The following is a 114,520-nucleotide window of genomic DNA, read 5'->3' as shown; positions in this document are numbered from 1 at the left end:
GTTGCGGCCGATCCCACCCGTACCGCACCTGTTGACCTCACGCGCACGGCCGATGCGACCACCGAGCCGACCCGCACGGCTGCGGCCGTCCTTCCTGGCGAGGCGACGACCGAGCCCTTCCCGGTCCGCGTCCCCGCCGGCATCGACGACGTCGAGGCCGGGAACCGGATCGACGACTTCGACCTGCTCACCAACCTCGGCCGCGGCGCCTTCGGCCGCGTGTTCCTCGCCCGGCAGCACTCGATGCAGCGGCTCGTCGCGGTGAAGATCTCCCCCGACCGCGGCACCGAGGCGCAGACCCTCGCCCAGCTCGACCACGACTACATCGTCCGCGTCTTCGACCAGCGGATCCTGCCGGAACACGGCCTGCGGCTGCTGTACATGCAGTATCTGCCGGGCGGGACGCTGCTGCGGGTGCTGCACCGGGTGCGCACCACCCCGCCGGAGCAGCGCAGCGGCCGGCTCCTGCTCGACGTCGTCGACGAGACCCTCGCCGAGAAGGGTGAGATCCGGCCCGCCGAGTCGACCGTGCGCAGCCGGCTCGAGAGCCTGACCTGGCCCGAGACCGTCGCGTGGCTCGGCCGCCGGCTCGCCTCCGCGCTGGACTACGCCGACCGGCGCGGCGTGCTCCACCGCGACGTCAAGCCGGCCAACGTCCTGCTCACCGCGGAGGGCGTGCCCAAGCTCGCCGACTTCAACATCAGCTTCGCCGAGTCCGTCGGCGGCACGTCCGCCGTGGCGTACCTCGGCGGGTCCCTGGCCTACATGTCGCCCGAACAACTCGAGGCGTGCCATCCCGGGCTGCCCGGCACCGCCGCGGACATGGACACCCGCAGCGACATCTACGCGCTCGGGGTGATGCTGTGGGAACTGCTCACCGGCGGCCGGCCCAACAGCGAGGACGATCTGGGCGCCGAGACCCTGCCCGCGCTCGAGACCATGCTCGCGCGGCGCCGCACGGGACTGACCGCGGCTGCACGCGAGCGGGTCCCGGCCGACTGCCCCCAGACCCTGCTCCGGGTGCTCGCGAAGTGCCTCGAGCCGGATCCGGCGGACCGGTGGGCGTCGGGCGCGGAGCTGGCCCAGCAGTTCGACCTATGCCTCGATCCGCGGGCCCGGGACCTCGTCGACCCGCCGCCGCACAGCTGGCGGGCCCGGCTGCGCCGCCCCGTGGTGCCGATCCTCACGGCCGCGATCGCGATCCCGAACGTGCTGGCCGCCCTGTACAACTACCAGCACAATGCGAACCTGATCGTCGACCGGCTCCCACCGGACACCCAGCGCGAGTTCGAACAGCTCGCGCTGATCATCAACGGGATCACCTTCCCCCTCGGCACGGTGATCATCGTGTACCTGTGCCGACGGCTGATCACCGTGCCGCGCGGCCTCCACCGCGGCCGCAGCTACAACGCGGTGGAACTCGCCCGGGCCCGGCACGACGCGCTGCTGATCAGCGACCGCGTCGCCGCGGTGGTGATGACCCTGTGGACGGTCGCGGGCATCGCGTTCCCCGTCGCGCTGCACTTCGTCGGCGGCAACATCGACGGCCCCTCGGCCGCGCACTTCCTCACGTCGATCCTGGTGTGCGGCGCGATCGCCGTCGCCTACCCGTTCTTCCTGGTCGCCTTCTACATGGTGCGATCGTTGTATCCGGCGTTCCTGCCGCACGGGGCGACCGACGCCACGGACGCCCGCGAACTCGAGGGGCTGCACCGGCGCAGTGTGCGTTACCTGGCGCTCGCGGCGGCCGTGCCGCTCGTCGGGGTCGCCGGCGTGACGTATCTCTCGCCCGAGGAGATCCAGCAGGTTCTCGTCGCGGTCCGGGTGCTGGCGGTGGGCAGCATCGCCGCGTTCGTGCTCGTGTACTGGTTGTTCCGCATCATGGAGGACGACCTGCGGGCACTGCAGCGCGGCATGGCCCCGACGCGGTCGACGCGCGATCCGGTGGGGCCGACCTCGGATCAGCCGGTGTAGACCTTCGGGTCGAGGGTGCCGATGTACGGCAGATCGCGGTAGCGCTCGTCGTAGTCGAGGCCGTAGCCGACGACGAACTCGTCCGGAATGTCGAATCCCACGTCGGCGACGTGGACGTCGACCTTCACGGCCTCCGGCTTGCGCAGCAACGTCACCACCTCGAGGGACGCCGGGTTGCGCGAGGAGAGGTTGCGCATGAGCCAGGACAGCGTCAGGCCGGAGTCGATGATGTCCTCGACGATCAGCACGTTCCGGCCGGCGATGTCCTTGTCGAGGTCCTTGAGGATGCGCACCACACCGGACGAGGACGTGGACGACCCGTACGAGCTGACCGCCATGAACTCCATCTGGGTGGGGATCGGCAGTGCCCGCGCGAAGTCGGTCATGAAGAAGATCGCGCCCTTGAGCACGCCGATGAGCAGCAGGTCACCCTCGGGTGCGCCCACCGGGTAGCGAGTGGCGATGGTCTCGGCCAGCTCCTTCGTGCGCTGCTTGATCTGGTCCTCGGAGATCAGTACCGACGCGATGTCGTTCTCGTACACCGGGTTCTTCCTGCCTTCCCTCAGTCGTCCGCGCCCTGTCGCCGGCCGACGAACTCGACGATCAGCCTGCCACGCCGACGCGTGACCACCAACCTGACGCCGGGCTCCGGTCCGCCGCCCACGGCCACCGCGCCCTGCCCGCGCCACCGGCCGATCAGCTCGTCGGCGGCCCGCAGGGTGCGGTCCGTCGGCGCCGACGCCCCCGAGTCGAGCAGCCATCGCCGCAGGACCCGCCGTCGCACCGCCACGGGAGTGCCGGCGAGGGCGTCCACGGCCAGGCCGGTCCCGGCCCGGGCCTCCGCGAGCAGTTGCAGGGCCAGCTCCTCCAATGCGTCCTCGTCCTCGCGCAACTGCCGGGCCGTGCGCGCCAGGGCCGACGCGACCCCACCCCCGAGCACCTCCTCGAGCAGCGGCAGCACCTCCTCACGCAGCCGCACCCGGGTGAAGCGCCGGTCGCTGTTGTGCGCGTCCTCGTAGGGCGCGTACCCCAGTTCCGCGCATGCCCGGCGGGTGACCTCGCGGCGCACCCCGAGCAGGGGACGGCCCCACGGATCGTCGAACTCGCACATGCCGCGGAGGGACCGGGCACCGGAACCGCGGCCCAGCCCGAGCAGCACCGTCTCGGCCTGATCGTCGAGCGTGTGCCCGAGCAGCACGGGCAACCCCGCCCGGGCCTCGCCGAGCGCCCGGTAGCGGGCCGCGCGCGCTGCCGCCTCGAGTCCGCCGGGGCCGGTCACCGCGACGCGGACGACCTGCACCGATCCGCACCCGGCGGATCGCGCGAACTCCGCGGCCAGGGCGGCCACGTCGCCGGAGCCGGCTTGCAGGCCGTGGTCGACGACGACGGCCCGCACCGAATCCGCCTCGGCGACGGCGGCGGCGGTCAGGGCCGACGAGTCGGCGCCGCCGGACAGGCCGACCGCGACGGACCGGCCGTGGGCCGCGACCCACCGCCGCACGGCCAGGCGCACCTCGTGGAGGGCAGGGGTCTCGGGCAGGAGCGGCCGCTCGGACGACACCGTCAGCCCAGCACCCGCGCGATCCACGCGTGGGGGTCGTCGATCTCGGCGAGGGTCGGCATCGCGTCCGGACCGCTCCAGACGACGTTGAACCGGGCCATGCCCGCCCGCTCGACGACGGTGTCGACGAACTTCTTGCCCTGCACGTACTGGGCCATCTTGGCGTCCATCCCGAGCAGTGCGCGGATGATGCGGTGGACGGGATTCACGGCCCGGCGCCGGCGGTTGTCGAACGCCCGGCGGATCTGCGCGACGGCGGGCACCACGGTGGGCCCGACCGCGTCCATCACGTGGTCGGCGTGGCCTTCGAGCACGGTGCCGAGGGCCAGCATGCGGTCGAGTGCGGCGCGCTGGGGTTCGGACTGCACCGCTCGGACGAGACCGAGCACGCCGCGCTCGGCCATGGGTTTCTCCTCGCCCGGCCGGCGATCGCGCAGGACCCCGGTGATCCGGCCGGCCAGGTCGGTGAACGACTCTTCCGCGGTCCGGCCCAGCTCCGCCGCGGCCTCGCGCATCAGATCCGCCATCCACGGCGCCTCGGCGAACTGCACGCGGTGGGTGACCTCGTGCAGGCACACCCACAGCCGGAAGTCGGCGGTGGGCACCCGCAGCGCCCGCTCGACCGCGACGACGTTCGGCGCGACGAGCAGCAGAGACCGTGAGAACGGGTCGTACTGACCGAGCACGGCGGAGGAAAGGTACGCGAGCATCGCACCGGCCTGCACGCCGGCGGGCTTGCCGACCCAGCGGCCGTCGGCGGGCCCGGAACCGGTGAGGTCTGCCATCGACCTGGCGGCGGCGTGCACCCAGCCGGACCGGTCGACGACCGCGGCGGGCGGCACGTCCCGCCCGTCACCGAGTCCGGTCAGCTCCCGCACCGGCGGCTCGGCGCGGTCGGCGGCCGACGCCAGCTCGGCGGAGACGGTCTCGGCGGTGTAGCGCGACATCGCCGGGCCCGGTCGGGTCAGGCGCGCCCCGATCCCGGCAGCGAGCTTCCAGTCGATCGCGTCACCCAGCGTCCGGTCCTGGTCGGTCATCGGCATCCGCATCCTCGGAGGGTCGCCGCCACCGCGTCGAGGGCCGGCCGGCTCTCGCCCGGCGGACGGTCGTTGGACAACAGGGCGAACGTCAGCACCCGTCCGTCGGTGTCGACGACGAATCCGGTCAGGCCGCTCGCCTGTGACAGAGTGCCCGTCTTCGCGCGGACCCAACCCGCCCCGTCGCGATTGGTCGAGGCGTAGCGCTCGGAGAGGGTGCCGGTGGCGCCGGCGACGGGCAGGTAGTCCAGCATCGGGCGCAGCGACGCCTGTTCGGTTCCGGCGGCGGCGGCCATCACCCCGTCGAGCAGTTGCGCGGGAATCCGGTTGTCGACGGACAGCCCGCTCACGTCGTGGAGGGTGAGCCCGGTCAGGTCGAATCCGGCCTCGCGCAGGACCGCGGAGACGCTGTCGACCGCGCCGCGGAACGACGGCTCGGCGCCCTCGGCCGCGGCGATCTCGCGGCCGACGGCCTCGGCGAGGACATTGTCGGAGTAGCCCATCATCTGCCCGAGCCGGTCGCGCAGCGGCGCCGACTGGACCGCGGCCAGCGGGGCTGCTCCGGGCCGGGCGGTGCCGGCGGCGACCCGGGCGGGGTCGGCACCGAGTGCTGCGGCGAGGGCCCGACCGGCGTCGAGGGCGGGGGTGGGCGTGCGCGGCGACTCGTCCTCGAGCGGGTTCAGGCGGCCGCCGTCGAGCATCACCGGTTCGATCGGGGCCACGGAACCGCCGGCGATGTCGGCCGGGAACCAGCCGGGGGCCAGAGGGTCGCCGGCGTAGGCACCGGCGTCGACGAGCACCGTGTCGACGACGGTGCCGCTCCGCTGAATCTGCTGCACCAGGTCGGCGATGCGCGGGGCGCCGGCGTAGAAGCCGGATTCGCCGACGGGCCGGGCGGTGAGGGTGGGATCGCCGCCGGCGACGAGCACGATCTCCCCCGGCCGGCCACCCTCGACGACCTTGGTGGTGACGCGGTGTTCGGCGGGCAGGGCGAGCAGCGCCGCGGCGGCGGTGAGGACCTTCGTCGTCGACGCCGGGATCATCGGCCGGGCGGGATCCTTCGACCACAGCACGGTGCCCGTGGCGGCGTCGGTGATCGAGCCGGTGAAGTTGCCGAGTCCCGCGTTCCCCAGCGCCGGTGCGAGCGTGGCCGCCAGCGCGGGAGCGGTGGGGGCGAGCGCGTCGGCGGGTACCGGCGCCACCTGCGGGGTTGCGGTGACGGGCGCCGGCGCGGGCGCTATCGCGGCGGCGGCCTCCCCGCTGCGGACGTCGGAGAGCGCGAAGGCTCCCCCCACGAGCAGCGCGACGGTTCCCGCTCCCCAGATGGTGAACAGGATCCGGAGGTTCCGGCGGCGCCGTCCCGCCAGTGTGCCCAGCTTCTTCTTGCCCTGCCCCGCCAACACGCCTCCGCTGTGTCGAATCCCGCGGCGTCCGCTCCGGCGAAACCCGCGCCCTGGTGGCCGCCCCGCTGGTCCGGCACCTGCGCCACCAGCCTAGCGCCGACCCGTTATCCTCTGTGCGGACCATCACCGCAGATACGGCAGTCGTATCGACTTACAAGTGAGGACACGGCGTGGAGTTCGAGGTCACCATCGAGATCCCCAAGGGACAGCGCAACAAGTACGAGGTCGATCACGAAACCGGCCGTGTGAAGCTGGACCGCTACCTCTACACCTCGTTCGGCTACCCCGCCGACTACGGCTACATCGAGAACACCCTCGGCGAGGACGGCGACCCGCTGGACTGTATGGTGCTGCTGCCCGAGTCGGTGTTCCCCGGCGTCATCGTCGAGGCCCGCCCGGTGGGCATGTTCAAGATGGTCGACGAGGCCGGGGGCGACGACAAGGTCCTCGCCGTGCCCGCGGGCGATCCGCGCTGGGACCACGTCAAGGACATCAGCGACGTCTCGCAGTTCGAACTGGACGCCATCAAGCACTTCTTCGTGCACTACAAGGACCTCGAGCCGGGCAAGCACGTCGAGGCCGCGGACTGGGTCGGCCGCGCCGAGGCCGAGGCCGAGGTCTCCGCGTCGATCGAGCGCCTGAAGGCCGACGGCGGGCACTGACACCACGCATCGTTCGGGCTCCGCGGCCGCCCGGCTGCGGAGCCCGAACGCGTTCTCACACGCCCTGCTCGATCGCGTCCCGGACCTCGGCGAGCCGATCGAGCAGGCGCGGGCGGAGCCGGGCGTCCACCCGCGCCGACCACGACTGCAGCGGGCGCGGCAACCGCATGACGAAGTGCTGCCGCAGGAGACATCCCCCCGGGGTGGACTCGATCCGGTAGTCGAGGTGACCGGTGAACCAGGCGCTCCGGAAGTCCATCCCGAGCAGCTCCGGCTCCTCGATCGCGGTCACGACGCTGTCGACGGATATCCACCAGCCCGGCGCGAGCCGCACCCGCTCGTGCCACCGGGTGCCCTCGGCGGTCGGACCGAGTGGAGATTTGCTCATCCGGACGCCCGTGCGCGCCGGTGCACCCACGTGTTCCTGAACGTCGGCGAGCAGCGCGAACGCCGCACCGGGCGGTCGGCGCACCGGGATCATGAGCCGGAAATCCATTGTGGCCCCCTGACTTTCGTCGACAGGCGGCGGCCCGCCCCGGCGCCGTCGGGCATGCCGCTCGGCCCGGTCCCGGATGCCGAGCAGCATCCGCCGGGACATCACGAAGTCCCCCGCGTCCATGAGGGCGGCCCAGCCGACAGCGAACGGCGACGGAGGGATGCGGAATCGCACGCGATGCACCAGCCGGCTACGGCCGGGACCGTCCGGGCGCAGCACCAGCACGGCGGTGACCGTGCCACCGTCGTGCGAGTGGGCATACACGAGCGAACGTCCGGGGTCGATCGACTCCACCCGGAAGGCGGCCGGAGAACCCGCGACGAGCCGGACGGGGTCGCCGACCTCGAGCCGCTGCAGTTCGGGCCGGATCTCGCCGGCGCTCGGCTTCCCGCCGTTGTCGACGAGGTCGTAGCTGTACCAGCCGGCACGGTCCCCCGCCCCCATCTGGACCAGCCAGGGCCACACGTCCTCGGGGTCGGCCGCGATCGACACCGCACGGGTCGCCGACCAGTGCGGACCGGGCACGATCTCATCACCCGGAACCCGCTGAGCCACTTCGGTCCTGGTCGCACCCCAGCGCAGCTGCCACGGCCGATAGACCGCCAGATACAACAGTGGGACGACCGGCACCAGCCGGCCGCCCCACGTCAGGGCCGGATGCCGTCGCACCCGTCCATCCTCTACCGCCCCCGGAACTCCGGGGGCCGCTTCTCGAAGACTGCCGTGATGGCCTCGGTCAGGTCCTCCGACGGCAGGAACGCCGCGTTCCAGGCCGCCACGTAGCGCAGGCTGTCGTCGACGCGCGCCGAGCGGCTGTGGTCGAGGACGTCCTTGATGCCGTGCACGACCAGCGGCGGGTTCGCCGCGATCTCGGCGGCGGTGGCCTGCGCGGCCGCCAGAACGGCGTCGGCGTCGGCGAAGACGTCGTTGACCAGACCGATCTTCTCCGCACGTGCCGCGTCGATGTCCTTGCCGGTGAGGGCGAGTTCGCGCAGGTGCCCGTCGCCGATGATCAGCGGCAGGCGGGCGAGGCTGCCCACGTCGGCGACCATCCCGACCTTGACCTCGCGGACGCTGAACTTCGCGTCGGCACTGGCGTAGCGGATGTCGGCCGCCGAGATCAGGTCCACGCCGCCGCCGATGCACCAGCCCTGCACGGCCGCGACGACCGGCTTGCGGCAGTCCGCGACCGCGGTGATCGCCGCCTGCATCCGCTTGACCATCTCGTGGAACTCGGTGCGCGGGGCGGCCAGCGCCTTGTCGGCGAGGACCTTGCCCAGGTCGCCGCTCATGGCGGGCAGGTCGAGGCCGAAGGAGAAGTGCTTGCCGGCGCCGGCGAGCACGACGGCGCGCACGTCCGGATCGGCGTCGAGCTCGCCGAACAGCACGGGCAGCTCGGTCCAGAAGTCGGGACCCATCGCGTTGCCCTTACCGGGCCCGACCAGCGTGACGCGGGCGACGTGGTCGGCGACGTCGACGGTGAACGCTTTCCAGCGGGAATCTGCAGTCATTACTCAACAGTAATGTCTGCGCTTCGGACGGCCGACGACGGCCGCTCGTTACAGCCTCGAAAATTCCCTGCTACCCCACTGGTGACCGCCGCGAACCGGACGGATCCTGAGGACACGAACGGTCCGACTCGCAAAGGAGCGACTGCCATGTTGATGCATCAGGGCATCGGTCTGGGCGCCTTCAATGCCCTGTCCCGGCGGGGCGCCACCCACGCGCTGTACGAGTGTTGCGCGTCGCTGACCTGGGCCCAGTCGGTGGCGGCCGGGCGGCCCTACGCGAGCTACTCGGAACTGTTCGCCCGAGCCGACGCCGCCCTGTTCTCGCTGGGCGACGCGGAGATCGCGGAGGCCCTCGACTGCCACCCGGTGGTGGGACGCCGGCGCGGCAGCACCGCCTCGCGGCTCGAGCAGTGCTCGCTGTGGGACGAGGACGAGGCGTTGATGACCGCGATCACAGCCGCGGCGGCCGCCTACGAGGAGCGCTTCGGCTACCGCTACCTGTGGTGCCCCCAGGGACGCGGGCCGGGGGAACTGCTGACGGATCTTCACCACCGCCTCGCGCACGAACCCGAGGCGGAGCGCAAAGCGTGCACGGAGGAACTGGCCAAGATCACCCGTACCCGGCTCGAGCGCATGCTCGGACCGGAGGACGGCTTTCCCCTGTATTGACCGCCGACTGCGGGCAGCCCTGTCGATCGGGGCCACGGACGGCGGTGGGCTCCTAGGCTGGAACCATGTCCGGGACACTGCATCCGAATGCCGCTCGGGTGGCCGACACGCTCATCGCGCGCGGTCATCACGGGCTGATCACAACCCAGCCGGAGTCGGTGCATACCGCGGAGCAGGCGGCGGCCGCACTCGGGGTCGACGTGGGTGCGATCGTCAAGTCGCTGGTGTTCCTGCTCGACGACGAACCGGTGCTGCTGCTGGTCTCGGGTGCGCATCGGGTGAACCCGGAACGGACGGGCAAACGCCTCGGTGGTGCGCTCGTTGCGGCGCCCCCGGACGTGGTCACCGAGGTCACCGGGCAGCCCGTCGGCGGGGTGGCACCGCTCGGGCATCCGACGAACCTGACCACGTACGTCGACACCGCCCTGGCCGCTTTCCCCGAGCTGTGGGCCTCCGGCGGGCATCCGCGCACGCTGTTCCGCACGACGTTCCGCGAGCTGATGCGCATCACGGCGGCCGTCGACGTCGACGTCGACTAGACCTGCCGGCTCGACCGGCGGGCAGTGCCTGTCCGGCGGTCCGCCCGGGAATCGGTCAGCTGCACTGCGCGGCGCCGGCGGTGGACTCCACCAGACCCGGACGGGTCTCGGGCGACGGTCCCCACAGGCCGTCGGTCTTGGCGTAGGTCCAGCCGGCACCGGCGTCGACGAGCCCGCGCAGCGCGTCGAGCAGGCGGTCCACGTCGGCGGACGAGCTGCCGAGCCCCAGGGAGGCGCGCACCGCACCGCCGGGCAGGCCGACCCGCGCGAGCAGCGGGTGTGCGCAGAACCGGCCGTCGCGCACACCGATTCCGTGCTCGGCGGACAGGTACGACGCCACCTCGCCGGGTTCGAATCCGGAGACCGTGAAGGTGACGATGCCGACCGAGTCCGGCGAGTCGCTCCACAGCCGCAGGATCTCCACGCCGTCGAGGTCGCGCAGCCCGCCGAGGAGGCGCCGGCACAGCGCCTCCTCGTGCTCGGCGACGGCGTCGGCGTCGAAACCGGCGAGCGCGTCGCACGCCGCGGCGAGGGCCGCGACGCCGAGCACGTTCGGCGTGCCGGCCTCGTGCCGCGCCGGGGCGCACGCCCATTCGGTGTGACCGAGACGCACTTCGCGGACCGCACCGCCCCCTGCGAGATACGGTTCCGCGACGTCGAGCCAGTCCCGGCGTCCGACCAGAGCGCCGGCACCGAACGGGGCGTAGAGCTTGTGACCCGAGAACGCGAGGTAGTCGACGCCGAGAGCGGTGAGGTCGATCCGCCGGTGCGGCACCAATTGCGCTCCGTCGACGAGGATCCGGGCGCCGCAGGCGTGCGCCACGTCGGCGAGTTCGGCGATCGGGAGGACCTCGCCGGTCACGTTGGAGGCGCCGGTGACGGCGAGCAGCGCGGCGGGCTTGCTGCACAGCTCGGCGACGAGCCGGCGGACCGTCTCGGCGACGGTGTCCGCGGCCTCGACGACGCGGGCGTTCTTCCAGGGCAACAGGTTTGCGTGGTGCTCGACGTCGAGCACCACGACGTCGCCGGGTACGGCTCCGGCCAGGAGGTTGAGGGAGTCGGTGGTGTTGCGGGTGAACACCACCACCTGATCGTCTGCGGCGCACACGAATCGGGCCACCGACTCACGAGCCTGCTCGTAGCTCGAGGTGGAGATCCGGGAGGCGTAACCGGCACCGCGGTGCACACTGGCGTAGTACGGCAGGAGCTCGGCGATCCGCTCGGTGACCGCTTCGAGGGCGGGCGCGCTCGCCGCGTAGTCGAAGTTGGCGTAGGTGCAGGTACCACCCTGGACCAGGGGTACCTGCAGATCACATCCGGTGACCCGGGCGAACGGGGCGATGCAGGTGTCGGCGGTCAGTACGGCAGCAGTCATGACGTTCCCTCGTCGTTCAGGGATTCGCCGGTGGTCGCCTCGTCGCCCGAGTGCGATCACGGTCCGAATCCGCGCTTGCCGTGTCCGGTGTGGAAACACGGCCTGGTCGTCACCCGGAGCACCCCACCGCGGAGGAGGGTTGCCGACCAGCTAGCCGGGGCTTGTCGCTGGTTCTCGTGACCTGCCGAAGAGGATTGCAGGAGCGCGCACGGATGTCAAACCGGAATCGCGGAGGCCGTCGTCCCGCAAACGGAAGTTTAAGGGAGATAAGGTTTTTCGAGCAGAGTCGGACGCCGCGCCGCGGAGCGCGACGTCGGGTCGAGCGGGAGATTCCACCGCCGGAGTGGGCACCGACACACCCGATGTTCACCCTCCGTCCATCTGACCGTGAGATAACCGGACGAACGCACCACCAGGCCGAGAGAAGGACATGCGATTGCCTGCCCAGCCCACGACGGATCCGGATCGGTCGTATCGCATCCCCGAGGAGTTCCTTCGCTCCTCCCACGCCCCGGCCCGCCGCACCCTCGTCGACATCCTGCGGGCCACCGCCGACACCCACCCGGACGCCCCGGCCGTCGACGACGGCACCGTCACTCTCAGCTACACCGAACTCGTCGAGGAGGTCATCGCCTGCTCGTACCGGCTCGCCGACGCGGGAGTCGGCGCCGGTGACCGCGTCGGCGTGCGCATGCCGTCCGGCTCCAAGGACCTGTACGTGACGATCCTGGGCATCCTCGCGGCCGGCGCGGCCTACGTGCCGGTGGACGCGGACGACCCCGACGAACGCGCCGAACTCGTGTTCGGGGAGGCGATGGTCACCGCCGTCGTCACCGCCGACGGCATCGGCCCGGGCACGGCGCCGCCGTCGCCCGCGCCACAGCTGCGCGGCCCGCGCCTCGACGACGCCGCCTGGATCATCTTCACCTCCGGCTCCACCGGCACCCCCAAGGGCGTCGCCGTCAGCCATCGCAGCGCCGCCGCCTTCGTCGACGCCGAGGCCCGGCTGTTCCTGCGCGAGAACCCGATCGGGCCCGGCGACCGCGTACTGGCCGGACTGTCGGTCGCCTTCGACGCCTCCTGCGAGGAGATGTGGCTGGCGTGGCGGCACGGCGCGTGCCTCGTGCCGGCGCCCCGCTCGCTCGTGCGGTCCGGGATGGACCTCGGGCCGTGGCTGGTCTCCCGCGACATCAGCGTCGTCTCCACCGTCCCCACCCTCGCGGCGATGTGGCCCGCCGAGGCGCTCGAGGCGGTGCGGCTGTTGATCTTCGGTGGCGAGGCCTGCCCGCCGGACCTCGCCGAGCGACTGGCCGTGCCCGGTCGCGAGGTGTGGAACACCTACGGGCCGACCGAGGCCACCGTCGTCGCATGCGCGGCAACCATGGACGGCAAGGGCCCGATCCGCATCGGCCTGCCGCTCGACGGCTGGGACCTCGCCGTGGTGGACGCCGACGGCCGGCCCGTGCCCGAGGGCGGTACCGGCGAACTCGTCATCGGCGGCGTCGGACTGGCTCGCTACCTCGACCCGGCCAAGGACGCCGAGAAATACGCCCCCATGCCCACCCTCGGCTGGGACCGCGCGTACCGCAGCGGCGACCTGGTCACCCTCGACCGCAAGGGCCTGCTGTTCCAGGGACGCGCCGACGATCAGGTCAAGATCGGCGGTCGGCGCATCGAGCTCGGCGAGGTCGACAACGCTCTGCAGAACCTGCCCGGCGTCGCCGGCGGCGCGGCCGCCGTGCGCAAGACCACGGCCGGGCACTCGATCCTCGTCGGGTACATCGCCAGCACCGACCCGGAGTTCGACCTCGCCTCCGCGCGCGACCTGCTCGGCGAGCAGTTGCCCGCGGCCCTGGTGCCGCGGCTGGCGCTGGTGGACGAGCTGCCCACCCGCACCTCCGGCAAGGTGGACCGCAACGCGCTGCCGTGGCCGCTGCCCGGCGCCGAGGCCGACTCCGCCGAGGCCCTGGGTCTCGACCCGACCGCCGAGTGGGTCGCCGGACTGTGGGTGTCGATCCTCGGCACCCCGATCGAGAGCATCGACGACGACTTCTTCGAACTCGGCGGCGGCTCCCTCTCCGCGGCCCAGCTGGTGACCGCCCTGCGCGAGCGCTACCCCGCGATGACCGTCGCCGAACTGTACGACCATCCGCGGCTCGGCTCGCTGGCCGGGTACCTCGACGACCTCGCGCCGTCCGCGGTGGTCGCGCCGCGGCAGGTGACCCCCGTCCCACGCCGGACGCAGCTGCTGCAGCTGGCCATCACGGTGCCGCTCACCACCCTGACCGGACTGCAATGGGTGACATGGCTGGCGACGGCGAACAACGTCTTCGCGCTGTTCGTCGACCTGCCGTGGCTCGCGCCGGTGTCGTGGTGGTGGGTGGCGCTCGGCATCCTGCTGTTCCTGACCCCGCTCGGCCGGATGTCCGTCGCCGTCGCCGGGACGCGGCTGCTGCTGCGCAACCTGGAACCCGGCACCTATCCGAGGGGCGGCAGCGAACACCTGCGGCTGTGGACGGCGCTGCGGCTGTCGGAGGCCAGCGGCGCGGTGAACCTGTCCGGGGCGCCGTGGATGCTGTACTACGCCCGCGCCCTCGGCGCGAAGGTCGGTGAGGGTGTCGACCTGCACAGCCTGCCGCCGGTGACCGGCATGCTCGAACTCGGCGACGGCTGTTCCGTCGAACCCGAGGTCGACCTGTCCGGCCACTGGGTCGACGGCGACGAGGTCCACATCGGCACCATCCGGATCGGCGCCGGCGCCACCGTCGGTGCCCGCTCGACGCTCGCCCCAGGCGCCAAGATCGGCAAGAACGCCGAGGTCGAGGCCGGCTCCGCCGTCTTCGGCCGCGTCAAGGCCGGCCAGCACTGGGCCGGCTCCCCTGCGCGGAAGGTCGGCAAGGCCGTACATCCGTGGCCCGACGAGCCGCCGCGCCGCGCCGCGTGGTGGGTGCCGGTCTTCGGCCTCACGTCGGTGGCGCTGGCCTCGCTGCCGATCGTCTCGATCGCCGCCGGCCTCACGCTGGTCGGATGGTGGATCCGCGACACCGCCGACCTGACCGACGCGTTGCTCCGCAGCGCAGCGATCCTGCCGGTGGCCGCACTGTTGACCCTGTTCGTGTTCGCCGCGCTCACGGTGCTGTCGGTGCGCGCCCTGTCCCTCGGCATGATCGAGGGCCACCACCCCGTCCGCAGCCGCGTCGGCTGGCAGGTGTGGGCGACCGAGCGCCTGATGGACAGCTCGCGCACGTTCCTGTTCCCGCTCTACGCCTCGATGCTCACCCCCGGCTGGCTGCGGCTGCTCGGCGCCGACATCGGCAAGGACGTCGAAGCCTCCACCGTGCTGATGGTGCCCAAGTTCACCCGCGTCGCCGACGGCGCCTTCCTCGCCGACGACACCATGGTCGCCAGCTACGAACTCGGTGGCGGCTGGCTGTACATCTCCCGGGCCAAGGTCGGCAAGCGCGCGTTCCTCGGCAACTCGGGCATGGCCGCCCCCGGGCGCCGGGTGCCCAAGTACGGGCTCGTCGCCGTGCTCTCCGCTGCCCCGTCGAAGGCCAAGTCGGGTTCCTCGTGGCTGGGCAGCCCACCGGTGCGGCTGCGCCGCGCCGCGAACGACGGCGACTCGAGCCGCACGTTCGCGCCCCCGCTGCGGCTCCGGGTGGCACGCGGCTTCGTCGAGACCTTCCGCCTGCTCCCCATGATCGTCACGTTCGGCATCGGCCTCGGCGTCCTGTTCGCCCTGCAGGCGCTGGCCGCCGCGGCGGGATACGGCCCGGCCGCGGCGCTGAGCGGCCTCGTACTCATCCTTGCCGGCGCCGTGGCCGGCATCGTGTCCGTGACCGCCAAGTGGGTGGCCGTCGGGCGCATCGGCCGCGAGGAGCACCCGCTGTGGAGCTGGTTCGTGTGGCGCAACGAGGTGGCCGACACGTTCGTCGAAACCGTCGCGGCGCCGTGGTTCGCCCGGCCCGCCACCGGAACGGCCGTGATGAACCTGTGGCTGCGGGGCCTGGGCGCGAAGATCGGCCGCGGGGTGTGGTGCGAGAGCTACTGGCTGCCCGAGGCCGACCTGGTGACCCTCGGCGACGGCGCGACGGTGGAACGCGGATGTGTTGTGCAAACGCACCTGTTCCATGATCGGATCATGTCCATGGACACCGTCACGCTCGGCGCCGGCGCCACCCTCGGCCCCCAGTGCGTCGCACTGCCCGCGGCCGGAATCGGAGCCGGCGCCACCGTCGGTCCCGCCTCGCTGGTGATGCGCGGCGACGTCGTTCCGGTTTCGAGCAGATGGCAAGGCAATCCGATCGCACCGTGGTCACACCCGAGCGATTGGTCCCCGCAGTGAAGCCGGGGAACGACCCGAAGAAGTTGCGCGACAACGGCAGGACCGCGAAGCCGGACGCCCCGCTCGATCCGTACCTGCCGAGGAGCGGCAACCGCGGGTACCGCGTGTCGCGGTACGAACTCGACCTGACCTACCGGGTGGTGGCCAACCGGCTCACCGGCACGGCCACTGTCATCGCCACCACCACCGACGCACGCGGCAAGTTCGCGCTCGACCTCGCGCCGACGATGCGGGTGACGAAACTGTCGGTCAACGGATCCCGGCCCGCCAAGTACGCCCAGCGCGACGGCAAGCTCGTCGTCACTCCGGCCCGGAAGATTCCCGTGGGCGGGGTGCTGACGATCGTCGTTCACTATCACGGAACGCCGAAACCGATCCGCAGCCCCTGGGGCGAGGTCGGCTGGGAGGAACTCGAGGAGGGGTCGCTCGTCGCGAGTCAGCCCAACGGCGCCGCATCGTGGTTCCCCTGCGACGATCATCCCGGCGCCAAGGCCAGCTACCGGATCACGGTCACCGCCGACTCGCCCTTCCAGGTGATCGCGAACGGCACGCTGGTGCACAGGACGACGAGGGCCAGCCAGACCACCTGGGAGTACGAACAGCCGGAACCGATGGCGACCTACCTGGCCACCGTGCAGATCGGAAACTACGAGACCCGCAGGGTGTCCGACGGGCCGGTGCCCCTCTACGCGGTGCATCCCCCGCGCCTGAAGGCGAACTTCGACCGGGACTTCGGCCGGCAACCACAGATGATGGACGTCTTCTCCCGGCTCTTCGGGCCCTACCCGTTCACGCACTACAGCGTCGTCGTCACCGCGGACGAGCTCGAGATCCCGATCGAGGCGCAGACCCTGTCGATCTTCGGCGCGAACCACTGCGACGGCAGCCGCAGCGAGGAGCGGCTCGTCGCGCACGAGCTCGCCCACCAGTGGTTCGGCAACAGCCTCACCCTGTCGCGGTGGCGCGACATCTGGCTGAACGAGGGCTTCGCCTGCTACGCGGAGTGGCTGTGGTCGGAGAACTCCGACGGCCCGTCGGCGCACACGATCGCCGCCGACGCGCACCGGGGGCTCGGCCGCAAACCCCAGGACCTCCTCCTCGGCGACCCGGGCCCGGAGCTGATGTTCGACGACCGCGTCTACAAGCGCGGCGCCCTGACCCTGCACGCGCTGCGCCTGCGCCTCGGCGACGAGAAGTTCTTCGCGTTGCTGCGGCAGTGGACCGCCGAGCACCGGCACGGGACCGTCACCACCGAGCAGTTCACCGATCTGGCGGCGCGGTTCGCGGATGCACCGCTGCGTCCGCTGTGGGACGCGTGGCTCGCCGAGAAGGCACTGCCGCCGATGCCCGAGCCGTGAGGCGTCAGGCCTGTGCTCGCTCCGGCAGGTGCGCCCGCCACTTGACCAGGACGAGCACCAGGCACGCCGCCGCCGCGACGGCGCCCACGACGAACATCGCCGGGTAGGTCAGGACCGGGTACGTCTGCGACAGGTACACCATGGCGGCGGGCACCGCGAAACCGAGATAGCTCAGCGAATAGAACACCGCGGTGAGCCCGGCGAGGTCGTCGGGGCCGGCGATGCGCTGCACCTCCTGCAGACCCGACACCAGCGCCATGCCGTAGCCGCACCCCAGGACGACCGCGGCCAGCAGCGCCAGCGGCACGGTCAGTGCCGCGGCCGCGACCGCCGCCGTGACCATCCCCACCACGAGCAGCGTCAGCGCCACCACCACGGCCCGGGCGTTGCGCGGGGTGTCGATCCGGCGGCCCAGCGACTGGATCGCGAAACCGGCACCGAGGGCCACGACGCACAGCAGTGCCGAGAACGCGACCGGCGCGTCGCCGCTGTGCCCGGTCATCAGCGCCGGAATGATCGCGTAGGCCGAACTCGCGGCACCGAACACCCAGGGAGCGACGGGGGCGATCACGAACAGGAAGCGGGCGTGCCCGGCCGCCGGGATCTTCAGATCCTCCCGCAGCGGAGTCCGTTCCACCTCCGGCTGCGCCGGCCGCGTCTCCGGCGTCCGGAGCAGCGCCGCACCGGCGCCGACGCTCAGCCCGATGTGCACGAGGTAGGTCAGGGCGCTCGGCATCGGCGCCCACTGCGCGAGGGCCCCCGCGACCCCGGCCCCGACCCCGAAGCCGGCGGTCAGGCTCATCGCGGCCCGTCGCGCACCGGCACCGGGAGTCGCGCGCGGATCCCAGCGCGGATCGGACAGTTCCTTCAGCCAGCTGCCGCCGACGGCCATGCCGAGACCGAGGGCGATCCCGCAGAGGATGCGACCGAGGATGAGCAGCGGCGCGGAGTCCGCCCCGAGGGCGAGCACCGCGGAACCGGCCAGGCCGACGAACGGCGCGGGCACCATGACCGGTCGCCGCCCGAGCCGGTCGGAGAGCGGGCCGCCGACGAGCAGGGCCGGCACGATGCCCAGGACGTACGCGAAGAGGAACAGGTCGACGACGACCGGCGCGAAACCGTGTTCGAGCCGGTACATCACGAGCAGCGGCGTGAACTCGTTGCCGCCCCAGGCGACGGTGAACATCGCGGCGGCCACGAGCAGCCACGTCCCGCGCGGGACCGTTTCCGTAAGCGCCGGCAGCCGACCGGGATCGGTGGTAGTAGCGGTCACGGTCGTCCCCCTCCGAGTCCGTGCACCTCACGCATGTGCACCTGAAGCGCCTCGTCGAACGCGTCGGCATCCCCGGCGGCGACGAGATCCGCCAGGTGCGTGTGGTCGGCGATGATCTTCTGCAGCTGCGCCGGATCACGAGCGACCGAACGCGCCGTCATCCGACGCTGGCGTTCACGCAGGCTTGCGTAGAAGTTGTCGAGGAGCGGATTGCCGCCCGCCGCGACGATGCTGCGGTGAAAGTCCGCGTCGGCACCGCTGAAGGCGCCGACGTCCCCGCGCTCGGCCAGCTCCCGCTGGGTGTCCAGGCATTCGCGCAACGTGCGCTCGAGCCGTTCCCGCGCCTGCGGAGCCGACGCGACGGCGCGCACGGCGTGCGTTTCCAGCAGCCGTCGCGCATCGACGACGTGCTCGGCCTCCCCGTCCGCCACCGGGACGACGAGCGCGCCCCGCTTGGGGTACAGGCGCATCCAGCCCTCCGCCTCGAGCCGGAGGAAGGCCTCGCGCACCGGGGTGCGGCTGCACGACATCCGTGCGGCGATCTCCCCTTCGCTGATCAGATCCCCGCCGGGCAGCTCACCCGAGAGGATCAGCTCCTTGACCTCGCGGTAGGCCGCCTCGGCGGCTGAATACGACATAGACACAAGATGTATTTATACCGTAGGCCGACGGTGGGGCACCACGCGGCCCTGCCGGCTTGCCCAGGAGGGCAAGGTGGAAGGGAGCCATGACCGCGACCGCCTCGGGGAGCTCTTCGCGGCGGCGGCCTCGAATCCGGTGAACCCGTCCATCGCAACAGGCGAAAGCGGTCGTGGGGAGAGCGTCGAGGAGGTTCTGCGGGTCCGTCGCGACGCCCTACCTCGAGCACATGTCGGGCGCCGGAGCCACAATCGGGCTGGGCATTCGCGCGGTGCCGTAGAGAAGAGCCGGCGGATGACGCGGCAGGAGCAGAGGAGTCCTCGAATGGCGAAGTACCTGATCTCGTTCCCTGGCGAGGCCATGGCGTTCCCCGAGGAGGACTTCGAGGCGGTGGTCGAAGCCTCCCATGCCGTCATCGACGAGGCCAAGGCGGCGGGCGTGTACGTCTTCGCCGGAGGGATCGATGAGGACGTAGACCCGGTGCTCGTGGCCGGTGACGGCACCGTCACCGAGGGCACGTACCCCGGCCACAAGGTGCCCAACGGCGGTTACACCGTTCTCGAGCTGCCCTCGCGGGAGGCGGCACTCGAGTGGGCCGCGAAGATCGCCGTCGCCTGCCGCTGCTCGCAAGAGGTCCGGCAGTTCCAGGACGACCCGGCCCGCTGACGAGGGCAACCCCAGCCGGAGCCGGTCGTGCGTCGCGCGCCCATAATGAAAGGCGTGCAGCAGCGCACAGGGCGGGTGACCCCGACCGGCGGCACCTCGCCGGCCGACCCGGCCACCGACGCGCCGACCAGCCCTACACCCTCAACTGCGAAGAGCCGCCGCCATACTCGGATGCACTGAAGGGAGCGTGATGAGACCACCGCCGACGTGGGGCGATCGGCTGCACGCGGTTGCGATGGGCGGCGTCGCGGGCGGCGTCGCGGTGTACTGGCTCGACTACTTCACTGCCGGACATGTCAGGTCGTCCGACGATGCCGCCTATATCGCGTTCGAGAACGCCTTTCCGGCCGCCGACGGACTGATGGCCGCGAGCTTCGCAACGAGTGCCTGGCACCTGACAAGGGGACGAGCGGTCGCCATCCCGCTTGGGATCGCGGCCGGCGGCGCGATGACATTCCTCGGGGCCATGGACACGCTGTGGAACCTCGAGCACGGCAGCTACCGGCACATGACTGCGGACATGGCGGTCGAGACCGGGATCAACATCATCTCGCTCGTGTTCGGGCCATGGACGGTTGCCCGGCTGTGGCGGCGGCGCGAGGCACTGGCAGGCTGATCGGACTGGAGAAGGTCGTCGACACGCTGCACCCGGGCAGGTAGCCGCCGGCGGTCTACGCGCCAACCCGCACCTCTCCCTGATCGACGCTCACCGACTGCGGCACCTATCGCCTGTGCTTCAGTAGGACTTGCGCCGCCACGGCTCGACGGTGAGGTGTCCTGCAACGATGACCATGGGTGCGCTCCACTCCTGTCGCCTTCGCCTCCAGCCCGCCGGGCTGTTCCGCTGAGATAGATCTCCAGGGCAGGAGAAATTCGTCCCGAGTTGCACCAAATTAGTGTGCCAACTTTGACCCGGGATTCGGGATGCCGAGGGAGTCGAGGATGTGCACGGCGTCGTCGGTGAGTGGATCGAAGGCTGTGTGTTCGTGCCCGGCGATGGTGACGGTGATTTCCTGCAGCGGCCGCAGGGTCCGCACGATCTTCCGGATCGACATCCCGGTCGCATCCTGCAGGTAGCGCGAGATCGCCAGCGCGGTGAACACGATGGTCAGGTGCGCCTCGATCGAATCGCGGGTGTGGCTGAAGATCGGGCGGGCCCGCAGGTCGGTCTTCGACATCCGAAACGACTGCTCGACGTGCCACAGATCGTGATACTTCGTCATCACTTCCTGCGGATTCATCAGCGAGACAGGAAGGTTGGTCACGTAGCCCTTCAGGCCGATCAGGGAACGCGCCCGGGCCAGAGCGTCGGTATCGAGGGTTTTGCCCTTGGTGGTGCTCTTGACGAACCGGGGTGTTCGGGCAGCGCGGGTGCCGTCGATGACTTCCCGGGCGCGGGCTTCCTGCGCGTTCAGTGTCTGGTTGTCCCGCACGGCGCGTTTGGTCGAGTACGCCCAGATCGCCCGCCACGCCGAGGTGTCGGCCGGCTCCCACACCGGTTCGCTGCGGCGACTGATGTCGTTGACGGTGCTCTTGGCGTGCCGTGGGGTGACGGTGTCGATGACCTGCCCGTCGGTGAACACGTCACCGTTCCAGTGAAAATGGCTGGCCAGATCCGCTGGTGCTTTCGTCACCCTCGAGCCGACGATGAACTTCAGACCGGCAGCATCGAGATCCTTCAGGTTCGTCGCCGACAGCATCCCGGCGTCGGCGGCGATGACCATCTCCACACCCTCGAGGTTGTGGCGGTCCTGGAACTGCCGCACGATGGGCACGATCGTTCGGGTCTCGGCCTGGTTTCCTTCGAAACACCCTATTTCCAAAGGGAATCCGGTGCGATCGACGAGCAGGCCGACGACGATCTGCGGGTCCACTCGACGTTCCTTGGAGTATCCGACCTTGCGGAGCTCGTCTTCCTTGTCTGCTTCGAAATACAACGTAGTCACGTCGTAGAGCAGCAGGTTCAGATCCCCCGCGGTAGCAGCGTGCTCGAAACACCGCTGCGCGATGTCGTCGCGGTAACCATGGGCGGTGCATCGCTGCAGGGTTCGCACGAAGGTGTTGCGGTGGGCGGGTGCGATCCCGATCTCGCGCAGCACTCTGCCCGCGTCCGCAACCGATGTCGGTTCGACGAGGCGGGCCGTCACGAGCTGGAAGAACGCCTCGTTGTCGACCGCGTCGAAGCCGAGACGTCGCCAGGTGGTGTCGATGACCTCGATCAGCCACCGCGACCGCTTCCCGGTGATCGTCGGCGGTCCGCTGCTGGTGGTGCCCAGGTCGAGGTCGAGTTCCTGCTGGCCGGCGAGCAGCTTCTCCCGAGCGGTCTCGAGCAGGGCAGCGAGTTCGCTGTCGGTATGAGCCGATCCGAGGTGCTCGAGCACCTTGTCCCGGCGGTCGTGCTTGGCCGCGATCTGCACCGCGGTCGCTCCCGAGGCGGTGCGGACTTTGCGGATGTAGGCGGCCACGGACCGAAAGTCTACCGAGCCGTTAGTGTGCCACTTTCCGAACACGCACCGCTGCTACCTGCACCGATGACGCGATCATCCCGAAAATCGGCTCACCTGGTGCAACTCGGGCGCTCCACTCCTGTCGCCTTCGCCTCCAGCCCGCCGGGCTGTTCCGCTGAGATAGACCTCCAGGGCAGGAGAAATTCGTCGTTCAGCATCTCGAACCAGCCGGCGAACACCGACACACCGCGCACAGCGGCCCGTCCCCTCATCGAGTGGAACTCGAGGAGGCAATGCCCGTGGGCTACCAGCGGTACAACCTGGTGCCTGCACCGCAATGACCGACTCTCACACGAAACGGAGCAGTTCACGGGGCCCGGTCACGGCCGTGAACGCAGGTTTCCGGAAGGGAATGGCGACGCCCCGGAAAAGACACGAAAAATGCCGGAAGCCCCCCAACGAGGTTGGGGGGCTTCCGGTAACGGGTGTTCGGCGGTGTCCTACTCTCCCACACCCTGTCGGGTGCAGTACCATCGGCGCTGGAGGGCTTAGCTTCCGGGTTCGGAATGGGACCGGGCGTTTCCCCTCCGCTATGGCCGCCGTAACTCTGTGAAACGACCCACGCACGCTGTTCGCGGGGGTCGGGGCCGCAGGCCCACCCATTTCTTGGGGGGCAGCGTTTACTCCGACTCCTCGCGCAGCGAGTGTGAGTGTGTTGTTTCAGATACCGCACAGTGGACGCGTAGCTTCTTTGTGGTAAGTCCTCGGCCTATTAGTACCGGTCACCTGCATGCGTTACCGCACTTCCAGTTCCGGCCTATCAACCCGGTGGTCTGCCGGGGCCTTACCCCCTCGAGGGGGTGAGAAACCTCATCTTGGAACAGGCTTCCCGCTTAGATGCTTTCAGCGGTTATCCCTTCCGAACGTAGCCAACCAGCCGTGCCCCTGGCGGGACAACTGGCACACCAGAGGTTCGTCCGTCCCGGTCCTCTCGTACTAGGGACAGCCTTCCTCAAGTTTCTAACGCGCGCGGCGGATAGAGACCGAACTGTCTCACGACGTTCTAAACCCAGCTCGCGTGCCGCTTTAATGGGCGAACAGCCCAACCCTTGGGACCTACTCCAGCCCCAGGATGCGACGAGCCGACATCGAGGTGCCAAACCATCCCGTCGATATGGACTCTTGGGGAAGATCAGCCTGTTATCCCCGGGGTACCTTTTATCCGTTGAGCGACACCGCTTCCACATGCCGGTGCCGGATCACTAGTCCCGACTTTCGTCCCTGCTCGACCTGTCGGTCTCACAGTCAAGCTCCCTTGTGCACTTGCACTCGACACCTGATTGCCAACCAGGCTGAGGGAACCTTTGGGCGCCTCCGTTACATTTTGGGAGGCAACCGCCCCAGTTAAACTACCCACCAGGCACTGTCCCTGAACCCGATCAGGGTCCGAGGTTAGAGGTCCAATACGATCAGAGTGGTATTTCAACAACGACTCCACCCACACTGGCGTGCGGGCTTCCCAGTCTCCCACCTATCCTACACAAACCGAACCGAACACCAATACCAAGCTGTAGTGAAGGTCCCGGGGTCTTTTCGTCCTGCCGCGCGTAACGAGCATCTTTACTCGTAGTGCAATTTCGCCGAGTCTGTGGTTGAGACAGCAGAGAAGTCGTTACGCCATTCGTGCAGGTCGGAACTTACCCGACAAGGAATTTCGCTACCTTAGGATGGTTATAGTTACCACCGCCGTTTACTGGGGCTTAAATTCTCAGCTTCGCGGAGTGAACTCCGCTGACCGGTCCTCTTAACCTTCCAGCACCGGGCAGGCGTCAGTCCGTATACCTCGTCTTACGACTTCGCACGGACCTGTGTTTTTAGTAAACAGTCGCTTCTCTCTGGTCTCTGCGACCACCCCCGGCTCACGGAGCAAGTCCGGTCACCGGGACTGGTCCCCCTTCTCCCGAAGTTACGGGGGCATTTTGCCGAGTTCCTTAACCACAGTTCTCTCGATCGCCTCGGTATTCTCTACCTGACCACCTGTGTCGGTTTGGGGTACGGGCCGTGTGAAAGCTCGCTAGAGGCTTTTCTCGGCAGCATAGGATCATGGAATTCGCCTCATTCGGCTACGCATCACCTCTCAGGCTGTGTGCGACACGGATTTGCCTGTGTCACGCCCTACGGGCTTACACCGGTACAACCACTGACCGGCCCCACTACCTTCCTGCGTCACCCCATCGCTTGGCTACTACCACCGAAGGTCCCGTGCAGCAGGCTCTCGGCTCCCGAAGGAACTCGATCACCCTTTGGACGGTTAGTACCGATGATTCACCAGGGGCGCGTTCACACGGGTACGGGAATATCAACCCGTTGTCCATCGACTACGCCTGTCGGCCTCGCCTTAGGTCCCGACTCACCCTGGGCGGATTAACCTGGCCCAGGAACCCTTGGTCATTCGGCGGACGAGTTTCTCACTCGTCTTTCGCTACTCATGCCTGCATTCTCACTCGCGCAGCCTCCACACCTGGATCACTCCGGCGCTTCCCCGGCTGCACGACGCTCCCCTACCCACCCACACCACTGCCGGACGATCCGTGGACCCTCCGGGGTGTTGTGCGAGTGCCGCGGCTTCGGCGGTGTACTTGAGCCCCGCTACATTGTCGGCGCAGAACCACTTGACCAGTGAGCTATTACGCACTCTTTCAAGGGTGGCTGCTTCTAAGCCAACCTCCTGGTTGTCTCAGCGATCCCACATCCTTTTCCACTTAGTACACGCTTAGGGGCCTTAGCCGGCGATCTGGGCTGTTTCCCTCTCGACTACGAAGCTTATCCCCCGCAGTCTCACTGCCGCGCTCTCACTCACCGGCATTCGGAGTTTGGCTGATTTCGGTAAGCTTGTGGGCCCCCTAGACCATCCAGTAGCTCTACCTCCGGTGAGAAACACGCGACGCTGCACCTAAATGCATTTCGGGGAGAACCAGCTATCACGGAGTTTGATTGGCCTTTCACCCCTACCCACAGCTCATCCCCTCAGTTTTCAACCTAAGTGGGTTCGGGCCTCCACGACGTCTTACCGTCGCTTCACCCTGGCCATGGGTAGATCACTCCGCTTCGGGTCTAGAACATGCCACTGATGCGCCCTGTTCGGACTCGCTTTCGCTACGACTACCCCACACGGGTTAACCTCGCGACATGCCACTAACTCGCAGGCTCATTCTTCAAAGGCACGCCGTCACCCCCAGCAGACCAAACTGCTCGAAGGCTCCGACGGATTGTAAGCGCACGGTTTCAGGTACTATTTCACTCCCCTCCCGGGGTACTTTTCACCTTTCCCTCACGGTACTAGTCCGCTATCGGTCACCAGGGAGTATTCAGGCTTATCGGGTGGTCCCGACGGATTCACAGCAGATTTCACGGGCCCGCTGCTACTCGGGTATTCGAATCGACAGTCACCGCGTTTTCGTCTACGGGATTCTCACCCTCTACGACAGGCCGTTCCAGACCATTTCGACTAACACAGGCGATTTCTCACTGTCGGCCGGCGCGGCAGCACCGACACATCGAACCCCACAACCCCGAACACACAACCCCTGCCGGGTATCACATGTATCCGGTTTAGCCTCTTCCGTTTTCGCTCGCCACTACTCACGGAATCACATGTTGTTTTCTCTTCCTGTGGGTACTGAGATGTTTCACTTCCCCACGTTCCCTCCACACGCCCTATATATTCAGGCGCGGGTAACACGACATCACTCGTGCTGGGTTTCCCCATTCGGAAATCCTCGGATCACAGCTCGGTTGACAGCTCCCCGAGGCATATCGCAGCCTCCCACGTCCTTCATCGGCTCCTGGTGCCAAGGCATCCACCGTACGCTCATAAACACTTACAACAAAGATGCTCGCGTCCACTGTGCAGTTCTCAAACAACACACAACAACCGGTACCGGAAGAAGAAACAACCCCTTCGTTCCCGATCATCGTCGCTGACAAAACACTCGCGTGTTCTCTCAGGACCCAACAGTGCACCGATATAACTCCTCGGATCCCGCACAGAAACGGGACCCGGACGAGAAGTAGCTGTCAGCGTTCCACCCATGAGCACCACCGGATTACGTGTGAATCCGAAATGGCTCTGCCCGTGGCGGAGTCACCTGTGTGACCCACCGACGGGAGTTGCTCCTTAGAAAGGAGGTGATCCAGCCGCACCTTCCGGTACGGCTACCTTGTTACGACTTCGTCCCAATCGCCGATCCCACCTTCGACGGCTCCCTCCCACGAGGGGTTAGGCCACCGGCTTCGGGTGTTACCGACTTTCATGACGTGACGGGCGGTGTGTACAAGGCCCGGGAACGTATTCACCGCAGCGTTGCTGATCTGCGATTACTAGCGACTCCGACTTCACGGGGTCGAGTTGCAGACCCCGATCCGAACTGAGACCGGCTTTAAGGGATTCGCTCCACCTCGCGGTATCGCAGCCCTCTGTACCGGCCATTGTAGCATGTGTGAAGCCCTGGACATAAGGGGCATGATGACTTGACGTCGTCCCCACCTTCCTCCGAGTTGACCCCGGCAGTCTCCTGCGAGTCCCCAACCGAATTGCTGGCAACACAGGACAAGGGTTGCGCTCGTTGCGGGACTTAACCCAACATCTCACGACACGAGCTGACGACAGCCATGCACCACCTGTACACCGACCACAAGGGAAACCCCATCTCTGGGGCGGTCCGGTGTATGTCAAACCCAGGTAAGGTTCTTCGCGTTGCATCGAATTAATCCACATGCTCCGCCGCTTGTGCGGGCCCCCGTCAATTCCTTTGAGTTTTAGCCTTGCGGCCGTACTCCCCAGGCGGGGCGCTTAATGCGTTAGCTACGGCACGGATCCCGTGGAAGGAAACCCACACCTAGCGCCCACCGTTTACGGCGTGGACTACCAGGGTATCTAATCCTGTTCGCTACCCACGCTTTCGCTCCTCAGCGTCAGTTACTGCCCAGAGACCCGCCTTCGCCACCGGTGTTCCTCCTGATATCTGCGCATTTCACCGCTACACCAGGAATTCCAGTCTCCCCTGCAGTACTCAAGTCTGCCCGTATCGCCTGCAAGCCCGCAGTTGAGCTGCGGGTTTTCACAGACGACGCGACAAACCGCCTACGAGCTCTTTACGCCCAGTAATTCCGGACAACGCTCGCACCCTACGTATTACCGCGGCTGCTGGCACGTAGTTGGCCGGTGCTTCTTCTGTACCTACCGTCACTCGCGCTTCGTCGGTACTGAAAGAGGTTTACAACCCGAAGGCCGTCATCCCTCACGCGGCGTCGCTGCATCAGGCTTGCGCCCATTGTGCAATATTCCCCACTGCTGCCTCCCGTAGGAGTCTGGGCCGTGTCTCAGTCCCAGTGTGGCCGGTCGCCCTCTCAGGCCGGCTACCCGTCGTCGCCTTGGTGGGCCGTTACCCCACCAACAAGCTGATAGGCCGCGGGCCCATCCTGCACCGGAAAACCTTTCCACCGACAGCCATGCGGCCGCCGGTCCTATCCGGTATTAGACCCAGTTTCCCAGGCTTATCCCGAAGTGCAGGGCAGATCACCCACGTGTTACTCACCCGTTCGCCACTAATCCACCCAGCAAGCTGGGCTTCATCGTTCGACTTGCATGTGTTAAGCACGCCGCCAGCGTTCGTCCTGAGCCAGGATCAAACTCTCCGTTGAAGACTCACAATCAAACCCCGAAGGGCCGATCAGTCATAGACATCGAGCCAAATCACCAGCAAAAAACTCAAACCAGCAAAAAACACTGACCACCACAGACGGAAGAATGCGGCAGCCAGCAACAACCACCCCCGGAAAAGAGAGGCGGTCGCACCAAAAATATTTTGGCACTGACATTCATCGGCACACTGTTGAGTTCTCAAAGAACACGCACACACCATCACCCCACGAACCGAGGTCCGCGGCGTTCCGGGGCAACCGTTCCAGCCTACCCACACCACCCGGCGAAAACAAACCCGACGCGCTCGGTGGGATCGGCAACGGCCCAGAACCCTACCAGAAGATTCCGAACCGAACAATCAGGCGCCTGCGTCCAACCTCGTTGTCCCGGGCCCCTGCGGGCCGGGTCGGTGTCCGTGTCGCTCTGACCTGGAATAAGTTACGTGAACATTGCGCTCTCACCAAATCGCCTGGTCAGACCGCTTTTCTGCACCGAGTCAGGGCACCCAGTACTTCACGGCCAGCTCCTCCACGACGGCATCGCCCTCGGCGGCCTGCTCCAGCAGCGCCAGGTCGAGGTCGATGTCGATGAGCCGGGGGTTGTCCCCTTCGGCGTCACCGAGAGGGCGCCCGCCGTCTTCGCCGCGCTGGCGCAGAATCTTCGCTCGCACCCGCTCTTTCAACGACTCACTCATAAGTCGAGTGTACTGAGGGGGCGCCGCCCGAGCGGGGTGCCGAGCGGCGAAGACCGACCTAGTGGTCGTCGTCGCGCCGGCGGAACACGCGCATCGCGGTGGGGATGAGAACGACCAGGGCGCCGACGATCAGAACGATCGAGAAAATTTCCAGAAGCACACGTGCCATCATCCGGCACGGAGGGCGCCGGCGGGCGACTTCGTCGTGGGCGAGCGGACCGGAAGGGTCCCCCGGTCGACGAAGGCCCTCCACCCGTCTTCCGGGTGAAGGGCCTTCGTCGCTCCGAGCTGCCTGCGAGAATCGAACTCGCGACCTTTTCATTACGAGTGAAATGCTCTACCGACTGAGCTAAGGCAGCGTGCCTGACGGCGCGCACGAGTTTAGCGCCTACCCCCCTGTCCAATGCAAACCACCCCTCGCCGCCTACCGGAATGCCGAGCTCAGCCGGGCCGCCATGGCGGCCACCGCGAAGCGCGGTTTGACGTTCTGTGCGAGAACCTCACGGCATTCGAGGATCGCCTCGATGCAGGTCAGCAACGCCTCCGGCCGGGCCCGCGAAGCCAGGTCGGAGGCACGCTCGGCCATGTCGGGATGGTTGGCGGTGCCGGAAGCGCCCAGGGAACGTGCCAGCGCATCCCGGTAGAGACCGGCCAGATCGATGAGGGCGCGGTCCATGATGTCGCGCTCGGTCCGCGTGCGCCTGGACTTCTGGGTGCGTTCGAGGTCCTTGAGGACGCCGGCCGCACCGCGGAGCGCCCCGGCGGCGCCCTTACCGGTGCCACCGGCGCCGAGAGCCGTCCGGAGTTCCTCGGTCTCGCGCTCGTCGCGCGCGACGCTGATCTCCTTCGCCTCGGCCTCGGCACGCTGGACCAGCTCGTCCGCGGCGGTGTACGTGGTCGCGGGGCGGAGCACGGCTTCGGCCAGATCCAGCGCACGCCGCCGGCTGGCGCGGGCGGACTCGTCGGTGGCCAGACGCCGGGCACGGCCGACGTGGCCGCCGCTGATCGACGCCGCCCAGCTCGCGGTCTCGGCGTCGAGCCCGTCGCGTTCGCGCAGGACCCGGGCGATCGCGTCCGGGCTGGGCGTGACGAGTGCGACGTGCCGGCATCGCGAGCGCAGGGTCACGGAGATGTCCTGCGGATCGATCGACGGCGCGCACAGCAGGAACACCGTGCGTTCGGGCGGTTCCTCGACGACCTTGAGCAGCGCGTTCGCGGCGCCCTCGGTGAGCCGGTCCGCGTCCTCGATCACCACGACCTGCCACTGCCCGGTACTCGGGCGACGCGAGGCGGTCCGGACGATGTCGCGCATCGCCTTGACGCTGATCGTGAGCCCCTCGGGGATCACCCGACGGACGTCGCCGTGGGTGCCGGCCATGGTGGTGCTGCACGCGTGGCAGTGACCGCAGCCCGGTGCCGCGGGGTCGGTGCACTGCAGGGCGGCGGCGAAGCAGAGGGCGGCGATCGACCGCCCGGAGCCGGGGGGCCCGGTGAACAGCCACGAGTGCGTCATCCGAGAACCGGCTCCGCCCCCGCGGGCGGCGGTGGCCGCGGCGGTCAGTTCGGTCTCCACGTCGCGCTGGCCGACGAGACGTTCGAAGACACCGGGCATGGCCTCAGCGTAGCGACCGGCTCCGACGCGGCCGGTGCGTCGGCCGTCCGAAACCTTCAAGACGGCGACGTCGCGGCGGCCTAGCGTCACCCTCATGACTGCACAACTCGCGCTGGTCGGGCTCGTCGTCGCCGACATGACCCGTTCCTTCGACTGCTATCGCCGCCTCGGGCTGGACCTGCCCGCCGGCTCCGACGAACCGCACTACGAGACGACGCTGCCGGGCGGGCTCCGCCTGGCGTGGGACACCCTCGGGTCGGTCCGGACCTTCCATCCGGGCTTCCGGCCGGGCACCGGTGGTCCTGCACTCGCGTTCGACTGTGGTTCACCAGCGGATGTGGACGCGACGTACCGCGACCTGCTGGAGGCGGGATGCACGAGCGTGCTCGAACCGTGGGACGCGTTCTGGAAGCAGCGGTATGCGAGCGTGCACGATCCCGACGGGCACAGCATCGAACTGTTCGCGGCCTTGCCCGCGTGACCGCTCAGCGAACGAGCGCGCCGAGCGTAACGCCGGAGAGGGCGCGTACCTCCCGTGCGAGGTGGGCCTGGTCGCTGAAACCGCACTCGGCCGCGACGTCGGAGAACGACCGGCCGGCGCGCGCGAGACCGACCGCGCGACGGAATCGCAGCACGCGCGCCAGCGTCTTCGGACCGTAGCCGTAGACCCGCAGCGCGTGCCGGTGCAACCGCCGCGCACTCCAACCCATCGACGTCGCCACCTCGGCGACGGACGCTCCGGCGCCGAGCTGCGACGCGATGCCCGTCTCGACGCTGCGGTCGACGCCGTCCAGGCGGCGCCGCGTCTCGTGCAGGAGCGCACCGAGCGGGTCGGACTCCGCGGCCGACACCAGGCGACGCACGTACGCCTCGGGCCGGATGCGGTCCAGCGGTACGCGCGCGTCGCGCAGCTCGGCCGCGTCCACCCCGAGCACCGCCGGCCCCACCCCGGGACCGAACCGCACCGCAGTCAGGTCCCGGCGGGTGCCCAGGTCGGAGAACTGGGCGCGGGTATCCGGTCCGGCAACGAGGAAGCCGTCCTCGTGCCAGATCAGGTCCGTGCAGCCGTCGGGCAGCACGGACGTTCCGGCCGTACCCGCGGTCCTCGTCGCCGTCCACACGAGCACGCCGGGTATGCCGGACGCCGCCTCGCGGTACACACGGCGAGGATAGGCCGCCGCACCTGGGAGGGTCACTCCTTCTTCGCGGCGGCCTTCTTCGCGGTCGTCTTCTTTGCCGCGGTCTTCTTGGCCGCCGTCTTCTTGGCCGGAGCCTTCTTGGCCGCGGTCTTCTTCGCGGTCTTCTTAGCCGGGCCCCGGGCGCGACGATCCGCGAGCAGCTCGGAGGCGCGTTCGTCGGTGATGGTGTCGACCTCGTCGCCCTTGCGGAGGCTGGCGTTGGTCTCGCCGTCCGTGACGTACGGGCCGAAGCGACCGTCCTTGATCACCATCGGGCTGCCACTGACCGGGTCGGTGCCCAGCTCCCGCAGCGGCGGCGTGGCGGCGGCCTGCCGACCGCGGCGCTTGGGCTCGGAGTAGATCTTCAGCGCCTCCTCGAGGGTGACGGTGAACATCTGCTCCTCGTCGGCCAGCGACCGCGAGTCGGTGCCCTTCTTCAGGTACGGCCCGTAGCGGCCGTTCTGGGCGGTGATCTCCTCGCCCGTCGCGGGGTCGACCCCGACCACCCGCGGCAGCGACAGCAGCCGCAGGGCGTCCTCGAGCGTCACCGTCGACAGTTCCATCGACTTGAGCAGCGAGGCCGTGCGCGGCATGGGGCCGGCCGCCTTCTTGGCGGCCTTCTTCGCCGGCGCCTTCTTCGCGGCCTTCTTCGCGGCCGTCTTCGTCACGGTGGCCGTGCCACCACCAGTCGCGGTGCCGCCCGCCGAGGGTGCCTCCTCGACCGGGATGGGCGTGATGTCCGGTTCCGGCTCCGGCTCCGGTTCGCGCAGCAGCTCGGTCACGTACGGACCGAAGCGGCCCTCCCGCGCGACGATCTCGTTGCCGCTGGCCGGGTCGACGCCGAGGACCCGGCCCTCCTGCGGGGTCGAGAACAGCTTCTCCGCGTACTCGAGCGTCAGCTCGTCCGGCGGCAGGTCGTCTGGCAGGTTCGCCCGCTGGGAGACCGGTTCCCCGTCGGGGGAGTCGGGATTGGGGACCATCCGCTCGAGATAGGGGCCGAACCGGCCGACGCGCACGTGGATCTCCCGGCCCTCGGCGTCGTCGAACAGCCGGATCGAGTTGATCTCGCGGGCGTCGATGTCCTCGAGGTTCTCTCCGACCATCTTCTTCAGGCCGCCCTCGCGCGCCACCGAGTTCTCGGCGCCGTGGGCACCACCGAAGTAGAAGCTCGTCAGCCAGTCGGTGCGCTGCTCGTGGCCGCCCGCGATCTCGTCGAGGTCGTCCTCCATGGCGGCGGTGAAGCCGTAGTCGACGAGGCGTCCGAAGTGCGCCTCGAGCAGCCCGATGACCGCGAACGCCACCCACGACGGGACCAGGGCGCTGCCACGCTTGTAGACGTAGCCGCGGTCGAGGATGGTCTTGATGATCGACGCGTACGTCGACGGCCGGCCGATGCCGAGATCTTCGAGCGCCTTGATCAGGCTGGCCTCGGTGTAGCGGGCCGGCGGGTTGGTCGAGTGGCCGTCCGGATCGAGCTCGGTCGCGGTGACGCGCTGTCCCTCGGACAGGTTGGGCAGCCGGGACTCGGCGTCGTCGGACTGGCCGCCGGCCTCCTCGTCGACGCTCTCGACGTACGCCTTGAGGAAGCCCGGGAAGGTGATGGTGCGGCCCGACGAGGAGAACGTGCACTCCTCGCCGCTCGCGGCGGTGCCGGTGATGCGCAGCGTCAGGGTGGTGCCCCGCGCGTCGGCCATCTGGGAGGCGACGGTGCGCTGCCAGATGAGCTCGTAGAGCCGGTACTCGTCGGTGTCGAGGCGCGAGTGCAGCTCGCCGGGCGTGGCGAACACGTCGCCGGCCGGACGGATCGCCTCGTGTGCCTCCTGCGCGTTCTTCACCTTGCGGGTGAACTGCCGCGGGGTGGCGTGCACGTACTGCGCGCCGTACAACTCGGTGGCCTGCGCCCGGGCGGCGGAGATCGCGCTCTCGGACAGGGTCGTCGAGTCGGTACGCATGTACGTGATGTAGCCGTTCTCGTACAGGCGCTGCGCGATGCGCATCGTGCGCTCTGACGAGAACCGCAGCTTGCGGCCCGCCTCCTGCTGCAGGGTCGACGTCATGAACGGCGCGTACGGCTTGCGGGTGTACGGCTTGCTCTCGACCGACGTCACCGTCAGGTCGACACCGTGCAGGGCCTCGGCGAGCCGTCGCGCATACGCCTCGTCGAGCACGACGACGCCGGTGGACTTGAGCTGCCCGTCGGGTCCGAAGTCGCGGCCGGCCGCGACGCGGGCGCCGTCGACACCGACGAGCCGGGCCCCGAACGAGCGGGGGCTCGCGTCGGCGCCGGCGTCGAGCGTGGCGGCGATGTCCCAGTACGTCGCGGACCGGAAGGCCATGCGCTCGCGTTCGCGCTGCACGATGACCCGAGTGGCGACGGACTGCACGCGGCCCGCCGACAACCGCGGCATGACCTTCTTCCACAGCACCGGGCTGACCTCGTAGCCGTAGAGGCGGTCGAGGATGCGGCGGGTCTCCTGGGCGTCGACGAGGTTGTTGTCGAGGTCGCGGGTGTGTTCCGCGGCGGCCCGGATGGCCGGCTCGGTGATCTCGTGGAACACCATCCGGCGGACCGGGACCTTCGGCTTGAGGGTCTCGAGCAGGTGCCAGGCGATGGCCTCGCCCTCACGGTCGGGGTCGGTCGCGAGGTACAGCTCGTCCGCGTCCTTCAGCAGCCCCTTCAGTTCGGTGACCTTGGACTTCTTCTCGGGACTGACGACGTACAGCGGCTCGAAGCCGTGGTCGACGTTCACGCCGAGCCGGGCCCACGACTCGCCCTTGTACTTGGCCGGCACGTCGGCGGCACCGCGCGGCAGGTCACGGATGTGCCCGACGGAGGCCTCGACGACGTAGTCCCGGCCCAGGTAGGGCGCGATCTTCTTCGCCTTGGTCGGGGACTCGACGATCACGAGCCGACGCGTGCCCGACGAGCCGTTCGACGTGCTGTTGTCCCGTGCTGCCACAGCGCTGCCCGCACCTTCCCTGTTCGCTGACATGTCGTGCTTCTCCCCGACATGTATACCGACCCGTTCCCCGGACGCGGCCATACACAGGGTCGCACACCTGCGACGGAAGGCCTGTCACCTGTGATGCGGCGCCTACCGCACGCGCGGCCAGATCTGCCGCGCGCGGGGGTCGTCCGGCGGCGCCCCGATGTTCTCGACGAGACGCATCAACCTGCGTCGCCCGGACACCCGCAGGCCCGGTGCGGCGCCGCGCGTGCCGATCAGCGTCGGCGCGATCCCGGCGCGCATCAGCGACTGGGCCAGCACCGGGTGGGTGTCCGGGGCATGCGGATCCAGCCCCAGCACGTAGCGCTCGCCCTCGGCCTCGGCGCGGCCGGCCGCGAGCACCCACGCCCGCAGGGCTCGCGAGCCCGGCACCCATCCCGCCGGCACCGCCTTCACCGCACCCCGTGTCCATGCGGCCGCCACCGGGACGAGTTCCGGTAGGGCGGCGGTGCGCACCAGGGGGTGTCCCTCGTCCGTCCGGGTGACCTCCGGGGACAGCGCGGCCTGCGCCATCAGCTCCGCGATCGCCTCCGCCCGCCACGGCTCGTCCACGACCACGGAGATCCGTGCGCCGTCACCGGAGACCACCGCGTGGCCGTGCGCGGCCAGCAGGCCGCCGAGGTCGGTCGGGTCCGGGGGCATCTCCTCGGCCCCGAAGAACGACAGTTGGCTCACTCACCCGCCCTTCCTCCGCTACCTGCCGCAGAAACAGATCGTCCCCCCTCACCGATGGTGACGGGGGACGATCGAGGATTCGGTCCCTGCGGACCGAGTCACGTCAGGCTCCGGCAGGAGCGTCGACGATCAGAGCGCGCGAACGCCGGTGGCCTGCGGGCCCTTGGTGCCCTGGCCGACCTCGAACTCCACGCGCTGGTTCTCCTCCAGGGTGCGGAAGCCGCTGCCCTGGATCTCCGAGTAGTGGACGAAAACATCGGCGGAGCCGTCCTCGGGAGCGATGAAGCCGAAGCCCTTCTCCGCGTTGAACCACTTCACAGTGCCCTGTGCCATGCTTTTCCTTCTCTTTCTAACACCGGATGCGGCGGTTCGCGGGCGAGCGAGCCGCCGGGCCGGTTCCGACCGCTGTACTTCTTGATCCCCCCACAGGAAGAGCAAAGCACCGCGCTCGCAACCATCGATCCTGCGAGCCGTGCACTTTCTCAAGTCACCGAACACAGAAGCTGCGACCGATGTCAGTGAACCACGTTCCGGGCGCAGACAACAGTAGGCGGGCGCACAATTCGCCCGAAAATTTGATCTTGTATATGCCGGCGGTAGGATTACTCGCCGGTACGGTTACGTCGATGTTACCCCGCGCGCGACCGGACACCGACCGAACGCCGGGAGCGATGGCCTACTACGCTGGTTACCCATCCCGACCGCATCCTCCGGAGTACCCAGTGTGACCAGCTCGCCGCACCGCCGTCCCGTCGGCGACGGGCCGTCGAGCTTCGGCCACGAACTGCTCGAACGGGTGCTTGCCGGCACGCCGGCCTCGGAACATCCCCTCACCCACAGCGCGGACCTGCCCGCCCGCGACGTTCGCCACACCGACTGGCCGGACTGGGCGTCCGACGCCGTCGTCCGGGCTCTGCGCGCCACCGGCGTGCCCCGGCCGTGGAGCCACCAGACAGAGGCCGCCGACCTCGCCGCCGGCGGGGAGCACGTCGTCGTCTCCACCGGCACCGCCTCGGGCAAGTCCCTCGCCTACCAGCTGCCCGTGCTCACCGCCCTCGCCGAGGACCCGCACGCCACCGCGCTGTACCTCTCCCCCACGAAGGCGCTCTGCGCGGACCAGTTGCGCGCCGTCACCGAGGTGACCGCCGCCGAGCCCGAACTCGGTCACGTGCACGCGTGCGCCTACGACGGCGACACCTCCACCGAACTGCGGCAGTGGGCGCGCAGCCACTCACGGTGGATCTTCACCAACCCCGACATGCTGCACATGTCGATGCTGCCCGGGCACGCCCGCTGGTCCCGGTTCTTCCGCCGGCTGCGCTACGTGGTGGTCGACGAGTGTCACTCCTATCGCGGCGTCTTCGGCTCCAACGTGGCCCTGGTGCTGCGCCGGCTGCGGCGGATCGCCGCGCGCTACGGCGCCCGGCCGGTCTTCGTCCTCGCCTCCGCCACGACCGCCGACCCCGGCGCCGCGGCGTCCCGGCTCGTCGGCGCGCCCTGCCGGGAGGTGACCGAGGACGGCTCCCCGCACGGACCTCGCACCGTCGCGTTGTGGGAGCCGCCGCTGCTCGAGCAGGTGACCGGCGAGAACGGTGCCCCCGTGCGCCGCGCCGCCGGAACCGAGGCCGCCCGCATCCTCGCCGACCTCGTCGTCGAGGGTGCCCGCACCCTCGCCTTCGTGCGGTCCCGGCGCGGTGCCGAACTCACCGCTCTCGGTGCGCAGCGGCTGCTCGCCGAGGCCGCCCCCGAGCTCGTCGATCGGGTCGCCGCCTACCGCGCCGGCTACCTCGCCGAGGAGCGCCGCGAGCTCGAGGCGGCCCTGGCGGACGGCCGGCTGCTCGGTGCCGCCAGCACCAACGCCCTGGAACTCGGCATGGACATCGCCGGCCTGGACGCCGTCGTCGTCGCCGGATTCCCGGGCACCGTCGCGTCGTTCTGGCAGCAGGCCGGCCGAGCCGGGCGCCGCGGTGCGGGATCGCTGGTCGTGCTCGTCGCCCGCGACGATCCGCTCGACACCTACCTCGTGCACCATCCGGCGGCGCTGCTCGACAAGCCCGTCGAGGCGACGGTCACCGATCCCACCAATCCGTACGTGCTCGGCCCGCAACTGCTGTGCGCCGCGCTCGAGCTGCCGCTCACCGACGCCGAGGTCGAGGAGTTCGGTGCGGCCGACGTGCTCGCCGCCCTGGCCGCGCAGGGAGCGATCCGGCGGCGCCCGCACGGCTGGTTCGTCACCCCGGACACCCGTCCCCACTCCGACATCGACATCCGCGGCGGCATCGGCACCCAGATCGCCATCGTCGAGTCGGACACCGGACGGATGCTCGGCACCGTCGACGGCGGTCGTGCACCGGCGACCGTGCATCCGGGAGCGGTGTACCTGCACCGCGGCGAGTCGTTCGTCGTCGACGAGTTGCACCTCGACGACGGGATCGCGCTCGTGCACGCCGAGGACCCCGAATGGTCCACCTCCGCGCGGGAGATCACCGACATCGTCGTGACCGCCGTGGCGGAGGAACGCTCGCTCGGGCCGGTGACCGTAGGCCTCGTCGAGGTCGAGGTGACCCACCAGGTGGTCTCGTACCTGCGACGGCTGCCGTCCGGTGAGGTGCTCGACAGCACCGACCTCGACATGCCGTCCCAGTGCCTGCCGACGCGCGCGGTGATGTACACCGTCACCCCCGAACTGCTCGACCGGTGCGGGATCGGACCGGAACGGGTACCCGGCGCGCTGCACGCCGCCGAGCACGCCGCCATCGGCCTGCTGCCGCTCGTGGCGACGTGCGACCGCTGGGACATCGGCGGCGTGTCCACCGCGGTGCACCCGGACACCGGGCTGCCCACCGTCTTCGTCTACGACGGGCATCCCGGGGGCGCCGGTTTCGCCGACCGCGGGTACGCGCGCATCGCCGAGTGGCTCGGTGCAACCCGCGCGGCCGTGACGGCCTGCGAATGCGCCGCCGGTTGCCCGTCGTGCGTGTACTCCCCCAAGTGCGGCAACGGCAACGACCCGCTCGACAAGGCCGGCGCGGTCGCGTTGCTGGGCGCGGTGCTCGACACCCTCGCCTGACCTCGCGCCTCACCCGGCCGGCCCCGCCCGCGCGATCGCCCGGGCCTGCCGCCCAGCCGGCAGCGACACCTCGGCCCCGACCTCGACGACGGCGTCCCAGCCGTCGACGGTGCACGAGCGCACCTGCACCCGCATCCGCGCCGCGATCCGGTCCGCCTCCGAGCATGCGGTGTCCGATCCGCGATCGAGCGCCCCGGCCACCGCCAGGGCCGCCAGGTCGGCCGCCGCCTGCGCCCGGTGCCGCGTCGCGACCCCCGCACCCGTCTGCACGAGCAGCCCGGTGACCACGATCAGCGCGACCGCGACGAAACACCCCAGCACGCTCGCACTACCCCGGTCGTCCCCGAATATCACTGCGCCACTTCCGGTTCGATCACGGATACCGCCTCCGCCGTGAGCGTCACCATCGGCAGCAGCGGACCGTCCGCCGTCACCGTCGCCACGACGAGGTCACCGTCGGGGCGCACGGAGATCCGTGCGCCCTCCGGAGCGACCCGCGCCGCCACCTCCACCGCTCGCACCCCGTCGCCGCGAGCCGCGAGCCGGGCGGCCTCCCGCGCCGCGTCCTGACACCGGAGCTGATTCGAAACACACAGCACCGCACCGAGACACAGCACGAGAACACTCACCAGCGTGGTGAGGGCGATCGCCGCCTCGACGGTCACCCCGCCGTCGTCCCCGCTCACACCGCCGTGTTCAGCGCGCGCTCGACGATGCCGGTGAGCGCGGTGACGATGTTGTCGCCGGTGACCACCGTGTACAGCACGGCACCGAACGCCGCCGCGGCGATCGTGCCGATCGCGTACTCCGCGGTGGACATGCCGTCCTCCGCCGCGACGGCACCGCTCAGCCGCTGCGCCGCCACCCGAATCACGTTGCCTACCATGGTTCCTCCCCTCCTTCGGCGCGGACCGTCCGCGCCGACGTCTCACAACAGCCCGTCGCCGAGCACGCGTCCCGCGAGCCCGATCACGACGGGCACGATGCCCAGGCATACGAACGCCGGCAGGAAACACAGCCCGAGCGGGCCGCTGACCAGGACCCCGGCACGCTCGACGGCCGCAGCCGCCCGGTCCTCCGCCTGTTCGCGCTGTCGCTCCGCCACCTCGGCGACGATGCCCGACAGCGGGGCACCGGACCGCGCCGATCGCCGCGCCGCGCGGGCGAAGGCCTCCAGCGCCTCCGTCTCGGCGCCGGAGCCGTCCGAGGTCGCGTCCCCGAGACCGCTCCACGCGTCCGTCGGGGCGGCCCCGAGCTCGAGCCGGTCCGCGCCCCGACGCAGGGCCCGTGCGAGGGCCGGCGGCGCCGAGTCGGCGACCGTCCGGGCCGCCGTCGCCGTCGGCAGGCCGGCACGCAGGCAGGCGGCCATCAGGTCGAACGCGGCGGGCACGGCATGGGGGTCGTCCGGCGCACCGCCGGAGTCGGCCGCTCCGCCGGACGTCGCGGCCCCGGCGGCGAGGGCCTGCAACCGTCGCGCCTGCAGGTCCGGCAGGATCACGAGCGCCACGGCAAGGCACACCAGCGACGCCGTCACGATGCCACCCGCGTCGCGATCCGATCGGTCCACAGCAGTCCGGCGCACGCCAGCACGGTGCCCACCACCAGCAACACACCACCGAGACCGTCGCCGAGCAGCACCGTCACCGGCGCGGCCCCCATCATCTGCCCCAGCGCCACACCGAGCGCCGGAAGGGCCGCGAGCACCGTCGCCGTCGCGCGGGCCCCCGCCAGTCCCGCCTCGGTGCGCGAGCGCAGCCGCATGCGGCCGGACAGATCCGAGCGCGCGGCCGTGAGGAGTTGCGCCAGCGCCAGCCCGTGCCGGTCCGACACCTCCCAGGCCGCGGCGAGCCGCTCGAGCGACGCGGCGAGCCCCGGCTGTCCCGGCGCGCGGGCCGCGGCACGCAGGCCGTCGGCCGCGCTGCCGCCGAGCCGGACCCGCGCCGCCGCGACGCGGAAGGCGTCGGCAGTCGGCCCGGTCGTCTCCCGCGCCGCCGTCGCGCACGCCTCGGCCGGATGGGTGCCCACCTCGAGCTCGGCGACAACGGTTTCGAGCCCGGCGAGCAGGGTCCGCTGCTCGGCGTCGAGTGCGCGGTCCCGGCGCCGTCGCCGCAGCCGTCGCACGGCGGTGCCGGCGACGACCGCCGCCGCGACGGCGGGCGCGACGCCGAGCAGCAGCGCCGGGAGGACGCACAGCCCGACCGTCACCTCCTGCGGCGGCCGCCACGACCGTCCGGCGGCGACCGTCGTGCGCAGTGCCCGCAGCCGCGGCGTGGCGACCGCACCCGGCGCCACCAGCACGGCCGCGGCCAGGCACAGGGCCGCCGCGGTCACCGCGGTTCCCGTCGGCGGAAGAGCTCTTCGAGTCGGTCCATGCCGGCCTCCGTGCCGCGCTCGTGGGTCCACGCGGGCGCGACGACGACACCCGACACGGTGTCCCGCTGCACGACACCGATCTCCGTCAGCCGGCGGGTCCCGTCGGGGGTGCGGTGCACGTGCAGAACCACCTGCACCGCCGCGACGAGCTGGCTGTGCAGGGCGGCCCGGTCCAGGCCGCCGAGTGCGGCGAGCGCTTCGAGCCGCGCCGGCACCTCGTCCGGCGAGTTGGCATGCACCGTGCCCGCGCCGCCGTCGTGACCGGTGTTCAGTGCCGTCAGAAGATCGACGACCTCGGCGCCGCGCACCTCGCCGACGACGATGCGGTCGGGCCGCATCCGCAGCGCCTGCCGCACGAGGTCGCGCACCGCGACCTCACCGACGCCTTCGACGTTGGCGGCCCGGGCGACGAGCCGCACGACGTGGGGATGGGCGGGAGCGAGCTCGGCGGCGTCCTCGACGCACACGATCCGCTCGCCCGGGTCCACCGTGCCGAGCAGTGCCGCGAGCAGGGTGGTCTTGCCTGCCCCGGTGCCCCCGACGACGAGGAAGGCGAGCCGGGCGGCGACGATCCGTCGCAGCAGCCGATAGGCGTGCGGATCGACGGCGCCGCGATCACGCAGCGCGTCGAGCCCCTGGGTGGCGGGCCGCAGCACGCGCAGCGACAGGCAGGTGCCGCCCTGCGCGACGGGTGCGAGGACGGCGTGCAGGCGCACCCCGAAATCGCCGTGCCCGGGCAGCCGGCCGTCGACCCACGGCTGCGCGTCGTCGAGTCGCCGTCCGGCGAACAGCGCGAGGCGCTGGGCGAGTCGCCGCACCGACGCCTCGTCGGGGAAGGCGACGGGAGCGAGCCGCAGCCCGGCGCCGCGGTCGACCCAGACCCGGTCCGGGGCGGTGACGAGGACGTCGGTGACGCCGGGCTCGGCGAGCAGCGCTTCGAGCGGGCCGGCGCCGGAGAGCTCGGTCTGCAGGTGCCGCAGGGCCGTGAGTAGGTCGAAGTCGCCGAGAACCCCGCCGGACTCCGCACGCAGCGCGGCGGCGACGCGGTCCGGCGTGGGTTCGCCGGCCTCGGTCGCGAGCCGTTCGCGGACCCGGTCGAGCAGCTCGGCGGTGAGGACGGCGCTCATGCCGCCCACCGCGAGCCCGGTTCGGGTCCGGTCAGCACGTCGAGGACGGACTCGGCGGCGTGGACGAGTGGAGAGCGCCGTCCGAGCCGCAGTCCGCCGCGTTCGAGCGCCGCGGCGAGCCCGGGCTGCGCGCGCATCGTGGTGATCAGCGGCAGCCCCACCACGTCGGCAACGTCCCGGCCGCGCAACCCGCCGGGGGCCGGGCCGCGCACGACGATGCCCTGATTGGTGTTCTGTTCGGCGACCCAGCCGGCGACCCGCCCCGCGGCGAGGGCGGCGCGGACGCGGGCGGGCACCACCAGCACGGTCAGGTCGGCGGCGGCCACCATCGCCTCGGCGGCGGGCCCGCGGCTGCGGGGCACGTCGCACACCACCAGGTCGCCGGAGCGGCGGACGGTGTCGAGCACGGCGGTGACCGCGGCGGGCGCCGGCTCTGCGGCGGACTCGCGATCTGCGGACAGCACGCCGAGTCCCGGCAGCCATTCGGGCACCGCATCGCGCAGGGTCCGGGCGGAGAGCCGGCCACGATCGACGGTGAGACCGGGCCAGCGGACACCCGGCCGGTCCTCGATTCCGGTGAGGACGTCCAGTCCCCCGCCCAGGGGGTCGCCGTCGACGAGGAGGGCTCCCGCACTGCGCCGGAAGGCGGCGACCGTCCATGCCAGGGCGGCTGCGAACGTGGACGCGCCGGCGCCGCCGCAGCCGCCGAGGACAGCGACGACGTGGCCGCCGCCCGCGTCGGGTTCGGCGGCCGTGCCGAGCACGGTGAGCAGTTCGACCTCGTCGTCGGGCAGCCCCACCACGTGTTCGGCGCCGACCGCGGTGGCCGCCTGCCAATCGGGGAGGTCGGCGCCGCCGGCGGTGACCAGGACGATTCCGCCCCGCCGGGGGAGCTGCTGCGCGCATGCCAGGGCCGCGGTGCGGTCGATCACGACGAGTCCGGCGTCGAGCCAGGTTCTGCGCGACGGTGTCGTCACCGACTCACCGACGGTGCGGTCGGAGGCGGCCGCCACGCGACGCAGGCTCGCCATCAGCGCGGGATCGTCGACGAGGGCCAGGACATCGGTCATGGCGCCCAGCTTGCGCGGTGGCCGGTTCCCCCGGAAGTAGCTGCCGGGGGAAACGGCGAATCTGTGGATGAACGCGCTGCCTGTGGATGAACGCGCCGGGCTCCGAAAGGTCCCGGAACAGAGGACGACCCTCGCCAGGGGGGGAGGAGGCGAGGGTCGTCATGTTCAGCCCCGGGGGGTCGGGCTGAACACCCCCTGGACTATGTCCAGGTGTCGTCGATACTACGCCCCGACCCGATATTTGCAAGTTCAACCGTCGCGCATTTCACGCAGTGTGCAGGTTCGACCGTCGCGCGTTTTGCGCAGGTGGAGGGGCCGGACGACCGGCCGGAGCGTAGGGCGTACCGGGAAGGAGCAGTCACACCTATTGTGGTGCCGTGACCGACGCGACCGTGGCCCCGACCCAGTCCGGCCGAATCGCCGCCTTCTTCGACCTCGACAAGACCGTCATCGCGAAGTCCAGCGCACTCGCCTTCAGCAAGCCGTTCTTCGCCCAGGGACTCCTCAACCGGCGGGCGGTGCTGAAGAGCAGCTATGCCCAGTTCCTGTTCATGCTGTCCGGGGCCGACCACGATCAGGTGGAGCGCATGCGGGCCCACATCGCGGCGATGTGCACGGGCTGGGATGTCGAGCAGATCAAGTCGATCGTCGCCGAGACGCTGCACGATATCGTGGATCCTCTGGTCTTCGCCGAGGCCGCCGATCTCATCGCGGACCACAAGCTCCGCGGGCACGACGTGATCATCGTGTCCGCGTCCGGGGAGGAGGTGGTCACTCCCATCGCGGCGGCACTGGGGGCGACGCACAGCACCGCCAGCCGGATGCGGATCGAGGAGGGCCGCTACGCCGGAGAGCTGGAATTCTACTGCTACGGCGAGGCCAAGGCGGAGGCGATACAGGCACTGGCGCTGCAGTACGGTTACGATCTCGCACGTTGCTACGCGTACTCCGACTCGTCGACGGACATTCCGATGCTGCGGGCCGTGGGCCATCCGCGCGCGGTGAACCCGGATCGGGTACTGCGTCGAGAATCCCTCGAAAAGGGTTGGCCGATACTTACTTTCACGCGTCCTGTGCCGCTCCTGCATCGTCTCACCGCGACGCCGCCGGCCGCCGTCGCCGCGACGGCCGCGATCACGGCGGGCGCGGTGGCGGCGGGCGCGGCGACGTACCTCGCGCTGCGCCGGCGGCACCGGCCAGGGTTCGCGGCGCGCGGGTGACGGTCCCGAAAATGGGTCTTGCCCCCCTCGGAGACCGGGAGTAGAAAGGAGTTACGGAAGGACGGAAGGCCAAGAGCGAATCGGAAGAGAAGGTTCGATCTCCCGACCGGAATTCCCAGCACGGACACCGAGCACCCACGCGGAGCCGATGCCACTATAAGGGCAAAAGTGTTGTGGGCTTGCGAGATTCGGGTCTTCGAAGGCGAACACCCCGCACCCGTTGCGAGGACGAACCAGCGATATCCGAACCCTCGCCGAGGCCAGTGACACACAACCCATGCAGCACGCTTGGTAACTCGGCAGTCCGTGCCGGCGGGCGACGCCACCGAAGTCATTCGGCGACGTCGCCCGCTTACATGTGGTCACCTGCATGAAAATCGGTGACACGCTTGACGATTCGCGCTCCGGATCATCCTCCGGCGAAGGCGTCCGCGATCGATGTCGCCTCACGCGCGCCCGCTTCCAGCCCGCCGCAGCAGAAGACGATCCAACCCCCGACGCCCTCCGCGGTGCCCGACTCGAAGCCCGCGAGCCCGTCGCGGTAGGCCTGGGCGCGACGCATCCAGCTCACCTCGGGAACACCGAGATTGTGCACGTCCAGCCCGCTCGCGACCGACACGAGGCGGGACGCCGCCCGGGCGATCACGCCGTCGGCGACACCGAACGGGCGCAGCACCGCCAGCTCGCCGTGCACCACCGCGGCCAGCACCGGCGCCGGCGCCCGGGTGCCTCCGGTCACCAACTGGGCGAGCGCGTCGAGGCGCTCCCCCACGCCCGGTTCCGTGCGAGGCCGGCCCAGCGCCTCCGACTCGTCGACGAGGTCGGCCGCCGCGAGCAGGTGCAGGCGCGCAAGGGCCTGCAGGGGCGCGCGCTGCCAGGTGGACACCATGACGGCCAGGCCGTCGCCGTCGAGCGCCTGCGCCACCCGCAGCGCACCGGCCAGGATCGGATCACCCGCCTCCCCCGGCGGCGGCAGCTCCATCGATCCGCCGTCGAGCGCGGCGGAGGCCCGGGCCGCCCGAACCGACGCCTCGGCGGCGGTGTTCGGCCAGCCGCGCCGGTTGGTCCTGTGCCGGTGCACCTCGGCGAGAGCATCGCGCGCCCGGTCCGCGGCATCGCGCACTCCGGGCAGGTCGAGCAGGGGCTGCAAGGGGTCGGTCACGGCATCCGACGGTACCGGCTGTTGCCGACCACCCGCGCCCGCGGTTCCACTGGCCGCGGAGGCCGACCGCCCGTCGCGCGGGACCGACCGATCGTCGAAAGTGACCAGGTTGCAGCCGGATGCAACGGTGCGATGTCGGTCACAGGTGACTACCCTCACAGGTGCCCGAACTGTTTGGACCGACCGGAAAGAGGCCCCGCAACCATGACGAGCGCAGCGCAGGACCACGAACAGCAGGTGTACCCACCGAGCCCCGAGTTCGTCGCCACCGCCAACGCAGGTCCCGAGTTGCAGGCCGCCGCAGACGCCGACCGGCTCGGATTCTGGGCGACGCAGGCCCGCCGGCTGGACTGGGCCACCGAGTGGTCCGAGGTGCTGGACTGGTCCGACGCGCCGGTGGCGAAGTGGTTCGTCGGCGGGCAGCTCAACGTCGCCTACAACTGCGTCGACCGGCATGTCCTCGCCGGCAACGGCGACCGCGTCGCCATCCACTTCGAGGGCGAGCCCGGCGATTCGCGCGCGCTGACCTACAACGATCTGCTCGCCGAGGTGTGCAAGGCGGCGAACACCTTCACCAACCTGGGCCTGGTCGCCGGCGACCGGGTCGCGATCTACATGCCGATGATCCCCGAGGCGATCGTGGCGATGCTGGCTTGCGCCCGCCTCGGCCTGACCCACTCGGTGGTCTTCGCCGGGTTCTCCTCGCACGCGCTGCGCTCGCGCATCGACGACGCGCAGGCCAAACTCGTCGTCACCGTCGACGGGCAGTGGCGCCGCGGTCAGGCCGCCCCGCTCAAGCCGGCCGCCGACGAAGCTGTCGCCGATGCGGCGTCGGTGCAGCACGTGCTGGTGGTCAAGCGCACCGGCATCGACGTCGACTGGACCGACGGACGCGACCTGTGGTGGCACGAGACGGTGGACAAGGCCTCCGCCGAGCACGAGGCCCAGCCGTTCGACGCCGAACATCCCCTGTTCATCCTCTACACCTCGGGCACCACCGGTAAGCCCAAGGGCATCATCCACACCTCCGGGGGCTACCTGACGCAGGCCTCCTACACCCACCACTACGTGTTCGACCACAAGCCCGGCCGCGACGTGTACTGGTGCACCGCCGACATCGGCTGGGTCACCGGGCACAGCTACATCGTGTACGGGCCGCTGAGCAACGGCGCGACCCAGGTCGTCTACGAGGGCACCCCGAACTCGCCGAACGAGCACCGGCACTTCGAGATCATCGCCAAGTACGGGGTGAGCATCTACTACACCGCCCCGACCCTGATCCGCACCTTCATGAAGTGGGGCCGGGACATCCCCGACGCGCACGACCTGTCCTCGATCCGGCTGCTGGGCTCGGTCGGCGAGCCGATCAACCCCGAGGCGTGGCGCTGGTTCCGGGAGGTGATCGGCGCCGGCCAGGCCCCGATCGTCGACACCTGGTGGCAGACCGAGACCGGGGCGATCATGATCTCTCCGCTGCCGGGGATCACCGCCACCAAGCCGGGCTCGGCGATGGCGCCGCTGCCCGGCATCTCCGCCAAGATCGTCGACGACAACGCCGTGCCGCTGGGGGCCGGCGGCAACGGCTACCTGGTGCTCGATCAGCCGTGGCCGTCGATGCTGCGCGGCATCTGGGGCGACATGGACCGGTACAAGGACACCTACTGGTCCCGGTACGCCGAGGAGGGCTGGTACTTCGCCGGTGACGGCGCCCGCTACGACGAGGACGGCGCCCTGTGGGTCCTCGGCCGCGTCGACGACGTCATGAACGTCTCCGGGCACCGCATCTCGACCTCGGAGGTCGAGTCCGCGCTCGTCGGGCACCCGGCCGTCGCCGAGGCCGCCGTCGTCGGTGCCGCCGACGAGACCACCGGCCAGGGCATCGTCGCGTTCGTCATCCTGCGCGAGGGCGTGGAGAACACCGGCGATGCGCTGATCGCGGAACTGCGCAACCAGGTCTCGACCGAGATCTCCCCGATCGCCAAGCCCCGGCAGATCTCCGTCGTGCCGGAGCTGCCCAAGACCCGCTCCGGCAAGATCATGCGCCGCCTGCTGCGCGACGTCGCCGAGGGTCGCGAGCTCGGCGACACCTCCACCCTGGTCGACCCGAAGGTCTTCGAGGCGATCCGCGCCCAGGGCAAGTAGGCAGCGGAGCTGCCGGTGCGTCCTTCGGGATGTCGTAGCCGCCCGAAGGACGCACCGGCCGCGAAGCGGCCCTACACCTCCTCGAGGTGGCGGTCCTTGGTCTCGTGCATCACGAGCAGCGCGACGAAGGTCAGCGCGGCGGCCACCAGCAGGTACACACCCACCCAGCCGACGCCGTAGGTGGTGGCGAGCCACGTCGCGATGAACGGGGCGACGGCCGCGCCGAGGATGCTCGAGACGTTGTAGGCGATGCCCGAACCGGTGTAGCGCACGTTGGTCGGGAACAGTTCGGGCAGCACCGCGCTCATGGGGCCGAAGGTGAAGCCCATGAGGATCATGCCGATGATCAGGAACAGGAGCATGCGCGGTTCGCTCATGCCCTCCGGGGCGAGCAGGATCCCGAAGGTCAGGCCGAACACCATGATGGTTCCGGTGATGACCAGCAGCGTGATGCGGCGGCCGTGGCGATCGGCGAGACGACCGGACACCGGGATCGCGGCCGCGAAGAACAGCACGGCGACGAGTTGGAGCACCAGGAAGTCCGAGTACTGGAAGCCGGCGCCGGTGCCGCCCTGGGCGGGGGTCTTGCCGGTGCCGTGGCTGAGCACCCAGGTCGTCATGATGTAGAAGAGGGTGTACGTCGCGAGCATCACGAACGTGCCGATGATCAACTGACGCCAGCTCGTCCTGAACACCTCGGCCAGTGGCGTCTTGACCTTCTTGCCCTCGGCGACGGCCTGGGCGAACACCGGGGTCTCCTCCAGCTTGAGCCGCACGTAGAGGCCGATGATCACCATCACGGCGCTGAGCAGGAACGGGATCCGCCAGCCCCACGTCAGGAACGCGCTGCCCAGGTCGGGGTCGGCGTTGTCGTGGTTCAGGAACAGCGTGATGATCAGGAACAGGCCGTTGGCCAGGAAGAATCCGATCGGCGCGCCCAACTGGGGCCACATGGCGGCCCAGGCCCGCTTGCCCTTCTCGGCGGTCTCGGTGGCCAGCAGCGCCGCGCCGCTCCATTCGCCGCCGAGGCCGAGGCCCTGGCAGAAGCGCATCAGTGCGAGCAGTGCGGGGGCCAGCAGTCCCACCTGGTGGTACGTGGGCAGGATTCCGATGAGGAACGTCGCGATGCCCATCGTCAGCAGCGAGCCGACGAGGGTGGCCTTGCGGCCGATGCGGTCCCCGAAGTGGCCGAACAGGATCGAGCCGACCGGCCGGGCGACGAACGCGAGGCCGAACGTCGCGAGCGAGGCGAGCAGGGCGGTGGTGCCGTTGCCCTTCGGGAAGAACAGGTGCGGGAACACCGACACGGCGGCGGTCGCATAGATGTAGAAGTCGTAGAACTCGATCGAGGTGCCGACGGTGCTCGCGACGATGATGCGGCTGCGCGGTACTCCCGCGACCAGCGATCCGTCCCGGCCGGCGGTGTTGTCGAGGGAAGTGCTCACGAAACCAGCTCCAGAGAATCACATGATGGGAATCGATCCCAGTTGCTAGGAAAGTGAACACTTCCTTTCCCGAGCGAATCAAATCGGACATCGGTCGTCCGGGTCGGCGACGGCTACGATTCGTGCCGGGATACGCCGGGACGCCCGTTCGGCGGCGCTCCCCGCGTACCCCGAATTCGCGAATCGAAAGGCCTTCGTGAACCAGCCACTGCGCTCGGAACTCACCCGGTACCTGCGTACCGAGACCGTCGGTGGCGCGATCCTCCTGGTCGCCGCCGCCGTGGCCGTGCTGTGGGTCAATTCCCCGCTCGGACCCGCCTACGAGGCGCTGCGCGACTTCCCCCTCGGGCCGGAATCACTGCACCTGAACCTCACCGTCGGCACCTGGGCGCAGGACGGCCTGCTCGCCGTGTTCTTCTTCGTCGCCGGACTCGAGCTCAAACGCGAGCTGGTCGTCGGTGAACTGGCGGACCGTAAGAGAGCCCTGCTGCCGGTCATCGCCGCGTGCGGCGGCGTGCTGCTCCCGGCGCTCATCGCCGCCGCGGTCGGGTGGGGCAGCCCGGGCATGGACCGCGGCTGGGCGATTCCCGTCGCCACCGACATCGCTTTCGCACTCGGAGTCCTCGCCCTCACCGGTTCCCGCATCCCCACCGGCGCGCGCGTATTCCTGCTCAGCCTCGCCGTCGTCGACGACCTCATCGGCATCGCATTGATCGCCGTCCTGTTCACCACGTCCATCGCGGCACTGTGGCTGCTCGGGACCGTCGCGTGCGCCGCCGCCTACTGGTACGCCCAGCACAAGCGGATCACGACCTCGTGGCTGTATGTCCCACTGGCGCTGCTCACCTGGTACGGCATGCACGGGGCCGGCATCCACGCCACCATCGCGGGCGTCGTGCTGGGCCTGCTCACCCGCGTCCGCACCGACCCGGGCGAGCGGCAGGCACCGGCCGAACGGCTCGCCCACGACATCCAGCCCTGGTCCGCCGGCCTGTGTGTGCCCCTGTTCGCGCTGTTCGCCTCCGGCGTCCCCATCAACGGTGAGGTCCTCGGTGACGTGTTCACCAGTCCGGTGGGCCTGTCCGTCCTGCTGGGCCTGCTGATCGGCAAGACCGTCGGCATCTTCGGCGCGTCCTGGCTCGCGATCCGCGTGGGCGTGGCCACCAGGCCGACCGGGCTGGCGTGGCAGGACCTGCTGGCGCTCGCCGTGCTCGGCGGCATCGGATTCACCGTGAGCCTGCTCATCGCCGACCTCTCGCTCGCCGGTATCGACGGCGGGGCGCCCGCGGAGATCGCGAAGGCGTCCGTCCTCGTCACGTCACTGATCGCCTCGGTGCTGGGATCGACGCTACTGTTACGGCGTGGGCGAGCCCACCGTAGTCAATACGAACCAACTGGAGGGGTCGACAAGTGAGCGTGACGAACGGGAACCGGAAGCAGGGTGACGGGGTACCGACGAGCATCTCGTCCATTCCGCTGACCGAGGTGCGCGCCCGCACTCCTCAGGAAGCGAGCATCGGAGACCTGGTCCGCGATGCCACGGCACAGGTCTCGACGCTGTTCCGCGCCGAGGTCGAACTCGCCAAGGCCGAGGTCACCGGGGAGGTGAAGAAGGGCCTGCAGGGCAGCCTGTTCTTCATCCTGGCCTTCGCGGTCCTGGTGTTCAGCTCGTTCTTCTTCTTCTTCTTCCTCGCCGAACTGATCGACATCTGGACGCCCCGCTGGCTGGCGTTCCTGATCGTCTTCCTCATCATGGTCGTGGTCACGGCGATCTTCGCCCTGATCGGCTACCTGCGGGTGCGCAAGCTGCGCGCCCCGGAGAAGACCATCGACTCGCTCAGGCAGGCCCGTACCGTCCTGCCGCAGCAGCACGACGCGGAGCCGGCACCGGGCCCCCGGCACGCGCGCTGACCCTCCACATGCAGGGCACCGTGTCCCTCCCCGATCCGTCCACGGTCCGGTACCCCGGGCCGTGGACGCACCGCGACATCCACGCCAACGGCATCCGCCTGCACGCCGTCGAGGCCGGCCCGTCCGGCCCCGACGCGCCGCTGGCGCTGTTCCTGCACGGGTTCGCCGACCTGTGGTGGTCGTGGCGCCACCAGCTCACCGCCTTCGCGGACGCCGGATACCGCGCCGTCGCCGTGGACCTGCGCGGCTACGGTGACTCCGACAAGCCGCCGCGCGGCTACGACGGCTGGACCCTGTCGGGCGACGTCGCCGGCCTCATCCGCGCCCTCGGCTGCTCCGAGGCGACGCTGATCGGACACGCCGACGGAGGCCTGGTGTGCTGGGCGACGGCCGTGCTGCACCCGCGGCTCGTCCGGGCGATCGCCCTCGTGGACTCGCCGCACCCGATCTCGCTGCGGGACGCGGCGCTGCACGACCGCGCGCAGCGGTCGGCGCTGCTGCCCACGTTCCTCGCCTACCAGGTGCCGTGGCGGCCCGAACGCAAGCTCGTGCGCGACGACGGGTGGGAGATCGAACGACTGCTGCAGGCCCGTTCCGGCGCGCGGTGGCAGCAGTCGGACGAATTCCGGGAGGTCGCGGAGCGGATGCGGTCGGCCATCCGGATTCCCGGCACCGCGCACTGCACGCTCGAGTACCAGCGCTGGGCGTTCCGCAGCCAATGGCGGCCGGACGGACGCCGGTTCATGGCCGCAATGGACAAGACGCTGACCCTGCCGGTCCTGCAACTGCACGGCACGCTGGACCCGTACGTGCTGCCTGCGACCGTGCGCCGGTGCGTCCGCCACGCTCCGGGCCGGAAACTGCTCATGATCGACGACGCCGGGCACTACGCCCACCAGGAATGCGCCGACGACGTGACCGCCGCGCTGCTCGACTTCGCCGCCGGACTGTAGGGACGCCCCGGCTCAGGCGATGCACGTACCCGTCGCCACCGCCGCGAAGGAATCGTCGGCCAGCTCCAGCTGACTGCTCACCTCCGCCGCGGTCAGCACGAACCCGGTATCGCTGTTGTCCACGGCCGCGCCGAACACGACGCCGAGCACCCGGCCCTGATCGTCGACGAGCGGCCCGCCGGAGTTGCCCTGACGAATCGAACCGCGGACGGTGTACACCTCCCGTTCGACGGTGCCGGAGCGGTAGATGTCCGGCCCCTGCAGGTCGAGTGTCTCCCGGATCCGTGCGGCGCTCGCCGTGTACGGGCCCCCGCCGGGATATCCGAGGACGAGGGCGTCCTGACCCGAATCGGCGGGCGCGGGCGCGAACGCGAGCGGCGCCACGTCGAGTCCCGGCACCGAGAGGATCGCGACGTCGACGGCGGGATCGAAGAGCACGACCTCGGCGTCGAGCGCCCCACCGAGCGTCTCCACCGACACCGCCGACGTGCCGGCGACGACGTGCGCGTTGGTCATGACGCGTTCGGGCGCGACGACGAACCCGGATCCCTCGAGCGCACGCTGGCAGCTCGGCGCGACGCCGTTGATGCGCAGCACACTCGGGTGCAGGTCGAGCGCGACGGGACTGGCGAGCACGCTCGGGTCCGGCGGCTCCACCTCGGTGATGGGCGTGCGGCCGAACGGCCCGATCACCTCCGGCAGGCCCGAGGTGTCGAGCAGCGCCGAGAACTCCTTGGGGACGCCGCGCAGCCAGTCCGGGGCCAGCACGTCGACCGTGGCCAGCACCCGGGAGCCGCGTACGGCGGCCGAGATCTCCGGTTGCGACGACGCGGTGAGCGGAATCGCGAGCAGCCACGCCGCGACCAGCACCGCCACGGCCTGCAGACCGGCCCCGACCACGCTGTCGACGCCCCGCGCGACGGGGCTGTGCATGTTGCTCCGTGCCGCCCGGCCGAGCACCATGCCCGCGACCTCGCCGATGATGACGAGCACGACGATGAGCGCAATCCCGGCGAGGATCCGCATCCGTCCCTCCTCGACGTGCACGAGCACGTGCGGGGCGATGAGGATGCCGGCGACCGCGCCGAGCACCACGCCGAGGAACGCCAGCGCAGACGCCACCGCGCCCTGCCGCAGGCCCGACGACGCGGCCACGAGCACGACCAGCAGGATGAGCACGTCGATCCATCCGGACGGTGTCACGGTTCGACCACCCCTGTCTCGAGCTCGGCGAGCGTGACCTCGAAGTCACGGATGTCGGTGTGGTCCCACTCGATCTCCCAGCCCGACACCGCGAACAGGCCCGCCAGGATCCCCGCCGTGAACCCCCACACGAGCATGTCGTCCACGAGGAAAGCCGGTCCCTGGTAGCCGCGCTCGTGCCGGATCTGGAAGCGGTTGTCCGGATCGAGCAGGTCGTGCAGAGAGACCCGCACCACCCGGACGGCCTCGCGGGGATCGACCACCCCGATGGGGGTGGGCTTCTCCCAGAAGGCGACCACCGGGGTGACGTCGAACCCCGACGGTGGGATGAAGATCTCGGGCAGCACCGTCAGCGGACGGACGCCGGCCGGGTCGAGGCCCGTCTCCTCCTGCGCCTCGCGCAGCGCGGTCGCGATCGGGCCGTCGTCCTCCGGGTCGGCGGCGCCACCCGGGAAGGCCACCTGCCCGCTGTGCTGACGCATCGTCGGCGCCCGCTGGGTGAGCAGGACATCCGCGTCGGCGGGCAGACCGCCCCGCGCGAGGGGATCGGGTTCGGACGAGCCACCGAACAGCACGAGCACGGCCGCCGGACGGACGGTGAACCCGTTCGGTGCGCGGCGGTCGAGCACCGGGTTGACCTGGTGCGGATCGCTCGGCGCCACGGTGGACACGCGGCGCAGCCAGTACGGCGTCATACCTTCACCCCCAGGTGGTTCTCCACGGCTGCGGCGACGTCGTCGGCGCTGCGGAACGGCTGAGGCAGCACCTTCGCGACGGAACCGTCGGGCCGGATCAGCACCGTCACCGGCAGCACGGGTGGCGACTGCACCGCTGCCTGCACGCGCGCGGACCCGTCCTGCACCCCCGGCAGCCGTACGGCGTACTCGGCGAGCCGGGACAGGGCGTTGGCCGCGTTGGGGTCGGTGTGGACGGTGACGACCGCAACCGCGTCACCGGCACGCTGCGCGTACTCCTGCAGGTAGGGCAGTTCCTCGGCGCACGGCCCGCACCACCAGGCCCACAGGTTCACCAGCGCGGGCCGGCCCGCGAGCGCGGCGGCCAGATCGACGCTGCTGCCGTCGCCGAGGCACTCGAACCGCAACCCCGCGAGGGGCCCGGCCCCGTTCCCGGCCGGGGCCGGGCAGGGCTCGAGCGCCGCCGCGGCACGCAGCGGCGCGAGGGATTCGGGGGTGTCCTGGGCGCGGCGGTCCACCGGCGCCGCGGTCGGGCGACCACCGTCGGCGGCCGGCGCCGGGTCGTCGGCGTCGCGGGGCCAGATCGCGACGATCAGGGCCACCACGACGACGAGGGCCACCAGGCTCCAGCGGCCTGCGCGGGTCAGTTGCACCGGGTCACCGTCCGGCCAGTTCGAGCAGGTGCTCGGTCTCCGGTCCCTTCACCAGCGCGGCGGCGGTCACGGGGTCGGTGGGTCCGATGCCGTAGGACGGGCAGTCCTTGGCCAGCACGCAGATGCCGCAGGCGGGTTTGCGGGCGTGGCAGACGCGCCGGCCGTGGAAGATCACCCGGTGCGAGAGCAGGGTCCATTCCTTGCGGTCGACGAGCGCGCCGACGGCGTGTTCGATCTTGACGGGGTCGGTTTCCTCGGTCCACTTCCAGCGGTGCACGAGACGCTGGAAGTGGGTGTCGACGGTGATGCCGGGGATGTCGAACGCGTTGCCGAGGACCACGTTGGCGGTCTTGCGGCCGAATCCGGGAAGTGTGACGAGATCCTCGAGGCGGCGCGGTACCTCGCCGTCGAACCGCTCGAGCAGGGCCTGTCCGAGGCCGATCAGGGAGTTGGCCTTGTTGCGGTAGAAACCGGTGGGCCGGATGTACTCCTCGAGCTCGGCCCGGTCGGCCTCCGCGTAGGCGCGGGCGTCCGGGTAGCGGGCGAACAGGGCCGGGGTGACCTGGTTGACCCGCACGTCGGTGCACTGCGCGGACAGGATCGTGGCGACCGCCAGCTCGAGCGGCGTGGTGAAGTCGAGTTCGCAGTACACGTGGGGGAACGCCTCGGCGAGCCGCCGGTTCATGCGGCGGGCCCGCCGCACCAGGGCGAGCCTGCTCTCGGGTTTCCGCTCGCCTCCGGACACGCGTCGTCGGCGCACGTCGGGACTCTCGGACGGGGTCGCATGCACCTGCTCCACTGTACGTACCCGGCCGGTCGCGGATTCGGCGCTGTGTCGCTTCTGAGACCTTTCTTGTGTTTACTTCCCGGTATGCAAGCTCTTGCTGTCGTACTCTTCCCCGTGCTGCTCATGCTGTTCGCATTGGCGATGGAGCGGGTCGAGTCCCGGCTGAGCCGTCTGTCCGTTCGCCAGCAGGAGGTCGAGGAGTTCCTCGACAAGGCGAGCCACGACGACGTCGCCACCCTGGCCAGGGAGGGATTCCCCCACGCTCTCGCCCGGTTCCACCGCCGTCGGCGGCGGGTCCTCGTCATGGAGCTCGACGATGCGGAGTCCGACATGGGAGCGCGCCGCGCGAGCTGATTTCGGGACGCATCGGTAGGATGCGTGGGCGTTGCTGCAGGAACGGCACGGCAGCTGTCGTGGTGTCAATCACTCATGCCGAGTGCGCGCACAGTAGACTTCGTTTCCGTACGCGTTGCAGGTGGCCTGTCCGGGCGCCCGTGGACGTCGTGCAGACCCGGCAGCATGACGACGAGAATTTTCCCCAAAGGAGCGCACGTGGACGACGTCCTGGCCAGAGCAGGCATCTTCCAAGGAGTCGAACCCTCGGCGGTTGCGGCGCTGGTCAAAGAGCTTCAGCCGGTCGATTTCCCCCGCGGACATGTCATCTTCAACGAGGGTGAGCCGGGCGACCGCCTGTACATCATCGTCTCCGGCAAGGTGAAGCTCGGCCGCCGCTCGCCGGACGGCCGCGAGAACCTGCTGACCATCATGGGCCCGTCCGACATGTTCGGTGAGCTGTCGATCTTCGACCCGGGCCCGCGTACCTCCACCGCCACGACCGTGACCGAGGTCCGCGCCGTGAGCATGGACCGCGACGCCCTCAAGGCCTGGATCGACCAGCGCCCGGAGATCGCGGAGCAGCTGTTGCGCGTGCTCGCGCGCCGTCTGCGCCGCACCAACAACAACCTGGCCGACCTGATCTTCACCGACGTGCCCGGTCGCGTCGCGAAGGCTCTGCTGCAGCTCGCGCAGCGGTTCGGCACCCAGGAGGCGGGCGCGCTGCGCGTCACGCACGACCTGACCCAGGAGGAGATCGCACAGCTCGTCGGCGCCTCCCGCGAAACCGTGAACAAGGCGCTCGCCGACTTCGCCCACCGCGGCTGGCTGCGGCTCGAGGGCAAGAGCGTGCTCATCTCCGACTCGGAGCGCCTCGCCCGCCGCGCGCGGTAACACCCGTTCCACGAATCGAGGCCGGTGCATCGTCGATGCACCGGCCTCGATCGTTCGGGAGGTCAGGCGAAGCTGCGCAGGTACTCGAGCTGGACGTTGACCGACTTCTCCGCGACCGGCCATAGCGACGGGTCCACGTCGGCATACACGTGCTCGACGACGGACCGCGGCGTGGCGTCGTCCCCCAGCACCCGCAGCGCGGCCCGCACCTGGTCGAGCCGCTCCTCCCGATGGTCGAGGTAGCCGCGGGCGATGGTCTCCAGATCGGGCAGGTCCGGTCCGTGCCCGGGCAGAACGGTGTAGCCGGCGCCGAGGTCGATCAGCCGGCGCAGCGACCCGAGGTAGTCCCCGAGGTCGCCGTCGGAGTCGTCGAGGACGGTGGTGCCCCGACCGAGGATGGTGTCGGCGGTGAGCACGCTGCGGTCGTCCTCGACGACGAAGGACAGCGAGTCCGCCGTGTGACCCGGCGTGGCGAGTACCCGGATACGCAGTCCGGCCGCCTCGATCACCTCGCCGTCGGCCAGGCCCGCTCCCCCGCCGTGCCGGTGCCGGGCGTCCACGGCCCGCACCGCGCTGCCGGTGAGTTCGGCGAACCGTCCGGCGCCGTCGGTGTGGTCGCCGTGCCGGTGGCTGACCAGGGTCAGCGCCACGGGCACCCGGGCGACGCGCGCGAGGTGCGCCTCGTCGAGCGGGCCCGGATCGACCACGACGCACTCGTCGCTGCCGGGCGCCCGCAGGATCCAGGTGTTGGTGCCGTCGAGCGTCATCATCGACGGGTTCTCCGCCAGCACCACCGCGGCATTGGCGGTGACCTGTCGCAACTGCGCGTACGCGGGGTGAACCAGCGTCATGATCCGGCCTCCTCCGTCGGAAGGTGTGGGGTGCGTCCCACTCTAGATCCGGCTCACCCCGCGCCCGTCAGCGCACCTCGGCGATGATCTCGACCTCGACGGGAGCGCCGAGCGGCAGTTCGGCCACGCCGACGGCGGAGCGGGCGTGCACGCCCGCCTCCCCGAACACCTCACCGAGGAGCTCGGACGCGCCGTTGATCACACCCGGCTGGCCGGTGAAGCCCTCCGCCGAGGCGACGAAGCCCACGACCTTCACGATGCGGACGAGGTTGTCGATGCCGACGAGGCCGTCCAGCGCGGCCAGCGCGTTGAGCGCGGCGATGCGCGCCGCGGACTTGGCGTCCTCGGCCGAGACGTCGGCGCCCACCTTGCCGACGAGACCGAGCGTGCCGTCGACGAACGGCAGCTGCCCCGAGGTGTAGGCGTGGTCACCGGTGCGGACGGCGGGAACGTAGGCGGCGACGGGTGCCGCCACCGGCGGCAGGCTCAGACCCAGTTCGGCGAGCCGCGCCGTCCAGGTCCGCCCCGCGGAATCCTCTGCTGCCACGCGGCTCAGCCCTTCGGGCGCTTGAGGTAGGCGACGTGCTGCTCGCCGGTGGGTCCCGGGAGCACCGACACGAGTTCCCAGCCGTCGGCTCCCCATGTGTCCAGGATCTGCTTCGTGGCATGGGTCAGCAGGGGCACCGTCGCGTACTCCCACGTTGTCAATTCGCTCATGTCTCGACCCTATATGCGCACCGGACTTATAGGCTCGACGTCGTGGCATCAACGACTGCTGAACACGACGTCTGGCCGGCGACGGCCGCGCAGGCGCGGCTGCACTTCGTCTCGGGCAAGGGCGGTACCGGTAAGTCGACCGTCGCGGGGGCGCTGGCCCTGGCCCTGGCGGCGGGCGGCCGCAAGGTGCTGCTCGTAGAGGTCGAGGGACGGCAGGGCATCGCGCAGCTGTTCGACGTGCCGCCGCTTCCGCCGGTCGAGACCAAGATCGCCACGACGGACAGCGGCGGCGCCGTGTATGCCCTCGCCATCGACATCGAGACGGCCTTCCTCGAGTACCTGGACATGTTCTACAACCTCGGGTTCGCGGGACGGGCGATGCGCCGGATCGGTGCGATCGAGTTCGCGACCACGCTGGCGCCGGGCCTGCGGGACGTGATCCTCACCGGCAAGATCAAGGAGACCGTGGTGCGTACCGACCGCACCGGCGAACCCGTGTACGACGTGGTCGTGGTGGACTCCCCGCCGACGGGACGCATCGGCAGCTTCCTCGACGTGACCAAGGCGATGGCCGACCTTGCCAAGTCGGGTCCGATCCGGTCGCAGAGCGAGGGTGTGGTGCGGCTGCTGCACTCCGACGAGACGATGGTCCACCTGGTCACGCTGCTCGAGGCGCTGCCGGTCCAGGAGACCGCCGACGCGGTGGCCGAGCTGCTCGCGGCGGACCTGCGGCTGGGCACGGTGATCGTCAACCGCACCGCCCCCGACTTCCTGCCCGAGGAGATGGTCGACGAGGCCGCCGCCGGCCGGATCGACGCGGAGGCGGTACGCGAGGGGCTCGACCGAGCCGGGGTCGCCCTCGGCGACGAGGACTTCGCGGGTCTGCTGACCGAGACGATCGAGTACGCATCCACCCTGCAGGCGCAGCAGGTCAGCGCCGCCCAACTCGACGAGGTGAACGTGGCACGAATGCATCTGCCCGCGCTGGCGGACGGCGTGGATCTCGGCGGGCTGTACGAACTCGCCGAGCAGCTCGGCGAACAGGGCGTGCGGTGACCGCGCCGCGGGCGCACCACGCGCCCCCGCTCGACGTCCGATCCATCCTCGCCGACCCCTCGTCGCGCATCATCGTGTGCACCGGCGCGGGCGGGGTCGGCAAGACGACGACCGCGGCGGCGCTGGCCCTGCGTGCGGCCGAGCAGGGCCGCAACGTCGTGGTGCTGACGATCGATCCGGCTCGGCGGCTGGCACAGGCGCTGGGCGTGCAGGCCCTCGACAACAGCCCGCAACTCGTGCAGCTGGGGCCGGACGCGAAGGGCGAGCTGCACGCGATGATGCTGAACATGCGCCGCACCTTCGACGACATGGTGCTCGAGCACTCGGCACCGGAGAAGGCGCAGCAGATCCTCGACAACCCCTTCTACCAGACGGTGGCCTCGTCGTTCTCCGGCACGCAGGAGTACATGGCGATGGAGAAGCTCGGGCAGCTCGCGGCGAGCGACACGTGGGATCTGATCGTGGTCGACACCCCGCCGTCGCGGAACGCGCTGGACTTCCTCGATGCACCGCAGCGGCTCGGGGCGTTCCTGGACGGCCGGATGATCCGGTTGTTCACCGCGCCGGGCCGCGGGCTCGGGCGGCTGGTCACGGGCGCGATGGGCCTGGCCCTGAAGGCGGTCTCCACGATCGTCGGCAGCCAGATGCTCTCGGATGCCTCGGCTTTCGTGCAGTCACTCGATTCGATGTTCGGCGGGTTCCGGGAGCGGGCCAACCGCACGTACCAGTTGCTGCAGCAGCCGGGCACCCACTTCATGGTGGTGGCCGCGGCCGAACCGGATGCGCTGCGCGAGGCGTCGTTCTTCGTCGAGCGGCTCTCCGAGGACCGCATGCCGCTCGCGGGTCTGATCCTCAACCGCACGCATCCCACGCTGTGCCCGCTGCCGGCCGACCACGCCCTGACCGCGGCGGATCTGCTCGAAGAGCAGGGCCGGAAGGAGAGCGCGCCGGCCGAGGCCGTGCTCCGGGTCCATGCTCATCGGGCGGTGACGGCGAAGCGGGAGCTGCGGCTGCTGGCCCGGTTCACGAGTGCGCACCCGCGGGTTCCGGTCGTCGGCGTGCCGTCGCTGCCGTTCGAGGTCTCGGACCTCGACGGGCTGCGCGCCGTCGCGGATCAGATGACCCGCGAGGCGTAACCTCGCGGGTCTCGGGGGTGCGCGGTCAGACGGCGTTCTGGTGCTGACGCTGCGCTTCGAAGAAGTCGGCCCAGGAGTCGACTTCGGGGTGCTGCTTGAGCAGCGCCCGGCGCTGACGTTCGGTCATTCCGCCCCACACGCCGAATTCGACGCGGTTGTCGAGGGCGTCGGCGCCGCACTGCAGCATCACCGGGCAGTGCCGGCAGATGACTGCGGCCTTGCGCTGGGCGGCGCCGCGGACGAACAACTGATCGGGGTCCACTTCACGGCATCGGGCTTTCGATACCCATGCGATGCGTGCTTCTGCTTGGTCTACGTCGAGCCGGGCCATCGGGGTGGTCATGTGCATTCAGTTGCCCCTTACTCTCCGAACGCCGTGTCACGGGGTCCTGGAAGGCGCGCAGAATCGGCGGCGTAGCACGACGGATCTGCACCACATTCCTATTCAGGTGTTATCTGCATCACACTGAGGACTCAATCTAGGTAAAGACTTCCCCGGATGCAAGGTGGAGAAACACTTTTCTGGTACGCCCGTGCATCACTGCACGTCGGAGGGCTTTTGCCAGCGCAACGCGCACACGGGAACGCGTGCGCCGGGGTCTGCGCCCCGGGGTGGCACGTACTGTGTAGGCGTGTCGATCGGAAAAACGGTGGCGAAGCTCGCAGGATGCACGGCACTGGGCGGAGTCCTGCTGGCCGGTGTGATGTTCCCGGCGGCCGGAGGCTTCGGCTACGTGTCGAACCGCGCCGCGGACACGGTGGACAACAGTTCCGCCGAACTCGTCGAGGGCGTGGTGCCGGCGGTCACCACGATGACCGATGCGGCGGGCACCCCCATCGCCTGGCTCTACGACCAGCGCCGGTTCGAGGTGCCGAGCGACCAGATCTCCAACGAGATGAAACTCGCGATCGTCTCCATCGAGGACAAACGCTTCGCCGAACACCAGGGCGTGGACTGGCAGGGCACCATCCGCGCCTTCCTCACCAACACCACCAGCGGTCAGGTCGAGCAGGGCGCGTCCACGATCGACCAGCAGTACGTGAAGAACTACCTGCTCCACGTGGTCGCCAAGACCGACGCCGAGCGGCGCGCGGCGATCGAGACGACACCCGCGCGCAAGATCCGGGAGATCCGGATGGCGCTGACGCTCGACGACGAGCTGACCAAGGACGAGATCCTCACCCGCTACCTGAACCTCGTGCCGTTCGGGAACGGGTCCTTCGGCGTGCAGGACGCTGCCCAGACGTACTTCGGCATCGACGCGAAGGATCTGAACGTCACCCAGTCCGCGATGCTCGCCGGCATGGTGCAGTCCAGCTCCGCGCTGAACCCGTACACCAATCCGGACGGCGTGCTGGCGCGACGCAACGTCGTGCTCGACACGATGATCCAGAACATCCCCGAGCGCGCCGCCGAGATCCGGGCCGCGAAGGAGCAGCCGCTCGGCGTCCTGCCCGAGCCGAAGACCCTGCCGCGCGGCTGTATCGCGGCGGGCGACCGCGGGTTCTTCTGTGAGTACGCCCTGCAGTACCTGGCCGAGGCCGGGTTGTCGCGCGAGCAGATCGACAAGGGCGGATACCTGATCCGCACCACGCTCGACCCCGAGATCCAGAACTCGGTCAAATCGTCACTGGACAAGTTCACCAGCCCGACCGTCGACGACGTCGCGACGGTGATGAACGTGATCCGGCCCGGGGAGGATTCGCACCGCGTCCTGGCGATGGGGTCGAGCCGCGTGTACGGCCTCGACGGCGGGGCCTCGCAGACGGTGCAGCCGCAGCCGTACTCGCTGACCGGTCACGGCGCCGGCTCGGTGTTCAAGATCTTCACCGTCGCCGCGGCGATGGAGAAGGGCCTCGGCACCAGCGCCGTGCTGGACGTGCCGTCCCGCTACAACGCCCGCGGCCTCGGCGACGGCGGTGCCCCCGGATGCCCGCCGGCCACCTACTGCGTCGAGAACGCCGCACCGTACCCGGCGAAGCTGTCGGTGCCGGACGCGCTCGCACAGTCCCCCAACACCGCCTTCGTCAAGCTGATCGAGGCCACCGGTGTGGACGCGGTCGTCGACATGTCGGTGCGGCTGGGCCTGCGCTCGTACGCGCAGCCCAACACGTCCGGCTTCGGCGAGCAGAGCATGGTCGACATGCAGAAGGCCCAGCACCTCGGCTCGTTCACGCTCGGCCCCACCTGGGTGAACCCGCTGGAGCTGTCGAACGTCGCCGCCACGCTGGCCTCGCACGGCAAGTGGTGCCCGCCGACGCCGATCGACGCCGTGTTCGACCGCGACGGCAAGCCCGTGCCGATCACCCAGCAGGCGTGCGAGCAGGTCGTCGAACCGGGGCTGGCCGACACTCTCGCCACCGCCCTGAGCAAGGACACCGCGGGTGGTGGTACGGCGTCCGGTGCGGCCGGATCGGTGGGCTGGAACCTGCCGGTGGCGGCGAAGACCGGAACGACCGAGTCGCACATGTCGTCGGCATTCGTCGGGTTCACGAACAACCTGGCCGGGGCGGTCTACACCTACGGCGACTCCCCCACGCCGGGGCAGATCTGCAGCGGACCCGTGCGCCCGTGCTCCGACGGCAATCTGTTCGGCGGCACCGAGCCGGCCCGCACCTGGTTCACGGCACTGCTGCCCGTCGCGAACAAATTCGGGCCCACCGAGTTGCCGCCCGCGGACCAGAAGTACGTGCGCGGCGCCGGCAATGCCCAGGTGCCCAACGTCGTGGGTCTGAACCGTCAGCAGGCGAGCCAACGGCTGATCGACGCCGGCTTCCAGGTGACGGAGACGACGGTCAAGGCGGAGGGCCGCAGCGGCACCGTCGCCTCGGTCTCCCCGTCGGGGTCGGCCGTCCCGGGGTCCACGGTGACGATCTTCGTCAGCGACGGCTCGGTGCGCGCCGCGCCACCGAGCCCGAGCGCGACCCCCGGCCGACCGACCGAGAGCCAGGTGCCGGACACGACGGTGCCGGCCGCGCCGGCACCCATCCCGGGACGATGACCGTCACCCGTCCGGTCGCGCGACGACCGGGCGGGGTCTTCGGCTACAGGCGCGACTTGACGGCGGCGGACAGGCGCTTGCCGTCGGCCTTCCCGGCGGCGATCGCGGTCGCCGCCTTCATGACCTGACCCATCTGCCGCGGCCCGGGCCGCTCCCCGATCTCCTCGGCGACCTGCGCGATGGCGGTGTCCGCGACGTCGGCCAGCTCAGCGTCGTTGAGCGGCGTCGGCAGGTACTCGTCGATGATGCGGGCCTCGGCATGCTCCTTCGCCGCCAGTTCGCCGCGACCGTTCTCGGTGTACACCTCGGCAGCCTCGCCGCGCTTCTTCGCCTCGCGCGCGAGCACCGTCACGACATCCTCGTCGGTGAGCTCGCGCGCCTGCTTGCCAGCGACCTCCTCGGTCTGGATCGCGGCAAGCAGCATGCGCAGCGTGGTGATCCGCAGCGGATCCTTGTCCTTCATCGCGGCCGTGAGGTCGGCGCGGAGCGTGGACTTGAGCGAGGACGTGGTGTCGGACATGCCTCGACGCTACGCGGCGCCCCGCGAACCCGTGCGCGGACGAGCCCCGGCGGTACGCTGGAGACGTGCCAGACGTTCCCACTCTTCGACGTGCCGCGATCGGCGCGGCCGGTGCCGCCGCCCTGGGCCTCGGCTACGCGACGCTCATCGAGCGCAACGCCTTCGCCCTGCGGGAGGTGACGCTCCCGGTCCTTGCGCCGGACGCCTCGACGCTGCGCGTGCTGCACCTGAGCGACATCCACATGACGCCCGGGCAGCGGCTCAAGCAGAACTGGCTCCGCGAACTCGATCGCCTCGAACCCGACCTCGTGATCAACACCGGCGACAACCTTGCGCATCCGAAGGCTGTGCCCGCCGTCGTGCAGGCGCTCGGCGGTCTGCTCGCCCGGCCGGGGCTGTTCGTCTTCGGGAGCAACGACTACTTCGGGCCCCGGGTGAAGAACCCGCTGAAGTACTTCGACCGCGACCACGAGCGCGTACACGGCGTGCCGCTGCCCTGGAGCGATCTGCGCGCCGCGTTCAGCGAGCGCGGCTGGCTCGACGTAACGCACGTGCACCGCGAACTCGAGATCGCCGGGGTGCGCGTCAGCGCGGCCGGTGTCGACGACCCGCACATCGACCGAGACCGGTACGACACCGTCGCGGGTCCGGCGAACCCGGCGGCGGATCTGCGGCTGGGGCTGACCCACTCCCCCGAGCCGCGCGTGCTGGACCGGTTCGCGGACGACGGCTACGACCTCGTGCTGGCGGGCCACACCCACGGGGGCCAACTGTGCCTGCCGCTGGTCGGCGCGCTGGTGACCAATTGCGGGCTGGACCGGTCGCGGGTCAAGGGCGTGTCGCGCTGGGGCTCGCACATGCGGTTGCACGTGTCGGCGGGCATCGGCACGTCGCCGACGGCCCCCGCCCGGTTCTGGTGCCGGCCCGAGGCGACGCTGCTGACGCTGATCCCGGCCCCCCGCGAGCAGGCTCGCAGCACCGCGGACGCGGGCACCCGGAGCACGTTTTCACCGCACTGACCAGGCGATTTAACCGTCACCCCGATCGTGCTGTAAGCTAACCGAGGTTCGAAACGGGGTGTGGCGCAGCTTGGTAGCGCGCTTCGTTCGGGACGAAGAGGTCGTGGGTTCGAATCCCGCCACCCCGACTCGTGAAGGACCTGATCGGGGCCCCTTCTCCATCCGGAGAAGGGGCCCCGGTCCCGTTCTCCGGGTCTCGGCACGACGCGCCCGACGCGATCGTGAAGTACGGTGAGCAGACCGGCACGTTCCCCGCCTCGAGCGCCCGGCTCGACGCCTCCCGGTGACAAGTCGGCCTCCTCGAGGCCGCGCAAGGAGCGTCTCATGACGCACAACCACGCCATCACCCACAGCAACGGGAATCGCTCCGGCCCGCCCGAGCGCCCCGTACCGTCGCACCGCCCCCCTGCTCGATTTCCCACACCGACCCAGACTCCCCGCTTCCTGCTCCGGCCGAACTCGGCACCACCGTCCCTGATCGACGGCTCCTGGTTCCCGTGGACCGCGAACCTCACCGATGAGCTGGACGACCTGATCTCCGCGCTCACCCTGCGACTCGGCCCCGTTGCCCGGGTCTGCTTCGACTGGAACGCCCTGCAGATACCGCGAAAGCGAATCGACGAGTTCGACCTCGACTCCGGCGGTATCGCACTGCGCGAGCCGGCACCCGGACAACCACCGCACACGATGTACTTCCTCGGATGCAACGGCACCCAACTCGTGCTGGTACTCCTGCCCCCCGACACCGAACCGGATCACGCCTACGGCATCATGCGCACGCTGGCGGATTCGTAGGTCCGGCCGGCGCCGGCGGCTCATCCGGACGGCCGGCCGCCCCCGGAGTCCAGTGTTGCCCTCAGACCGGAGAAGAAGAGGTCGAGGCCGCGTTCGAATTCGGCGGCGCCGTCGTAGGAGGCCAGTATCGGCGCGAGACTGCGCAGGAGTGGGAATTCGTCGATCGGCAGGCGATGCAGTCCCAGGCGGAGCAGGTCGTCGGACTCCTCGGGCTGCTCGACGAGTTCCTGCAGCTCGTCGAGGACGTGACCGTGGAGGAATCCGAACAAGGCCCGGTAGACGTGCAACGCCTCGGCCGCGGAGAATCCGGCCCGGGTGAGCAAGGTCAGAATGCCTTCGAGCGGACGCAGCGTACCGAGCGGCCGCAGCGCGAGGGGTGTGGACAGGGGGCGGGTGACCAGCAACGGAACCACGTGCGGGTGGTCGAGGGCAAGTTGCCGGAAATCCCTTGCAACCGTGCGTAGTTGATCTTCCCAGTCGCCGTCGCGGGGGTCGACGACCAGTTGCTCGAGGACGATTTCGGCGACTCCGTCGAGGAGGGCGGCCTTGTTCGGCGCGTGACGGTAGAGGGTCATCGGATCCCGGCCGAGAGCCTTGCCGAGGCGGCGCATCGAAAGCCCCTCGACGCCGTCGCGATCGATGATCGCGAGCGCAGACGCAAGGATCAATTCCCGGGCTCGAGTGTTCCTGCCGAACCTGCCGTCGTCGAATCCGATCGAGCGGCCCGCAGGAACCTTCGGCATCACGGACTCCTCTCCGTTCGCCTCCACTGTAGCCCTATGTCGTATGTCTACAGTGTTGACACCTCGGGCGCGGCGGGTGTTGACTGGGTCTACACCCCAGGCCCCGGAGGCCGCCATGATCAACGTTCTGCGACCGAACCCCCTGCTCGCCGCCGTGATCGTCGGGCCCGGAGGGCCGAGCGACAGCGAGCGGGCACACGGCTCCACGGGGTACGCCGTGGCAGTCCGCCGCGACTACTACTGATTCAGTCCTGCCGTGCGGGGCCGAATCCGGCATCGCGCGTTGCGGACTCGATACGGAAAGAACACGATGGCGATCTCCGACATCAAGGAATATGCGCACCTCACCGCGGAAGACGTCGAGGCTCTGAGCAACGAGCTGAACGGGATCCGCCGGGATGTCACCGAGTCGCTCGGCGCGGCGGACGCCGCCTACATCCGGCGCGCGATCGCCTTCCAGCGTGCACTGGATGTCGCCGCGCGGCTGATGATATGCGCCAGCAAGGCGCCGGCCGTATGGGTGCTGGGGATGACGGCCCTCGCCGGGGCCAAGATCGTGGAGAACATGGAGATCGGCCACAACGTCTCGCACGGGCAGTGGGACTGGATGAACGACCCGGAGATCCACTCCACCACGTGGGAATGGGACATGGCCGGGCTTTCCTCACAGTGGCGGTACTCCCACAACTACCGCCACCACGTCTTCAACAACGTCGTAGGCATGGACGACGACCTCGGCTTCGGCGTCATCCGGATCACCCGCGATCAGCCTTGGCATCCGGGCAATCTGGCGCAACCGCTGCGAAACCTGCTGTTGGCAACCACATTCGAGTGGGGAATCGCACTGCACGGTCTGCACTCCGTGAACGAGCACGCCGGCAGCGCGGCCGAGAAGACCGACCACAACCGGGCACTGCTGGGAAAGGTTGTCCGCCAATCGCTCAAGGACTACCTGGTCTTCCCCGCCCTCAGCGGTCGTCGCTGGCGGCGCACCCTGACGGCCGGCCTGGCCGCGAATCTGCTCCGGAACCTGTGGTCGTACGTGGTGATCTTCTGCGGGCACTTTCCGGACGGCGCCGAGAAGTTCACCCTCGTCGAGCTCGAGCGCGAGACAAGGGCGGAATGGTATCTCCGGCAGACGCTCGGAAGCGCCAATTTCCACGCCGGTCCGGTGATGGCCTTCATGAGCGGTAACCTCTGCTACCAGATCGAGCATCACCTGTTCCCGGACCTGCCCAGCAACCGCTACGCAGAGATCTCCACGAAGGTCCGGGCGCTGTGCGAGAAGTACGATCTGCCGTACACCACCGGCTCGCTCGTCCGGCAGTACCTTCTGACGCTGCGCACGATCCACAAGCTCGCTCTGCCTGATCGATTCCTGCGCGCGACCTCCGATGACGCCCCGGAAACCGCCTCCGAACTGAAGTTCCGCTCCCCGACTACCGCGCCGGCCGTTCCGCCGGCAGCCCCGCGACCCGGCCGTCGGGCAGTTCTGCGGACCCTGCACATCGACCGGCGCAACCGCCGGCGAGGGACCCCGACAACGGGTTGATCCTCCCGGGGGTGGGGCCACGGAGGATATGAGGCAAGGATAGCCTGCCCTCATGCACAAGCTCAGACACCTCGGCCGCCTCACCGCCGCGGCCCTGCTCGTCACCTTCACCGTCGCGGCGTGCGGCGGCGCGGCCGAGTCGACCCGCGACACCGGCTCCGGCTCCGGCAACACCGACGTGGCCACCGGCGGCCGGCTGTTCGCCACCGCCGACGAGGAGACGGCGAAGCTCGGTAGCGAGGCGGAACCCGGCCGGTTCCCCCGCATGGTCACCCACGCTCTCGGCGAGACGGAGATCGCGGCCAAGCCGCAGCGCGTCGTCGTGCTCGACGGCGGCGAACTCGACGACGTCCTCTCCCTCGGCCTCACACCCGTGGGCCTCGCGAGTCCCGAGGGCGCGGCGGAGCAGCCGTCGTACCTCGCGGACCGGCTCGCCGGTGTGGCCGACGTGGGCACGATCAACAACCTCGATCTCGAGGCCATCGGCGCGCTGCGGCCGGATCTGATTGTCGGCAGCAAGCTCCGCGCGGACAAGATGTACCCGCAGCTGTCCGCCATCGCCCCGACCGTGTTCTCGATCCGGCCCGGTTTCCCGTGGAAGGAGAATTTCCTGCTCGTCGCGGACGCGCTGGGCGAGGAGGAGAAGGCCGAGTCCGTCCTCAACGCCTACCAGACCCGCGCCGACGAGGTGCGGGACTCGATCCAGGGCGATCCGAGCATCTCGCTCGTGCGGTTCATGTCCGGCAAGATCCGCCTGTACGGGAACCTCTCGTTCATCGGCGTCATCCTGCAGGACGTCGGGCTGCGACGTCCGCCGGTCCAGGACATCGAGGAACTTGCGGCCGAGGTCAGCCCGGAAACGATCACGGAGGCGGACGGCGACCGGATCTTCTACTCGAGCTACGGCAGGGAAACCGACGAGGCAGCCGTCGTCGGCGGCCCGCTGTGGTCGAGCCTCACAGCCGTGCAGCAGGGGCGCGCCGTCGCGGTGAGCGACGAGACGTGGTTCCTCGCACTCGGCCCGACCGGCGCGATGCTCGTTCTCGACGACCTCGAGCGATTGCTCGCACGGCAGTAAACGAGATCGGCGTCAGATCGTCACCTCGTCGCGCCAACGGGTCAGCAGCGCGGCGTCACCGAACACGTCGAATCGATCGAGGGACGCCCGGTTCCACAGGAGGAGCAGCAGATCCGACGCCGGCCCGCGGACCGCGACGTCCCCCTCGGCGTGGGTGTGGACGACGGAAGGTTCGTCGGCATCGAAGGTGATCAACCATTCGCCCTCGCCGGCGGCGAGGGCGGGGTCGGTCGCATGCAGGTGCATCGTCTTCCCCGACCCGGCCGGCGACCCGGCACTCCCCGCCCCACCGAGGGCCCCCGCGCCGCCGAGGGCACGGAACGGGAGCAGTACCCCGAAGAGTTCGTCGATGCCCTCGACGGCCAGCGCGGTGTCGACGGGCGTGGTGCCCTCGCCCGCGGCGAGTTCGGCGTCGATCCGGTGCAGCGCAGTCTCGACCGCCATGCGACGGACCCAGAACGAAGCCGGTTGCGGTCCGGCGAAGGTCTGCTCGTCGACGTGCGGATCGGCCGATTGCACGGCCTCCGTCAGCTCCTCGAGTCCGTCCCGCACCCATGCGACGACGGCGGCCCCGGCCGGAGCCGGGGGGATCTCGGTGCGACCGCCGGTGCGCAACCAGCCCGCCGCGTTCCGGTGCACTCGGCCGACGTGCCCGAGAAGCCGTTCGACGGACCAGCGCGGGCAGGTCGGGACCGGCCGGTCGAGCCGGCCTTCGCCGGCGGCGAGCAGCCGCTCGGTGTCTGCGCGCAACAGCGCCGGATAGGAGGCTCGATCCATCCCTCGATTATGGGTGGCTCCCCCGTCGCGCCGAAGCCCCGGCGCGCCGGGGTGGGACCACGCGGTCAGCGGGCCGTCTCGCGCACTCGCAGTGTCACCACGTCGAGGGACTCGCCGACGTCCGAGAGCCCCTCGGATTTGCGGGCGGTGACGGCACCGAACTCGACCGTCTCCACGCCGTGGGTGCCGGCGAAGGCGTACAGGCCGTAGGTGCCGTTCGCCGCACTGTCGCTCACCGTGAAGGCGATTCGCTCCTCGCGGGTCTCCCCCGGCGCCAGATCGACGTCGATCGGGCCCAGGACCGGCTCGCCTTCCTCGCCGTTCGGACGGACCGCGCTGCCCCACACCTGACCCGTGTAGGGCGCGTCGCCGGGTGCTTCGACGAGCATGGTGGCTTCGATCACCCCGCCCGAGGCGGGCAGCGTCGTGGCCGTGTCGGCCGTGAGCGAGACGCGCACGGGAAGATCCGTCCGGGGAACGTCGGGGCGGGTCGACGACGGGGACCCGTCGCCGATCTCCGGCCAGCCGTTGGCCCACACGATCCGGTCGATCATGCCCTCCCGTCGCTGGGCACCGCTGGGAAGCTGGAGATCGTCGCGGGGAATCGCGTGGTAGACGATCCAGTCGTCGCCGGCGTCGTCGGTCACCACCGTGTTGTGCCCGGGTCCCGCCCACGGATCACTGCCGGCCAGGATGAGCGCGCCGCCACCGCCGTCGAGGTCGTCACCCTTGCGGTCGACGTACGGGCCGGTCAACGACTCGGACCGGCCGACGAGCACCCGGTAGGCGGTGTCTGCGCCGTTGCAGCAGTGGCCGGAGGAGAGGAACAGGTAGTAGTAGCCGTCGCGGTATTCGACGTGCGGCCCCTCGAAGCGTTCGTCCGCGACCCGGACCGGTTCGCCTGCGGGCGCGGTTCCGTCCGCGGCGAGCGGGATGGCGTAGACGCCCTTGAAGTTCCCGACGAACATCGTCTTCGTCGTGCCGTCGTCCCACACGAACGGATCGATCGTGCCCTGGACGCCGACGTCCTCGGCACAGAACACGGGGCGGCCCAGGTCGGTCCACGGGCCGGCCGGTCCGGGTGCGGTGGCGAGGCCGATGCACGGATTCGCCCCGTCCGGCAGCGCGTAGTAGAGGCTGTACCCGGTGTCCGACTCGATCACGTGGGGAGCCCAGACGTAGTTGTTCGCCGGATGCCATCCGGGAATCTCGGAGAACACGTCGTCGACGTACATCCAGTCCGTGAGGTCGAAGGACTTGAAGACGGACATCCCCCGCAGTCCCCGGCCGTCGCCCCAGTCGTCGCCCGTGGTGTACATGTAGTACGCCCCGTCGGGCGCCCGCACGATGCTGGGGTCGGCCGCGACGGGCTCGACGATCGGGTTCGCCGCGGCGGGTGGCGCCGGCGCGATCAGGAAGGCGAGCAGCGACATCGCGGCCGCGACGGATCCACGGCGGACGTGGCGTCGAGCCGCGTGGTGACCGCCCGCCTTCTTCCCCGTCTCGAACTTCCGCACGTCGCTCCCACCGTCGACTCACATGGAACGGGGCAAATGTATACGGATGTGACTGGTGTGGGAGTTGTGAAAGGCGCAAGCGGCCGGATCGAAACCGAACCGTGCCCTCGGACCGTACCGGAACCCCCTCCCGTGGCCCCTACACCGGCGGCAGCAGCCGGTCCAGGAAACCGTTGCTGAACACCCGGTGCGGATCGTGCCGATCGAACGCCGCGCGCGCCGCGTCCCAGCCCTCGTCGGCGGACAGCCCGGTGCGGTACATCGCCGGGATCGTCTCGCCGAGGAACCGCGAATCCCGGTGCCCCCCCTGCTCGTCGAACGCCCAGCCCTTCGACCACTCGGACCGGAAGGCGGCGTAGTCACCGGAGTAGTGGTCGGCCATCCACTGCTCCATCTCCCGGAAGAACGCGGACTGCCCCGCGGTGCCGGGAATGGAGACGACGTTCATCCAGATGGCAGTGTCCCAGTCGGGCCGGTCGGGACGGGGACGCACGGCCGACAGATTCGGCGCTCCGGCCGAATCGACGAGCACCTCCGACTGGTCGTCGACGGTGCACAGTCGCACCTCGAACGGCATGTTGACCGGATACTGCCCGAGCGAGGCGTAGTGGGTCATCCGCTCGTGCAGCCAGGTGGTGAACTCGTGGACGACGCGGGCGATGTTCGCGCGCCGCGTGACGACCACCCCACCGCCGGCGATGACGCGCAGCGTGGTGGCCCGCAGGTAGAACAGCAGGTCCTTCGACCAGCCCCACAGGTCGGCGGTGCCGGTGGCGGCGAGACCGGCGGCGACGGCCCCGAACTGGCCGGCACCGAAGGCCGGGGTGGCAGCCTGCATCCCGCTCGCCACCCGGCCGAGAGGGGTGGTGACCTCCTCGGGGATGCTGTCGGAGAAGAAGTAGTTGTACGGGCCGTGCACCTCGCGCGCGGTCGGTGGCTTCTCGGGGCACACCGACCAGATCTTCAGCCACGGCGTCTCGGTGAAGGGAAACCAGATCGCCTCGACGCGGCCGGACTCCTCGACGAACCGCTCGAAGGTACGGCCCGGGGAACCGGGCGGGGCGAACAGTTCCTGCCACGGCACGTCGGTGAAACTCTGGCAGCGCAGCCGGTAGTTGGCCCCGGCCTGCAGGGTCACCGAGGTGACGAAGCTGCGGCCCAGGTGGGCGAGCAGGGGCGTGATCTCGGGTTCGGACCGACGGAACTCACGCAGTTCGTAGGCGCCGGCGGCGGCGTTCCACACGACGGCGGTGAGGGCGACGACGAGGTTCGACAGCGAGCCGAACGACTGGCCGGGGAGCGCACGCTCCCCCGCGGCCGGATAGGTGGCGCCGTGCGCGCCGATCGACAGCGCGCCCGCGATGGTGATGTCGCCGATCGCGGGGGCATTGGCCCAGCCCAGGCCGTGTTGTTCGAGCGCGGCGAGGATCGACTCGATGCTCGCACCCGCGCCGGCGGTGACGGTGGCGGGTGTTCCCGCGGGATCGACGGTGACGGCGTTCAGGTGCACCATCGTGTCGATCAGCACGATCTTCTCGACGCTCTCGCCGGGCACGACGGTCAGCGGGCTCCAGCTGTGCATGGTGCCGCGCGGCCGGACGCGGTAGCCGTGGGCGCGGGCCCAGTCGGCGATGCGCACGACGTCGTGCGCATCGCGTGCGGTGGCGGTCCACACCGCGTCGAAGCGGATCGTCCGGGCCCAATTCTCGAAGCGCTGCTGGGCCAGCGGGATGTCTGCGGGGAACTCCGGCGGTGCCGGAATGATGGCGCGCGGATCGCCCACCGGGACCGCGCCGGCGGGTGTCCAGGCGAGGCCGGTCAGTGCGACGGCACCGGCGGCGCCGAGGAGGGCTCGTCGGCTGAGGGTCGTGGTCGAGGCGGGGTCGCCGTCCGTCCGGGCGTCGCGGGGGTCCACCGGGCTGGGCTCCGATCTGGGAAGAGGCAGAAACAGAGCAAAAATAGAACAAGTTCTCTTTCGATGCCAGTGGTTCCGTAATGCGCCGCCGAACCGGCTGAACGCCGCCGTCCACGACCGGAGCGAGGACGTAGGACCCTAGCCCCGCACCCGGTCACGGGCAGACAGTGGCAAGTGCCGTTGCACGGCGGCGACAGCGTGCCGTTGCACGGCGGCGACAGAGCGCCGCCGGCCGCCGGTGAACGGACAGGCCCGGAAGGGAACGCCATGACGTCCACCACGATCGATACCGGCATGTACGTCCCGCCCGACCCACCGTGGCGCGAGGTGCGGGTCGTCACGGCGCTGGCGAGGTATGGCGGGCTGACGTCGCTGTTCGTCTGGGACCATTTCCAGGAGTTCTACCCGACCGCCCTGTGGGACAGGACCTTCACCCGCTTCAGCGACCAGGTGTCGAGTCCGCACGAGGTGTTCGACTACCAGACCCTGCTCGGGGCACTGGCGGCCCCCGCGGGGAGGATGCGGCTCGGGGTGGGAGTGAGCGAGCCGATCCGGCGCCACCCGGTGCTGCTCGGTCAGGCCGCCCTGACCCTGGCGCATCTGACCAAGCGCGCGCCGATCCTCGGCCTGGGCTGCGGGGAGCGGATGAACATCGACCCGTACGGGCTGTCGCAGGCCCACCCGGTCGACCGACTCGCCGAAGCCGTGCAGATCGTCCGCCGCTGCTTCGACTCGCACGGCCCGTTCGACTTCGACGGCACGCACTTCCACCTGGACGGGGCGGTGATGGACCTGCAGGCCCCACCCGGGCGCACCCCGGATATCTGGATCGCCGCCCACGGACCTCGGATGCTGCAGTTGACCGGGCGCTACGGCGACGGGTGGCTGCCGATGACCATCGCACTGCGCACCCCGGACGAGTACGCGGCGAAACTGGCACGCATCCGTACCGCCGCCGCCGAGGCCGGTCGCGACCCCGACCGGATCGTGCCGGCGTTGGTGGCCTACATCCTCGTCGCCCCCACACAGAAGCGGGCGCAGGCGATGCTGCACAGCCGGATGATGCGGTACTGGACGCTGCTGTTCCCTGCCGAGCACTGGGCTGCGGCCGGCGCGGTACATCCCTTCGGGCCGGAGTTCCGCGGCTCGGTCGACGTGATCCCGGAACGCTACGACCGGGCCCGGTGGGAGGAGGCGCTCGCGGCGGTGCCCCAGGAGGTCACCGAATACGGATTCCTCGTCGGCACACCGGGCCGGATCACCGCGCGGTTGCGGGAGTTCGGGGAGGCCGGGCTGCGGCATGTGGTGCTCGGCCCCACGTCGGCCTACCTGTCGCTGCAGGACTGGGCGTACACAGTGCCCGCCGTGTATCGCATCGCCGCGTCGCTGCGCAGGTGAGCACCCTCGAGGACCTACACGCCGACGGCCTCCCGCAGGAGTTCCGGCGCGCCGTCGATCGACCACACCGCCATCGCGACCGCGGCGATCGTCAGCCCTGGACCGAGGATCGCCAGCTCGAAGGCGCCGCCGGCGCGGATGGCAAGGAACCCGGGCATCTTGATCTCCCACCAGCGCTCGCCGCGCCACGGCAGGAACGGCGCGAGGAACGGTATGCCCTCCTTGGTGACGGCGTCGCCCAGGCAGTGCGTCGCGCACCCCAGCGCCACCGCCACCCCGAGGCCCACCGAACCGACCTCTCCGGGGAACCAGTTCCACATGAGCACCGACAGCACCGCCGAGGTCGCGGTCACCACGAGCCAGCCGTTGCGCTTGGCCCATCCGTCCGCGAGCCCGCGCAGCGCCAGGCCGAGCGTGACGAACAGGACGGCGACGACCGCGACCCGGTCGAACCGGGCGACAAGCGTCGACACCCCCGCCCCCAGCAGGCCCGCGAACAGGGCCGTGTGCGTCAGCGTGCGATGCCCGCCGCGACGGCTGCGGTCGCGGCGGCCCTTGGTGAGCGTGTAGTAACCGAGCGAGAGGTTGTCGATGCCGCGCGCCGCGACCTGACTCACCGGCCCGAAGGACCGCGCCACCGTCGACTGGGGCGTGTCGAGATCCGGCAGGAGGGCCGAACCGGCGCAGACCGCGGCGAACGCGAACGTCTCGGCCGTGGATGTGGGCCCGCCCCACTCGCGGGGCAGCACGTCGGCGACGAGGAGGCCGACCAGCGCCCCGGACACCGCGTGGGTGGGACCCATGACCATCGCTGCAGGCACCTTTCGATCGAAGAACGAACCGATGCCAACGTAGCAATCACATCCGACACTTCAGTAACACAGGTGTTCGATCGCCCGGCGCACACGAAGGGCCACCCGCGGGAACGGGCGGCCCTCTCGCACTCGACGGCTCAGGCGAGCTGCGCCTGCCACATCCAGTGCGTCTGCTCGAGGCCGGCGGTCTGGGCGATGAGCAGGTCCTGCGTGACCGGGTCGGCCTCGTCCGTCGCCGCGATGCGCTCGCGCAGGCGTCCGATGACGGCCGCGAGGTTGTCGGTGATCGCCGCGACGACCTGCTCGTCCTTGGTCCAGCCCGCGCCGAAACCCGTGGTGCCGGAGTCCTGGGCGACGGTGGTGGCCCGTCCGTCCGGGCTGACGCCGATCGCCGTGAGGCGCTCCGCCACCTCGTCGGTGTAGGTGCGGGCGGCCGTGACGATCTCGTCCAGCGCGAGATGCAGGCTGCGGAACTGCGGGCCGACGACGTTCCAGTGCGCCTGCTTGGCGATCAGGCTCAGGTCGATCATGTCGACGAGGGTGCCCTGCAGAGCGTCCCCGGCGACCTTCTGCTGGTCCGGGTTCAACGTGCTGGTGATCGGTCCGGTCATGATCCGAGCTCCTATCCGTGTCGATGTGCCTCCCGGCGGCGACGGACGTCGCGCGCCGGCCGTGCTTCGGACATATCTCCCCCGCTTCAACGCTCGACGCGGTGACCGAGTTCCGCGCGGCCGCAGGCAACGAAGTGGATACGGGGCCCCTTCGGCCCGGAGTGTCCGTGGCAGCCGCGGCCGCGCGGGCGGATGATGGAGGAAGAATCCGTATCGAGGGAGGACAGAGTGATGCAGACGGTCATCGTGTGGATACTGGCCACCCTCCTCTACTGGTGGGGCATTCTCTGACGGGAGGTCAGGCCCGGCCCGCCCGCACGCCCTCCTCGACCTTCTTGCCGAGGTCGGCGTCGACGTTCGACCAGTATTCGAAGATCCGCTCGTACAACGCCGCCGCGGTCCCCCCGAGGATGTGGCCGACGATGTTGCCCACCAGCCGCTCACGGGCCGCGTCGTCGAGCACCTCGCGGACCAGCGTGCCGGCCTGACCGAAGTCGTCGTCCTCGGCATGCCGGACGTAGCCGGCCCGCACCGCCTCGGTGCCGAACTCCCACAAACCTTCGTCGCCGGCGGCCTGCGGGTCGGCGTGCGGGCCGCCGAAGCTGTTCGGCGCATACACCGGGGTGCCCGGGTCGTTGAACGAGTACCGCATGGCGCCGTCCTTGGAATACGAGTTCACCTCGTTCCTCGGCGCGTTGACCGGCAGCTGCGCGTGGTTCGCGCCGAGGCGGTAGCGGTGCGCGTCGGCGTAGGAGAACACGCGGCCGAGCAGCATCTTGTCCGGCGACAGGCCGATGCCCGGCACGATGTTCGACGGCGCGAACGCGGCCTGCTCGATCTCGGCGAAGAAGTTGCGCGGATTGCGATTCAGCGTCCAGGTGCCGATCTCGATCAGCGGATAGTCGCGCTGCGACCACACCTTGGTCAGGTCGAACGGGTTGAAGCGATACCCCTCCGCCTCGGCCACCGGCATGATCTGCACCTTCAGCGTCCAGCTGGGGAACTCGCCCCGCTCGATCGCGTCGTGGAGGTCGGCGCGGTGGTAGTCGGGGTCGGTGCCGGCGAGGCGGTCGGCCTCGGCCTGCGTGAGGAATTCGATGCCCTGGTTCGTCTTGAAGTGGTACTTGACCCAGAACCGCTCTCCGGCGGCGTTGACCCACTGGTAGGTATGGGAGCCGAAACCGTCCATGTGGCGCCAGGTTCGGGGGATGCCCCGGTCACCCATCAGCCACGTCACCTGGTGGGCGCTCTCGGGTCGCAGCGTCCAGAAGTCCCACTGCATGGTGTGGTCGCGCAGACCCGAACCGGGTAGCCGCTTCTGGGAGTGGATGAAGTCGGGGAACTTGATCGGGTCCTTGACGAAGAACACCGGGGTGTTGTTGCCGACGAGGTCGTAGTTGCCGTCCTCGGTGTAGAACTTCACCGCGAAACCGCGCGGGTCGCGCCACGTGTCGGGGCTGCCCTGCTCCCCGGCGACCGTCGAGAAACGCACGAGGGATTCGGTTTTCGCGCCCGGCTGGAACAGCTTGGCCTTGGTGTAGGCACTGACGTCGCCCGTGACGACGAGTTCGCCGAACGCGCCGCCGCCCTTGGCGTGCACGACACGCTCCGGGACCCGTTCGCGGTTGAAGTGGGCGAGCTTCTCGATCAGGTAGTGGTCGTGCAGCAGTACCGGGCCCTGCGTTCCTGCGGTGAGCGATTCGTCGTCGCTCACGACCGGAATGCCGACGTTGTTGGTGGTGGGGCGGGGATTCGTCACGGTGATCCTCCTCTGGAAGGGTGCACGCTCCGCGCCACGTCGCCGCGGTGCGGGTCGTAGTCGGAGTGGAGAAATGGGGCGGGACTAAGACTCTCGACAGTCGGAGCACAGTCCCCAGAACGTCACTTCGGCCTCGTCCACGACGTAGCCGTGGTCGTCCGAGGGTTCGAGGCACGGCGCCGCTCCGACGACGCACTCGATGTCGGTGACCGCGCCACAGCTGCGGCACACCAGGTGGTGGTGGTTGTCGCCGATCCGGGTCTCGTACCGGGCCGGCGAACCCGCGGGTTCGATGCGGCGCAGGAGCCCGGCCCCGACGCACGCCTTGAGCACGTCGTACACCGCCTGCGTGGAGACGGAGCCGAGTTCGCTCCGCACCGCGGCCGCGATCTCGTCCGCATCGGAATGGGGGTGCGCGGCAACCGCGCCGAGCACGGCAACACGCGGAGCGGTCACCCGCAGACCCACGGAGCGCAGTTGCGCCGGGGGGTCGAGGTGCTCATCCGCTCGTTGCATGATCCCAGTATGCCCATTTTCTGGAATTAGTCAAGAAAAGGCGGGCGGGATCGGTCCGCACACGATCGCCTGATTCCGCACAACGGACCCGCCGGCCGGGTCTACCCTGCTTCTCAGCCCACCGGAAGAGGTTCGCCATGCGCACCAACCCGATCTCTCGCGCCTCCGGGATCGCGATCGCGGCCGGCACCGCGCTCACCCTGCTGCTCGGCTGCTCCAGCGGATCCGACACGGAATCCGAGCCCTACTCCTACGGCCCCACCGTCGAGGTCGGCGACGGCACGGCCCGCACCTACGTCGAGCAGGGCGACGACGGTGCCCCCGCGGCGATCGGGGTCCGCTTCTCGGCGACGGCGCTCGACGGCCTCTCCGACGCTCTCGAGGTGCACACGCTCGAGTTCCCGGCCGAGGCGGACGAGACCGCGTTCGACCATCTGACCATGGACTGGAACCCGCACGGGCACGAACCGGTGGGACTGTTCGACCAGCCTCATTTCGACATCCATTTCTACATGATCGGCGCCGAGCAGATTTCCGAGATCGACCCGGCCGCACCCGGGTACGCCGACGCGGCGGCCAACATGCCCGAAGCCCGGTACATGCCGGCCGACTACGTGCCCGCCGGTCCGCCGGAGATGGCGCTCGTCCCGCAGATGGGGATGCACTGGGTCGACGGCACCCTGCCGATCGCGCCGGGACAGTACGACTTCACCCAGATCCTCATCGAGGGATCCTGGGACGGCGAATGGACCTTCATCGAGCCGATGCTCACCCGCGACTGGCTGCTCACCCGCCCCACGATCGACGAGCCGGTGAAACAGCCCGAGGCCTATCAGCAGAGCGCGTACTACCCCACCACCTACTCGGTGAGCTTCGACGACCAGGCGCAGGAGTACGTCGTCGAACTCGGTGGACTCACCATGCGAGAGGAGTCGTGACAGTGGTGCACCTTCGCACGTTCGCGGTGCTCGGAGTCGTCGGCGTGACGGCGACGGCGACGGCACTCGTCGTCGGTTCCGTGGCCGGAGCCCAGGGCTCCACGTCCGTCGACGGCCCGCCCCGCCCCGTCGGTAACGGATCGGCGCACACGTACGTCACCGTCGGACCCGACGACACCCCCACCGCGATCGGCGTCCGCCTCGATGCCGCCGCTCTCGAAGGCCTCACGAGCGGTCTGCTGCCCACCACCGAGGCCTACGTGCTCGACGTTCCCGACGGGGCGCCCGCGACGGTCGTCGACCATGTCACGCTGGACTGGAACTCTCACGGCCACAATCCGGAACACGGGTTCGACCAGCCGCACTTCGATGTGCACTTCTACCTCGTCGACACCGCGACGGTGGAGTCGATCAACCCGCTCGTCCCCGGGTATCTCGAGCGGGCGGCGAAGCTGCCGGACCCGAAGTACCTCCCGGAAGGCTACGCGCCGTCGGACCCCCAGCCGATTCTCGGCACCGTCCCCAACATGGGACTGCACTGGCTCGACACCGCCGAGCCGCACGGGCACTTCACCGAGACGGTCCTGCAGGGCTCGTGGGACGGCCGGCACGTCTTCATCGAGCCGATGATGACCCGGGACTGGCTGGCGTCCCGGCCCGATCTGCACGAGGAACTGCGGCAGCCGAGCGCGTATCAGCAGTCCGGCTACTACCCCACCACCTACTCGGTGACGTGGGACGACGCAGCCGGACAGTACGTCGTCGAACTCGGTGGGCTCACGATGCGCGAGGCGTCGTGAGCTCACCGCAGGTTCCCTAGCGCACCGTCCGGGCCGGGCCGATGCTCATCCGGCCCGACGTGATGACGATGCCGTGGTGGGCCCCCGGCAGCAGCCACCGTCCCAGTGTCGGGCCCTGCGCCTCGACGCGGACCCGGGCGTAGCGGAACCGTCCCCTCAGCCGTGCCGTGGCGCGGGCCTGGCTGCCGTCCGGTTCGGGCTGTGCGAACGCCAGTCCCCCGACGATCGGCAGTTCCGGACCGCGCGGGGTCGCGTCGGTGTCCACCTTCCATGTGTCGCCCGTGGCGGAGAACCGGCCGATGACGTCGCCGGTGAACGAGGCGAGCACCTTGGGCAGATGCCAGTGCTCGCGCCCGCCGTGCACGGACGCCTCGGAGTCCACGGCGATGAACGGCACGGCCATCGCCGGGATCAGTCCCGGGCGCAGGACGGGACTTGCGAGCACCTCGCGGTAGGGGCCGACGGGCGATTCGAGGTAGTCCACCACCATCGCGAGGGTGAACGGCAGGGTCCGGCCGCCGGGGCCGAACTGGGCCGCCCCGGGCGCGCTGCGGTGCCACCACAGGGCCGCGCGCGCCTGCGCCGACCACGGCGGCGGCGCGGACGTCGGCCAGTCGGTACGTTCGTCGGTGCTCTCAGGCACGCTCCACAACACGGGCGGCCTCCTCTCGTCGGACGGGATGGATCGGCAGGCGCAGCGCCGCGGGAGCCGACTCCGGCACGCTGGGGCGCACCGGCCGCACCGGAGTGACCGGCACGTAACCGGATCCGAGCGTCGGGCGTGGATCGACGTCACCCTTGTTGGGCCACAACGCCATCGCCCGCTCGGCCTGCGCCGTGATGGTGAGCGACGGGTTCACGCCCAGGTTGGCGCTGACCACGGATCCGTCCACGACGTGCAGGCCCTCGTGGCCGTAGGCGCGCAGGTAGGGATCGACGACACCGGACTCGGGCGAGTCCCCGATCACGCAGCCGCCGAGGAAGTGCGCGGTCATGGGAATGTTGACCAGGTCCGCAACCGATCCGCCCGCGTCGCCGTCGATCTTGCCGGCGACCCGCCGGATGGCCTCGTGACCCACCGGAATCCACTCCGGCGGTGGCGCGCCGGGCCCGCGACGGCTCGTGAGCCGGCGTCCGAACGGCCCGCGCGTGCTCGCCAGTTCGAGGGAGTTGTCGTCGGTCTGCATGACCAGCGCGATCACGGTCCGCTCGGACCAGCGCCGCACCGACAGGGTGCGCAGGAACGCGGCGGGGTTGCGGGCCGCCACCGCGAGGAACTTCACCAGCCGCGGTGTCCGGCCCCCACCGTCGACCAGGAGGGCCTGCAACAGCCCGATGGCGTTGCTGCCCTTGCCGTACCGCACCGGTTCGATGTGGGTGTGGTCGTCCGGGTGGAAGGAGGCGGTGATCGCGATGCCGCGGGAGTAGTCCACGGTGCGGTCCTGCGCCGTCGCGGCGAGCACCGCTTCGGAGTTGGTGCGCACCACCGTGCCCAGTCGCGGCGACAACCTCGGCAGGGCACCGGTCTCGCGCATCGCGAGCAGCAGCCGCGACGTGCCGTAGGTGCCGGCGGCAAACACCACCTGGTCGGCGGTGAACACTGTGTGGCGCTTGCGGATCCGGTTCGTGCTGCGGGCACGGACCTCGTATCCCCCCTCGGCGCGCGGACGGATCTCGGTGACGGTGGTGAGCGGATGGATCGTCGCCCCGGCCTGCTCGGCAAGGTACAGATAGTTCTTGACGAGGGTGTTCTTCGCGCCCACCCGGCAACCCGTCATGCAGCCGCCGCACTCGGTGCAGCCGGTGCGCTCGGGCCCGGCGCCCCCGAAGAACGGGTCCGGCACCGTCTTCCCCGGTTCGCCGAAGAACACGCCGACCGGCGTGGTGGTGAACGTCTCGCCGACCCCCATCTCCTCGGCCACCGAGCGCATCACCTCGTCGGCGGGGGTCGTCAGCGGATTCGGGCGCACGCCGAGCATCCGCGCCGCCTGCTCGTAGTACGGTCCGAGCTCGGCCTGCCAGTCGGTGATGTGCCCCCACTGCGGGTCCTGGAAGAACCGGGCCGGCGGCCGGTAGAGGGTGTTGGCATAGTTGAGCGATCCCCCGCCGACGCCGGCGCCCGCCATGACCAGGACGTCGGGCAGCAGGTGGATGCGCTGCACGCCGTAACAGCCCAGGGCCGGGGCCCACAGGTACTTGCGCAGTCGCCAGCTGGTCTTCGGCAGTTCGTCGTCGGCGAAGCGGCGGCCGGCCTCGAGAACGCCGACGCGGTAGCCCTTCTCGGTCGCGCGCAGCGCGGCGACGCTGCCGCCGAAGCCGGACCCGACGACCAGAACGTCGTAATGGGTCATGCCGCAATCCTTTCGGTAGCGGGACGGGTCACGTAGTTCTCGGGATCGAAGCGCTTGGTCCGGGCGCGGTACCGCCAGGTGAACGTGGGCCACATCACCGAGTTGCGCCCCTTGCGGTCGAGGTACCAGCTGTGGCAGCCGCCCGCGTTCCACACCGTGCCGGCGAGGGCGGGGTCGAGTTCGGCGTTGTAGTCGCGCTGCGCGCCGGCGGTCACCTCGACGGTGGCCAGTGCCCGGGACCGCATGGTGCGCAGGGCGTCCGCGATGTAGGCGGCCTGCGATTCGAGCATGTACACGATCGAGCTGTGGCCGAGGTTGGTGTTCGGCCCGTACATCAGGAAAAGGTTGGGGAAGCCGTGGACCGAGACGCCCAGGTAGGCGCTGGGGCTGCCGTTCCAGGCCTCGGCCAGGGTGCAGCCGTCGCGTCCCCGGATGTGCCGGGCCACAGGCGGTTCGGTGACGGTGAAGCCGGTGCCGAAGATGACGGCGTCGACCTCGTACTCGTTGCCGGTCTCGTCGACGACACCCTTCTCGGTGACCGCGGTCAGCCCGGAGGCAACCACGGTGACGTCGGGCCGGGTGATCGCCGGGAACCAGTCGTTGGACAGCAGGATCCGCTTGCACATGATCCGGAACCCCGGGGTGAGCTTCGTCCGCAGATCCGGATCCGGGACCTGCTTGTCGAGGACCGACAGCGCTCGGCGCTCGAACAACGGCACGAGCCACCGGCGCGCGAACGGCCGTGTCATCCCGACGACGTACGTTTCCTTCTGCCCGTAGACGGCCCCGCGAACGACCTTCTGCGCGAGCGGGAAACGCCGGTAGAGGGCGCGCACCGGACGCGCAATGGTGTGATCGTGCTTGGGCATGACCCACGAGGCGGTGCGCTGGAACAGCGTCAGGTGCCCGACGGTGTCGACGATGGCGGGGACGAACTGTATCGCGGAGGCGCCGGTGCCGATCACGGCGACGCGCTTGCCGCGCAGGTCGTAGCCGTGGTCCCACTCTGCCGAGTGGAACATCTTGCCGCGGAACATCTCCAGGCCCGGCACCTTCGGGAGGGTCGGGGTGGACAGCGCACCGGTCGCCGAGACCAGCACGTCGGCGGTGAGGTCGCCCCGCGACGTCGACACGATCCAGCGGGTGTTCTCGTCGTCCCACTGCGCGTCGCGCAGTTCGCACCCGAACATCGTCCGGTCGGTGACGCCCTGTTCCGTCGCGACCCGACGCAGGTAGGCGTAGATCTCCTCCTGGGTGCCGTGGGCCTTCGACCAGTCCGGTTCGGGCGCGAAGGAGAACGAGTACAGCGCGCTCGGCACGTCGCAGGCCGCGCCCGGGTAGGTGTTCACCCGCCAGGTGCCGCCGACGTCGTCGCCCCGCTCGATCACGAGGACGTCGGCGCGCGGGTGCTCACGCAGCAGCGTGGCCGCCATGCCGATGCCCCCGAAGCCGGCCCCCACGACGAGCGTGTGGACGTGCGGCGGGAGGGTCTCGATGCTCACTTCATCACCAGTTCCTTCCAGACCGGGAGCAGCCGCTCCCGGATCTCACGATCCGATTCGGGGGTACGCATCAGGGCGGCGACGGCGAGGCCGCGGGCCAGCTCGATGCTCAGGTCGATTCCGTCGGGGCCCATCCGGTCCCCCATGATCTCGAGGCAGCCGACCCGCAGCGCGTCGGAGACCTTGCGCTCGAGGGGGATCACCGCCTCGTGCAGGGTGGGATCGGTCCGGGCGGCCACCCACAGCTCGAGCGCGGCGTGGAACAACGGTCCGCGGAACGCGTCGGTGAGGACGTCGAGGCCACGCTCGGGGTCCGGGCTGGCCTCGAGGATCTCCGTGAGGCGCTTGTCGACGAGGTGCTCGACCGCGGCGACGACGAGCGATTCCTTGGTCGGGAAGTGATGCAGCTGCGCACCCCGGGATACCCCGGCCCGTTTGGCGATGACCTGGGTGGTGGTGCGCGCGTAGCCGAGTTCGACGAGCGAGTCGACGGCCGCGTCGAGGAGTTTCGCCCGGGTCACGGCGGTGCGCTCGGCCTGCGTGCGCCCCGTGCCCGTGGATGTGGTTCGAGTCACAAGAACGGACGGTAACAGCAAAACAACAAACAGTCCAGACTGCTTGCAAGTTTTTAGCCGAGACACATATCCCCAGCTGAGGGCACCGCCCACCCGGAAAGCAGATGGATTTCAACCGTTGACTATTTCAATCATTATTGGTCTACTGTGATCTGCGCGACAAACCACGAGGTCGCAGAAGGAGGACCGCCGTCTCCATGAGTGCCGTGTCGCTCGAACGCACCATCTACGAACCCGACCACGCCGCGTTCCGCGAAACCGCGCGACGCTTCGCCGAGCGCGAGGTCGCACCCCACCTCGAGCAGTGGGCCGCGGCGGGCCGCGTCGACCGCGAGCTGTACCGGCAGGCCGGCAAGCTCGGCCTGCTCGGTGTCGCCGTGCCGGAACGGTTCGGCGGCGGGGGCATCGACGATTTCCGGTTCGGCGCCGTGCTCATCGAGGAACTCGCCCGCGTCGGCGCCCAGGCCGTCACCATGGGCTTGTCGGGATTCAACGACCTGGTCGCCCCGTACTTCACGGCCCTCGGCACCGAGGAGCAGAACCATCGCTGGCTCGCCCCCATGGTCGCCGGTGAGGCGATCGGCGCGATCGCCATGACCGAACCCGGCGCCGGCAGCGACCTCGCCGCCGTCGCCACCACCGCGATTCCCGACGGCGACCACTTCGTGCTGAACGGCAGCAAGATCTTCATCTCCAACGGCCTGCTCGCCGACACGATCATCGTCGTCGCGAAGACCGATCCCGCCGCCGGGAAGAACGGGGTGAGCCTGCTCGTCGTCGAGGACGGCATGCCCGGGTTCACGAAGAACGGCCCGCTCGACAAGGTGGGCCTGTCCGCACAGGACACCGCCGAGCTGGTGTTCGACGACGTCCGCGTGCCCCGCGCCAACCTGCTCGGCGAGGAGAACCGGGGCTTCGGCTATCTGCGGCACAACCTGCCGCAGGAGCGGCTCAGCATCGCGGTGACCTCCATGGCCCTGATGACCCGCACGTTCGAGACGGCGCTGCGCTACGCCACCGACCGCACAGCGTTCGGGCAGCGCATCGCCGACTTCCAGGCCAACCGCTTCTACCTCGCCGAACTGGCCACCGAAATCGAGATCGCGCAGGTGTTCGTGGACCGTTGCATCCTCGACGCCGCCCACGGCCGGCTCGACGAGGTGACGGCGGCGATGGCCAAGTGGTGGGTCACCGAACTGCATCTGAAGGTGGTGCACCGGGCCGTGCAGCTGCACGGCGGCTACGGGTTCATGAAGGAGTACGACGTCGCCCGCGACTATCTGGACTCCCGGGCCGGGACCCTCTACGGCGGCACCACGGAAATCATGAAGGAGATCGTCGGTCGCCGGCTCACCCGGACGTAGTCGCTTCGGCCACAGACCATCCCGCATCCCAAGGCATCGAGGAGATCCCGTGCTCAATCAAGGTACCGGAACCTGGCCGCACCGACGCGCCCGGCAGGCCCCCGACGCGGTCGCGCTCGACTTCCGCGGCACCACCGTCACCTACCGCGAACTCGACGAGCGGGTCACCCGGCTCGCCCACGCCCTGCGCGCCCGGGGTATCGGCCCCGGAGACCGGGTCGCGCTGCTGTCCGCGAACCACCCCGCCTACCTCGAGGTGCTGTTCGCCGCCGGCCTGCTCGGGGCCGTGTTCGTGCCGCTCAACGCCCGGCTGACCACCCCCGAGGTGGAGTACTGCCTGGCCGACTCCGGCAGCGCCGTGCTGATCCATTCCGCCGCCCTCGCGGACGTCGCCGACGCGGCCGCCACCGCGGCCGGCACCGCCCGGCGCGTGGTCCTCGACGGGGCACCCGACGACCGGGCCGTCGGCTACGAGGAGATCATCGCGACCGCCCCCGCCGACCGTCTCGACGTCCCGGTCACGCACGACGACCCGTGCTTCATCATGTACACCTCCGGCACCACCGGCCGGCCCAAGGGCGTCGTCCTCACCCACGGCAACGTGGTGTTCGCGGTGATGAATCCGATCGTCGATCTCGACTTCCTCTCCGACGAGGTGGCCCTGGTCGCCGCACCGCTCTTCCATACCGCCGCCTTGAACTTCGTCGCCCTGCCGACCCTGCTCAAGGGCGGCACCGTGATCGTCGAGGAGGGCTTCGAGCCCGGCCGCATCCTGCACCTGATCGAAACCAAGCGGGTCACGTACTCGTTCGGGGTGCCCACGATGCTCGACGCGATGAGCACCCACCCGAACTGGAACCGCACCGATCTGAGCTCGATCCGTCGCTGGATCGTTGCGGCCGCACCGGTACCGCCGCGGACCCTGCAGACCTACACCGCCCGTGGCGTCCGCCTCTGCCAGGGATACGGATTGACCGAGACCGGCCCGGGCGCACTGATCCTCACGCCCAAGGACGCCGAGCGCAAGCTCGGCACCGCGGGCGCCCCGCACTTCTTCACCGACGTGCGCGTCGTCGACCCGGACGGCACCGAGGTCGCCCCCGGCGGACGCGGCGAGATCCAGATCTCGGGCCCGAATGTGATGCGGCGGTACTGGAATCGCCCCGACGCCACCGCCGAAGCCTTCACCGGCGACGGCTGGTTCCGCTCCGGCGACGTGGGGGTTCCCGATGAGGACGGCTTCGTCACGATCGTCGACCGGCTCAAGGACATGATCATCTCGGGTGGCGAGAACATCTACCCCGCCGAGGTGGAGGCCGCCATCCTCGACCTGCCCGGCGTCCTCGGCTGCGCCGTCTTCGGTGTGCCCGACGAGAAGTGGGGTGAGGTGGGCCGGGCCGCCGTCACCCTCGCCGACGGCGCCACCCTCACCGAGGACGAGCTGTTCGCCTTCCTCGGCGAGCGCCTCGCGAGGTACAAGATCCCCAAATCCCTTCTCGTTCTCGACGAGATCCCCCGCAACGCCACCGGAAAGATCCGCAAGGACAAGTTGCGCGAGCAGTACGCCCACTGACCCGACCGCCACGGCAGGAGCTCCCATGACCGTCACCGCATCCGCGGACATCACTGCGGCCCAGAGAAAGAAGGAAGTTCGACGCGTCGTGCTGTCGAGCTATCTGGGCAGCACCATCGAGTTCTACGACTTTCTGCTCTACGCGACCGCGGCAGCGATCGTCTTCGCACCCGTGTTCTTCTCGGACCTGTCCCCGCTCGCCGGGACCATCGCGTCGATGGGCACGTTCGCCGCGGGCTACCTGGCCCGTCCTTTCGGCGGCGTCGTCTTCGGGCACTTCGGCGACAGGTACGGCCGCAAGTCGATGCTGCTGATCTCCATGACGGTCATGGGCGTCGCCTCGTTCCTCATCGGCCTCGTCCCGCCGGCGTCGGCGATCGGATCCTGGGCCGCCATCATTCTCGTGCTGCTGCGCGTGTGCCAGGGCATCGCCGTGGGCGGTGAGTGGGGCGGCGCGGCGCTCATGTCCCTCGAACACGTCGGCGGGCGGGGGCGCGGCTTCGCCGCCTCGTTCACCAACGCCGGCGCACCCACCGGTTCCCTGCTCGGCACCCTCGCCCTGGCGCTGGTGGCGCTGCTGCCCGAGGACGACTTCCTGTCGTGGGGCTGGCGCATCCCGTTCCTGCTGTCCGCGGTGATGCTGGCCGTCGGCCTGTTCGTCCGGGCCCGGGTGTCCGAGAGCCCGCTGTTCCGGGAGGCGATGGCCAAGCAGGCCGAGGTGGACGCCACCGCGGTCGACAGGCGGACCCCGCCGATCCTGAGCATCCTGCGCCGTCCCCGGAACCTGCTGCTCGTCGCCCTGGGGTGCATGGCCAGCTTCGGCATCCAGACCATGTTCACCACGTTCGCCATCGGGTACGCGTCCCATTCCGGGGTGACCCGATCGCAGGCGCTCCTGGCGTTCGCCGTCTGCCAGTTCGTCGCGATCTTCACCCTGCTCGGATTCGCCCGCCTCTCCGACCGCGTCGGCCGGCGACCGGTGATGCTGTTCGGTCTCGGCGCGTTCGTCGTGCTGATCGTGCCGATCCTGGCGCTACTGTCGTCCGGCAACGTCGCCCTGGTGACGCTCGGGTTCGTGCTCGGCTTCGGCGTCTGCCAGTCCGCGACCTACGGTCCGATGGCGGCGTACATCGCCGAGCAGTTCGGCACCGCGGCCCGGTACACCGGCGCCTCGCTCGGCTACCAGGGCGCGACACTGCTCGGCGCGGGCTTCACGCCGGTGATCCTCGCGTCGCTGCAGGCGGCCGCCGGCGGCGGCACCGGCCTGGTCGCGGCGTTCATGATCGGGCTGGCAGTCCTGAGCGCGGTGTTCATCCTCCTGGCGAAGGAGAGCAAGGACCGCGACCTGAGCACGTACGAGCACTGAATCCTCGAACCGTGAAGGGCGCGCAGGGACTTCCCTGCGCGCCCTTCGTCGTTCAGCGCCGCAGTCGTTCAGCGCCGCAGTCGTTCAGCGCCGCATCGGCACGTGATCGATGCCGGCCTCGAGGTGGTTCGGACCGATGCGGGCGAGCGTCGCGGAACGGATGGTCGGCACTGAGCCCGTCGCAGGGTCGCCGGCGTATTCGGATGCGCCCCGCCGGCGCCGCGACCACAATCGTCGGGACGGAACCGACGAAGGAGACACAGCCGATGGTGCAGCCACGTTCCCGGAACTTCGCGCAGGTCGACGTGTTCGCCGCCGAGCCGTACCGGGGAAACCCGGTCGCGGTCGTCCTCGACGGCGACGGCATCCCCGACGAGGCGATGGCGCAGTTCGCGGCGTGGACGAACCTGTCCGAGACCACGTTCGTTCTTCCCCCGACGACCCCCGAGGCCGATTACCGGCTGCGCATCTTCACCCCCGGCGCGGAGATCCCGTTCGCCGGCCATCCCACGCTCGGCTCGGCGCACGCGTGGCTCGAGGCCGGCGGCGTGCCGAAAACCCCGGGCCTTCTCGTCCAGGAATGCGGAGCCGGACTCGTCGAACTGCGCCACACCGACGAGTCGGCAGCGTTCCGCGCCCCCGAGCTGGTCCGTCGCGGCGACCTCGACGAGGACCACCTGGCCCGCATCGCCCGTGGCCTCGGGATCGCGCGCGAGCGGATCGTGGCCCACAACCGGGTCGACAACGGGCCCGGCTGGGCTGCGGTCCTGCTCGAGTCCGCGCAGGACGTGCTCGACCTCGAACCCGACGACCAGCACATGCGCGACCTGATGCTCGGTGTCGTCGGCCCCTACCCGCCGGGATCGCCGCAGCAGTTCGAGGTCCGCGCCTTCGCCGCGCCCGTCGGCGTCAAGGAGGACCCGGTGACGGGAAGCCTCAACGCCGGCCTGGCCCAGTGGCTGATCGGCGCCGGCATCGCGCCGGCCGACTACCGGGCGAGCCAGGGGACGCGCGTCGGCCGCCGCGGCATCGTGACCGTGCACTCGTCGGGCGACGAGGTGTGGATCGGCGGACACAGCACGACGTGCATCCGCGGGACCGTGCACCTGTAGGAGCCGGTCGTGAGCGGGGTCCGCCCCTCCGAATCCGGGGGTGGGCGACTACGCCGACAGCGCCCGGGCCAGATCGGCCGGAACCGGCATCGGGGTCGTCAGACCGGCGGCGACCCGTCCGGTGTTGCCTTCGGGATACCGGCCGGTCATCGAACCGGGAGCAGCAACGACAATCCGCACGACCTGCCCGAGGGCCTCGCGGCGGTCACGGCAGCGCAGCGCCAGGGCGAGCATCGCGACGTGATTGCAGGTGTGCAACCACGGATCCGGCTGGGACAGGATGTGCGCCCGTTCGAGGTGGCGCCACCGTTGCTGCGGGTCGCCGGCAGTTTTCGACGCGGCCATCTCCCGTCGGTAGAGGTCCCGGGCGGCGGTACCGATGCGCGGCATGACCGATCCTTTCGGTGAACGTTGTCGAACGCGAGTTGTCAGCAGCATTCCTCGGTCTCGGCCGCCGAGCAAGAACGGGCCGCCACGGGTCGATCGTTCACACACGTCCGTGGCCGGAATTCCCGCTCCCCTCTGCGCAACGAGTGATTCGAGGACGGTCAGGACTGTAGTGACCGCAGCGCGGGTGCGGCCCACGTGGTCGTCTTCGTCGTCGCTCTCGCAGCGACGGCCCTCGTCCTCACCCTTCTCGCCGTGACGAAGGGCGGCCGGCGTCCCTGTCGCCGCAGGCGCCACTAGGATCGGCGATCAGGTGCCGCTCACAGCAGTCGAGGACGGGTGATGGAAACTCTCGCACGCTACGTGGAACTGTTCGTGCCGATGCTCTGGCTCGGGATGGTGCTCGCCATCTCCTTCCTCGAAGCACCCCTGAAGTTCCGGGCGCCGGGAATCACCATCCCCCTCGGACTCGGTATCGGTCGCCTGGTGTTCCGGGCGCTCAACACGGTGGAGGGGGTCCTCGCCCTCATGCTGATCGCGGCGTGCCTGGTCTCGTCGCCCGGCACGACCGGGTGGATCCTGCTCCTCGTGACGGTGGCCGTGCTGGCGGTCCAGGTGGCGGTGATCCGCCCGCCGCTGACGCGCCGCTCGAACCGAATCCTCGCGGGGGAGGACGCACCCCGCTCGAAGGTGCACTACGCCTATGTTGCGCTCGAGATCGTCAAGGTCGCACTGCTGATCGCGCTGGCGATCGTGCTGGCGCGCACGTTCGTCTGACGCCGCCCCGGCGCACCGGGCTCCCTGGTCCGCCCGAACAGCGCGCGTCCTCGGCGCGGTGCACCCTCGCCCGGTGGGCGGGGCCGGCCCCTCGTCGTCACCTCGGGTCGTGTCGGCTCACCCGGCGGGCCGCTCCTCGGTCGGCGACGTCGTGGCGCCACCCGGGGTCTCGGAGGGCTCCGCCGACTTGCGGGTCTCGTCGGCCACCGGCCGTCCGGCACCCCCGGTGCTCGCCTCTCCCCTGTCGTCCGGCGCGGGACGGACATCCCCGCGCTCCGTCCGCCCCTCGTAGGGCGGGACGACCGCGTCCGCATCCCCGACCGTCGTGGTGTGCCCGGGTCGATGCGATCCCGCGTCGCCGGGGTCGGCGGAGATCATCTCGTCGTCCTCGAACGCGCCGGCGGGGCGGTCCGCGGGCCCTCCTCCGGGGCCGGTGGAGCCCATGTCGCGCGAGCCGGGGGCACCCCGCTCCGACTGCGGTTCCTCTTGCCTTCCGGTTCCGTCGTTCATCGCTTCTCCTCGGGGATTCGAGCATTCCGACGAATGGACCCCCTCGCTCCATCCGAGCACGCGGCGCCGCGTTTGTCGACAGTCGATCTCGCCGGGGAGACGGCAGGACGCCCCACTGCGGACCGCGCCGCACGAAGGTCCCGGCGGAACGGGACGAACCGGCCCGACGGCCGAAAGCCTGTTCAGTTGTTCAGGTGGGCAGCTAGAATCGCGTCGACGCATCCTCACGTCTCGGAGGTTCTTCCGATGGACGTCGTAGCCATGCACATGAGCGACGGTCTGCTCGACGCGCGGACCTCGCTGGCGTTCTTCGTCGTCGCCGCGCTCGGCCTCGCGGTGGCGCTCCGCAGGGCCCGGTCCGGGCTCGACGAGCGCATCGCTCCCCTGGCCGGCCTCGTCGCGGCCTTCGTCTTCGCCCTGCAGATGATCAACTTTCCGGTCCTGCCGGGGGTGAGCGGGCACGTACTCGGCGGCGCGCTCGCCGCCGTCCTGGTCGGTCCCGCGACCGCCGCCCTGTGCCTGACGGTCGTGCTGGTCGTGCAGTCACTGCTCTTCGCCGACGGCGGTCTCACCGCCCTCGGCGCCAACGTCACCAACATGGCCCTGCTCGGCGTGCTCGCCGGGTACGGCACGGCCGTGGCGCTGCGTCCGCTGCTGCGCCGGTACCCGTGCGGACCGGCCCTCGGCGTGATCTCTTTTGCCGCAGCGCTGGTCGCGACGGTCGCCGCGGCGACCGGGTTCCTGGTCGAGTACGCGGTCGGCGGCACCGCCGGGTCCGCCGGCACCGTCGCTGCGTTCCTGCTCGGCACCCACGTTCTCATCGGCGCCGGTGAGGGACTCATCACCGCCGTCACCGTCGTCGCGGTGGCACGGGCGCGGCCCGACATCGTCCATCTGCTCCGCCCGCTGCGGCCGCCGACCCGGGCACCGGCATGACGCGCCGGCGTCTCCTGATCCTGTTCGCGGTGGCGGCGTTCCTGTGCGCGGGGATGCTGTCGTACCTTGCCGATTCGAGCCCCGACGGCCTCGAGGCCGCGACCGCGCGGGGGTGTGCCGTGGTCGAAGTCGACGGTAGCGCCACGGTCACCGGGGAGTGCCCTGCGGGTGAGGCCACCGATCATCCGTGGGACGCGGGTCCGCTGGCCGGTTACACGGTCGGCGGCCACACCGGATCCACCGGCGTGGCCGGGGTTCTCGGCGTCGCCGTGACCTCGGCGGTGGCCGCCGCGCTGTTCCGTCTCCTCGTCCGTCGACGGGGCGCATCCGGGAACAGGACTCCGGGAGCGCGGCCGTGACCACCGCGCTGCGGGGCGGGCCTGCACGCGCGACAACTGCTGTGCACCGCCTGCCCACCGAGGTGAAGATCGTCGCCGCAACGGCATTCGTCTTCGTCGTGGTCGCCACTCCGCGCGAGGCGATGTGGGCCTTCGCCCTCCATTTCGCGGTCGTCGCGGCGATCTGCGCACTCGCCGGGATCCGCTGCGCCTGGCTGGCGCCGCGCATGTCGATCGAGGCTCCGTTCGTCGCGCTCGCCGTCCTGCTCCCGTTCGCCGAGGCCGGCGACCGGGTCGACGTCCTCGGGTTCTCCCTGTCGGTTCCGGGCCTGTACGCGGCGTGGGGCATCCTCGTCAAGGGCACCCTCGGGGTGCTCGTCTCCCTCGTCCTCGCGGCCACCACCCCGGCCCAGGACCTGCCCGCCGGCCTGGCCCGCCTCCGGGTTCCGGCACTGCTCACGACGATGGCGGTGCTCATGCTGCGCTATCTCGAACTGCTTGCCGCCGAGGCGAACCGAATGCACCGTGCCCGGATCTCCCGCGGCGACGACCCACGCACCCTCCACCGCATCGGAGCGACGGCCCGGGGAATCGGGGGGCTGTTCGTCCGCGCCTACGAGCGCGGTGAGCGGGTGCATCTGGCCATGCTCTCCCGCGGATTCACCGGTGCCGTCCCGGCCTTCGGTCCTCCCGCCACCGCGATGGCCTGGGCTGCGGGCCTGCTGCCGGCCGCCGTCGCCGGTGCCGTCTGCGCCGCCGCCTGGGTGACGGCATGACCGCGGAGCCGGCCGTGCTGCTGACGGGGGTACGGCACGTCCACCCCGACGGGCACTGCGCCCTCGACGGCATCGACCTCGCCGTCACCGCCGGTGAGCGGGTCGCGGTCCTCGGCCCGAACGGCGCCGGCAAGACCACCCTGATGCTGCACCTGAACGGCGTACTGGCGCCGTCGTCCGGGACCGTCCGGATCGGCGGGCTGCCGGTCGGGCGGAACACCCTGCGTGAGATCCGGCGACGGGTCGGACTGGTGTTCCAGGATCCCGACGACCAGTTGTTCATGCCGACCGTCGCACAGGACGTGGCGTTCGGGCCCGCCAACTTCGGCGTTCCCGCAACCGAACTCGACGCCCGGGTCCGCGAGGCCCTCGAGGCGGTCGGCATGACCGAGCACGCCGGCCGCAACACCGCGCATCTGTCCGCGGGTCAGCGTCGACGGGTCGCCCTCGCCACCGTGCTGGCGTGCCGGCCCGACGTTCTGGTCCTGGACGAGCCGTCCACCGACCTCGATCCCGTCGCCCGCCGGGAACTGGCCGAGGTCCTCCTCGGCATCGACGCCACCCTGCTGCTGGTCACCCACGACCTGCCGTACGCCGCGCAGGTGTGCAGCCGGGCCGTGATCGTGAGCGACGGACGACTCGTCGCGGACGGTCCGATCACCGCCCTGCTCGCCGACGCCGACCTGCTCGCCGCGAACCGGCTGGAACTGCCGTGGGGATTCACCCTGCCGGAGACCGACCCGCGCTGAGCGCCGTCACCCCGCGGCGAGCCGGCCGTTGGTGCGGTCGAGCTGCCGCACCGTCGCGGCCTCCAGCCGGCCCACCTCCTCCTCCTCGAGCCGGTCGCACAGGAAATCCCAGTGCAGCGCAACATGTTCGCCGAGCTGCAGTCCCGGCACGAACACACCCGCACCGGTGCGGCGCCGTACCGTCTCGGCGCGTTCCGCGCCGAGACGCAGGCGGGCACCGTCGAACTCGAGCCGGCGGCTGCGCACCGTCGCCGTGTCGGGTCCGACGTCGACGACGGTGCCCCAGCGGATCCTGCAGGAATCGAGAACCTGGACCGGCTGGGGCATCCCGGTGGTCAGCAGTCGCGACCACGGGTACACCCCCAGCACGTGGAACGCGTGCGTCGGGGCCGCCTCGGCAAGCAGTTCGGGTGTCAGGTGGGTCCAGTAGTGCCCCGCCTGCGTGCCCAGCCGCTCGAGCAGCCGGGTACCGAACTCCACCGGATCGATCCGGTCCGTCAGGGCGTTGCCGGTCCAGTAGGCGCGCACCACCTCTGCGTCGAGGGGGTCGGTCCGGCCGGCCAGGGCCGCGATCAGATCCTGGTAGGGCCATGCTCCGGTGAACCGCCGGGCGGCGGCCACGACCGCCGCGCCGTCGCCGTGCCCGCACGCGGCGGCCTCGAGGGCCGCCGCCCCTGCCGGGCCGCAGTAGCCGAGTGCGTTCGGCGCATGGGCGTAACGGGCGAAGAGCCGCTGCCCCTCCGTCACCACTGCCCCTCCGTCACCACTGCCCCTCCCTCACCACTGCCCCTCCGTCACCACTGCCCCTCCGTCACCACTGCCCCTCAGTCACCACTGCCCCTCAGTCACCACCGCCACGGATCAGGCCGTTCCGCGTTGCCCCACCAGCGCCGCGGTGTCCCGGTGCAGCCGGCCGAAGTTGTAGTAGGCGGCACACGCCCCCTCCGGTGACACCATGCAGGTGCCGATGGGGGTCTCCGGCGTGCACGCCGTGCCGAAGACCTTGCATTCCCACGGTTTGATGACGCCCTTGAGCACCTCGCCGCACTGACATGCCTTCGGGTCGGCGACGCGCAGGCCGGGCATCGAGAACCGCTGCTCGGCGTCGAAATCCGCGTAGTCGGGGTGGATGCCGAGCGCGCTCTGCGAGATGAATCCGAGGCCGCGCCACTCGAAGTGCGGCCGTAGCGCGAACGTCTGCGCCATCAGCCGTAGTGCCTGCACGTTTCCCTCGGGCCGCACCACCCGGCTGTACTGGTTCTCCACCTCGCACCGGCCGTCCCGTATCTGCCGCAGCAGCATGTGCACCGAGGCGAGGATGTCGAGCGGCTCGAATCCGGCCACCACGATCGGTTTTCCGTACACGGCGGGGACGAAGCGGTAGGGACGCAGTCCCACCACGGTCGACACGTGCCCCGGTCCGAGGAATCCCGAGAGCCGCAGATCCGGCGACTCGAGGATCGCCTTGATCGGCGGCACGATCGTCACGTGGTTGCAGAACACCGTGAAGTTGCTCAGGCCGAGCTGTCTCGCCCGCACGAGCGTCACCGCCGTGGAAGGGGCGGTGGTCTCGAATCCGACGGCGAAGAACACCACATGCCGGTCCGGGTGGTCCACCGCGATCTTCAGGGCGTCCAGCGGGGAATACACGAATCGGACGTCGGCGCCGCGGGCCTTGGCCTCGAGCAGGTTCCCGCGCGAGCCGGGCACCCGCATCATGTCTCCGAACGTCGTGAACACCACGTTCGGTTGCTCGGCCAGCCACATGGCGTCGTCGATGCGGCCCATGGGGATCACGCACACCGGACAGCCGGGGCCGTGCACCAGCTCCACCGACGCGGGCAGCAGATGTTCGATGCCGTGCCGGTAGATGGTGTGGGTGTGGCCGCCACACACCTCCATGAACTTGAACTCCTCCCCGGCGGCGAGGTCGGTGATCGAGGCCACCAGGGCGCGCGCCGCGGCGGGGTCGCGGAACTCGTCGACGAATTTCATGATCCTGCTCCGCCTTTCATCCGGTGCTCACGCGATCTCGGACGCGTTGAAGGCTTCGATCTCGTTGACGTAGTCGACGCCCATCTTCCGCACCTGATCGAGGGTCAGCTTCGCCTCGTCCTCGTCGATCCGGGCCATCGCAAAGCCGACGTGCACCAGCACCCAGTCCCCGACCTGCAGGCCGGTGCCGGCGAGCAGCCGGACGCTGATGGCGCGTTGCACGCCGTTGACGTCCACCTTCGCCAGGTGCTGGGCGGGGTCGACCATGTCGACCACCCGGCCGGGAATTCCCAGGCACATTGCGTCTCTCCTCACCTCAGCAGATCCGGGGCAGCGGATCGCCCACGAGCATGTCCACGATCCGGCTGCCCCCGAACGCGGTACGCAACGCGACGATGCCCTCCGGTTCGGCCAGGATCTCCCCGATCTCCGCGGCGTCGCCGCCGCCAGGGCACGCCCGCAGTGCGGCGAGGGCGGCGTCCGCCTCGTCCGGGGCGACGACCGCGACGAACTTGCCCTCGTTGGCGACGTACAGCGGGTCGATGCCGAGCATGTCGCACGCCCCGGTCACCGTCGGCCGGATCGGCAGCGCGGCCTCGTCGAGCACCACCGCCAGGCCGGTGGCCTGCGCCAGCTCGTTGCAGACGGTACCGACGCCACCGCGGGTGGGGTCACGCATCCACCGGGTCGACGGCGCGGCTGCGAGCAGGGCCGCCACCAGCTCGTGCACCGGCGCCGTGTCGGAGGCGATGTCCGCTTCGATCGCCAGGTCGCCGCGGGCCAGCAGCACCGCCATGCCGTGGTCGCCGAGCGTCCCCGAGATCAGCACGCGGTCGCCGGGGCGCACCAGGTCGGCCCCGAGGCGGCGCCCGGCGGGAACCAGGCCGACCCCGGCGGTGCTGATGTAGAGACCGTCGGCGGCGCCCCGGCCCACCACCTTGGTGTCGCCGGTGACGATCTCGACCCCGGACCGGGTGGCGGCCGCAGCCATGTCGGCGACGATCTCGCGCAGCCGCGCGATCTCGAAGCCCTCCTCGATGACGAACGCCGCGGACAGCCACCGCGGCCGCGCGCCCGACACGGCGAGGTCGTTGACCGTGCCGTGCACGGCGAGGTGCCCGATCGAGCCGCCCGGAAACGACAGCGGCTTGACGACGAACGAGTCCGTCGAGAACGACAGTCTCTCCCCGGAGTCGAGGCGCACGGTGGCGGCGTCGCCGAGCTGCTCGAGTTCGGTGTTGCGGAAGGCCTCGACGAACACCGAATCCACCAGTGCCGCGGACGCCTTGCCCCCCGCGCCGTGCGAGAGGGAGATCACGGTGTCGCGCAGGCGCGGCCGGCGCCGCCGGAACGCCTCGATCCGTTCGAGGACCCGGTCCTCGCGTTCGGCCGATGTGCTCACCGTCCGCCTCCCGTCGCCGATTCCGCGCGCGCCAGGTGTTCCTGCGCGGCCGACCACAGCCGGTACCCGATCAGGGCGTGGCTCTCCTGGATCCGGTGGATGCTCTGCGAGCGGATGGTGAAGCAGAAGTCGAGATCGTCGGTGGCGGCCATCCGGCCGCCGTCGTGCCCCGCGAATCCGATGGTGAGCAGTCCCCGCCGCCGCGCCTCCGCCAGCGCTGTCATCAGGTCGTCGGAGTTGCCGGACGTGGACAGGGCGATCGCGACGTCGTCGCCGTGCGCGTGCGCGATGATCTGCCGCGAGAAGATCAGCTCGAATCCGACGTCGTTGCCGAGCGCCGTCACCACCGCCTGGTCCGCGGCGAGCGACCAGGCCGGCACCGGCCGTCCCCGGGCCGGCCGGCTGAACAGCGTCGCCAGGGTCGCCGCGTCGGTGGAGCTGCCGCCGTTGCCGAAGGTGTAGAGCCGGCCGCCGCGAGCGAAACGCTCGGCCATGCGCTGCCCCGCCGCGACGAGGTCCTCGCCCCATTCGTCCAGCGAAGCCCGTTGCAGACGCGCGCTGTCGGCCGCCTTGCCGCGGGCCGATTCCGCAAGGTCGCGCAACAGGGCGGTGGCGTCGTGCTCCTGCGCGTCGATGAACGGGTACAGGAAGTCGGTGCCGTCCGGTTCGGTGCTCACAGCCGTTCCCCCTCATCGAGTTCCCCAGCATCGAGTTCCGGCGCGTCGAGTCTGGTGAGGGCGACGCCGCCGTGCACCAGCACCAGGTCGCCGGGCGCGACGTCGCCGAGGAGCGAGACGTCGACCCGCTCCCGGCCGGCCGCGGTCCGCACCGGTGCGGCGTCGGTGTCGTCGGCCGGCCACATCACCTCGCCGAGCCGTCCCTCGTCGCTGCAGGTCACGCACACCTCGTCGGTGCAGCCCGGGTCGGCGAGCAGGCCTGGATGCTCGAAGCACACGTGCGTCAGTTCCCACAGCAGGTGGTACAGCAGCACGAACCGCCCGGTGGCGGGCACCATCGGATCGTCCGAGTCCACCCACAGCACGTGGGTGGCCGCACCGGGCGCGGGCCGCGGACCGGAGCCGATCCAGATGGTGTCGGTGCCCCACGCGGATGCGCGCCGGGCGATCTCGCGCACGGCCGGCTGATCGGCGGAGGCGACCGCCAGGATGACGTCGCCGGGGCGGGCGGCGACCCGGCACTGGGCGACCGGGTCCGGCTCCACGAGCGACACCGACGGCAACGCCCGTTTACCCATGATCACGGGGTGCACGAACTCGACTGCCACGTGATGGGCGTGCGGCTCCCACTGCGGGGACACCACCCACAGGGTCGCCCCGGCATGGAACCGGCGGGCCAGGCTCAGCGCCGTCGCGGCGAGGTCGGCGGCGAGTTCCGCGCCGATCGGCTCGGTGTCGTGTGTCGATGTCATCGCGCTCGTCCCGTCCCGGCAGGGTCCACGGCCCGGCTGCGTGCGAACGCGGCACCGAGCGCGGCCTGCCCCAGCGACAGGCCACCGTCGTTCGGCGGCACCCGCCTGTGTGTCAGAACCTCGAACCCTCTGTCCTGCAGCATAGTTCGCACCATGCCCAGCAGGAGCCGATTCTGGAACACGCCGCCCGTCAGGCCGATGGTGCGTACCTCCGCCGCATCGGCGATCCGGGCCGCCAACCGCACTGTTGCCGATGCCAGCGCACGGTGGAAGCCCGCCGCGAGGTCCGCGGCGGGGACCCCGAGCCGGACGCCGGCGACGAGGCAGGCCAGCGTGCCGGCCCAGTCCAGCTCGTCCCCCCGCAGCGACGAATGCACCGGCGCGGCATCCGTGGCGGTGCGCGCCAGCACCTCGAGTTCGATCGCGGCCTGCGCCTCGTAGCTGATCCGGTGCCGCACCCCCAGCACGGAGGCCACCGCGTCGAACAGCCGGCCGGCGCTGGTGGTGCGCACGCAGCCGACGCCCGACGCCAGCTGCGAGTCCACCAGGGCGCGTTCGGCGGCACCGAGCGCGCTCACGCACGGCAGGTCCTCGATCTCCTCGATGCCGGCCTCCCGCAGCACGGCCAGCGCGACCCGGGCCGGGGTGCGCACGGCGACGTCGCCGCCGGGCAGCGGGAACGACCGCAGGTGCCCGGCGCGCCGGGCGTCGCGGGGATCCGCTCCCACCAGCAGCAGCTCCCCGCCCCAGACGGTGCGGTCGCAGCCGTATCCGGTGCCGTCGAACGCGATCCCCAGCACGGGGGTACCGAGTCGGCGATGCTCGGCGAGCAGAGACGCGACGTGCGCGTGGTGGTGTTGCACTGCGCGCAGCTCGACGTCGTGGTCCTCGCAGTAGCGTTCGGCCCACTCCCGGGTCGCGTAGCCGGGATGCGCGTCGGCCACCACCACCTCGGGGGTGACGCGGTGCAGGGCGGTCAACTGCGCGACCGACGCCTCGAAGGCGCGCCGGCTCTCCACCGTGCCCATGTCCCCGAGATGCGCCGAACAGAAGGCGTAGTCCTGCCGGGTCAGGCAGAAGGTGTTCTTCACCTCGGCGCCGACCGCGAGGACCACCGGCGCCGCGCCGCCGAGCAGCACCGGCATCGGCGCAAATCCCCGTGAGCGCCGCAGCGGCAGTTCCACGCCGTCGGCGACCGCGACCACCGAGTCCTCGCACGGCACCGCGATGTCCCGGTCGTGCATCAGGAACAGATCGGCGATGCCGCCGAGCCGGGCCAGGGCATCGTCGTTGCGGAAGCAGAGAGGCTCACCGGACAGGTTTCCCGACGTCGCCACCAGCAGCCGCGGCACATCGTTCCCGTGCCCGGGCACCGGCGCGAACAACAGGTGGTGCAGCGGCGTGTACGGCAGCATCACCCCGAGCTCGTCGAGTCCGGGTGCGACCGCGTCGGCGACGGCCGCGCCGGGACGGGCCCGCAGCAACACGATCGGCCGGGCCGGCGCGGTGAGCACGGCCTGCTCGGCCGCGGACAGCAGGCACACCGCGGCGACGGCCGCGACGTCCGGCGCCATCACGGCGAACGGCTTGTCCGGCCGGTGTTTCCGCTCCCGCAGCCGGTTCACCGCGGTGGGGTTCGTGGCATCGCACACGAGATGGAAGCCGCCGAGTCCCTTGACCGCCACGATGTCCCCGGCGGCGAGCGCCGCCTGCACCGTGGCCAGCACCTCCGCGTCTCCGTCGATCCGGCGGCCGTCGCGTACGGCGAAGATCCGCGGCCCGCAGTCCGGACAGCAGATCGGCTGGGCGTGGTAGCGGCGGTCCGTGGGATCGGTGTATTCGCGGGCGCAACCCGGGCACAGGGGGAACCGGGCCATGGTCGTCGCCGGCCGGTCGTACGGCAGGTCGGTGATCACCGTGTAGCGGGGCCCGCAGTGGGTGCAGTTGACGAAGGGATGCCGGTAGCGCCGGTCGGCGGGATCGTTCAGCTCGCGCAGGCAGTCGGCGCACGTCGCCACGTCCGGCGGGACCAGGGTGCGCGCCCCGTCCGCGTGGTGACTCTCGACGATGCGGAAGTCGTCCTCGCCGCGCGGCATTCGCGGGGCGGCGGCCACGTCGACGAGCACGGCCAGCGGCGGTGCGTCGTCGCGCAGGCGGCGGGTGAACTCGTCCAGATCCGCAGCGGCACCCTCGATCTCGAGGAACACCCCGGAGTCGTCGTTGCCGCAGTACCCGCCCAGGCGCAACTCGCGGGCCAGCCCGGCGACGAACGGCCGGAAGCCGACGCCCTGCACCACGCCACGCACCACCAGGCGCCGTCGCTCGGCCACGGGGTTCACGGCGCCGCTCCCGGTTCGTCCCGGGGCCGTCCCATCAGTTCGAGCCCTTCCATCGCGCGCCGCGCGCCGGCCTCGTCGACCCGATCCATCGCGAAGCCCATGTGGATGACGATCCAGTCGCCGGGCGCGAGGTCCGGGTCGTCGAGCATGCCGACGTTCACCTTGCGCTCCTCGCCGGCCACGTCGACGAGGGCGAGCTGCCCGGCGTAGCCGTCGAGCCGCCGGATCACCCGTCCCGGGATGCCGAGGCACACCGCTCAGCCCTCGTCCCCGGCGACCGCGGCTCCCGCCGGCGGCGCCTGCGCACGCAGGCGGCGCACGGTGCGCCGGACGGCATCGACGGCCGGGCCGACGGCCGCGGCGACCGCCGGGGACAGCCCGATGCCCTCCTCGACCGCCGCCACCTGGCAGCCCACCACCACGGTGGGGGGCGCCTGCCCGCCGAGCGCCTCGAGGCTCGCGAACACCGCGGCCGGGTCCATGGCGTGCGCGTCGACTCCCGCCGGCCTCCGCGTGGCGGTGTCGGCTTCGAAGACCCGCACGGCACCCGGCTCGCCGGCCCCGGGGACGGCGTCGACGAGCACGAGCGCGTCCCACCCGTCGAGCAGGTCGTAGGCCAGGTGCATGCCGCGGATCCCGTAGTCCACCACCCGGGTTCCGGGTGTGTCGGCCGGGATCCGCCGCACCACCTCGGGGCCGAAGCCGTCGTCGCCGAGGAAGATGTTGCCGATGCCCGCCACCAGGATCCGCACCACGTCACATCCTGCGCATCCGCAGGTACCGCTGGATGTCCGGCAGCGACTGCACCGTCACGACCACCCCGCCGATCACCGCGGCGGCCAGTGCCGCGGTGGCCAGCATTCCGATGAATCTCATGGCTCCTCTTTCCTCCCGAGCGGCTCGAGTTCGTCGGGCGCGAAGTACAGGTAGCGCCCGTACCAGTCGTGCAGGTCCGCGGCCGGATCGTCGACGAGGACGACCCCGACGTGGGTCTCGCCGTCGACGTCGGCGTGCACGGTGGCCACGCGCGCCACCCGGTCCCGGAAGAACAGGTCCTGCGCGTCGGCCCGGCGCGACGGGTGCAGCCGCACCAGGCTGCCCTGCGCGACCCGCATCCCACCGATCAGCACCCCGTCCGTCTCGGGCCGGACGCTGGTGTCCGCCTCGGGGGTCCACCAGTCGACGCCGTCGGGCAGTTCTGGAATCAGCCCGCCCTCGCGGTGCGGGTCCCGCAGGATGCCGTGCAGGGCCTGCATCTCGGCGGGGGTCATCGTCTCGCAGCGTTCGACGATCTGCGCGGCCCGGGGGTCGGTGGCCCGCGCCTCGGCCTTCTCCTCGTCGGTCAGGGTCAGGACCCGCAGGGTGAGGATCTCGTCGATCTCGGTGGCGTCGAACAGGTCCCCGCCACTCTGCTCGGCGACCTGCGGATGGTCGTACAGGATGATCGGGGACACCAGCAGCGTGGCGGACTCGCCGGGTGTGGCGGGGTCGGCGTCGCCGGCGAGGACCGGGAAACACCGGGTGTGTGCGCACTCGTCCGCGAGGCCGGCGACGTCGGCGGGCGGCTCGAGCAGCGAGACGAACCGCCCGCCGCGGGCGGCGAGGATCAGATGCGCCCCGATCAGCGACCGTCGCAGCGCGTCGGCGGCGTCCACGGGTGCGTCGCCGGTGTTCTCGACGGCGAGATCCAGGCGCATCGGCGCACCGGTTCCGGCGGACGGACCCCGCTCCACACGGACGACGGCGTGCACCGGCCACCGCGTGCGTACCACCCGGCCGGTGACGGCACCGTCCGCGGCGGTGAGCAGTTCGATGTCCGCACCGCCGGGAACGGCGACCGGAACCGTAGGCGGGACGGCGAGTTCGGTGACCGGCAGCGGCCCGAGGGGAATCTCGCATTCCACGGCCTCGTCCCACCCGATCCACGAGCGGCCCGCGACGGTCAGTTCGGCCACGGTGATGTAGTCGTCGCCGTCGCGGCGCTGCACCGTGCGGGTCTGCAGTTGCAGGAACCGCACGACCACGTCGATCGTGGCGTCGGCGCGCAGTGGGCGCAGCACGCACTGCGTGGCCAGCGCCGGCTCCTCGCCGATCCCCGCGGCGGCGGCGCCGGGCGGGCCGAGCACACCGAACTGCCAGCGGGAGTGGTTCTTACGGGAACTCGCCCGGTACGGGTACAACAGGTACCCCTCGTACAGCACAGCGTCGGCCACCGCTCGCACCCGATCAGCCTGTCCCTGCACGGTCACGACGCCGCCTCCCCCGCGCCGGTCGCCGCGGCCGGCCTCGCCTCGGCCGCGGCGAGCAGTTCGGTGACCGCCGCGTCGAGATCGGTGTGCCCGTGCGCCACCTTGTACCGGGTCAGCGCGGCCAGCGTGTCGTGCCCCATGCGGGCGAACCCAGTGCCGGGGAAGTGGCTGCGGATCATCTCGTGCCACACCGAGACCGGCAGGTCGTAGCGGGCCTCGCGATCCCACGGCACCGGCTCGACAGCCACCCCGCCGCCGCCGCGGCCGAACACCGTCCCGCTGAACAGCAGCAGCAGCGGCACCGCGCCGTCGCCGAGGGCGTGCAGATACCGGGCGGCCGCGACCTCGAAGTCGTACGTGCACGGCAGCGGCAGTGCCGTCTCGCACTCGCCGTCGAAGCCCGGCACCATCGTGGACGTCTGCAACCACGCGAACGAGGAGAGGGTGCTGCCCCACCGGTCGCGGGTGCCGAACAGGTCTCCCAGGGCGGCCTCGGCGTCCGGACCGTAGCGTCGGCGGGCCGGTTCCAGGCGCACCTGGCAGCGCAGCGCCACGCTGTGCACCGGCGCACCCGTGGTTTCCCGGATCCGGAGGCGCGCCGAGAGGCTCGGGGTGGCGGCATACGGTTCGGGAGCGATGTCGACGACCGTGAAGTCCAGGGCGGTCACGCCTGCCCCCTCGCCGGGACGGGACGGCTCCGCCGGGCGACCTCCGCGAAGAAGGCGTCGAGCTCGGCACGGGCATCGGTGCCGCCGTCGAAGCCGCGCCAGACCCGCCGCAGCCGGCCGACCAGCGCGTAGCAGGCGTCGATGGGCACCAGATGGCAGTCGGCGGCGCCCCGTCGCGGAACCCGCACGAGCAGCGCCTCGACGTCCGGCAGCGGGGCCACGAGCGACGGGTTGCCGCCGCACAGCGCCTCCCAGGCGTCGAGCGGCAGCTCCGATTCGGTCGCGCCGGCCGGGCCGGGATAGAACGCGACGGTCCGGCCCAGGGTCGAATTCCGGAAGAAGAACGCCAGGTTCACCGGGATCTCGAGGCTCGCCCAGGCGCCGGGGGTGAGCGCGAACTCCGGGAAGGACAGGTACCGCTCCGGCACCGCCCGGTAGCGCAGTTCCGCCCCGGGATCGGTGAACAGCAGACAGCAGGCCCGGCACACGCACATCAGCTGGCGTGCCTGCACGTCGACGACGTGCCCGTGCCCGTCGCCGATGCCCACGGCGCACATCTCGCAGCGCTCCCCCGCCGGCCGAGGTGCGGCGATACGCTGCAGGACCTCGAAGGGGGACGGCATCACGCCACCCCGGCGGGCACGGCCACCGACAGCACGCCGTCCCGCACCAGCACCGGCACCGGTTCGAGGTGTTCGTCGCCCGCGTCGAGCCGGACCCCGGCACCGCGCACGTCGAAGTGCGCCGCACAGGTCGGGCACCGCAGCACCGCCGCGTCCGCCCCGGCCCCGGCCCGCCGGTGCAGCGCCGCGCCGGCGAACGCGTGGGTGCAGACCGGGCACCGGTCCCGGTAGGCGAGGAGCTCACCGGCGACGCGGCACACCAGAACCGGCAGTCCGGCGACGACGAAGCCGCCGACCTCACCTTCCGGGATCTCGTCGAGTTCCGGCGCCGCACACCATGTTCCACGAACATCGGAATGCACCCGGGTGAACAGCGCCGCCGCGGGAATGAGTCCTTGCCCCGTGGACCCGGCGGTCTCGACCTCGAGTTCGGTGATCTCCGGCGCCGCCGCCCGCACCGCGTCCTGCACGGCCAGCTCCAGGGTCACCGCCGACGACGGGCATCCGTGGCAGCTGCCGAGCAGACGCAACCGGACCACGTCGTCGCGGATCGCGACCAGCTCGACGTCCCCGCCGTGCGACCCGAGGTACGGGCGCACCCCGTCCAGCGCCGTGCGCACCCGGGTCTCCACGTCGTGCGGGTGCAGCCCGTGGATCAGCAGCAGACTGGCGACCAGGTCGTCGCGGGCCAGGTCGTCCATCGCGCCGGGATACCGGGCCAGCGCGTCGCAGATTCCGGCGAGTCCCGCCCCGTAGAGTCCCATCACCTCCCGGACCAGGTCCTCGGCCCGTTCGCGCGCCGCCGGCCCGGCCGCGGAGCTCGCGTCCAGCAGTGCCTCGATACGTTCACCCGACTCCCGCCATCGCTCCATCCGTCACTCCCCGGTGACCGACTGGGTCGGCGAGTGCAGTTTCTCGAGGGTCTTCCCGTCTCCGAGGTACATGTGCACCCCGCAGGGCAGGCACGGGTCGAAACTGCGCACGGTGCGCATGATGTCGATGCCCTTGAAGTGCTCGCGGTCGTTCTCCTCGAAGATCGGCTGCCCCTGCACCGCATCCTCGTACGGGCCGGGTGTGCCGTAGCTGTCGCGCGGGCTGGCATTCCACGGTGTCGGCGGATACGGATGGTAGTTGGCGATCTTCCCGTCGCGGATCACCAGATGATGCGAGAGAACGCCGCGCACCGCCTCGGTGAACCCGCAGCCGATGCCCTCGTCGGGGACCTCGAACGGTTCCCAGGTCTTGGTGCGGCCGGCCCGGATCTCTACCAGCGCCTTCTCGGCGAAGTGGAGGGCGCACGCGGCGGCGTAGGCCTGGAAGTAGGTGCGGGCCCGGTTGCGTTCGAGGGTGTTGCTGCCGTGCTGCGGGATCTTCCACTCCAACGTCACCGGCCCCTTCAGCGCGGTCTTGGGGAGGTTGATCTGCACGCTCGACCCGGTGGACTTGACGTAGCCGATGTCGACAAGCCCGGCCAGCGCCGTCGACCACAACCGGGCCAGCGGCCCGCCTCCGGTGTCGAGGGCCAGGTAGTCGGTGCCGTCGAACCAGCGGGGCGACATCACCCAGCTGTACTTGTCCTCGAGATCGCGTTTCTGCGGTCTCGGATTGGTGTGCTGGTTCCAGGGATGGCGACGGTCCACCGGATTGCCCAGCGGATCGGTCTTCACGAACATCTCCTGATCCGTCCAGTCCTCGTAGTACGAGGAACCGAGCAGGATGCGCAGGCCCAGGTTGATGTCCACCAGCGAGGTCGTCACCAGCTTGCCGTCGACGACCACCCCCGGGGTGACGAACATCTTCCGGCCCCAGTCCTCCATGTCCCGGTAGGCGAAGTTGCACGTCTCCGGGTCCTGGAACGAACCCCAGCACCCGAGCAGGGTGCGCCGCAGCCCCACCTTCTCGTACCCCGGCAGCGCCTCGTAGAAGAAGTCGAACAGGTCGTCGTGCATGGGCACGACCTTCTTCATGAACTCGACGTAGCGCATGAGCCGGGTCAGGTAGTCGGTCATCAGCTGGATCGTGGCGACCGTGCCGACACCGCCCGGGTACAGGGTGGACGGGTGCACGTGGCGACCCTCCATGAGACAGAACATCTCCCGGGTCGAGCGGCTCACGTGCAGTGCCTCGCGGTAGAACTCGCCGGTGAACGGGTTGAGCGAGCGCATGATGTCCGCGATCGTGCGGTAGCCGTGCTGGTCCGCCCGGGGGGCCCGGGTGTTCTCGGCCTTCGCCAGCACCCCCGGATTGGTCTCGGAGACCATCTTCTCGCAGTAGTCGACCCCCACCAGGTTCTCCTGGAAGATGTTGTGGTCGAACATGTATTCCGCGGCCTCACCGAGGTTGACGATCCACTCCCCGAGGTGCGGCGGCCTGGCGCCGTACGCCATGTTCTGCGCATAACAGGAACAGGTGGCGTGGTTGTCCCCGCAGATGCCGCAGATGCGGCTGGTGATGAAATGCGCGTCGCGCGGGTCCTTGCCCTTCATGAACAGCGAGTAGCCACGGAAGATCGACGAGGTGCTGTGACATTCGGCCACTTCGCGGTTCGCGAAGTCGATCTTCGTGTAGATACCCAGACTGCCCACGATTCTGGTGATCGGATCCCACGCCATCTCCACCAGGTTGCTGCCGGCGGCGGGATCGGGGACGGTGGCTGTCATCGGGCTGCCTCTCTCGGGGCGGGACTACCAGGTACGGGTCGCGCCGGTGGTGAGTTCCGTACCGGGCGTACGCCAGGACGGCTCCTTGTCCAATGTGCTCTTCGTCAGGCTCCGCAGCTGCCGCACGGCCGAGCCGTACACGCCGACCGCCCGCGTCGAGAGCTTCCCCCCGGGCGGCTCGTCCATGAACGGCATGAACTTGTCCGGGAAGCCGGGCATCGTGCAGCCGATGCAGATACCCCCGACGTTGGGGCATCCGCCGATTCCGTTCATCCAACCCCTTTTGGGGACATTGCATTTGACAACCGGCCCCCAGCAGCCGATTTTCACGATGCACTTCGGGGAGCCGTACTCGGTGGCGAAGTCGCCCTGCTCGTAGTACCCGGCGCGATCGCAGCCCTCGTGGACGGTGATGCCGAACAGCCACTGCGGCCGCAGCGCCTCGTCCAGCGGGATCATCGGCGCCTGATTCGTCGCCTGGTACAGCAGGTAGGTCAGCGTCTCGGACAGGTTGTCCGGCTGGATGGGGCATCCCGGCACGCACACGATCGGGATACCCGCCTTCGACTTCCATTCCCAGCCCAGGTAGTCGGGCACGCCCATCGCGCCGGTCGGGTTACCGGCCATGGCGTGAATGCCGCCGTACGTGGCGCAGGTGCCCGCCGCGACGATCGCCGTGGCCTTCGGCGCCAGCCGGTCGAGCCACTCGCTGGTGGTGATCGGTTGCCCGGTCTCTTCGTTGTTGCCGAAGCCGGACCAGTACCCCTCGTCGTGCAGCTTCTCGTTGGGGATCGAACCCTCGACCACCAGCACGAACGGCTCGAGCTCGCCGCGGTCCGCCTTGCGGAACCATTCGAGGAAGTCGTCCGCACCACCCTGGGGGCCGCATTCGAAATCGATCAGCGGCCAATGCACCGCGACCTTCGGCAGCCCCGGCAGCGCGCCGAGTGCAATCTCTTCCACACTGGGTTGCGTGGCGGCGGTGAGAGCCACGGAATCGCCGTCGCAACTGAGCCCGGCGTTGATCCACAACACGTGGATCAAGGCCTCTTCGGCCGCCTGGGCCTCGGGTGTGGGCATGCCGACCACCTTCCGGAGCGCCCCACGCTCCTGCGCCGCAGGAGTCGACCCTCGGCCCACTTGCGCGGCGCTTTCTCTATTAACGCCCCGTTCCGGAGGGATGTCAACGAATCATGATCGTCCCGACCGGCGGTCGGCGATCCAGCGGTACCACGCCTCCATGCCCTCCCCCGTGGTGGCCGACACCGCAAGCACCTCCACGCCGGGGTTGACCGATCCGGCGTGGCGGACACAGGTTTCGAGTTCGAAGTCGACATACGGCAGCAGGTCGACCTTGTTGACGACGACGAGATCGGCGACCGCGAAGATGTGCGGGTACTTGAGCGGTTTGTCCGTTCCCTCCGGCGTCGAGATGAGCACCACCTTGGCCTGCTCCCCAGATCGAAGAGGGCCGGGCACACCAGATTCCCCACGTTCTCCACGAACAACAGCGTTCCCGGAGCCGGATCCAGGGCGGTGAGCGCGTCGTGCATCATCTGCGCGTCGAGATGGCATCCGGCACCGGTATTGACCTGCACCGCGGCGCATCCCGTCGAGCGGATGCGCTCGGCATCGAGCAGGGTCTCCTGGTCGCCCTCGATCACCGCGATCGGCGCGGAGCCGGACAGCTCACGGATCGTTCGTTCGAGCAGGGTGGTCTTGCCGGCCCCCGGCGAACTCATCACGTTGATCGCCGTCACGCCGCGACCCGCGAGCCACCCTCGCGTACGCTCGGCGAGCAGGTCGTTCTTCGCGAGCACCTGCTGTTCCAGAGTGACGGTCTCGGTCTGCACGGGCGCACGGTCGTGCTCGTGGCCGTGGCCGTGCTCGTGGCCGTGGCCGTGGCCGTGCTCGTGGCCGTGCTCGTGGCCGTGCTCGTGGCCGTGGGGAAGGTCGTGCGCGTGCGGCACCGTGATCCGCGGCCCCGCCTCGTCGTCACAGCCACAGGTGGCACACATCGCTTCAGCTCACCTCCATCGACACGATGCGAAGCTCGCGGCCCGACCGCACTTCGACATCGGCACTTCCGCAGGAGCACAACAGAATCGGATCGAACAGTGCGAATTCGGTCCCGCAGTCCCGACAGTGCCCGACACCGGCGGGCGTCTCGATGTCCAACCGTGCACCTTCCGCGACGGTGCCCACCGTGACCAGCTCGAAGCAGAACAGCATCGAGTCGGGGATCACGGCACACAGCGCTCCCACCGCGACGCGCACACTGTGCACGCGACGGTCGCCGGCGTGCTCGCACACCGCGTCCACGACGCTCTGCGCGATCGACAATTCATGCATCGCGGCCCCACTCCGCCCACCTCACGGGCTCGTCTTCACGATAGGCCGCGGGCCCGCCCCGGGGACGCGGAATCAGATGCTTCCGTTCTCCGGGGCGGCGTGGTCACGGTCCGGGTGCGTGTGCCCGGCGTGCTGGTGGGTCGCGCCGATCGAATGCAGCAACTCGTGGACCGTCTCGTCCACGAGGCGGTACCGCACCATACGACCCTCACGCTCCGCCGCCACCCAGCCCTGGTTGCGCAGCAGGCGCAGCGCGTGGGACACCGCGGTGCCGGTCATCTCCAAGGCTGCGGCAAGGTCCGTGACACAGATGCCCGGCGCGTGGTGCAGGCACAGCAACAAGCGCAGCCGGTTCACGTCGGATAACAGTTCGAAGCGGTGGGCCCACCGGTCGATGTCCGGCGTGTGCAGTGCCGCAACGGCGCGCTGCACGTCGGCGGGGTCGAACATTGCGCCGGACGTCATGGCTGAAGTCTACGAACCCGCGGGCCGTCGTAGTGCCCACACCCGTACTGCGGGTACGGACGGGATACCCCCCTCGTCCCACGACACGGTCCTACAGTGGAAGGGTAGACCGTGGCCGTGCCGCAGGCGCGGCGTCCGCCGCGCCACAGGGGGTGCCCCGATGATGGAGGAAACTTCGGTCCGCGATCTGCCTCGCGCGCTGGGGAACGAAAGCCTGACCCGTCGGCTGGCGGAGTGCCGGCCGGCGGTGTTCCTGGACTACGACGGAGTACTCACTCCGATCGTGCCGCGACCGGAGGACGCGGTGATCTCGGACGGCATGCGCACCGTGGTCCGGGAACTCGCGTCACGCTGCCCGGTATGCGTCGTCACCGGCCGGGACCGGGCGGTGGTGCAGCAGCTGATGGGTATCGACGACCTGGTGGTGGCCGGCAGCCACGGCTTCGACATCTGGACCCCGCAACGCGGCTCCGTCTCCGACGACCGCGTCGCTCGGTTCGCGGACCTCGTCGCGGCGGTGACCGACCGGCTCCGCACCGAGATCGGGGCGATCCCCGGGGCGCTGGTGGAGCCCAAACGGGCGTCGGTCGCCGTGCACTATCGGCTCGCCGAACCCGCCGACCGGAACCGGATCGCGACGGTCGTGCAGGGGCTGCTCTCCGAGTACCGCGGCGAGCTGAAGGTCACCCCGGGGAAGATGGTGTACGAGCTCGCGCCCGCCGTCGACTGGGACAAGGGCCGAGCCGTGCTGTACCTGATCGAGGTGCTCGACCTCGACTCCGCCGGCACCGTACCGGTGTACCTGGGCGACGACATCACCGACGAGGACGCCTTCCGGGCGCTGCGCGGACGTGGGATCGGCATCCTCGTCGGCCGGGCGGACGATCCGGAGATGGCAGGCCGGACCACGGCCGCCGAGTTCGTGCTCTCCTCCGTCGACGAGGTGGAGCGCTTTCTGACCGCACTGGCGCGGTGATCGCGGACCACGCCACGGGAGTCCGGGAGGGAACGTCGTGCAGGAGCCGAAGTTCGAGCTCGACTACGACCGGTTCGACAGCGCGTCGGAGGGACTGCGGGAGGCGCTGACCTCCACCGGGAACGGCTACTTCTGCACGCGCGGCACCGCCGAGTGGGAGGACATGAGCCCCATCCACTATCCCGGCACCTATGTGCACGGGATCTACAACCGCGAGACCACGATCATGGGCGGACGCCCGGTACTCAACGAGGACCTGGTCAACGTGTCCAACTGGCTCGTCCTCAAGCTGCGCATCGAGGGCCAGGACGCGGTCCGGCTCGACAACGTCGACGTGCTGTCCTACCGGCACACCTACGACATCCGGCTCGCCACGGTGATGCGCGAGCTGCGGTTCCGGGACCGCTTCGGGCGGGAGACGACGCTGCGGAGCCGCCGCTTCGTGAGCATGGCCCACAGCCACCAGGCCGGGATCGAGTGGACGCTCGTCCCGGAGAACTGGTCGGGGCAGATCGAGGTGGTCTCCGCGCTGGACGGTCGCGTCACGAACCAGATCGTCGCCCGCTACCGGCAGCTCGAAGGGCGCCATCTGGATCCGGTGTCCCCGCGCACGTTCGGCACCGAGACGATCGCCCTGCGGGTGCAGACCCGCCAGTCCGACATCTACGTCGCCGAGGCCGCACGCACCCGGGTCTTCCGCGGGGAAGGTTACGACGACGGACCCGTGGAGGTGGACCGCTCGCTGTACCAGATGGAGGACTACATCCAGCAGGTGCTCTGCTTCGATGTCGAGGAGGGCCGGCCGACACGCGTGGAGAAGATGGTCTCGTTGTTCACCTCCCGGGACAATGCGATCACCGAGGCGCTGGCCGCGTCCGGCCGGCACGTGCTGCGGTACCCCGACTTCGCCGCCGCGTACGCCGAGCACGAGGCGGCGTGGGACGAGCTGTGGGACATCTGCGACGTCCGGCTGCCCAGCGAGCCGCGCGCCCACCTGCTGCTGCGGCTCCACGTGGCGCACGTGCTGCAGGTCTGTTCCCGGCACACGGCGCGGCACGACGTCGGGGTGCCGGCGCGGGGCCTCAACGGGGAGGCCTACCGGGGGCACGTGTTCTGGGACGAGATGTACATCTACCCCTTCCTGAACCTGCGGATGCCGGAGGTGACCCGGAGCCTGCTGCTCTACCGGTACCGACGGCTGTCGGAGGCCCAGGCCGCGGCCGAGGAGGCCGGGTACCGCGGTGCGATGTTCCCCTGGCAGAGCGGCAGCGACGGCACCGAGGAGACCCAGGCCGTCCATCTCAATCCCCTTTCCGGACAGTGGGATCCAGACCTCAGCCGCAATCAGCGGCACGTCAACGCGGCGATCTTCTACAACGTGTGGCGCTTCCTGCAGGCGACCGACGACACGGAGTTCCTGGCCGACTACGGCGCCGAGCTCATGCTCGAGATCGCCCGATTCTGGGCGTCGACCGCCCACTTCAACCCCGAGCGCGAACGCTACGAGATCCACGGTGTGATGGGGCCGGACGAGTTCCACGAGCGCCATCCCGGCGCGTCCGAGGACGGACTGCGCAACAACGCCTACACCAACGTCATGGTGGCCTGGATCATGGCGACGGTGCCGTCGGTGCTCGACTCGCTCTCGGCCAGCCGCCGCAGCGCCCTGCTCGCCCAGCTCGCGGTGACCGACGAGGAGCTGCACACGTGGGACGACATGAGCCGGCGGATGTTCGTGCCCTTCCACGAGGGGGTCATCAGCCAGTTCGAGGGCTACGACGAGCTCGAGGAGCTCGATTGGGAGCACTACCGTGCCGCCTACCCCAACATCCAGCGGCTCGATCGCATCCTCCGGGCGGAGGGCGAGGATCCGAACCGGTTCAAGATGGCCAAGCAGGCCGACACGGTGATGCTGTTCTTCCTGTTCGACGACGACGAGTTGCACGCGACGTTCGAGCGGCTGGGTTATCCGTACGACCAGGAACTGGCCCGGCGCACCATCGAGTACTACGACCAACGGACCTCGCACGGGTCGACGCTCAGCCACGTCACGTTCGCCGGCGTGCTCGCCGACATCCACCCGCCCAGTTCGTGGGAGCGCTTCATGGTGGCTCTCGAGAGCGACGTCAGTGACATACAGGGCGGAACCACCAAGGAAGGCATCCACATGGGGGTCATGTCCGGCACGCTGGACCTGCTCCAGAGCAGCTTCGTCGGGGCCCGGGTCTACAAGGGCGTGCTGCTGTTCCGGCCCCGGCTGGTGGACCGGCTCGACGGCGTGTCCTTCTCGATCCGGTTCCGGGGCACGCCACTGCGGGTGCGCATCGTCGGCAACGAGTTGACGGTGCTCGCTCAGCCCGAAGGGTTCCACGGCCCCGTCCGGGTGGGTCTCGACGGCCAGGTGTGCGAACTCGGGGCCGGGGAGAGTTGTGTGTTCACCCTGCCGTCGCAGGAACCGTCGATGTCCTGAGCGCCGCAGGATCGCCGCGGCCGAATGTCACACGCATTCGATCCAATTGAACGCGTGTGACATTCGGCCGCCGGCTCCAGCGCCTTACGCCAGGGTGCGGCGCATCAGTTCGGCGACGCTCCGGTCGTACGCGACGAGCGTGACGATCTCGACCGCGGTCCGGGCGGCGGTCAGGGCGGTGACCGCCTGCCGGATCGCGTCTTCCTTCGGCCAGCCGTAGGCACCGGCGGAGATCAACGGGAACGCGACGGTCCGGGCGCCGAGGGTGTCGGCGACGGCAAGGCTGCGGATGTACGCCGACCGCAGCAGGTGCGAGCGGTCCTCGTGAGGCGAGTAGATCGGCCCGACGGTGTGGATCACCCAGCGCGCCGGGAGCTTTCCTGCGGTGGTGGCCACCGCCGCGCCCACGTCCAGACCGTTGGGCAGCGTCGTCGCGCGCAGGGCCTTGCAGGCGGCGAGGATCTCCGGACCGCCGGCGTGATGGATGGCGCCGTCGACGCCGCCGCCGCCGAGGAGGGAGGACTTGGCGGCGTTGACGATCGCGTCGACGCGCTGGGTGGTGATGTCGCCGTGGACGACGTCGATCAGAGTCACGATTGCTCCTGGAGTTCGGTGGGGTGAGCGGAGACGGCGGCGCGGCGGTCGTATCCCTTCCGCGCGGCGTCCGTGGCCAGGTGGTTCAGGTCGTGCGCGGTGTGCCCGGGCCAGCCGTGCAGGATGCGCCGCCACCGATCGGGGACCGCCGAGGCTCCCCAGCGGGCGCCGAGCAGTCCGCCCGCGATGGCGGCGGTGGTGTCGGTGTCACCGCCGGCGCGGACCGCGGCCTCGAGGGCACGCTGCAGGTGCCCGGCGTCGGAATCGTCGGTGGTGCTGATCGCCCACCACGCGGTCTGCAGGGCGTGGACGGTCCATCCGTTGTTCGCGAAGTCGCCGGGCGTGCCGTGCTCGGCCCGGTCGAGCAGCGGAGCCCAGTAACCGGCGACGTCGGCGGGACAGACCTGCAGGTAGCCGCGGACACCGTCGAAGGTGCCGTGCAGGACGGCGTGGCGGATCGCATACGTCCACAGCCGGCAGGCCTGAACCGCCTGCGGGTCGTCGTGGGTCAGCAGCGCCACCTCCCCGGCGGCGGCGACGGCAGCGTCCGCGTCGCCCGAGCCGAGATAGGACAGGGCGACCGGGGCGGTCCGCATGAGGGCG

The 114,520-nt window shown here is 70.2% G+C and carries 107 protein-coding genes, 2 tRNA genes, 3 rRNA genes, 1 pseudogene and 1 riboswitch (2 of these 114 cut by a window edge); of the genes and pseudogenes, 40 read left to right on the top strand and 73 right to left on the bottom strand.

All coding sequences use genetic code 11. From position 1 onward, the window contains the following. On the top strand, positions 1–1,974 hold the 3' portion of the coding sequence (locus tag ISO16_RS20730; protein ID WP_072634221.1) for a protein kinase domain-containing protein. Its footprint begins 147 nt before the window's first position; only the last 1,974 of its 2,121 coding nucleotides appear in the window; its start codon lies off the left edge, out of view; its stop codon occupies positions 1,972–1,974. On the opposite strand, the gene hpt is transcribed toward ISO16_RS20730, so the two are convergent. From hpt to dacB, 4 genes are read right to left on the bottom strand one after another with little or no spacing between them, the layout of a single operon-like run. Next, positions 1,962–2,516, bottom strand: coding sequence for a hypoxanthine phosphoribosyltransferase (gene hpt / locus ISO16_RS20725; protein WP_006930428.1), 555 nt, complete (start codon positions 2,514–2,516; stop codon positions 1,962–1,964). The genes ISO16_RS20730 and hpt overlap by 13 nt on opposite strands. Before the next feature lie 20 nt (positions 2,517–2,536). Continuing rightward, a complete protein-coding gene (gene tilS, locus ISO16_RS20720) occupies positions 2,537–3,535 on the bottom strand; it encodes a tRNA lysidine(34) synthetase TilS (RefSeq protein ID WP_072634313.1) in 999 nt (332 codons plus the stop codon). A gap of 2 nt (positions 3,536–3,537) precedes the next feature. Then, positions 3,538–4,578, bottom strand: coding sequence for a zinc-dependent metalloprotease (locus ISO16_RS20715; RefSeq protein ID WP_006930430.1), 1,041 nt, complete (start codon positions 4,576–4,578; stop codon positions 3,538–3,540). After that, positions 4,569–5,975, bottom strand: coding sequence for a D-alanyl-D-alanine carboxypeptidase/D-alanyl-D-alanine endopeptidase (gene dacB, locus ISO16_RS20710; RefSeq protein WP_029540702.1), 1,407 nt, complete (start codon positions 5,973–5,975; stop codon positions 4,569–4,571). The genes ISO16_RS20715 and dacB overlap by 10 nt, the downstream gene beginning before the upstream one ends. Positions 5,976–6,145: 170 nt before the next feature. Here dacB and ISO16_RS20705 point away from each other — a divergent pair, with 170 nt between their 5' ends. After that, complete coding sequence (locus tag ISO16_RS20705) at positions 6,146–6,637, top strand: inorganic diphosphatase (protein WP_006930432.1); 492 nt, start codon at positions 6,146–6,148, stop codon at positions 6,635–6,637. Positions 6,638–6,692: 55 nt separating this feature from the next. Here ISO16_RS20705 and ISO16_RS20700 read toward each other — a convergent pair whose 3' ends face one another. Then, positions 6,693–7,802: an SRPBCC family protein gene (locus ISO16_RS20700; RefSeq protein ID WP_072634220.1), complete on the bottom strand. Its 1,110-nt coding sequence runs from the start codon at positions 7,800–7,802 to the stop codon at positions 6,693–6,695. Between the two features lie 11 nt (positions 7,803–7,813). Continuing rightward, the gene (locus ISO16_RS20695) at positions 7,814–8,644 is read right to left on the bottom strand and encodes a crotonase/enoyl-CoA hydratase family protein (RefSeq protein WP_006930434.1); all 831 of its coding nucleotides are present in this window, start codon (positions 8,642–8,644) and stop codon (positions 7,814–7,816) included. 147 nt (positions 8,645–8,791) lie between these two features. On the opposite strand from ISO16_RS20695, the gene ISO16_RS20690 reads away from it, so the two are divergent. Next, on the top strand, positions 8,792–9,313 hold the full coding sequence (locus tag ISO16_RS20690) for a 2-oxo-4-hydroxy-4-carboxy-5-ureidoimidazoline decarboxylase (RefSeq protein ID WP_006930435.1): 522 nt from the start codon (positions 8,792–8,794) through the stop codon (positions 9,311–9,313). 65 nt (positions 9,314–9,378) lie between these two features. After that, a complete protein-coding gene (locus tag ISO16_RS20685) occupies positions 9,379–9,852 on the top strand; it encodes a YbaK/EbsC family protein (RefSeq protein ID WP_006930436.1) in 474 nt (157 codons plus the stop codon). A 55-nt stretch (positions 9,853–9,907) separates the two neighbouring features. Here the strand turns inward: ISO16_RS20685 and ISO16_RS20680 are convergent, their stop codons facing one another. Beyond that, positions 9,908–11,227 (bottom strand): aminotransferase class V-fold PLP-dependent enzyme, encoded by a 1,320-nt coding sequence (locus ISO16_RS20680; RefSeq protein ID WP_072634219.1) that lies wholly within the window; start codon positions 11,225–11,227, stop codon positions 9,908–9,910. 66 nt (positions 11,228–11,293) lie between these two features. Beyond that, a riboswitch (SAM riboswitch) is annotated at positions 11,294–11,409 on the bottom strand. A gap of 248 nt (positions 11,410–11,657) precedes the next feature. Between ISO16_RS20680 and ISO16_RS20675 the strand changes: the two genes are divergently transcribed. Both ISO16_RS20675 and ISO16_RS20670 read left to right on the top strand, forming a co-directional pair. Next, entirely contained in the window at positions 11,658–15,572 is a 3,915-nt protein-coding gene (locus ISO16_RS20675) for a Pls/PosA family non-ribosomal peptide synthetase (RefSeq protein WP_072634218.1), read from the top strand. Next, on the top strand, positions 15,569–16,930 hold the full coding sequence (locus ISO16_RS20670) for a M1 family metallopeptidase (RefSeq protein WP_072634217.1): 1,362 nt from the start codon (positions 15,569–15,571) through the stop codon (positions 16,928–16,930). The genes ISO16_RS20675 and ISO16_RS20670 overlap by 4 nt, the downstream gene beginning before the upstream one ends. Before the next feature lie 4 nt (positions 16,931–16,934). On the opposite strand, the gene ISO16_RS20665 is transcribed toward ISO16_RS20670, so the two are convergent. Both ISO16_RS20665 and ISO16_RS20660 read right to left on the bottom strand, forming a co-directional pair. After that, on the bottom strand, positions 16,935–18,116 hold the full coding sequence (locus tag ISO16_RS20665; RefSeq protein ID WP_230304602.1) for an MFS transporter: 1,182 nt from the start codon (positions 18,114–18,116) through the stop codon (positions 16,935–16,937). A gap of 83 nt (positions 18,117–18,199) precedes the next feature. After that, positions 18,200–18,841: a GntR family transcriptional regulator gene (locus ISO16_RS20660; protein WP_072634216.1), complete on the bottom strand. Its 642-nt coding sequence runs from the start codon at positions 18,839–18,841 to the stop codon at positions 18,200–18,202. Between the two features lie 325 nt (positions 18,842–19,166). Here ISO16_RS20660 and ISO16_RS20655 point away from each other — a divergent pair, with 325 nt between their 5' ends. After that, entirely contained in the window at positions 19,167–19,508 is a 342-nt protein-coding gene (locus ISO16_RS20655) for a YciI family protein (protein ID WP_072634215.1), read from the top strand. Between the two features lie 235 nt (positions 19,509–19,743). Continuing rightward, positions 19,744–20,124, top strand: coding sequence for a hypothetical protein (locus tag ISO16_RS20650; protein WP_072634214.1), 381 nt, complete (start codon positions 19,744–19,746; stop codon positions 20,122–20,124). A gap of 277 nt (positions 20,125–20,401) precedes the next feature. Here the strand turns inward: ISO16_RS20650 and ISO16_RS20645 are convergent, their stop codons facing one another. The 7 genes from ISO16_RS20645 to ISO16_RS20615 all read right to left on the bottom strand — a co-directional run bounded on the left by ISO16_RS20645 (position 20,402) and on the right by ISO16_RS20615 (position 29,965). After that, positions 20,402–21,973 carry an IS1634 family transposase gene (locus ISO16_RS20645; RefSeq protein ID WP_072636907.1) on the bottom strand — a complete coding sequence of 524 codons (1,572 nt, stop codon included), beginning with the start codon at positions 21,971–21,973 and terminating at the stop codon, positions 20,402–20,404. A gap of 469 nt (positions 21,974–22,442) precedes the next feature. Further along, a 5S ribosomal RNA gene (gene rrf, locus ISO16_RS20640) occupies positions 22,443–22,559 on the bottom strand. 148 nt (positions 22,560–22,707) lie between these two features. Continuing rightward, a 23S ribosomal RNA gene (locus ISO16_RS20635) occupies positions 22,708–25,842 on the bottom strand. A 294-nt stretch (positions 25,843–26,136) separates the two neighbouring features. Beyond that, positions 26,137–27,658: ribosomal RNA gene (locus ISO16_RS20630) — 16S ribosomal RNA — on the bottom strand. Together the 16S, 23S and 5S rRNA genes form the textbook arrangement of a ribosomal RNA operon. A gap of 497 nt (positions 27,659–28,155) precedes the next feature. After that, complete coding sequence (locus ISO16_RS20625; RefSeq protein WP_029547229.1) at positions 28,156–28,353, bottom strand: hypothetical protein; 198 nt, start codon at positions 28,351–28,353, stop codon at positions 28,156–28,158. Positions 28,354–28,639: 286 nt separating this feature from the next. Then, positions 28,640–28,712: transfer RNA gene (locus ISO16_RS20620), tRNA-Thr, on the bottom strand. A gap of 65 nt (positions 28,713–28,777) precedes the next feature. Next, positions 28,778–29,965 carry a DNA polymerase III subunit delta' gene (locus tag ISO16_RS20615; RefSeq protein WP_029547228.1) on the bottom strand — a complete coding sequence of 396 codons (1,188 nt, stop codon included), beginning with the start codon at positions 29,963–29,965 and terminating at the stop codon, positions 28,778–28,780. A gap of 94 nt (positions 29,966–30,059) precedes the next feature. Here ISO16_RS20615 and ISO16_RS20610 point away from each other — a divergent pair, with 94 nt between their 5' ends. Next, on the top strand, positions 30,060–30,446 hold the full coding sequence (locus ISO16_RS20610; RefSeq protein ID WP_072634212.1) for a VOC family protein: 387 nt from the start codon (positions 30,060–30,062) through the stop codon (positions 30,444–30,446). Positions 30,447–30,450: 4 nt separating this feature from the next. Here the strand turns inward: ISO16_RS20610 and ISO16_RS20605 are convergent, their stop codons facing one another. The 4 genes from ISO16_RS20605 to ISO16_RS20590 form a co-directional block, all read right to left on the bottom strand. Further along, complete coding sequence (locus tag ISO16_RS20605; RefSeq protein ID WP_072634211.1) at positions 30,451–31,125, bottom strand: helix-turn-helix domain-containing protein; 675 nt, start codon at positions 31,123–31,125, stop codon at positions 30,451–30,453. A 32-nt stretch (positions 31,126–31,157) separates the two neighbouring features. Beyond that, the gene (gene topA / locus ISO16_RS20600) at positions 31,158–34,103 is read right to left on the bottom strand and encodes a type I DNA topoisomerase (protein WP_195886174.1); all 2,946 of its coding nucleotides are present in this window, start codon (positions 34,101–34,103) and stop codon (positions 31,158–31,160) included. 135 nt (positions 34,104–34,238) lie between these two features. After that, complete coding sequence (locus ISO16_RS20595) at positions 34,239–34,826, bottom strand: hypothetical protein (protein WP_006941359.1); 588 nt, start codon at positions 34,824–34,826, stop codon at positions 34,239–34,241. Positions 34,827–34,955: 129 nt separating this feature from the next. Further along, positions 34,956–35,159, bottom strand: a complete 204-nt coding sequence (locus ISO16_RS20590; protein ID WP_003935252.1) for a cold-shock protein — start codon at positions 35,157–35,159, stop codon at positions 34,956–34,958. Positions 35,160–35,550: 391 nt separating this feature from the next. Here ISO16_RS20590 and ISO16_RS20585 point away from each other — a divergent pair, with 391 nt between their 5' ends. Next, positions 35,551–37,896 (top strand): DEAD/DEAH box helicase, encoded by a 2,346-nt coding sequence (locus ISO16_RS20585; RefSeq protein ID WP_072634209.1) that lies wholly within the window; start codon positions 35,551–35,553, stop codon positions 37,894–37,896. A gap of 9 nt (positions 37,897–37,905) precedes the next feature. On the opposite strand, the gene ISO16_RS20580 is transcribed toward ISO16_RS20585, so the two are convergent. Genes ISO16_RS20580 through ssd form a run of 7 tightly spaced genes read right to left on the bottom strand, consistent with a single transcriptional unit; the run spans position 37,906 to position 42,466 of the window. Next, positions 37,906–38,250, bottom strand: coding sequence for an Rv3654c family TadE-like protein (locus ISO16_RS20580; RefSeq protein ID WP_072634208.1), 345 nt, complete (start codon positions 38,248–38,250; stop codon positions 37,906–37,908). Continuing rightward, the gene (locus ISO16_RS20575) at positions 38,247–38,561 is read right to left on the bottom strand and encodes a TadE family type IV pilus minor pilin (protein WP_072634213.1); all 315 of its coding nucleotides are present in this window, start codon (positions 38,559–38,561) and stop codon (positions 38,247–38,249) included. The genes ISO16_RS20580 and ISO16_RS20575 overlap by 4 nt, the downstream gene beginning before the upstream one ends. Before the next feature lie 17 nt (positions 38,562–38,578). Further along, entirely contained in the window at positions 38,579–38,782 is a 204-nt protein-coding gene (locus tag ISO16_RS20570; protein WP_072634207.1) for a DUF4244 domain-containing protein, read from the bottom strand. A gap of 42 nt (positions 38,783–38,824) precedes the next feature. Then, positions 38,825–39,463, bottom strand: coding sequence for a type II secretion system F family protein (locus ISO16_RS20565; RefSeq protein ID WP_072634206.1), 639 nt, complete (start codon positions 39,461–39,463; stop codon positions 38,825–38,827). Further along, a complete protein-coding gene (locus ISO16_RS20560) occupies positions 39,427–40,227 on the bottom strand; it encodes a type II secretion system F family protein (protein ID WP_072634205.1) in 801 nt (266 codons plus the stop codon). Before ISO16_RS20560 ends, ISO16_RS20565 begins: the two co-directional genes overlap by 37 nt. Beyond that, positions 40,224–41,396, bottom strand: coding sequence for a TadA family conjugal transfer-associated ATPase (locus ISO16_RS20555; protein WP_050036261.1), 1,173 nt, complete (start codon positions 41,394–41,396; stop codon positions 40,224–40,226). The genes ISO16_RS20560 and ISO16_RS20555 overlap by 4 nt, the downstream gene beginning before the upstream one ends. Continuing rightward, positions 41,393–42,466: a septum site-determining protein Ssd gene (gene ssd / locus ISO16_RS20550; protein ID WP_072634204.1), complete on the bottom strand. Its 1,074-nt coding sequence runs from the start codon at positions 42,464–42,466 to the stop codon at positions 41,393–41,395. Before ssd ends, ISO16_RS20555 begins: the two co-directional genes overlap by 4 nt. A gap of 377 nt (positions 42,467–42,843) precedes the next feature. Here ssd and ISO16_RS20545 point away from each other — a divergent pair, with 377 nt between their 5' ends. Continuing rightward, a complete protein-coding gene (locus ISO16_RS20545) occupies positions 42,844–43,686 on the top strand; it encodes an HAD-IB family hydrolase (protein ID WP_072634203.1) in 843 nt (280 codons plus the stop codon). Positions 43,687–44,095: 409 nt separating this feature from the next. Here the strand turns inward: ISO16_RS20545 and ISO16_RS20540 are convergent, their stop codons facing one another. Further along, a complete protein-coding gene (locus tag ISO16_RS20540) occupies positions 44,096–44,848 on the bottom strand; it encodes a hypothetical protein (RefSeq protein WP_029547219.1) in 753 nt (250 codons plus the stop codon). Between the two features lie 204 nt (positions 44,849–45,052). On the opposite strand from ISO16_RS20540, the gene acs reads away from it, so the two are divergent. Next, complete coding sequence (acs, locus tag ISO16_RS20535; protein ID WP_195886173.1) at positions 45,053–46,990, top strand: acetate--CoA ligase; 1,938 nt, start codon at positions 45,053–45,055, stop codon at positions 46,988–46,990. A 71-nt stretch (positions 46,991–47,061) separates the two neighbouring features. Here acs and ISO16_RS20530 read toward each other — a convergent pair whose 3' ends face one another. After that, entirely contained in the window at positions 47,062–48,435 is a 1,374-nt protein-coding gene (locus tag ISO16_RS20530; RefSeq protein ID WP_006945544.1) for an MFS transporter, read from the bottom strand. Positions 48,436–48,631: 196 nt separating this feature from the next. Here ISO16_RS20530 and nhaA point away from each other — a divergent pair, with 196 nt between their 5' ends. Genes nhaA through ISO16_RS20515 form a run of 3 tightly spaced genes read left to right on the top strand, consistent with a single transcriptional unit; the run spans position 48,632 to position 51,299 of the window. Then, positions 48,632–49,849, top strand: a complete 1,218-nt coding sequence (gene nhaA, locus ISO16_RS20525) for a Na+/H+ antiporter NhaA (protein ID WP_072634180.1) — start codon at positions 48,632–48,634, stop codon at positions 49,847–49,849. After that, on the top strand, positions 49,846–50,346 hold the full coding sequence (locus ISO16_RS20520; RefSeq protein WP_006945547.1) for a phage holin family protein: 501 nt from the start codon (positions 49,846–49,848) through the stop codon (positions 50,344–50,346). Before nhaA ends, ISO16_RS20520 begins: the two co-directional genes overlap by 4 nt. Before the next feature lie 8 nt (positions 50,347–50,354). Further along, the gene (locus ISO16_RS20515; protein WP_006945554.1) at positions 50,355–51,299 is read left to right on the top strand and encodes an alpha/beta fold hydrolase; all 945 of its coding nucleotides are present in this window, start codon (positions 50,355–50,357) and stop codon (positions 51,297–51,299) included. Positions 51,300–51,311: 12 nt separating this feature from the next. Here the strand turns inward: ISO16_RS20515 and ISO16_RS20510 are convergent, their stop codons facing one another. The 4 genes from ISO16_RS20510 to nth are packed head-to-tail and all read right to left on the bottom strand — an operon-like array spanning position 51,312 to position 54,649. Continuing rightward, positions 51,312–52,502: a MarP family serine protease gene (locus ISO16_RS20510; RefSeq protein WP_006945555.1), complete on the bottom strand. Its 1,191-nt coding sequence runs from the start codon at positions 52,500–52,502 to the stop codon at positions 51,312–51,314. Then, complete coding sequence (locus ISO16_RS20505) at positions 52,499–53,197, bottom strand: NUDIX hydrolase (protein WP_006945556.1); 699 nt, start codon at positions 53,195–53,197, stop codon at positions 52,499–52,501. The genes ISO16_RS20510 and ISO16_RS20505 overlap by 4 nt, the downstream gene beginning before the upstream one ends. Beyond that, positions 53,194–53,817, bottom strand: a complete 624-nt coding sequence (locus ISO16_RS20500; protein WP_083662436.1) for a TlpA family protein disulfide reductase — start codon at positions 53,815–53,817, stop codon at positions 53,194–53,196. The genes ISO16_RS20505 and ISO16_RS20500 overlap by 4 nt, the downstream gene beginning before the upstream one ends. Before the next feature lie 37 nt (positions 53,818–53,854). After that, on the bottom strand, positions 53,855–54,649 hold the full coding sequence (nth, locus tag ISO16_RS20495; RefSeq protein ID WP_037201375.1) for an endonuclease III: 795 nt from the start codon (positions 54,647–54,649) through the stop codon (positions 53,855–53,857). Between the two features lie 72 nt (positions 54,650–54,721). Here nth and ISO16_RS20490 point away from each other — a divergent pair, with 72 nt between their 5' ends. Together ISO16_RS20490 and ISO16_RS20485 are read left to right on the top strand one after the other, a co-directional pair. Beyond that, positions 54,722–54,991 (top strand): hypothetical protein, encoded by a 270-nt coding sequence (locus ISO16_RS20490; protein WP_029547213.1) that lies wholly within the window; start codon positions 54,722–54,724, stop codon positions 54,989–54,991. 198 nt (positions 54,992–55,189) lie between these two features. Next, a complete protein-coding gene (locus ISO16_RS20485; protein WP_003935274.1) occupies positions 55,190–55,864 on the top strand; it encodes a Crp/Fnr family transcriptional regulator in 675 nt (224 codons plus the stop codon). 62 nt (positions 55,865–55,926) lie between these two features. Here the strand turns inward: ISO16_RS20485 and ISO16_RS20480 are convergent, their stop codons facing one another. The 3 genes from ISO16_RS20480 to ISO16_RS20470 all read right to left on the bottom strand — a co-directional run bounded on the left by ISO16_RS20480 (position 55,927) and on the right by ISO16_RS20470 (position 57,432). Next, complete coding sequence (locus ISO16_RS20480) at positions 55,927–56,715, bottom strand: MBL fold metallo-hydrolase (protein WP_072634178.1); 789 nt, start codon at positions 56,713–56,715, stop codon at positions 55,927–55,929. A gap of 67 nt (positions 56,716–56,782) precedes the next feature. Next, positions 56,783–57,262 carry a RidA family protein gene (locus ISO16_RS20475; RefSeq protein ID WP_072634177.1) on the bottom strand — a complete coding sequence of 160 codons (480 nt, stop codon included), beginning with the start codon at positions 57,260–57,262 and terminating at the stop codon, positions 56,783–56,785. A 5-nt stretch (positions 57,263–57,267) separates the two neighbouring features. Beyond that, a complete protein-coding gene (locus tag ISO16_RS20470) occupies positions 57,268–57,432 on the bottom strand; it encodes a DUF4177 domain-containing protein (RefSeq protein ID WP_006945567.1) in 165 nt (54 codons plus the stop codon). A 42-nt stretch (positions 57,433–57,474) separates the two neighbouring features. Between ISO16_RS20470 and ISO16_RS20465 the strand changes: the two genes are divergently transcribed. Next, positions 57,475–58,488 (top strand): ArsA-related P-loop ATPase, encoded by a 1,014-nt coding sequence (locus tag ISO16_RS20465; protein WP_006945568.1) that lies wholly within the window; start codon positions 57,475–57,477, stop codon positions 58,486–58,488. Continuing rightward, the gene (locus ISO16_RS20460; protein WP_050034516.1) at positions 58,485–59,624 is read left to right on the top strand and encodes an ArsA family ATPase; all 1,140 of its coding nucleotides are present in this window, start codon (positions 58,485–58,487) and stop codon (positions 59,622–59,624) included. Before ISO16_RS20465 ends, ISO16_RS20460 begins: the two co-directional genes overlap by 4 nt. Positions 59,625–59,649: 25 nt before the next feature. Here ISO16_RS20460 and ISO16_RS20455 read toward each other — a convergent pair whose 3' ends face one another. Then, entirely contained in the window at positions 59,650–59,973 is a 324-nt protein-coding gene (locus ISO16_RS20455) for a WhiB family transcriptional regulator (RefSeq protein WP_026137870.1), read from the bottom strand. Positions 59,974–60,274: 301 nt separating this feature from the next. Between ISO16_RS20455 and ISO16_RS20450 the strand changes: the two genes are divergently transcribed. Then, positions 60,275–62,626, top strand: coding sequence for a penicillin-binding protein (locus tag ISO16_RS20450; RefSeq protein ID WP_072634176.1), 2,352 nt, complete (start codon positions 60,275–60,277; stop codon positions 62,624–62,626). A 43-nt stretch (positions 62,627–62,669) separates the two neighbouring features. Here ISO16_RS20450 and ISO16_RS20445 read toward each other — a convergent pair whose 3' ends face one another. After that, on the bottom strand, positions 62,670–63,146 hold the full coding sequence (locus ISO16_RS20445; protein ID WP_072634175.1) for a GatB/YqeY domain-containing protein: 477 nt from the start codon (positions 63,144–63,146) through the stop codon (positions 62,670–62,672). Between the two features lie 65 nt (positions 63,147–63,211). On the opposite strand from ISO16_RS20445, the gene ISO16_RS20440 reads away from it, so the two are divergent. The 3 genes from ISO16_RS20440 (at position 63,212) to ISO16_RS20430 (ending at position 64,960) form a co-directional block, all read left to right on the top strand. Continuing rightward, entirely contained in the window at positions 63,212–64,165 is a 954-nt protein-coding gene (locus ISO16_RS20440; RefSeq protein WP_072634174.1) for a metallophosphoesterase, read from the top strand. Positions 64,166–64,219: 54 nt separating this feature from the next. Then, positions 64,220–64,293 (top strand) — tRNA-Pro (locus ISO16_RS20435). Between the two features lie 196 nt (positions 64,294–64,489). Then, positions 64,490–64,960 carry a DUF5994 family protein gene (locus tag ISO16_RS20430; RefSeq protein ID WP_072634173.1) on the top strand — a complete coding sequence of 157 codons (471 nt, stop codon included), beginning with the start codon at positions 64,490–64,492 and terminating at the stop codon, positions 64,958–64,960. 20 nt (positions 64,961–64,980) lie between these two features. On the opposite strand, the gene ISO16_RS20425 is transcribed toward ISO16_RS20430, so the two are convergent. After that, complete coding sequence (locus tag ISO16_RS20425; RefSeq protein ID WP_072634202.1) at positions 64,981–65,703, bottom strand: TetR/AcrR family transcriptional regulator C-terminal domain-containing protein; 723 nt, start codon at positions 65,701–65,703, stop codon at positions 64,981–64,983. Positions 65,704–65,818: 115 nt separating this feature from the next. Here ISO16_RS20425 and ISO16_RS28960 point away from each other — a divergent pair, with 115 nt between their 5' ends. From ISO16_RS28960 to ISO16_RS20415, 3 genes are all read left to right on the top strand, one after another. After that, positions 65,819–65,947, top strand: coding sequence for a hypothetical protein (locus ISO16_RS28960; RefSeq protein WP_268256881.1), 129 nt, complete (start codon positions 65,819–65,821; stop codon positions 65,945–65,947). A gap of 66 nt (positions 65,948–66,013) precedes the next feature. Beyond that, positions 66,014–67,255 carry a fatty acid desaturase family protein gene (locus ISO16_RS20420; RefSeq protein WP_072634172.1) on the top strand — a complete coding sequence of 414 codons (1,242 nt, stop codon included), beginning with the start codon at positions 66,014–66,016 and terminating at the stop codon, positions 67,253–67,255. 52 nt (positions 67,256–67,307) lie between these two features. Beyond that, entirely contained in the window at positions 67,308–68,333 is a 1,026-nt protein-coding gene (locus tag ISO16_RS20415) for an ABC transporter substrate-binding protein (RefSeq protein ID WP_072634171.1), read from the top strand. Positions 68,334–68,345: 12 nt separating this feature from the next. On the opposite strand, the gene ISO16_RS20410 is transcribed toward ISO16_RS20415, so the two are convergent. The 3 genes from ISO16_RS20410 to ISO16_RS20400 form a co-directional block, all read right to left on the bottom strand. Further along, entirely contained in the window at positions 68,346–69,110 is a 765-nt protein-coding gene (locus tag ISO16_RS20410) for a maleylpyruvate isomerase family mycothiol-dependent enzyme (protein WP_072634170.1), read from the bottom strand. Between the two features lie 65 nt (positions 69,111–69,175). Next, positions 69,176–70,627 (bottom strand): family 43 glycosylhydrolase, encoded by a 1,452-nt coding sequence (locus ISO16_RS20405; RefSeq protein ID WP_072634169.1) that lies wholly within the window; start codon positions 70,625–70,627, stop codon positions 69,176–69,178. Between the two features lie 139 nt (positions 70,628–70,766). Next, positions 70,767–72,542: a cholesterol oxidase substrate-binding domain-containing protein gene (locus ISO16_RS20400; RefSeq protein WP_072634168.1), complete on the bottom strand. Its 1,776-nt coding sequence runs from the start codon at positions 72,540–72,542 to the stop codon at positions 70,767–70,769. A gap of 267 nt (positions 72,543–72,809) precedes the next feature. Between ISO16_RS20400 and ISO16_RS20395 the strand changes: the two genes are divergently transcribed. Further along, positions 72,810–73,940 (top strand): LLM class flavin-dependent oxidoreductase, encoded by a 1,131-nt coding sequence (locus ISO16_RS20395; RefSeq protein WP_072634167.1) that lies wholly within the window; start codon positions 72,810–72,812, stop codon positions 73,938–73,940. A gap of 14 nt (positions 73,941–73,954) precedes the next feature. On the opposite strand, the gene ISO16_RS20390 is transcribed toward ISO16_RS20395, so the two are convergent. The 4 genes from ISO16_RS20390 to ISO16_RS20375 form a co-directional block, all read right to left on the bottom strand. After that, positions 73,955–74,749: a metal-dependent hydrolase gene (locus ISO16_RS20390; RefSeq protein ID WP_072634166.1), complete on the bottom strand. Its 795-nt coding sequence runs from the start codon at positions 74,747–74,749 to the stop codon at positions 73,955–73,957. A 143-nt stretch (positions 74,750–74,892) separates the two neighbouring features. Further along, entirely contained in the window at positions 74,893–75,366 is a 474-nt protein-coding gene (locus ISO16_RS20385) for a Dps family protein (RefSeq protein ID WP_072634165.1), read from the bottom strand. A 298-nt stretch (positions 75,367–75,664) separates the two neighbouring features. Continuing rightward, positions 75,665–77,125, bottom strand: a complete 1,461-nt coding sequence (locus tag ISO16_RS20380) for a catalase (RefSeq protein WP_072634164.1) — start codon at positions 77,123–77,125, stop codon at positions 75,665–75,667. A gap of 84 nt (positions 77,126–77,209) precedes the next feature. After that, on the bottom strand, positions 77,210–77,641 hold the full coding sequence (locus tag ISO16_RS20375) for a Fur family transcriptional regulator (RefSeq protein ID WP_029547199.1): 432 nt from the start codon (positions 77,639–77,641) through the stop codon (positions 77,210–77,212). Between the two features lie 137 nt (positions 77,642–77,778). Between ISO16_RS20375 and ISO16_RS20370 the strand changes: the two genes are divergently transcribed. Continuing rightward, positions 77,779–78,579, top strand: coding sequence for a DUF5602 domain-containing protein (locus tag ISO16_RS20370; RefSeq protein ID WP_006945633.1), 801 nt, complete (start codon positions 77,779–77,781; stop codon positions 78,577–78,579). A gap of 2 nt (positions 78,580–78,581) precedes the next feature. Further along, the gene (locus ISO16_RS20365; RefSeq protein WP_006945634.1) at positions 78,582–79,379 is read left to right on the top strand and encodes a DUF5602 domain-containing protein; all 798 of its coding nucleotides are present in this window, start codon (positions 78,582–78,584) and stop codon (positions 79,377–79,379) included. A 16-nt stretch (positions 79,380–79,395) separates the two neighbouring features. Here ISO16_RS20365 and ISO16_RS20360 read toward each other — a convergent pair whose 3' ends face one another. The 4 genes from ISO16_RS20360 to ISO16_RS20345 are packed head-to-tail and all read right to left on the bottom strand — an operon-like array spanning position 79,396 to position 83,807. Then, a complete protein-coding gene (locus ISO16_RS20360; protein ID WP_029547198.1) occupies positions 79,396–80,022 on the bottom strand; it encodes an acetoacetate decarboxylase family protein in 627 nt (208 codons plus the stop codon). Then, on the bottom strand, positions 80,015–81,730 hold the full coding sequence (locus ISO16_RS20355) for an FAD-dependent oxidoreductase (RefSeq protein ID WP_072634163.1): 1,716 nt from the start codon (positions 81,728–81,730) through the stop codon (positions 80,015–80,017). The genes ISO16_RS20360 and ISO16_RS20355 overlap by 8 nt, the downstream gene beginning before the upstream one ends. Beyond that, positions 81,727–83,232 (bottom strand): flavin-containing monooxygenase, encoded by a 1,506-nt coding sequence (locus ISO16_RS20350; protein ID WP_072634162.1) that lies wholly within the window; start codon positions 83,230–83,232, stop codon positions 81,727–81,729. The genes ISO16_RS20355 and ISO16_RS20350 overlap by 4 nt, the downstream gene beginning before the upstream one ends. After that, a complete protein-coding gene (locus tag ISO16_RS20345; protein WP_006945640.1) occupies positions 83,229–83,807 on the bottom strand; it encodes a TetR/AcrR family transcriptional regulator in 579 nt (192 codons plus the stop codon). Before ISO16_RS20345 ends, ISO16_RS20350 begins: the two co-directional genes overlap by 4 nt. 197 nt (positions 83,808–84,004) lie before the next feature. On the opposite strand from ISO16_RS20345, the gene ISO16_RS20340 reads away from it, so the two are divergent. The 4 genes from ISO16_RS20340 to ISO16_RS20325 all read left to right on the top strand — a co-directional run bounded on the left by ISO16_RS20340 (position 84,005) and on the right by ISO16_RS20325 (position 89,222). Next, the gene (locus tag ISO16_RS20340) at positions 84,005–85,171 is read left to right on the top strand and encodes an acyl-CoA dehydrogenase family protein (protein ID WP_029547195.1); all 1,167 of its coding nucleotides are present in this window, start codon (positions 84,005–84,007) and stop codon (positions 85,169–85,171) included. Positions 85,172–85,220: 49 nt separating this feature from the next. Next, on the top strand, positions 85,221–86,744 hold the full coding sequence (locus tag ISO16_RS20335; RefSeq protein WP_072634161.1) for an acyl-CoA synthetase: 1,524 nt from the start codon (positions 85,221–85,223) through the stop codon (positions 86,742–86,744). A 25-nt stretch (positions 86,745–86,769) separates the two neighbouring features. After that, the gene (locus ISO16_RS20330; protein WP_050034503.1) at positions 86,770–88,110 is read left to right on the top strand and encodes an MFS transporter; all 1,341 of its coding nucleotides are present in this window, start codon (positions 86,770–86,772) and stop codon (positions 88,108–88,110) included. 266 nt (positions 88,111–88,376) lie between these two features. Continuing rightward, positions 88,377–89,222 (top strand): PhzF family phenazine biosynthesis protein, encoded by an 846-nt coding sequence (locus ISO16_RS20325; protein WP_072634160.1) that lies wholly within the window; start codon positions 88,377–88,379, stop codon positions 89,220–89,222. A gap of 48 nt (positions 89,223–89,270) precedes the next feature. On the opposite strand, the gene ISO16_RS20320 is transcribed toward ISO16_RS20325, so the two are convergent. Further along, entirely contained in the window at positions 89,271–89,612 is a 342-nt protein-coding gene (locus ISO16_RS20320) for a DUF3703 domain-containing protein (RefSeq protein ID WP_072634159.1), read from the bottom strand. 339 nt (positions 89,613–89,951) lie between these two features. Between ISO16_RS20320 and ISO16_RS20315 the strand changes: the two genes are divergently transcribed. Beyond that, positions 89,952–90,386, top strand: a complete 435-nt coding sequence (locus ISO16_RS20315; protein ID WP_072634158.1) for a hypothetical protein — start codon at positions 89,952–89,954, stop codon at positions 90,384–90,386. Positions 90,387–90,503: 117 nt separating this feature from the next. On the opposite strand, the gene ISO16_RS20310 is transcribed toward ISO16_RS20315, so the two are convergent. Next, a complete protein-coding gene (locus tag ISO16_RS20310) occupies positions 90,504–90,896 on the bottom strand; it encodes a hypothetical protein (RefSeq protein WP_072634157.1) in 393 nt (130 codons plus the stop codon). Positions 90,897–91,142: 246 nt separating this feature from the next. Here ISO16_RS20310 and ISO16_RS20305 point away from each other — a divergent pair, with 246 nt between their 5' ends. From ISO16_RS20305 to ISO16_RS20290, 4 genes are read left to right on the top strand one after another with little or no spacing between them, the layout of a single operon-like run. Further along, positions 91,143–91,832 carry an energy-coupling factor ABC transporter permease gene (locus tag ISO16_RS20305; RefSeq protein WP_072634156.1) on the top strand — a complete coding sequence of 230 codons (690 nt, stop codon included), beginning with the start codon at positions 91,143–91,145 and terminating at the stop codon, positions 91,830–91,832. Next, a complete protein-coding gene (locus ISO16_RS20300; protein ID WP_072634155.1) occupies positions 91,829–92,191 on the top strand; it encodes a PDGLE domain-containing protein in 363 nt (120 codons plus the stop codon). The genes ISO16_RS20305 and ISO16_RS20300 overlap by 4 nt, the downstream gene beginning before the upstream one ends. After that, on the top strand, positions 92,188–92,946 hold the full coding sequence (gene cbiQ / locus ISO16_RS20295) for a cobalt ECF transporter T component CbiQ (protein WP_072634154.1): 759 nt from the start codon (positions 92,188–92,190) through the stop codon (positions 92,944–92,946). Before ISO16_RS20300 ends, cbiQ begins: the two co-directional genes overlap by 4 nt. Next, positions 92,943–93,695: an energy-coupling factor ABC transporter ATP-binding protein gene (locus ISO16_RS20290; protein ID WP_072634153.1), complete on the top strand. Its 753-nt coding sequence runs from the start codon at positions 92,943–92,945 to the stop codon at positions 93,693–93,695. The genes cbiQ and ISO16_RS20290 overlap by 4 nt, the downstream gene beginning before the upstream one ends. A 6-nt stretch (positions 93,696–93,701) precedes the next feature. Here the strand turns inward: ISO16_RS20290 and ISO16_RS20285 are convergent, their stop codons facing one another. The 19 genes and pseudogenes from ISO16_RS20285 to ISO16_RS20200 form a co-directional block, all read right to left on the bottom strand. Then, positions 93,702–94,442 carry a DUF6390 family protein gene (locus ISO16_RS20285; protein WP_139310940.1) on the bottom strand — a complete coding sequence of 247 codons (741 nt, stop codon included), beginning with the start codon at positions 94,440–94,442 and terminating at the stop codon, positions 93,702–93,704. 114 nt (positions 94,443–94,556) lie between these two features. Beyond that, a complete protein-coding gene (gene hypD, locus ISO16_RS20280) occupies positions 94,557–95,690 on the bottom strand; it encodes a hydrogenase formation protein HypD (protein ID WP_006941958.1) in 1,134 nt (377 codons plus the stop codon). Positions 95,691–95,717: 27 nt separating this feature from the next. Beyond that, positions 95,718–95,990: a HypC/HybG/HupF family hydrogenase formation chaperone gene (locus tag ISO16_RS20275; RefSeq protein WP_072634151.1), complete on the bottom strand. Its 273-nt coding sequence runs from the start codon at positions 95,988–95,990 to the stop codon at positions 95,718–95,720. 16 nt (positions 95,991–96,006) lie between these two features. Then, the gene (hypE, locus tag ISO16_RS20270) at positions 96,007–97,092 is read right to left on the bottom strand and encodes a hydrogenase expression/formation protein HypE (protein ID WP_006941964.1); all 1,086 of its coding nucleotides are present in this window, start codon (positions 97,090–97,092) and stop codon (positions 96,007–96,009) included. Further along, positions 97,089–97,769: a D-sedoheptulose-7-phosphate isomerase gene (locus ISO16_RS20265; RefSeq protein ID WP_006941965.1), complete on the bottom strand. Its 681-nt coding sequence runs from the start codon at positions 97,767–97,769 to the stop codon at positions 97,089–97,091. The genes hypE and ISO16_RS20265 overlap by 4 nt, the downstream gene beginning before the upstream one ends. Continuing rightward, positions 97,766–98,521 carry a HypC/HybG/HupF family hydrogenase formation chaperone gene (locus ISO16_RS20260; RefSeq protein ID WP_072634150.1) on the bottom strand — a complete coding sequence of 252 codons (756 nt, stop codon included), beginning with the start codon at positions 98,519–98,521 and terminating at the stop codon, positions 97,766–97,768. Before ISO16_RS20260 ends, ISO16_RS20265 begins: the two co-directional genes overlap by 4 nt. Next, positions 98,518–100,860 carry a carbamoyltransferase HypF gene (gene hypF / locus ISO16_RS20255; RefSeq protein ID WP_083662387.1) on the bottom strand — a complete coding sequence of 781 codons (2,343 nt, stop codon included), beginning with the start codon at positions 100,858–100,860 and terminating at the stop codon, positions 98,518–98,520. The genes ISO16_RS20260 and hypF overlap by 4 nt, the downstream gene beginning before the upstream one ends. Further along, complete coding sequence (locus ISO16_RS20250) at positions 100,857–101,114, bottom strand: HypC/HybG/HupF family hydrogenase formation chaperone (RefSeq protein WP_006941975.1); 258 nt, start codon at positions 101,112–101,114, stop codon at positions 100,857–100,859. Before ISO16_RS20250 ends, hypF begins: the two co-directional genes overlap by 4 nt. Before the next feature lie 3 nt (positions 101,115–101,117). Continuing rightward, complete coding sequence (locus tag ISO16_RS20245; protein ID WP_072634149.1) at positions 101,118–101,615, bottom strand: hydrogenase maturation protease; 498 nt, start codon at positions 101,613–101,615, stop codon at positions 101,118–101,120. 1 nt (position 101,616) lies between these two features. Further along, the gene (locus ISO16_RS29115) at positions 101,617–101,736 is read right to left on the bottom strand and encodes a DUF6893 family small protein (protein WP_006941977.1); all 120 of its coding nucleotides are present in this window, start codon (positions 101,734–101,736) and stop codon (positions 101,617–101,619) included. Beyond that, the gene (locus ISO16_RS20240) at positions 101,733–103,109 is read right to left on the bottom strand and encodes a hypothetical protein (protein WP_072634148.1); all 1,377 of its coding nucleotides are present in this window, start codon (positions 103,107–103,109) and stop codon (positions 101,733–101,735) included. Before ISO16_RS20240 ends, ISO16_RS29115 begins: the two co-directional genes overlap by 4 nt. After that, the gene (locus tag ISO16_RS20235) at positions 103,106–103,777 is read right to left on the bottom strand and encodes a DUF6084 family protein (protein ID WP_072634147.1); all 672 of its coding nucleotides are present in this window, start codon (positions 103,775–103,777) and stop codon (positions 103,106–103,108) included. The genes ISO16_RS20240 and ISO16_RS20235 overlap by 4 nt, the downstream gene beginning before the upstream one ends. Next, a complete protein-coding gene (locus ISO16_RS20230) occupies positions 103,774–104,400 on the bottom strand; it encodes a DUF5947 family protein (RefSeq protein WP_072634146.1) in 627 nt (208 codons plus the stop codon). Before ISO16_RS20230 ends, ISO16_RS20235 begins: the two co-directional genes overlap by 4 nt. Then, on the bottom strand, positions 104,400–105,272 hold the full coding sequence (locus ISO16_RS20225; protein WP_029547182.1) for a NifU family protein: 873 nt from the start codon (positions 105,270–105,272) through the stop codon (positions 104,400–104,402). Before ISO16_RS20225 ends, ISO16_RS20230 begins: the two co-directional genes overlap by 1 nt. 3 nt (positions 105,273–105,275) lie before the next feature. Next, positions 105,276–107,060, bottom strand: a complete 1,785-nt coding sequence (locus ISO16_RS20220) for a nickel-dependent hydrogenase large subunit (RefSeq protein WP_029547181.1) — start codon at positions 107,058–107,060, stop codon at positions 105,276–105,278. Positions 107,061–107,084: 24 nt separating this feature from the next. Beyond that, complete coding sequence (locus tag ISO16_RS20215; RefSeq protein ID WP_029547180.1) at positions 107,085–108,140, bottom strand: hydrogenase expression protein HypE; 1,056 nt, start codon at positions 108,138–108,140, stop codon at positions 107,085–107,087. A 111-nt stretch (positions 108,141–108,251) separates the two neighbouring features. Next, positions 108,252–109,078: pseudogene (hypB, locus tag ISO16_RS20210) on the bottom strand (hydrogenase nickel incorporation protein HypB). 4 nt (positions 109,079–109,082) lie between these two features. Then, on the bottom strand, positions 109,083–109,412 hold the full coding sequence (locus tag ISO16_RS20205) for a hydrogenase maturation nickel metallochaperone HypA/HybF (protein WP_006941999.1): 330 nt from the start codon (positions 109,410–109,412) through the stop codon (positions 109,083–109,085). Between the two features lie 72 nt (positions 109,413–109,484). Next, positions 109,485–109,862, bottom strand: coding sequence for an ArsR/SmtB family transcription factor (locus ISO16_RS20200; protein WP_006942001.1), 378 nt, complete (start codon positions 109,860–109,862; stop codon positions 109,485–109,487). Between the two features lie 178 nt (positions 109,863–110,040). Between ISO16_RS20200 and otsB the strand changes: the two genes are divergently transcribed. Both otsB and ISO16_RS20190 read left to right on the top strand, forming a co-directional pair. After that, the gene (gene otsB, locus ISO16_RS20195) at positions 110,041–110,853 is read left to right on the top strand and encodes a trehalose-phosphatase (protein ID WP_043801086.1); all 813 of its coding nucleotides are present in this window, start codon (positions 110,041–110,043) and stop codon (positions 110,851–110,853) included. A 37-nt stretch (positions 110,854–110,890) separates the two neighbouring features. Then, complete coding sequence (locus ISO16_RS20190) at positions 110,891–113,323, top strand: glycoside hydrolase family 65 protein (protein WP_006942004.1); 2,433 nt, start codon at positions 110,891–110,893, stop codon at positions 113,321–113,323. A gap of 84 nt (positions 113,324–113,407) precedes the next feature. Here ISO16_RS20190 and ISO16_RS20185 read toward each other — a convergent pair whose 3' ends face one another. Next, positions 113,408–113,917, bottom strand: a complete 510-nt coding sequence (locus tag ISO16_RS20185) for an O-acetyl-ADP-ribose deacetylase (protein ID WP_072634144.1) — start codon at positions 113,915–113,917, stop codon at positions 113,408–113,410. After that, positions 113,914–114,520, bottom strand: the 3' portion of a protein-coding gene (locus ISO16_RS20180; protein ID WP_072634143.1) for an ADP-ribosylglycohydrolase family protein. It continues 392 nt past the right edge of the window; the window shows 607 of its 999 coding nt (coding positions 393–999); its start codon lies beyond the right edge, outside the window; it ends in the stop codon at positions 113,914–113,916. Before ISO16_RS20180 ends, ISO16_RS20185 begins: the two co-directional genes overlap by 4 nt.

This window comes from Rhodococcus sp. M8 (genome assembly GCF_015654185.1).
In the GTDB taxonomy this organism is placed as follows: Bacteria; Actinomycetota; Actinomycetes; order Mycobacteriales; family Mycobacteriaceae; genus Rhodococcus; species Rhodococcus aetherivorans.
Note: the sequence above shows the minus strand (reverse complement) of the source record. Positions and strands in the feature narration are given on the sequence as shown.

What these genes read in the sequence shown, in the direction of transcription:
- ISO16_RS20715 (WP_006930430.1), bottom strand. Translation starts at nt 4,578, where the DNA reads ATGCCGATGACCGACCAGGACCGGACGCTGGGTGACGCGATCGACTGG.
- ISO16_RS20695 (WP_006930434.1), bottom strand. Translation starts at nt 8,644, where the DNA reads ATGACTGCAGATTCCCGCTGGAAAGCGTTCACCGTCGACGTCGCCGAC.
- ISO16_RS20690 (WP_006930435.1), top strand. Translation starts at nt 8,792, where the DNA reads ATGTTGATGCATCAGGGCATCGGTCTGGGCGCCTTCAATGCCCTGTCC.
- ISO16_RS20685 (WP_006930436.1), top strand. Translation starts at nt 9,379, where the DNA reads ATGTCCGGGACACTGCATCCGAATGCCGCTCGGGTGGCCGACACGCTC.
- ISO16_RS20680 (WP_072634219.1), bottom strand. Translation starts at nt 11,227, where the DNA reads ATGACTGCTGCCGTACTGACCGCCGACACCTGCATCGCCCCGTTCGCC.
- ISO16_RS20675 (WP_072634218.1), top strand. Translation starts at nt 11,658, where the DNA reads ATGCGATTGCCTGCCCAGCCCACGACGGATCCGGATCGGTCGTATCGC.
- ISO16_RS20665 (WP_230304602.1), bottom strand. Translation starts at nt 18,116, where the DNA reads ATGTTCACCGTCGCCTGGGGCGGCAACGAGTTCACGCCGCTGCTCGTG.
- ISO16_RS20660 (WP_072634216.1), bottom strand. Translation starts at nt 18,841, where the DNA reads ATGTCGTATTCAGCCGCCGAGGCGGCCTACCGCGAGGTCAAGGAGCTG.
- ISO16_RS20655 (WP_072634215.1), top strand. Translation starts at nt 19,167, where the DNA reads ATGGCGAAGTACCTGATCTCGTTCCCTGGCGAGGCCATGGCGTTCCCC.
- ISO16_RS20650 (WP_072634214.1), top strand. Translation starts at nt 19,744, where the DNA reads ATGGGCGGCGTCGCGGGCGGCGTCGCGGTGTACTGGCTCGACTACTTC.
- ISO16_RS20625 (WP_029547229.1), bottom strand. Translation starts at nt 28,353, where the DNA reads ATGAGTGAGTCGTTGAAAGAGCGGGTGCGAGCGAAGATTCTGCGCCAG.
- ISO16_RS20615 (WP_029547228.1), bottom strand. Translation starts at nt 29,965, where the DNA reads ATGCCCGGTGTCTTCGAACGTCTCGTCGGCCAGCGCGACGTGGAGACC.
- ISO16_RS20610 (WP_072634212.1), top strand. Translation starts at nt 30,060, where the DNA reads ATGACTGCACAACTCGCGCTGGTCGGGCTCGTCGTCGCCGACATGACC.
- ISO16_RS20590 (WP_003935252.1), bottom strand. Translation starts at nt 35,159, where the DNA reads ATGGCACAGGGCACTGTGAAGTGGTTCAACGCGGAGAAGGGCTTCGGC.
- ISO16_RS20570 (WP_072634207.1), bottom strand. Translation starts at nt 38,782, where the DNA reads ATGGTAGGCAACGTGATTCGGGTGGCGGCGCAGCGGCTGAGCGGTGCC.
- ISO16_RS20555 (WP_050036261.1), bottom strand. Translation starts at nt 41,396, where the DNA reads ATGAGCGCCGTCCTCACCGCCGAGCTGCTCGACCGGGTCCGCGAACGG.
- ssd (WP_072634204.1), bottom strand. Translation starts at nt 42,466, where the DNA reads ATGACCGATGTCCTGGCCCTCGTCGACGATCCCGCGCTGATGGCGAGC.
- acs (WP_195886173.1), top strand. Translation starts at nt 45,053, where the DNA reads ATGACGAGCGCAGCGCAGGACCACGAACAGCAGGTGTACCCACCGAGC.
- ISO16_RS20515 (WP_006945554.1), top strand. Translation starts at nt 50,355, where the DNA reads ATGCAGGGCACCGTGTCCCTCCCCGATCCGTCCACGGTCCGGTACCCC.
- ISO16_RS20505 (WP_006945556.1), bottom strand. Translation starts at nt 53,197, where the DNA reads ATGACGCCGTACTGGCTGCGCCGCGTGTCCACCGTGGCGCCGAGCGAT.
- ISO16_RS20490 (WP_029547213.1), top strand. Translation starts at nt 54,722, where the DNA reads ATGCAAGCTCTTGCTGTCGTACTCTTCCCCGTGCTGCTCATGCTGTTC.
- ISO16_RS20480 (WP_072634178.1), bottom strand. Translation starts at nt 56,715, where the DNA reads ATGACGCTGGTTCACCCCGCGTACGCGCAGTTGCGACAGGTCACCGCC.
- ISO16_RS20470 (WP_006945567.1), bottom strand. Translation starts at nt 57,432, where the DNA reads ATGAGCGAATTGACAACGTGGGAGTACGCGACGGTGCCCCTGCTGACC.
- ISO16_RS20455 (WP_026137870.1), bottom strand. Translation starts at nt 59,973, where the DNA reads ATGCACATGACCACCCCGATGGCCCGGCTCGACGTAGACCAAGCAGAA.
- ISO16_RS20445 (WP_072634175.1), bottom strand. Translation starts at nt 63,146, where the DNA reads ATGTCCGACACCACGTCCTCGCTCAAGTCCACGCTCCGCGCCGACCTC.
- ISO16_RS20430 (WP_072634173.1), top strand. Translation starts at nt 64,490, where the DNA reads ATGACGCACAACCACGCCATCACCCACAGCAACGGGAATCGCTCCGGC.
- ISO16_RS20425 (WP_072634202.1), bottom strand. Translation starts at nt 65,703, where the DNA reads ATGCCGAAGGTTCCTGCGGGCCGCTCGATCGGATTCGACGACGGCAGG.
- ISO16_RS28960 (WP_268256881.1), top strand. Translation starts at nt 65,819, where the DNA reads ATGATCAACGTTCTGCGACCGAACCCCCTGCTCGCCGCCGTGATCGTC.
- ISO16_RS20420 (WP_072634172.1), top strand. Translation starts at nt 66,014, where the DNA reads ATGGCGATCTCCGACATCAAGGAATATGCGCACCTCACCGCGGAAGAC.
- ISO16_RS20415 (WP_072634171.1), top strand. Translation starts at nt 67,308, where the DNA reads ATGCACAAGCTCAGACACCTCGGCCGCCTCACCGCCGCGGCCCTGCTC.
- ISO16_RS20410 (WP_072634170.1), bottom strand. Translation starts at nt 69,110, where the DNA reads ATGGATCGAGCCTCCTATCCGGCGCTGTTGCGCGCAGACACCGAGCGG.
- ISO16_RS20395 (WP_072634167.1), top strand. Translation starts at nt 72,810, where the DNA reads ATGACGTCCACCACGATCGATACCGGCATGTACGTCCCGCCCGACCCA.
- ISO16_RS20390 (WP_072634166.1), bottom strand. Translation starts at nt 74,749, where the DNA reads ATGGTCATGGGTCCCACCCACGCGGTGTCCGGGGCGCTGGTCGGCCTC.
- ISO16_RS20385 (WP_072634165.1), bottom strand. Translation starts at nt 75,366, where the DNA reads ATGACCGGACCGATCACCAGCACGTTGAACCCGGACCAGCAGAAGGTC.
- ISO16_RS20375 (WP_029547199.1), bottom strand. Translation starts at nt 77,641, where the DNA reads ATGCAACGAGCGGATGAGCACCTCGACCCCCCGGCGCAACTGCGCTCC.
- ISO16_RS20370 (WP_006945633.1), top strand. Translation starts at nt 77,779, where the DNA reads ATGCGCACCAACCCGATCTCTCGCGCCTCCGGGATCGCGATCGCGGCC.
- ISO16_RS20355 (WP_072634163.1), bottom strand. Translation starts at nt 81,730, where the DNA reads ATGACCCATTACGACGTTCTGGTCGTCGGGTCCGGCTTCGGCGGCAGC.
- ISO16_RS20340 (WP_029547195.1), top strand. Translation starts at nt 84,005, where the DNA reads ATGAGTGCCGTGTCGCTCGAACGCACCATCTACGAACCCGACCACGCC.
- ISO16_RS20330 (WP_050034503.1), top strand. Translation starts at nt 86,770, where the DNA reads ATGACCGTCACCGCATCCGCGGACATCACTGCGGCCCAGAGAAAGAAG.
- ISO16_RS20325 (WP_072634160.1), top strand. Translation starts at nt 88,377, where the DNA reads ATGGTGCAGCCACGTTCCCGGAACTTCGCGCAGGTCGACGTGTTCGCC.
- ISO16_RS20320 (WP_072634159.1), bottom strand. Translation starts at nt 89,612, where the DNA reads ATGCCGCGCATCGGTACCGCCGCCCGGGACCTCTACCGACGGGAGATG.
- ISO16_RS20315 (WP_072634158.1), top strand. Translation starts at nt 89,952, where the DNA reads ATGGAAACTCTCGCACGCTACGTGGAACTGTTCGTGCCGATGCTCTGG.
- ISO16_RS20310 (WP_072634157.1), bottom strand. Translation starts at nt 90,896, where the DNA reads ATGAACGACGGAACCGGAAGGCAAGAGGAACCGCAGTCGGAGCGGGGT.
- ISO16_RS20305 (WP_072634156.1), top strand. Translation starts at nt 91,143, where the DNA reads ATGGACGTCGTAGCCATGCACATGAGCGACGGTCTGCTCGACGCGCGG.
- ISO16_RS20300 (WP_072634155.1), top strand. Translation starts at nt 91,829, where the DNA reads ATGACGCGCCGGCGTCTCCTGATCCTGTTCGCGGTGGCGGCGTTCCTG.
- ISO16_RS20290 (WP_072634153.1), top strand. Translation starts at nt 92,943, where the DNA reads ATGACCGCGGAGCCGGCCGTGCTGCTGACGGGGGTACGGCACGTCCAC.
- hypD (WP_006941958.1), bottom strand. Translation starts at nt 95,690, where the DNA reads ATGAAATTCGTCGACGAGTTCCGCGACCCCGCCGCGGCGCGCGCCCTG.
- ISO16_RS20275 (WP_072634151.1), bottom strand. Translation starts at nt 95,990, where the DNA reads ATGTGCCTGGGAATTCCCGGCCGGGTGGTCGACATGGTCGACCCCGCC.
- ISO16_RS20260 (WP_072634150.1), bottom strand. Translation starts at nt 98,521, where the DNA reads ATGACATCGACACACGACACCGAGCCGATCGGCGCGGAACTCGCCGCC.
- ISO16_RS29115 (WP_006941977.1), bottom strand. Translation starts at nt 101,736, where the DNA reads ATGAGATTCATCGGAATGCTGGCCACCGCGGCACTGGCCGCCGCGGTG.
- ISO16_RS20230 (WP_072634146.1), bottom strand. Translation starts at nt 104,400, where the DNA reads ATGCCGTCCCCCTTCGAGGTCCTGCAGCGTATCGCCGCACCTCGGCCG.
- ISO16_RS20225 (WP_029547182.1), bottom strand. Translation starts at nt 105,272, where the DNA reads ATGGAGCGATGGCGGGAGTCGGGTGAACGTATCGAGGCACTGCTGGAC.
- ISO16_RS20220 (WP_029547181.1), bottom strand. Translation starts at nt 107,060, where the DNA reads ATGACAGCCACCGTCCCCGATCCCGCCGCCGGCAGCAACCTGGTGGAG.
- ISO16_RS20215 (WP_029547180.1), bottom strand. Translation starts at nt 108,140, where the DNA reads ATGCCCACACCCGAGGCCCAGGCGGCCGAAGAGGCCTTGATCCACGTG.
- ISO16_RS20205 (WP_006941999.1), bottom strand. Translation starts at nt 109,412, where the DNA reads ATGCATGAATTGTCGATCGCGCAGAGCGTCGTGGACGCGGTGTGCGAG.
- ISO16_RS20200 (WP_006942001.1), bottom strand. Translation starts at nt 109,862, where the DNA reads ATGTTCGACCCCGCCGACGTGCAGCGCGCCGTTGCGGCACTGCACACG.
- otsB (WP_043801086.1), top strand. Translation starts at nt 110,041, where the DNA reads ATGGAGGAAACTTCGGTCCGCGATCTGCCTCGCGCGCTGGGGAACGAA.